The following is an 87,395-nucleotide window of genomic DNA, read 5'->3' as shown; positions in this document are numbered from 1 at the left end:
CGGATAAATTTGCATCAAAAGCGGTCAAAAGAGCACGTTATTTCTACAGTTCTCTGAATTTATCTGCGAAAAGAGCCACTTTTTCCCAATTGGTGTACTCCACCTCTTTGGTCGTATCAGTTTCGCCACCCGTCATCGACATAATGAACCTAATCATAGTTCTGTCGAACCAGCTGTAACGTGGGTAATAAAGTGCACCAGCAAAAACACCTATTAGCGTTGGTTTCCAAGGCGACTTAATTAGGAACTTGTGAATGTAGGCACTACCTTCAGGTGTATCCTTTCCTTGGTCCTCTTTACGAGCGGTTAGGTTTACGCAGAAAAATGCCACTTTATTTTGCTCCAATTGATTGAGGTTTCGCTCAATAAACTGGTATAGCTTTTTATTAAGATGGCCATAGCGAATAGAGGCGCCTATCAATACTCTGTCGTATTGGCTGAAGTCAATCGTCTCGACATTATGTAAATCCACCAGCTCACAATCGAAGTCTGGAAGTTGTTCATCTATATAGTGGAGAATTTTTTTAGTCTGCCCTTCGCGGGAAGAGTATAGAAATAATGCTTTTGCCACGATTTCCCCTTAGCTACGCCAAAACGTCGGCGTAAGTAGAATAAGTAAGGTAAAGATTTCCAAACGACCAAACAGCATAGAAACTATCAATACCCATTTTGCTTTGTCGTTAACATCACCAAAGTGCAGCGCTACTTCTCCCAAGCCAGGACCGAGGTTGTTCAGAGTCGCAGCCACCGCCGAGAACGCACTGAGCTCATCCATTCCTGTTGCAATCAACCCCAACATACAAACCACAAATACCAATGCGTATGCGGAGAAGAAACCCCAAACCGCATCGACAACACGTTGCGGTAGGGCACTGCCACCTACTTTGATGGTGTAAACCGCGCGTGGATGGACTAAACGTTTTAGTTCACGCGCACCTTGTAAGGTAAGAAGCAGGATACGGATCACTTTCATGCCGCCGCCTGTTGAACCAGCACAACCACCTATAAAGGAAGAGAACAATAACAGCACAGGTAAGAAGAGCGGCCAATCCGCAAAACCTGTTGTCGTAAAGCCCGCTGTTGTGGATATTGATACGGTTTGGAACAGAGCCTGATCGAAAGCATCGTATGTCGATGTGTAAGAGTGATGTTTCAGTAATAATAGAAAGCAAATGATAAATAGCAGCACTTGAATGAACAAGAAGGCACGAAACTCAGGATCTTTCCAGTAATACTTGGGATGTACGCCACCTGATGCAAATGCAGCAAAGTGCAGTGTGTAGTTACATGCAGATATAAGCAGAAAAACCACGGTAATAAGATTAATCGCGTAACTATCAAAGTATCCGATGCTGGCATCGTGGGTAGAGAAGCCACCAATGGCAATGGTTGAAAAGCTGTGACTGATGGCGTCAAATGGCGTCATACCAGCTAACCAAAAAGCCGAAGCACAGGCGATAGTCAGGCTCAGATAGATGTACCAAAGCGCCTTAGCAGTTTCTGCTATGCGCGGCGTCACTTTAGTGTCCTTGACTGGACCTGGGATCTCGGCGCGGTAAAGCTGCATACCACCGATGCCAAGTACTGGCAAAATCGCCACCGCTAATACGATGATTCCCATACCGCCGAACCACTGCAGTAACTGTCGATAGAATAGAATCGCTTTAGGTAACTCATCCAAACCAACAATAACGGTCGCCCCGGTCGTCGTGAGAGCAGAAAACGATTCAAAAAACGCATCTGTCACTGAGACGTTCGGATTGTCAGCAATGAGAAAGGGGATCGAGCCTGCACTGCCAAGTACTGTCCAGAATAAGACGACAATAAGAAAGCCATCTCGAGCTTTAAGCTCGTGCTTATACCTGCGGTTTGGGTACCAACAAACGGCCCCACAAAACAGCAGAACAAAAAATGTCGTGACAAAAGGCACACCAGCACCATCTCGATAGATCAGCGCAACGAGTGCTGGCGCAAGCATAGTGACACTAAAGAGTGCGAGCAGTAGCCCGACGATTCGAATAATTGAACGAAATTGCATGGATAAATTGACTAGCGAAGCTGTCCCTGTTGCTTCCTGTTTTTCATTATTGTCCGTCTAGCGGAGTGACAATTGCCTTTGCCCCGCTTTTATTGATGATTGCTTGGGTAAACGCGCTCACTTCTCGAAGCTCAATTTCCACCACTAATACGACCTGATCGCTGTATTCAGCCTCGACTTCTATCGCACCAAATTGCGGCATGATTGATTGTGCGATAGGCATAAACCCATAGTCTAACGTTAGTCTGAGCTTTGTGGTTATTTTTTTCTCAATAGTTTGAAGCAGCTTGAGCGCTTGTTGAACCCCACCCCCATACGCTTTAACCAAGCCGCCTGTACCTAACTTGATTCCACCAGAGTATCGCGTGACCACAGCCGTGATCTCCCCCACCCCAGATCCAGACAGCTGCGCCAGGATTGGTTTGCCTGCCGTCCCTGAAGGTTCTCCATCATCACTAAAGCCCCACTTCATCGAATCTTCTGGTCGACCAGCAACAAAGCCCCAACAGTTATGTCTAGCATCAGCGTGTTTAGCTTTGATTTGATCAACAAATGCTTTTGCAGCTTCGATACTTGGCGTGTGTGCCAAATAAGTAATGAAGACGCTCTTTTTAATTTCTTCTTCAAATTGAGCGGGCTCTGCTGGAATCAGATAAGGCTTGTCATTCATAGGATTATGGATTCATGTCTATTTGCCTGAAGTCTATCACGAGTGTGATTTACCCGTCGCATAAGATCTGCCACAGCGCACAATGTTAAACACTTGTTTAAAAAATGTATTGAAATTAAACAATCCACGATCCAAACTAACCTTACTGGTCAAACCAGAACAAAAATAAAACGACTTCCTCGATACCTATTTGCCGAGGTACACGGCGTCGTTGAAATAGGTATACAGACAATCCACGATTGTATGTCATGGAGATAGACAATGATTTACCAAGCCGAAACCCTACAGGTAAAGGAAATACAAGATGGTATTGCAGAGCTAAGCTTCTGCTCTCCAAAATCCGTCAACAAACTCGACCTAGCGACATTAGAATCGCTAGATAAAGCTATTGATGCGCTCATTGCCCATCAAGGCCTCAAGGGGTTGTTGCTCACTTCAGATAAAGACGCATTCATTGTAGGCGCAGACATTACCGAGTTTTTAGGTCTGTTTGCTAAAACGGATGCCGAGCTCGACCAATGGCTGCAATTTGCTAATAGCATCTTTAACAAATTAGAAGACTTACCCGTTCCGACCATCTCAGTGATCAAAGGCCACGCTCTTGGTGGCGGTTGTGAATGTGTGCTAGCAACAGACATGCGTATTGGTGACAAAACCACCAGCATCGGCCTACCAGAAACGAAACTGGGAATCATGCCGGGCTTTGGTGGTTGTGTACGCTTACCTCGCGTTATTGGCGCAGACAGCGCAATGGAAATCATCACCCAAGGTAAAGCATGCCGAGCTGATGAAGCATTGAAAATTGGCTTACTCGATGCTGTTGTAGAGACTGATGCTTTATACGAATCAGCACTACAAACTCTTAACTCTGCAATTAATGAGAAACTTGACTGGCAAGCACGCCGAGCACAGAAAACATCTCCGCTAACGCTGAGTAAGCTTGAATCAATGATGAGCTTCACCATGGCGAAGGGTCTGGTGGCACAAAAAGCAGGTCCTCACTACCCTGCCCCAATGACAGCCGTTATCACGATTGAAGAAGGTGCTCGCTTTGCACGTAATGAAGCGTTAGACATTGAACGTAAGCACTTCGTGAAATTGGCTAAAACGGAAGAAGCAAAATCACTCGTTGGCCTATTCCTTAATGATCAATACATCAAAGGCATTGCGAAAAAAGCAGCGAAGTCAGCAAGTAAAGACACGCAACGTGCAGCCGTATTAGGTGCAGGTATCATGGGTGGCGGCATTGCTTACCAATCAGCGCTAAAAGGTGTGCCAGTCTTGATGAAAGACATCGCACAAGCGTCGCTCGACCTAGGCATGACTGAAGCATCTAAGCTGCTGAATAAACGCTTATCTCGCAGTCGCATTGATGGCTTTAAGATGGCGGGTATTTTAGCGTCAATCACACCGAGCTTACATTACGCAGGTATTGAAAACTCTGATGTGATTGTTGAAGCTGTCGTTGAAAACCCGAAAGTAAAAGCAGCAGTTTTGAGTGAAGTTGAGTCCCATGTCGGTGACGACACCGTTATCACCTCAAACACCTCGACGATTCCTATCAACCTATTGGCAAAATCACTAAAACGCCCAGAAAACTTCTGTGGTATGCACTTCTTCAACCCAGTGCATCGTATGCCTCTTGTTGAGATCATCCGTGGTGAGCACACCTCTGATGAAACCATCAATCGTGTTGTGGCGTATGCTGCGAAAATGGGCAAATCACCAATTGTCGTTAATGACTGCCCAGGGTTCTTCGTTAACCGCGTATTGTTCCCATACTTTGGCGGCTTCAGCATGCTACTTCGTGATGGTGCTGACTTTACGAAAATCGACAAAGTCATGGAGCGTAAGTTTGGCTGGCCGATGGGACCGGCGTACTTGCTTGACGTAGTCGGCATTGATACCGCGCACCACGCACAAGCTGTGATGGCAGAGGGTTTCCCTGAGCGTATGGGTAAACAAGGTCGTGATGCGATTGATGCACTGTTCGAAGCAGACAAATATGGTCAGAAAAATGGTAATGGCTTCTACAGCTACACCATAGATAAAAAAGGTAAGCCGAAGAAAACCTTCTCCGAATCGATCTTACCAGTACTTGCTGACGTTTGTGCCGATAAGCAGGACTTTGACGATCAGACCATCATTCAACGTATGATGATTCCAATGATCAACGAAGTGGTGCTGTGCCTACAAGAAGGCATCATCGCGACTCCGCAGGAAGCAGATATGGCATTGGTTTATGGTCTTGGTTTCCCTCCATTCCGCGGTGGCGTATTCCGCTATCTAGACAGCGTGGGTATTGCTGAATACGTTGAAATGGCAAAACAACACGCCGAGCTAGGTGCGATGTACCAAGTACCGCAAATGCTGATTGATATGGCGGCGAAAGGTGAAAGCTTTTACGGTGCACAACAGCAAGGTTCTATCTAAGGAGGGATTCTAAAATGACTAATCAAACAAGAAATGTTGTCGTAGTCGATTGTCTACGTACTCCAATGGGTCGCTCTAAAGGTGGTGCTTTCCGTCATACACGAGCAGAAGATCTATCTGCGCGCCTAATGAAAGGCATTCTTGCGCGTAACCCACAAGTGAACCCAAGCGAGATTGAAGACATCTACTGGGGCTGTGTACAGCAAACACTAGAGCAAGGCTTTAACGTTGCACGTAATGCGGCGCTGCTTGCTGGTCTGCCGATTGAAATTGGCGCCGTGACGGTGAACCGCTTGTGTGGCTCATCAATGCAAGCGCTTCACGACGGTACACGTGCCATCATGACTGGCGATGCTGAAATCTGCCTAATTGGTGGTGTTGAGCACATGGGGCATGTGCCAATGAACCACGGTGTAGACTTTCACCCAAGTATGTCAAAGAACGTAGCAAAAGCTGCGGGTATGATGGGCTTAACGGCTGAAATGCTTGGTAAATTACATGGTATTAGCCGTGAGCAACAAGACGAGTTTGCCGCTCGCTCTCACGCTCGTGCGCACGCAGCAACCGTAGAGGGTCGTTTTAAAAACGAAATTCTACCAATTGAAGGCCACGCAGCAGACGGCACACTGTTCACTCTGGATTACGACGAAGTGATTCGCCCTGAAACATCCGTTGAAGGTCTATCTCAACTTCGCCCAGTGTTCGACCCTGCAAACGGTACAGTAACAGCCGGTACATCATCGGCTCTGTCTGATGGTGCATCAGCGATGTTGATCATGAGTGAAGAGAAAGCCAATGAGCTTGGCTTGAAGATTCGTGCACGTATTAAAGGCATGGCCATTGCGGGCTGCGATCCTTCTATTATGGGTTACGGTCCTGTACCTGCGACGAAAAAAGCGCTCAAGCGTGCCGGTCTTTCAATTGAAGACATGGGTGTGGTTGAGCTAAACGAAGCATTTGCCGCGCAGTCTCTGCCGTGTGCTAAAGACTTAGGCCTGCTTGATGTTATGGATGAGAAGGTCAACCTTAACGGTGGTGCGATAGCATTGGGTCATCCACTAGGCTGTTCTGGTTCACGTATCTCAACAACGTTGATCAACCTAATGGAAGCCAAAGACGCGAAATACGGTCTGGCCACCATGTGTATCGGTTTGGGTCAGGGCATTGCGACAGTATTTGAACGACCATAACAGTTCAAGACGTTGTTGTAGTGATCGAGCCAACAATCATAAGCAAATGAACTAGTACTAAAATTTTTAGTATTACACTTAAGGGCGACAATTGATGTCGCCCTTTGTTTTACATCAAACATGCATGAAGAGCATACATTAAATGCTCAAGTTTCATTTTATTCATAGACAAAGAAGACATACACTTAGACCAGTTGATATCTTGCTGCATGTGACCCAGAGTCATGCTACCGCACAATCGGAGAACCTTATGTTTAATGCTCTAGTTCTAAATCAAGAAGACAAACGTACTATCGCTAACATCGAGCAAATCGATGAAACACAACTGCCTGAAGGCGACGTTCTGGTTGACGTTGATTACTCATCGTTAAACTACAAAGACGGCCTTGCGATCACAGGTAAAGGTAAAATCATCCGTAACTTCCCGATGGTGCCAGGTATTGACCTAGCAGGTACGGTAGTAAGCTCAGAAGACGGCCGCTACCAAGCTGGTGACAAAGTTGTCCTTACTGGCTGGGGCGTGGGTGAAAACCACTGGGGTGGTATGTCTCAGCGTGCTCGTCTAAAAGCGGATTGGCTAGTACCACTACCAAAAGGTCTAGACAGCAAGAAAGCAATGATGGTTGGTACTGCTGGCTTCACTGGTATGCTGTGTGTTCAAGCACTGCTTGATGCAGGCATCAAACCTGAAAATGGCGAAATCCTAGTAACTGGCGCAAGTGGCGGTGTAGGCTCAGTCGCAGTAACGCTTCTAGCACAGCTTGGCTACAAAGTTGCTGCAGTGACAGGTCGTGTAGAGAAAAATGGCCCGCTACTTGAAAAACTAGGTGCTAGCCGCATCATCGACCGTACTGAATTTGAAGAACCAGCACGTCCGCTTGAAAAACAAGTATGGGCAGGTGCGGTTGATACTGTAGGCAGCAAAGTACTAGCAAAAGTATTGGCGCAAATGGATTACAACAGTGCAGTTGCAGCTTGTGGTCTTGCAGGTGGTTTTGATCTACCAACCACAGTGATGCCGTTCATCCTACGTAATGTTCGCCTACAAGGTGTGGACTCAGTAATGTGCCCAACAGAGAAACGTATCGCTGCATGGGAAAAGCTGGTAGAGCTACTACCAGACAGCTACTTCGAGCAAGCGTGTACTGAAGTTGCTCTTGCTGAAGCACCGAAATATGCAGAAGACATCACCAACGGTCAAGTAACGGGTCGTGTGGTTATCAAGCTATAAACACTGACTCAGTGTAAACAGACGAAGAGCCGGCATTGCTGGCTCTTTTTTGTTAGCAGTTCAGTCCCATATCTTCGATACGTTTAGCTATCAGACGACTACACTCTTCACGCACAATCGTTCTTAACCATTCTTGAGCGGGAGAATGCTCGCAACGCGCATGCCAAATCATCGAGTATTCAAACGGCGTGAATTGGAATGGTAACGGTTTCACCACCAAGTCATAACGCTCGGCAACCAGATACGCCAAATCCGCTGGCACTGTGATGATAATTGGCAAGGTATCCATGATCGCCAATGCGGCTTCTAAATGGTACGCCCGCAGGACCATTTTACGCTTAGGTTTCTCCATCAAAGCTTGTTCGATCAGTGCCTTAACACCATCACTGATGGCGATCATGGCATGTGGATGACTCAGATAATCATCCAAGCTCATTTCTTTATTCGCTAATGGATGCTGTTTTGAAAGCATACACAGCACCCCCACTCGCCCCAACACTTCACTGCGTAGAGGCTCCACCGGGCCTGTCGGGCGACAAATCGCTAAGTCTGCACCTTCATAAGTGAGCTGATCTGATAAACGGTCGTGTTGCAGTGGTAAGAAGTTGAAAGACACGTTTGGCGCTTCTTGGTAAATTCTCGGCAAAGCGAACGGTAAGATCGTTTGCATGGCATAGTCGGTGGTCACGATGTTGAAAGTCTGTACGCATTGCAATGGGTCAAACTCAACCGGAGATAACAACTGACGTAAAGACTCTAATGGTTCGCCCAATGAGCGATCGATCTCTAACGCTTTCTGAGTTGGGATCAAATGCTGTCCCTGACGAGTAAACAGCGGGTCTCCCAATAAGTCGCGTAGACGACCAAGCACACGACTCATTGCCGATTGACTCAAGTTCAGACGTGTTGCCGCCTTACTGACACTGTTTTCTTCTATCAGTACTCGCAACGCAACCAGTAAATTTAAATCTCGGCGATAGATGTCTTCCAGTTCCACAAATTAGCCACTTATTTTGTATGTGTTTGGGTAAATTGTACTCTTTAGGCAAAAAAAATCCCGCCTTTCAGCGGATAGTTTCCGTGGGACGTGTGGGTTTATAGATATGTGTTACATAACAATACGACATTGTGTACAAATTATAAAGCTTCCAACCCATTGCTGGTGGTGCTTCTTGGTGGAGATATTAAGGTAAATATCTTGCGTGCTTCGTTTAGTAGCGCAAATACAACGTGCTAGTTATAAAGCCTTTGTTTGAAATATCCTAGGCTGCTTCCTCTTTGTGCTTCTTCACTATGCGTTGAACTGACGACAAACTTATACCTATCTGTTCTGCAATCTTTCTTTGTGGTACACCATCGTTAAGCAATGCAATCACCTCAGCTTTCTGTCTTATCGCTGTTGAACGACCTTTGTAAACACCTTTTGCTTTAGCAATCTCAATACCTTCACGCTGTCTCTCTTTCTTGATATCGACCTCAAACTGGTACACAGCGCCGATAAGGTTTAGCAAAAGTTCATTTGTAGGGTTTGACTTATCACCTGTAAAAGTAAGGTTTTCTTTTGCAAAGGTAACTGTTACGCCTTTACTAGTGATTTGATGGAGTAACTCGTTTAAATCCTTCAAGGAGCGCGCTAGACGGCTTATATCATCGACTAACACCTCATCACCTACAGACAGATTAACTAACATGTTTGTAAGCTCTGGGCGCTTTGTAGAACGTCCAGACACTTTATCGATGATTTGCACATAACCTTCTGGTGTTTTCACTTCCTGACGTTCAGTGTGCTGCTCTGCGGTACTCACTCGGATGTAATGATACTTAGTCATTGTCACTCTCCCTTACTGAATTAATCTAGTTGCATAGTAGTGTAATTCTTTTGTATTCACAAGTCTAAACCCTAGATATTTTGCAGATTGAAGTGTATTTATGCTAGTAATTACGTTGCTTTTGTATTCATTTAATTTGCATTTTTTAGGGTATACATGTGAACACAAGGCTAGAGTCGCACTGGGTTTTTAGCGTTAAATCATTACTTAGAAAAATTATTGGAGAATGTGATATGGCAAGCGGGGGCTGTTAAGCAAATTGATGTATATTAAACCTTTGTCGATAGATTAAGGTTCTAGTATGTCTTACAAACCGTGGTACTTAATACCTTTAGTTCTTTGTTCATTCGGTAGCATTGCTAAGGAGCCACCTAAAAGTTATTCTTTTGAGATCAAACAAGTATTTGATTCAACGAAAAACAAAGAAGAATACCAATCGCTTATTCAACAAGTGAGAGAATCACAAGACGCATTTAAACAAGATGAATCTATAGGTGCAGCTCTCAGGCCAATTTGTACACGAGGACGTGACTTCATCAATGGTATGTCTAAGGTGATACTGAATGTAGAAGATGTAGAATTTAAACAAGAATACGAGATTAGCTACCTTCCGGGCACCGACTTTAATGCCGACCTACCTAGCTATATTGTCGATTGTAATTTCTTCACAAAAAAGTCTGAGAACTTACCGAAATCCGTCAAGGTGAACTATAGAGAAACAATGAAACTAGATAAGTTTTCCGGCTCTTATGAGTTCAAAGTTAGCCTTCGATAGCATTAGCAAAAACTAAAGTATTGATTCTCATATAACCAAAACAAGTTCTTCTTTTTCATGTGGTTGATGTCGCCATTACTTCGAAAAGTCAGTTTGGTGTTATCGGTAAAAATTACAACGTGGTTGATACCTTTTGACTTCAAACTGGCTTGAACAATGGTTTGTTTATCCGTGGAATGATTCCAACCATGATTGAGTTGAGCTAATGCTTTGGTTTTAGCTGTTTTGGCATGTTGCAGAGCGAGATTAAGAGATATTAAGCTGTCACGCTTGGTACTGTACTTGTTCAAGGCACAAGACTTCAGCTCAATCCACCAGCCTGTACTCATATCGTAGAAGTCACCAACAGCAAGAAAACTGTCTCCGTTGCTATCCTTGAATGTCAAATCAAAAGGCTTGCTGGTGGAGTTGTAGAGTAAGTTTGGGTGACGCTGGTGAAATAGATATTCTTGCTCAGAATCGTACAAGCCATTAGAAGGGGAACTCTCCCCATTCGTCATTTGAAAGAATGTTTTCATGTTCATCTTCTTCTGGAGATATGGAGGTGACATCAATCGCAATTGTGTTTTTGTGTTTCTTGATTGATGGATGAGCATCGAGTCGTGACTTCAACATCTGGGAGGTTTTGAAACTGTCACCAGTGTATTCACTTGGTAGAACCTGTTTAGGGTCTGCCTTAGCTAAATAGCTGAGATGATGAAACAAAGCTGCAAAATGCTCTGGCTGAGTATTCTTGATTGGATGTTTTAGCGGTCGGTTTTTCCAGTCACGCTCAAGTTCTTTTGGGGTATGTACTGTATTGCTAATATGCACTTTGCCGTGTTTCCAATGCTTCTTGATTAGCTCGGCTAAGACTGTTGTTGACTGAGTGATATCACGATTAAAAGCAAAGACAACATGGTAATGAAACCCCACAGCTTCTTTGCTGCTGTCGCCAATAGGACGGTGCTCTAATTTCCAAACGGTGTGCAAAGGAACTTTATTGTCCTTAACTTTCAAACTACGTCTTAATTCTTTAAGGAGCTTAGTGATGTTATCAGGCTGATGTTGGGCATTATCCGAATAGTTCAGCGTTAGGATTAGGAAGGTGTACCTGTATACTCGGTGGTTAAGGTACTCCCACCACTTAACTAACGAGGTCAGATGATCATAATCGTAGCTGTAACTTTTATTAACACGATACGCACTTCGAAAGAGATAACCCTTATCTTTAATTGGTATGTATTCTTTACTCATAATCGTTCATTCCATTCACTATTACACTTACCACACAACCCACCAATAGTCGAAACCCTTACAGAGCAAGGGCTGGGAGTCGGTATCTACATTTCACCCAAAAGAATATTGAATATCTATTCAAGGCTTATGCAAAAAGGCCCTAAGTAGGGTTACTATTCTCACTTGACTTTGTTCAACTACGGGAATGACAACAAACTAAAATTTACACATATGCAAATTAAAACTATAGAAATCATATTGTAGTCACATTTAAGTTGCAGGAGAGCAACTCTGGAAGGTTTCGGTTTTTATTGTGTAGGTATGGTCGGTTTTGATGTAAAAGCTTGCCTGAGCGCGTTATAGGCACTTTTAAGACTACTTTCTCATTGCATCTAGTAGCTTACGTTTGAACTCACGCTCTTTTTCTTCTGCTTCAGCAAGTGCTTGTGCTTTTTCTTCGTCCAGTAGGGTTTGAATCTGGTCTTCAATCCATCGCTGTTGTTTAGCTTCAATATCTGATTGGTAATCCACTCGCACCTTGTCTAATGATTCGGCTAACTTCTGCTTAGCTTTTGCTTGTGGTAACTCATAAACAATGCTGATGCCAGCACCAGCCAATCTGTATTTGTCGGATACTATCACGTATTTCTGTTTAAGCTTTTCCGGTACATCGTTGAGAAAATGATAGATAGAAGAATAAAACTCTTTTACGTATTTCCCTTCACGTTCATGTAGCATCTTGGCTGATGCTTCGAGTGTATCTAGTCGCTCTTGGTCAAACTCAATTGGGCAGCGCTCGTTTAATTCGTTGATAATTTCTTGATTCATATTAGTGACTCTCCTGTGTTGGTTGGTATTTGCTGGCGTAATATTGGATTGTGCGGATTGATAGGCTTGGGGCTACTTGTTCGCGGATGATTTGTTCTGCGGTCTTACCCTCAATAAGAGCTTGGATTACTGCCAATACTGGTTGCAAGCGTCGATTTTGAGTGCAGTAGACCATTGCTGCTTCTTGTGTGTAGTGCATAAGATTTCCTTATATTTCAGAAAAAAGAAAAACACACCGATCGCCATTTACTATGGGATAGTGCGTTCAAACCGTATCGCAACTCTAAAAGAGTGCGAATTGTTAAGATCGGCTAGTCAATTAACCAATCCATAGAGCCATATTAACATTAACCAATAAATTTTGCAAGCAATTCATATTGACCTGTCAGTTTATTTGTGCTAGGGGTGATATTGTATTTTGTTGATTATCCTCTGTGCTTCTACCAATTCAATAGATGTGTAGTTAGTAGTTACGGTCTTAGTACCATGACCAACTAATCTATATTTCAACTCCGTACTTAAATGACCAAGCTGAGATATGACGTTATGTCGCAGGCTATATAGGCTTTGTAACTCACCAGCGCTATTCTTCGATGGGATATCGAACATAGGACGCAACTTAACATTGAAGTAGTTTGTTAGATGCTGGCGAGTGAACTTAAACAATTCATTAGAACATGAATCCACATAGTCCCTGAACCCCGCTTTCAGTAACTTACGGTGAACTGGAACTTTTCGAATAGCGTTAGCTGTCTTGCCGGAAAGAATATTAAAATACACAACGTTAGTATCTTCATCTGTCACCACTTGAGACTTGGTTAATGAAGTAACCTCACTGGGGCGCATGCCATGATATACCATCATTAAAATTGCCATAGAATAACTATCACGGACGCCTAAAGCATGTGTTTCAATAGCTGCAACGATTGTCTTTGATAATGGTGCTCGTGTCGTTTTACGATATTCTGGTATTACTAAGTTAGCCATGTCTAACGGGTTTGTCGTGATATAACCTTTGCGCATTGCCGTAATAAAGATATCTTTTAGAAATGCGACTTTATCACCAAGCGCACTCGCCTTTAGCATATCTTCTTCATCTACATCAATATCGCCACTAGCAACTAATTCCCATCGAGATAACCGTTTTTCTTCTTTGCTATCTCCCTCAATGCCGTATTTTGTTATAGAGAATTTGTCTAATTTGGGTAATCCAACAAACGTATTCCACATCTGTTCTAGGTCTTCGAAAGTAATCCTGTCTATTTGTAACCCTTGGAAAGCCGGAACAAAGTCTTTAAAAGCTGCGACTTTGTTTTCGGCTGTTTTGGGTTTTAGCTTGCGTACTTGAATAATATATTGCTTCACATCTTCGAACATATCCTCAAATAACGGTGCTTTAGACTCAGGTTCTGGATTGGGTTCTGCCACCTGATGAACTGAGGGAGGAGTGGTAGATAGCAATGGGGCAAACTTAGTCTTGAGTTCCCCTAGCTCCATACGAGCACGTACAGAATGACCTTTACTGTATGCGTTAGCGAGATTCTTTGCGTGTGTAGTTACTTCACTGTCTAGATGACTTTCCCACTCACTTGCATGAGAAGTGTAATCTCTGAAATCCCAATAGAATTGATGGTCTTCATTGATACTCCATCCCTCGTCTTCATCCCATTGAGATAAATCTTGTACAAGAGGGCTATGATTCGCAGCCGACTCCATTCTTGCTGTTAGCCACTGATTATATGAAGGAGAATCACGTAGATGAGTTGATATATCAACATCAATCGGCGCATTACCGCTACTTTCTTCAACCATCAGGTTGTAATCTCTTGCAGCTTTTGTTTGATGAAACCAGATGTCGAAATAAGACTTCGCTGTTGCACTCATAGGCTCAGTGATTGCCTTGCCTAACCTAACAACTTCATTCACTTTGTTAGAAATAAGCATCTCAATAAACTGGTCAATATCTTCCTTTTCCACCGACACTCCTAATACTTTACTTCGTTCGATAAACGATAAGATATCAGATACATATTGCCGAGACGTAGATGGAGAGTCTGTTTTTAAGCTCTTTCTGTAAACAATGTCTCCAATCCTGTGATTGAAATGAAACATTTCACCGCGCTTGATCGTATGTTTAATTGCTGTCATGTGTGACGCCTATTGTGTTACACGTCACACATGTAGAACTAACAATCTGATTTCAGACAAAAAAAATCCCGCCTTTCAGCGGGGAAGCCCAAGAAAAATGGGGATAGTATCGGAATGAAGTGTCGGTAAAATAAAAATAGGTGAGCGTTATTAAAAGCATTCTGATCCAAGCAAGAAGCGCTAATTTTCTTGCTCAGATGCGCCAGACCATCTGCGCATCTCGATCCAAATCCCAATAATAGTGGCAACCATGCCTACTAGAGGCGTCAAAGAGGTGTCAGCTGGCGTCCTGAGTACCAATGCACAAAACGAGATAAAACACAGCACTGAGTAAATCGTAAGTCTGTCTAACGCTGTTAACATTGCCTCTCCCTTGCCAGTTGTTACCAAATTGTTAATTCAAGGTAAAACAAAAAATTCGGTTTGCCAAGTGGTTATTGAATATTTTTTCAACGAAAGTAAAATTCAACGCTCAGTTAGTTACGAGAATCACACTATGAGCTTTAATCCTGAACTGGCAAACAAGACATTAGAGGCGGAAGGACTGCGCTGCCCAGAGCCAGTGATGATGGTCAGGAAGACAATTCGCAACATGCAAGATGGTGAGATTTTGCTGGTCAAAGCAGACGATCCATCCACAACTCGAGACATTCCGAGTTTCTGCCGCTTTATGGACCATCAATTAGTTGCGGCACAAACGGAGCAAGTTCCGTATCAGTACCTGATCAAGAAAGGATTGGAATAATCTGGTCGAACTAAAAACGGCAGCCTATATTGGCTGCCGTTTGTTTATTCGTCGTATTCGAGTGTGCGAACTTCTGATTGGAGCTTGTTAAGTTGTTTCTTCATTGCCCGCATCTCTTCATGCATAGGAATGATGTGAGCGACACGAATCCACGCTTCTACTGTCAATCCAGTAAGAACGAACGATCCTGCTACAATCGGTAACCACATATCAGTTAGCACCATCGCTAGTAAACACAGCGCTAAACCAAAAGTGAATAAATAACTCTGACTCTTCGGGGACATCCCCATGTAACGTGTAAGCATAAACTTGCCCTCTCGCTATCATTCACACCATTAAACTACCATGACAAGTATGACACTTATATGTCATCCGTCACGCAACGGAACGATTTTGAGTCAGAGTTTGAACTCGCGCAGCACGCCACTAATGATTGATAACTCACATCATTTCACGTGCAAAAAATCAGAACAGTGCAGCCCCTATTGCCAGAGCAATAAACAAAAATGCGGTGATTTTACGGATCAGCCCTAAAGGCATCTTGTCGGCCGACAATTTACCAATCAGGACCACAGGTACATTCGCCAGCAGCATACCGATTGTGGTACCGATAATCACCAAACTTAACGCATCCGCGTATTGCGCCCCTAAGATGGAAGTGGCGATCTGAGTTTTATCGCCTATCTCCGCAACGAAGAACGCGATAAAGCTGGCAATAAATGGGCCTCGATTAGAAATCTGCTCGTCATCATCCAGTTTGTCCGGGATCAGAACCCAAGCCGCCATCGCGACAAAACTGACCACCAGCACCCACTTTAAAATCTCAGGTGATAGATAGTCTGCGACAACCACACCTAACCATGCAGCCAAAGCGTGGTTGGCAATAGTTGCCAAAAAGATTGCTGCAATAATTGGGATTGGTTTTCGGTAACGACTTGCAAGTAATAGAGATAGCAATTGGGTCTTATCGCCAATTTCTGCTAACGCTACAGTAGTAATTGAAATAGCTAAAACGCTCACGACATGCTCATTGGGGCAGGGATTATTATTTTTAACCGAAGACAAACCTCACGCCCCTACCCCGGTTCGTGATGATTTGTCTAAGGTCTTGCTAAACTTGAAAGGCTTCAAGTCTCGAACGCCATGGTGATTTTGCACCAATTATGTTGACGGACGAACCAGATGAAACAGAAACTTCATCAGGTAAGCTACTCCCCAAAGACAGGCGCAATTCTAGCCACCTTTGTTGCGCTTCTCAAGAGCCAAAGCAGGCAAAAACTCCCTTTTAGGAAAAATACAGCAGATAACGCGGTAAAAATTCATTAAAGGAGAAAATCGCCCACGAATTAATCAAGATTAGCTCTACTCCCATGCTCAATATCTGGTTATACTAGATTGTTAATTTATTCAACCGTAATTACTCTTTATCGCCGTTGTTAGAGTTGAAAAACTCGGCATAGATGACGAATTAACGAGTAACAAGAGAATCGCGCGAACCTGACTTATGCAAAAATACGATATCAAAACCTTCCAGGGAATGATCCTCGCGCTGCAGGATTATTGGGCTCAAAATGGTTGTACCATTGTTCAACCGCTAGATATGGAAGTGGGTGCGGGTACCTCTCACCCAATGACCTGTCTACGAGCGCTTGGCCCAGAGCCAATGTCGACAGCTTACGTACAACCTTCACGTCGTCCTACTGATGGCCGTTACGGTGAAAACCCTAACCGTCTTCAGCACTACTACCAATTCCAAGTAGCGCTAAAACCATCGCCTGACAATATTCAAGAGTTGTACCTTGGCTCCCTTGAAGTTCTTGGTATTGACCCTCTTGTACACGACATCCGTTTCGTAGAAGACAACTGGGAAAACCCAACACTAGGCGCATGGGGTCTGGGCTGGGAAGTTTGGCTAAACGGCATGGAAGTGACTCAGTTTACTTACTTCCAGCAAGTTGGTGGTCTTGAGTGTAAGCCAGTAACTGGTGAGATCACTTACGGTATCGAACGTCTAGCAATGTACATCCAAGAAGTAGACTCTGTTTACGACCTAGTTTGGAACATCGCACCAGACGGCAGCAAAGTGACTTACGGTGACATCTTCCACCAAAACGAAGTAGAGCAATCAACTTACAACTTCGAGCACGCAGACGTTGAATTCCTATTTGGCTTCTTCGAACAGTGTGAAAAAGAGTGTAAAGAGCTACTTGAGCTTGAAAAGCCACTGCCACTACCTGCTTACGAGCGCATCCTAAAAGCCGGTCACGCATTCAACCTACTAGACGCACGTAAAGCGATCTCAGTAACTGAACGCCAACGTTACATCCTACGCATCCGCAACCTGACTAAAGCAGTTGCAGAAGCATACTACGCATCGCGTGAAGCTCTTGGCTTCCCAATGTGTAAGAAAGAACAAGCGTAAGGGGTAGAGTAACATGGCAAAAGAATTTCTAATCGAGCTAGGTACAGAAGAGCTACCACCAACGCAACTTCGCACACTAGCTGAAGCATTCGCAGCAAACTTCGAAGCAGAACTAAAAGGCGCTGAGCTTGCTCACGAGGGCGTGAAATGGTTCGCGGCACCTCGTCGTCTTGCTCTAAAAGTAGCAGCACTAGCAGACAGCCAGTCTGACAAAGTTGTTGAAAAGCGTGGTCCTGCGGTTTCTGCAGCATTTGACGCAGAAGGCAACCCAACAAAAGCGGCTCAAGGCTGGGCACGCGGTTGTGGCATCACGGTTGACCAAGCAGAGCGCATGGTTACAGACAAAGGTGAATGGCTACTGTTCAAACAAGAAGTGAAAGGTCAGCCAACGTCTGAAATCGTCGTTGAACTTGCAGCGAAAGCACTAGCAAACCTACCTATCGCAAAACCAATGCGCTGGGGTAACAAAACAACTCAGTTCATCCGTCCAGTTAAGACGCTAACCATGCTAATGGGCAGCGACCTAATCGAAGGCGAGATCCTTGGTGTCGCTTCAGACCGCACTATCCGTGGTCACCGCTTCATGGGTGAGCAAGAGTTCACTATCGATTCTGCTGAGCAATACCCTGCGATTCTAGAAGAGCGCGGTAAAGTAATGGCAGATTACGAAGCGCGTAAAGCAATCATCCTAGCTGACGCACAAAAAGCGGCAGCAGCGGTTGGCGGTATCGCTGACCTAGAAGATGACCTAGTAGAAGAAGTAACGTCTCTGGTTGAATGGCCAGTGGTACTAACAGCGAAGTTTGAAGAAGAGTTCCTAAAAGTGCCTTCTGAAGCGTTGGTATACACCATGAAAGGTGACCAAAAATACTTCCCTGTTTACGACGAAAACAAGAAGCTACTACCTAACTTCATCTTCGTATCGAACATCGAATCAAAAGAGCCTCGTTACGTAATCGAAGGTAACGAGAAAGTAGTTCGCCCTCGTCTTGCTGACGCAGAGTTCTTCTTCAACACAGACCGTAAGCGTCCGCTTATCGACCGTCTACCTGAACTAGAGCAAGCGATCTTCCAAAAGCAACTGGCTACGATCAAAGACAAAACAGACCGCATCACAGAACTTGCTGGCTACATTGCTGAGCAAATCGGTGCTGACGTTGAGAAATCAAAGCGTGCTGGTCTACTAGCAAAATGTGACCTAATGACCTCAATGGTATTCGAATTCACGGATACTCAAGGTGTTATGGGTATGCACTATGCTCGCCACGACGGTGAAGCAGAAGAAGTTGCAGTCGCACTGAACGAGCAATACATGCCTCGTTTCGCAGGTGATGAACTACCATCTAACGGCGTTTCAACTGCAGTTGCAATGGCAGACAAGCTAGACACTATCGTAGGTATCTTCGGTATTGGTCAAGCGCCTAAAGGCAGCGACCCATTCGCACTTCGCCGCGCATCTCTAGGTGTACTACGTATCATCGTTGAATACGGCTACAACCTAGATCTTGTTGACCTAGTAGCGAAAGCGAAGTCACTGTTTGGCGACCGCCTAACCAACGACAATGTTGAGCAAGACGTTATCGAGTTCATGCTTGGTCGTTTCCGTGCTTGGTACCAAGACGAAGGCTTCAGCGTAGACATCATTCAAGCGGTTCTAGCTCGTCGTCCGACGAAACCAGCAGACTTCGACCAACGAGTTAAAGCGGTTTCTCACTTCCGTGAACTAGAAGCAGCAGAGTCTCTAGCAGCAGCGAACAAACGTGTAGGTAATATCCTAGCGAAATTCGACGGCGAACTAGCAGCAGACATCGACCTAGCACTTCTACAAAAAGACGCAGAGAAAGCACTAGCAGAAAGCGTTGAAGTAATGACTGAAGCGCTAGAGCCAGCATTTGCTACAGGTAACTACCAAGAAGCCCTAAGCAAGCTAGCTGACCTACGTGAACCAGTTGATGCGTTCTTTGATAACGTAATGGTAATGGCAGACGACGAAGCACTTAAGAAGAACCGTCTGACACTACTGAACAACCTGCGTAACCTGTTCCTACAGATCGCAGACATTTCTTTGCTTCAAAAGTAATTCATTACTCTTCGAAGTGATTAAGAAATAACTAAAAGGGAAGCTGATGCTTCCCTTTTTTGTTGCCTTCAAACCGATGAAGGTGACGCTTATTATTCATTTTGTGAACAAGACTAAAATTTGTAGGGTGAGACGCGTTTAACTTGTTGGTGTAGAGCTCGGATTGTAGAGGCACAGTTTTGCTATAACTGGACTGTTTATTCGGGGGAAGGACACAATGAAAAAAACAATTCTCGCACTCTCTATCGGTCTACTGAGCGCCTGCAGCCAGATACCAGAAAATGCCATCGTATTAAACGTTGGTGATGACACTGTTGTTTTTGAGGAAAACTCACAAGGCTTACTTGTCGCTGAGCAAAAACTCGAAAAAGGCAGCTACACCTTTACCATTGCCGACAGTAAGCAAAGCTGTGGCAGTAGCTTTGCCCTAGCAGAAGAAGATCGCATCAAATTCAATCGTCCATTAAAAATGGATAACTGCGCCACTGACGCACAAATGCCGCTGCGCATCTTCAAAGCCAATACCTATCAATTTACGCTCAATCCAACCACCAATGAGCTGACGGTAAAAATCAAACCAAAACAGAGTCAGGACATCACCTACTCTTGCCCTGTCGCAACTGACACGCCAAAAACCATCAACGTTGCCCAAACCTTTAATGATGGCACTGTCGTTCGTGATGCCTTAACCGGACAAGAAACCACTGTCGCCAATGGCAGCGTCACCATGCAACCGGGTCCTATGAGCCAAGGTCTATTGCTGCTAGAAGAAGTTGAACAGCAAGCCGACAAACCGTTCAGTTGGGACAATGCGACGGTGTACTTCGTCATGACCGACCGCTTCTACAATGGCAACCCAGACAACGACAACAGCTACGGTCGCAGCAAAGACGGAAAATATGAGATTGGTACCTTCCACGGTGGTGACTTAGCGGGTCTAACGAAAAAACTCGATTACATCGAATCACTTGGTGTCAATGCTATCTGGATAACTTCACCACTGGAACAAATCCACGGCTGGGTTGGCGGCGGCGATAAAGGCGACTTTAAGCACTACGGCTACCACGGCTACTACCACCAAGATTGGACCAAGCTTGATGCCAACATGGGCACCGAAGATGAACTCAGAACCTTCGTCGATACCGCCCACAAGAAAGGCATCCGCGTGATTTGGGATGTAGTCATGAACCACACTGGCTACGCAACATTAGCAGACATGCAGGAATTCGGCTTTGGTCAGCTTTACCTTGATGACCAAGAAGCCAAAGAAGTCCTCGGTGAAAAATGGACCGACTGGCAGCCAAAATCAGGACAAAGCTGGCACAGCTTCAACGATTACATCAAATACGGTGATAGCGAAGCGTGGGATAAATGGTGGGGCAAAGATTGGATCCGCACCGACATTGGTGACTACGATGCTCCGGGCTACAACGACATCACCATGTCTTTGAACTACCTACCGGATCTCAAAACCGAATCAACTCAAAAAACCGGACTACCAAACTTCTTCCGCAATAAAGACACCAATGCGCAAGATGAGCTGCAAACCCCGCGTGAGCATCTCATTACGTGGTTATCCGATTGGGTGCGCGACTATGGCATTGATGGCTTCCGTGTCGACACCGCTAAACACGTAGAAATGGAAGCGTGGTCAGAGTTGAAAACCAGCACCACTCAGGCGCTTGCTCAGTGGAAGCAAAACAACCCGGACAAAGCCTTGGATGACCTACCTTTCTGGATGACAGGTGAAGTGTGGGCACACAGCGTAGTGAAGAGCCCGTATTTCGATAACGGCTTCGATTCCATCATCAACTTCGAGTTCCAATCTGACGTAGCACCAAAAGCCCTGAAGTGTTTCGCTCAACTTGATAATGATTACCGCCGCTATGCAGAGCGCATCAATACCGATCCTGAGTTCAATGTGTTGAGCTATCTGTCTTCACACGATACACAGCTGTTTTGGTCGGCTCGCAGCCGCAGTTTTGATGACCAAGCTCGTGCCGCGAATGCACTGATGCTGGCTCCCGGTGCAGTACAGATCTATTACGGTGATGAGATAGCTCGTGATTTTGGCATTACTGGTTCAGACACCCACCAAGGCACACGCTCAGATATGCCATGGGATAAGATTCATGGCGAGCGAGAAGATCTACTGCAACATTGGCAAAAGTTGGGCGAATTCCGTAAACGCCACCCAGCGGTAGCTCAAGGTAAGCACATCACTCGCAACCAAGAAGGTTACTACGCGTTCGAACGCCAATACCAAGACGACAAGGTGCTGATTGTTTACACCGGTGAGTAAATCACACTCTCTCCACCAGCAAGGGAAGCATAAGCTTCCCTTTTTTATTGTTCTTTTTGCCCTTTTGTCTCGTTCCTCTGGTCTGATGACGCACTTTTTTCTTTCTCGGCTTAATTCACACTTTGCGTTAATTACACATTGAGGTAAGGTCAAGGATTACTCGATAAGCCGATAAAACATCGGCATAAACATACACAAAGCAATCACAATGAATTAGGTATAAGTCAGCATGCAGTTCTCAAAGTTTGGTGAAAAATTTAATCAGTATTCAGGTATTACGCAGTTAATGGACGATTTGAATGATGGTCTGCGCACACCAGGTGCCATCATGCTCGGTGGAGGTAATCCTGCCGCCATTCCTGCCATGCTCGATTACTTTCACCAAGCCAGTGAGGAAATGCTCGCCAGTGGGGAGCTCGTCGCCGCCCTCGCCAACTACGATGGCCCGCAGGGTAAAGACGCGTTCGTCAAAGCGCTAGCTCAGTTATTCCGTGAAACTTACGGCTGGGATATTTCCGAAAAAAACATCAGCCTAACTAACGGTAGCCAAAGTGGCTTTTTCTACTTGTTCAACTTGTTGGCAGGTAAACAGCCAGACGGTTCGCACAAGAAAGTGCTACTGCCTATCGCGCCTGAATACATCGGTTATGGTGATGCTGGCATTGATGAAGATATCTTTATCTCTTACCACCCAGAAATCGAGCTGTTAGATAACGGCCTGTTTAAATACCACGTCGATTTTGAGCAACTCGCCGTCGACGACTCTGTTGCGGCAATCTGCGCGTCTCGCCCAACTAACCCAACGGGTAATGTACTAACAGATGAAGAAGTACGTAAGCTGGACAAGCTAGCACGTGAGAACAACATCCCACTGATCATCGATAACGCCTACGGTCTACCTTTCCCGAACATCATCTTTGAAGATGTCGAACCGTTCTGGAATGAAAACACCATCCTATGCATGAGCCTATCTAAGCTTGGTTTACCGGGCGTGCGTTGTGGCATTGTGATTGCGAGTGAAGAAATCACGCAAGCATTAACCAATATGAACGGCATCATCAGCCTAGCGCCGGGCAGTGTTGGTCCAGCGCTGGCAAACCACATCATTGGCAAAGGCGATCTGCTTAAACTAAGCTCAGAGGTCATTAAGCCGTTCTACAAACAGAAGTCACAACGTGCAGTTGAACTACTCCAAGAAGCGATTACCGATGAGCGCTTCCGCATCCACAAGCCAGAAGGCGCTATCTTCTTGTGGTTATGGTTTGATGAACTGCCAATCACAACAATGGAACTGTACCAACGCTTGAAAGCGCGTGGCGTATTGATTGTCCCTGGTGAATATTTCTTTATTGGTCAGCAAGACGAGTGGGATCACGCGCACCAATGCCTGCGTATGAACTACGTTCAAGATGATGAGATGATGCAAAAAGGCATTGCGATTATCGCTGAAGAAGTGGAAAAGGCTTACCGCGAAGGTAAATAGACGGATTGAACTCAGCCGTTCTTCTCTTTGAAATTACGGCTTTGAAATAGCGGATTTGAAAACCCCCAAACTAAAAAGAGCGCCCATATGGCGCTCTTTCTCATTCTATAACCGGGTGGTTAACTGATTAGTTGTTCTCAATCAGGTTGTTGCCACCGATAGCAATCTTACGTGGTTGCATGGCTTCAGGGATTTCACGAACTAAATCGATATGAAGCAGACCGTTTTCCATTGATGCACCCACGACTTTTACGTAATCCGCTAGCTGGAATTTACGTTCAAAATCACGTTCTGCAATACCTTGGTAAACGTAGTTTTTGCCTTCTTCTGCTTTACGTTCGCCCTTCACAATCAACATGTTTTCGTTTTGAGTCAGATCGAGCTGTTCTTCAGCAAAGCCAGCAACGGCCATAGTAATACGGTAGTTGTGCTCGTCTTTTTGCTCAATGTTGTATGGAGGGTAACCGCCAGAAGTATTTTTCGCTGTATTCGCTTCCATCAGGTTTAGCAGACGATCAAAGCCAATTGCATTACGGTATAGTGGTGAGAAATCTACATTACGCATAAATCTATCCTCTTAATTAAGCAATAGTCTTAGTTCAGATGAGTTTCATCCTACTGGCGTGTTTATGCAAAAACCAACGCCGAACTAAGAGATTCTTATCATTCCACTGGCCTTGGTTTGGCTCGGAGACATGATATTGAATCTAAAGGTTTAAGTTGTGTGCTAAAACGCCATATCCTCTTCTGAGCGATCTCGTTTTAGCGATTTCAGAGGGCTGGTCTTCTAGTCTCTAGCAAGCCAGTCACCCTCTTCACAACTAGATATAAGGTCGTCAAAAATGACTTTCAAGGGAAAAAATAAAAAATTTTTAAAGCATCCACTATCCCCTTGAACAGCTTAGTTCCTCATCACTTCGCGATCAGTGATAAAAAGCCCGCCGTTCTGGAGGGCTCAATCTACACTTTACTTGCGGGAGGATTTACGCGCTTTTACAACGCCCTTTTCTGCCGCCTTTTCCTGCTTTAGTTTGCGCTTTTCTTTTAGACTCAACTGCGGTTGTTTCTTTTCTTTCTTACTCATGACTTCACCTCTATTTATTGGCACAACAGACAACCACACAGCATTTTCTGAGCTGGTGGCTGCGATTGATGAACAATTTCAGTAATCACAAAGCAGCGTCGCTGATTAAAAATTTCCACTTCGAGCGCATCATTTTTAGCTCGACCTAACAGTCGAGACCCCAAATAAGAATCGACCGCGAGCATACCTGTCATGGGTTGCCCCTTACGCGAGCTGACCAATGTCATGCGATATTGATAGGCGCGTTCAACATCCACTAAGCGAACCGTGTCCCCAACCGCAATACGAGCTCGGTTACGGCAATGGGCTTGTTGCTCGCAGATTTCAAATAGCGATAACAACCTTAGTGGTGATTGATAGGTTAAAAAGCGACTGGTTAACCACCAAGTTCGCAGCGCCAAGCAGTACGCTGAGAACCAGCGTTCAAACATGATTATTTCCTTCTTAATGCCTTGTCTTACAAATAAATTCAGTGCATTGAACCGGAAGTGCATCACTTCCGGCTTAGTTCAGGAAAGTCATCACCATTTTCTTAGTCTCCTTATTCATCAGCTCTTCAGCACTATAGCGAGCAGAAAAAAGAAAGCAAAAGCGCTCAAGCGAACAAAATGGCGAGAAAAAAAGAAAACAGATATAAAATGGCAGGCTTGATCGGGTTGTTGGCAGTTAGTACCAGAAAAACATCCGCTTTAGCAGAAAGTGGCGATTTTAGCTGGTGGTACAACAAAAAAAGCAGCGATTTCTCGCTGCTTTTTACTATCACGAACAGTGTCGTTATACGTCTAGGTTCGCTACTTTCAGTGCGTTCTCTTCGATGAAGTTACGACGAGGTTCTACTTGGTCACCCATTAGCGTAGTGAACAGTTGATCTGCGCCTACCGCATCTTCAATCGTTACCTGCATCATACGACGAGTTTCTGGGTCCATGGTGGTTTCCCAAAGTTGGTCTGGGTTCATCTCACCTAGACCTTTGTAGCGCTGACGGCTTAAGCCACGCATTGACTCTTTCACTAACCAGTCAAGCGCTTCTGCAAAGTTTGCCACTGGCATAGTACGCTCACCACGTTTGATGTACGCGCCTTCTTCCAGAAGTCCATCAAGTGCTTCTGATAGATCGGCCAACTTGCCGTACTCTTTCGAGTTTAGGAAGTCGATGCTAATTGCATGTTCGTGCGTCACGCCGTGAGTACGAACCACAATCTTAGGCAAGTTTAAGCCTAGCTCTTCGTGCTGCTCAACTTCGTAGCTGTACTGACTTGCACCCACTTCTTTCGCATTCAGCTGTTCAATAAGCTGCTTCGTCCAAGCTTCCACAACTGATGCGTCATGGCATTGCTCTGGCGTTAGGCGAGGAGTGTAAATCAACTCGTTTACCAAAGCACTTGGGTAGCGACGGCTCATACGTTCCGCCAGTTTAATACCCGCATTGTACTGTTGAACAAGCTTCTCTAGTGCTTCACCTGCCAGTGCAGGTGCTTCTGCGTTTACGTGTAGCGATGCATTGTCCAGAGCCAATGATACTTGGTATTGGTTCATCGCTTCTTCATCTTTGATGTACTGCTCTTGTTTGCCTTTTTTCACTTTGTATAGTGGTGGCTGAGCGATGTACACATAGCCACGCTCGATAAGCTCTGGCATTTGACGGTAGAAGAAGGTCAACAGTAGCGTACGGATGTGCGAACCATCGACATCGGCATCGGTCATGATGATGATGTTGTGGTAACGAAGCTTGTCCGGGTTGTACTCGTCACGACCGATACCACAACCTAGTGCGGTGATCAGTGTTGCTACTTCTTGAGAAGATAGCATCTTGTCGAAACGCGCTTTTTCTACGTTAAGAATCTTACCTTTTAGCGGTAGGATCGCTTGGTTCTTACGGTTACGGCCTTGTTTTGCGGAGCCGCCTGCCGAATCACCCTCCACTATGTACAGTTCAGAGAGTGCCGGATCTTTTTCCTGACAGTCTGCAAGTTTACCTGGAAGACCAGCTAGGTCTAGTGCACCTTTACGGCGCGTCATTTCACGAGCTTTACGCGCAGCTTCACGTGCACGTGCTGCATCGATGATTTTCGAACAAACCATCTTCGCTTCTGTCGGGTTCTCAATCAGGAACTCAGACAGTTTTTCACCCATTGCAGACTCAACAGCTGATTTCACTTCAGAAGAAACTAGTTTGTCTTTTGTTTGGCTTGAGAACTTAGGATCAGGCACTTTCACCGAAACAACCGCAGTTAGACCTTCACGCGCATCGTCGCCTGAAGTCGCTGTTTTCGCTTTCTTCGAGAAACCTTCTTTATCCATAAAGCTGTTCAATGTACGTGTTAGCGCAGCACGGAAACCAGCAAGGTGAGTACCACCATCACGCTGTGGGATATTGTTGGTAAAGCAGAAGATGTTCTCTTGGAAACCATCGTTCCATTGCATCGCCACTTCAACTGAAATGCCGTCTTCACGCTCAGAGTTAAAGTGGAAGATTTTTTCGATGATTGGCGTTTTGTTGGTGTTTAGGTGATCAACGAACGCTTGAATACCACCTTCATACATGAAGTGATCATGTTTGTCCGCTTCACGTTCATCAACCAATTTGATCGACACACCAGAGTTCAGGAATGACAGTTCACGCAGGCGTTTCGCCAGAATGTCATAGTGGAACTCTGTGTTAGAGAACGTCTCGGCACTTGGCCAGAAACGAATTTGTGTACCGGTTTTATCCGTATCACCCACAACGGCTAGTGGCGCTTGAGGCTCACCATGGCGGTAGGTTTGCGTATGGATATGGCCACCACGATGAATCGTTAGCTCAACTTTCTCTGATAGTGCGTTTACTACTGAAACACCTACCCCGTGAAGACCACCCGATACTTTGTATGAGTTATCGTCGAACTTACCACCCGCGTGAAGAACCGTCATGATTACTTCTGCTGCAGAGACATTTTCCTCTGAGTGGATTTCTGTTGGAATGCCACGACCATCATCGCTAACGGAAACCGAGTTATCCTCATGAATTGTCACAACGATGTCTTTACAGTGACCTGCCAACGCTTCATCAATTGAGTTATCCACCACCTCGAAAACCATGTGGTGAAGGCCGGTGCCGTCGTCCGTATCGCCGATGTACATTCCTGGACGCTTACGTACCGCATCCAGACCCTTCAGTACCTTAATACTCGATGAATCGTAATTTTCAGACATGAGTTTCTCTCTTCTAGTTTGACTCTATCCTGCCATGTTCCACATGAAACAATTTACCGTTATCGTCCAACATATCGGCGATTTGGCTTTCAGTGATAGAGCTTACAAATACTTGTGCGCCCGTCTCTTTTAAGCAGTCAGCAAGACGCTTGCGACGTTGGCTATCTAATTCCGACGCGAAGTCATCAATTAGGTAAATGCATTGTTTACCGGCCATCTCTGTCAGGTGTTGCCCTTGCGCTACACGCAATGCACACACCATGAGTTTTAATTGACCGCGTGACAGAACATCTTCAACGGGCGTTCCGTTCACTTTAATGCGCAAATCAGCTTTGTTTGGGCCACTAAAGGTGTATCCCAATGCCTGATCACGCTCAAAATTCTTTTCTAGTATCTCGTGGTATGGAGTGTCTTTATCCCAGCCACGATAATACTTCAATTGGATCTCAAATTCTGGCAAAAATGTCTGACAGATAGTTTCTGCGACGGTTTTCATCTGCTCGATGTAACTTGCTCGCCATTGGCTGATGTTTTCAGCCAACCCTGCCATTTCCTGATCCCAATAACTGAGCTCACGATAACTATTGGCGGTTTTCAACAACGCGTTGCGCTGCTTGTTCAGACGCTTGAACCTTCCCCATGCTTGATAAAAAGCGGGCTCGGTATGAAACACGCCCCAATCAATAAACGCACGACGATGTTTAGGGCCATCTGTCAGTAAATCAAACCCTTCTGGGTGTATCAACTGCAGAGGCAGAACTTGTGCCAGCTGCGCTAATTTTTGTCCAGATTGACCGCCTATTTTAACCTCTGTTGAGCCATCACGCTGCTTATTAATGCCGATAGGTAGCTCAAATTGATCCGAGTTCAAAAAACGACCATGAACAAACAGTTCGTCACACTCATTTTGTATCACTCGTCCGGTGAGAGAGCTCTTGAATGAGCGGCCATGCCCGAGCAGATAAACCGCTTCTAAGACACTGGTTTTACCGCTGCCGTTCGGCCCGATAAGAAAGTTAAAGCCTGCTGATAACTCAATATCACAGGCTTTAATGTTTCGAAACTGCTGAATGATGAGACGAGAAAGAGGCATTCAGTTGGCTTATAGACGAATTGGCATCACCACGTACATGGCACTGTCATCGTCGGCATTTTCAATCAATGCGCTAGCGTTAGCATCCGACATCGACACACGTACATTTTCACAACGCAACGTGTTCAGAACATCAAGCACATAGCTTACGTTAAAGCCGATTTCGATGGCGTCACCTTCAAAGGTTACATCAAGCATCTCTTCCGCTTCTTCTTGCTCTGGGTTATTCGCGGTTATGCGCATTTCAGTATCAGCCAGATTCACACGCACGCCACGGAATTTTTCGTTGGAAAGAATCGCAGCACGAGAGAAGGCTTGGCGCAACTCGTCACAACTTGCTATTAGGGTCTTATTGGTGCTCTGAGGCAATACACGGCGGTAGTCAGGGAAACGACCATCAACCAACTTAGAGGTAAAAGTAAAGTTATTCACCTCAGCACGAACATTGGAGCTACCGATCTGAAGTACTACAGGCTGCTCTGGCGCATCCATCAACTTTACTAATTCTTGCACACCTTTGCGTGGCACGATGATTTGCTTCTGCGCAAAGTCTGCACCTAGCTGAGTTTGCGATACCGCCATACGGTGGCCGTCCGTCGCCACGCTGCGTAACGTGGTGCCGTCAATTTCAAACAACATGCCGTTGAGGTAGTAACGAACGTCTTGATTCGCCATCGAGAACTGAGTTTTGTCGATCAGCGTACGTAGATCGGCTTGGCTCAGTGATACTTCCACTTCGCTTTGCCAGTCTTCAATATTAGGGAAATCGTTCGCAGGAAGCGTTGCCAACGAGAAACGGCTGCGACCAGAGCGAACTTGTACGCGATCACCTTCTAATACAAATGTGATGATCGCATCGTCCGGTAAACCACGGCAGATATCGAGAAACTTACGCGAAGGAACGGTAATGCTGCCCGCTTCAAAATCACCTTCTAGCGTCACTTTGCTTACTAACTCTACTTCAAGATCGGTTGCCGTCATCGACAATACGTTCTCTTCTACTTTAATAAGTAGGTTACCCAGGATTGGCAGAGTTGGTCGGCCACCTAAAGCGCCCGAAACCTGCTGTAGCGGTTTGATTAAATGACTACGTTCAATGGTAAATTTCATGCTTGGCTCTTTACGCTGTCAGCTCAATAAATGATTTGCTTAGAATACCGTTATTCTAACCGATTACGAAGACAGGGTGCGAATCAAGTTAGAGTAATCTTCTTTAATGTCGTGGCTCTCTTCACGCAGCTGCTCAATCTTGCGACAAGCATGAAGTACGGTCGTATGATCGCGGCCCCCAAACGCATCGCCAATTTCAGGCAAGCTATGGTTGGTTAGTTCTTTTGCTAACGCCATAGCCAGCTGACGAGGACGCGCTACAGAACGAGAACGACGCTTAGACAGCAAGTCCGCTACTTTAATCTTGTAGTATTCCGCCACGGTCTTTTGAATGTTATCGATAGTCACCAGCTTCTCTTGTAGAGCAAGCAGATCGCGCAGCGCTTCACGAACAAAATCAATCGTAATTGGACGACCAGTAAAGTTCGCGTTCGCGATAACACGGTTCAGTGCACCTTCGAGCTCACGAACGTTCGAACGCAGACGCTTGGCAATAAAGAATGCCACTTCATCAGCAAGGTGGATTTGGTGATCTTCAGCTTTTTTCATCAAGATCGCCACACGCGTTTCAAGCTCAGGCGGCTCGATCGCAACAGTAAGACCCCAACCAAAGCGAGATTTAAGACGATCTTCAACGCCATTAATTTCTTTAGGATAACGGTCAGACGTTAGAATGATCTGCTGATTACCTTCCAATAGTGCGTTGAAGGTATGGAAGAATTCTTCTTGTGAACGTTCTTTATTAGCAAAGAATTGGATGTCATCGATAAGGAGCGCATCCACGCTGCGGTAGTAGCGTTTGAATTCTTCAATCGCATTGTTTTGCAACGCTTTTACCATGTCTTGCACAAAACGTTCTGAGTGCATGTAGACCACTTTTGCGTTCGGGTTGTTATCCACAATCGCGTTACCCACCGCATGCAATAAGTGGGTTTTACCCAAACCCGTGCCGCCGTATAGGAATAGTGGGTTGTAAGCTGCACCTGGGTTATCCGATACCTGACGCGCCGCAGCCAAACCCAGTTGGTTCGACTTACCTTCAACAAAGTTGTCGAACTTGTGTTTTGGGTTCATGTTTGAGCGGTGATTGATAGCCGCAATCGCTTGAGCGTCGTCATCCCAGGTTTTGTGTACTGGCTTACGCGCCTGTAATTGCGCAGGTGCAGATGACTCGGCAGCCACATCTGCAGGCGTACGTGTCGGCGCTGGTTTTGGAGCAGAGACAGGTCGGCTCCCCACTTCAAAGCGTAAGTTAGGAATATCGCCACCGCAGTATTCCTGCAGTAAGCGAGTAATATTGTTCAGATACTTATCACGCACCCAGTCCAACACAAAGCGGTTTGGCGCGAATAGAGTGAGAGTATTGTCATTGAGCTCCGCTTGTAGCGGACGAACCCACATGCTGAATTCTGTAGCTGGTAGCTCTTCTTGAAGCTGCTGCAAACATTGCAGCCAAAGCGAAGATGACACGGTGCCCCCACTGAGTAATTGAATTATCGGAAAAGACTGGCAATTTTACCTGTTGATAACCAAGATCGCCAGCGATTGATCGACGATCCAGTGAATAAGATCCAAGTTATTCACAATTATTTCTGCAAACTTGATGAGATCAACACACCTTGCCCCAAATTTGCCCACACAACGATCCACAATTGGGCAAAATTCACAAGATCGAGCGATTGGTGATAAGTCTGTGTATTATTTTATTCCCAATGTTGATTTTGTCGATCATTTCGCTAGGTTCAGTTCGCATTTTCGTCACATTTAACATTCTTCTTCTATTATCTAATAACTCACAGGTCTAGGTTATTGCTCTTGGTTATTTATTTAATTGAGCTAACTAACAGTAGTATTTCCAACCATAAAATTATGGAGATGTATTATGAAAAACTGGATTAAGGTTGCCGTTGCAGCCATTGCACTGTCGGCAGCAACCGTACAAGCCGCTACTGAAGTCAAAGTTGGTATGTCAGGTCGCTACTTCCCGTTTACTTTTGTAAAGCAAGACAAGCTACAAGGCTTTGAAGTCGACATGTGGGATGAAATCGGTAAACGTAACGATTACAAAATCGAATACGTAACAGCCAACTTCTCTGGTTTATTTGGTCTTTTAGAAACTGGTCGTATCGATACGATCTCCAACCAAATCACCATGACTGATGAGCGTAAAGCTAAATACCTATTTGCTGACCCTTACGTTGTAGATGGCGCACAAATTACCGTGCGTAAAGGCAACGACAGCATCAAAGGTGTTGACGATCTTGCGGGCAAAACCGTTGCGGTGAACCTAGGCTCTAACTTTGAGCAACTGCTGCGTCAATACGACAAAGACGGCAAGATCAACATTAAAACGTACGACACAGGTATCGAACATGACGTGGCGCTCGGTCGTGCAGACGCGTTTGTAATGGATCGTCTTTCTGCGTTAGAGCTGATTAAGAAAACAGGCCTTCCTCTGGAATTGGCAGGCGAACCGTTTGAGACCATTCAAAACGCATGGCCTTTCGTTGACAACGAGAAAGGTCGTAAGCTGCAAGAAGAAGTAAACAAAGCACTGGCTGAGATGCGCGCAGATGGTACAGTAGAGAAAATTTCCGTGAAGTGGTTTGGCGCTGACATCACGAAATAAGAACTCTTTGTACTTTAGGCCGCAAAGTGGTATCACTCTCGGACTAAAATAAACTTACGTAAAGGTGGAACTTGTTTTCCACCTTTTCTTTTCTCTAGCCTTTAGGTAAGCCGTATGGGATTTGACTTTAATTACATGTTGGAACTGCTGCCGATATTGCTGAAATATCTTGGCACAACCATGGAAATGGCGACATGGGGATTGGTGTTTTCGCTGATTTTATCCGTCATTTTAGCCAATATTCGCGTATTTAAACTGCCAGTTCTGGATCAATTAAGCCAACTGTACATCAGCTTCTTCCGTGGCACCCCACTGTTGGTTCAGCTTTTCCTGCTTTATTACGGCTTACCGCAAATTTTTCCATTGATGGTCGGTATCGACGCCTTTTCAGCAGCGGTTATCGGTTTAACGCTGCACTTTGCCGCTTATATGGCGGAAAGTATTCGTGCCGCCATTATTGGCATTGATCGCAGCCAAATGGAAGCGAGCTTATCGGTCGGTATGACGACATCCCAAGCAATGCGCCGAGTGATTTTACCTCAAGCAACGCGTGTCGCACTGCCTTCATTGATGAACTATTTCATCGATATGATCAAGTCAACGTCTCTCGCTTTCACGCTTGGTGTGGCCGAAATCATGGCGAAAGCACAGATGGAAGCCTCATCAAGTTTCCGTTTCTTTGAAGCTTTCCTTGCGGTTGCTCTTATTTACTGGGGCGTGGTGGTAATTCTGACTCGCGTACAAATCTGGGCAGAAGCAAAACTGAATAAGGCGTACGTACGATGATTAAGTTAGAAAATATTCACAAACGTTTTGGTGAGACTGAAGTGCTGAAAGGCATCGACCTCGATATTAAGCAAGGTGAGATCATCGTGATTATCGGCTCAAGTGGTACGGGTAAATCAACCTTGCTGCGTACGGTGAACTTTCTAGAACAAGCAGATGAAGGTCGTATCACGATAGATGACATCTCCGTTGATACTCAAAAACACACTAAAGCCGAAGTATTAGCGCTGCGTCGTCGAACTGGCTTTGTGTTCCAAAACTATGCCCTGTTTGCCCATATGAATGCGCGCCAGAACATTGCCGAAGGTCTAGTGACCGTTCGAGGTTGGAAAAAAGCCGATGCTCTCAAACGAGCGCAACAAATTCTGGATGACATCGGCCTTGGGGATAAAGGCGATAGTTATCCAGCGGCATTATCTGGCGGCCAACAACAACGCGTGGGTATCGGCCGAGCGATGGCGCTGCAACCAGAACTGCTGTTGTTTGACGAACCAACTTCTGCGCTGGATCCTGAATGGGTCGGTGAAGTTCTCTCATTAATGAAGAAGTTAGCTAATCAGCATCAAACCATGCTGGTGGTGACGCACGAGATGCAATTCGCGAAAGAAGTCGCTGATAGAGTGATCTTCATGGCGGAAGGCAATATCGTTGAGCAAGGTTCTCCACAGGATATCTTCGATAATCCACAAGATCCTCGTTTGAAAAAATTCCTTAACCAAGTAGGAATAGAGTAACGATCAAGCATCAGGATCGATTGATCCTTGAGATTTTACTCACACTACGTATAATCGCCCGGCCGGAATTTCGTACTCATTGAGTCATTGACACATTATGTGAGTGTGATTACAATTCCGCCTCTTTGTTGAGAGGCGTCGGTTGTCCTTCTCTATATAAAGAGCTTCTTTATATAAGAAAGCAAATACCCACGCCGGGTTTAACAAGAACCTAAAACTACTGATCAGTAAAGGTAATTATCATGAAACGCACTTTTCAACCTACAGTTCTAAAGCGCAAGCGTACTCACGGCTTCCGTGCTCGCATGGCAACTAAGAACGGTCGTAAAGTTATCAACGCACGTCGTGCAAAAGGCCGTGCGCGCCTATCAAAATAATCGCTAGTTTATTTTGAACACGTACGCGTTTAATCGGGAGTTACGTTTGTTAACTCCCGAGCATTATCAAAACGTCTTCCAGCAAGCTCATCGAGCTGGCTCGCCTCATTTCACCATCATTGCTCGCAATAACAAACTTTCTCACCCACGATTAGGTTTAGCGGTTCCCAAAAAGCAAATCAAAACGGCTGTCGGTCGTAACCGATTTAAGCGTTTGGCTCGTGAAAGCTTTCGTAACAATCAACATCAGCTTCCAAACAAAGATTTTGTTGTGATTGCGAAGAAAAGCGCGCAAGATTTAAGCAATGAGGAAATTTTTAAGTTGTTTGATAAGCTATGGCAACGCCTGTCTCGCCCTTCACGTGGATAGCCATTGGGCTCGTTTATCTGTATCGCTGGTTTATCAGCCCTTTGATTGGTCCTCGTTGCCGGTTCACACCAACCTGTTCCACTTACGCGCTAGAAGCTTTGAGAGCTCACGGTTTTGTAAAAGGATGTTGGTTATCAGGCAAACGTCTATTAAAATGCCACCCTTTGAATGAAGGGGGGTATGACCCCGTTCCACCAGTCCAAAAACAAGACAGAGATAACTAACGATGGATTCTCAACGTAATATCCTGCTCATCGGTTTGGCCCTGGTTTCTTTTTTGCTGTTTCAACAATGGCAAGTTGCAAAGAATCCAGAACCTCAAGCAGTTGAACAGGCTCAATCAAGCAGCACTCTACCTGCACCATCTTTTGCTGATGAACTTGACCCAGTTCCTGGTCAACAGCAAGCTTCTGCAAAAACTATCACAGTAACGACTGATGTTTTAACTCTGTCGATCGACACCGTTGGTGGCGATGTGGTACATGCCAACCTTAACGAATACTCTGCTGAGTTAGATTCATCAGATTCCTTTGTTCTGCTTAAAGACGCTCAAGGTCACCAATTTATCGCTCAAAGCGGTCTAGTGGGCCCTCAAGGTATCGACTTGAGCAGCACAAATCGCCCTCACTACAACGTAAGTGCAGACAGCTTCACAATGGCTGACGGTCAAGATGAACTTCGCGTTCCGATGACATTCACTGCAAACGGTATCGAATACACCAAAACTTACATCTTTAAACGCGGCAGCTACGCGCTTAATGTTGAATACGATGTAGTGAACAACTCAGGCAACAACGCAACATTTGGTATGTACGCTCACCTACGTCAAAACCTAATGGACGATGGTGGTAGCATTACAATGCCTACTTACCGTGGTGGCGCATACTCAACAGAAGATACGCGTTACAAGAAGTACAGCTTTGATGATATGCAGGATCGCAACCTGTCTCTTAACCTAGCCGATGGCCAAGGTTGGGCAGCAATGATTCAGCACTACTTTGCCGCAGCTTGGATCCCACGTAACGAACCAGGTACTAACCTATACACTCGTGTAATTGGCAACCTAGGCGACATCGGCGTTCGTATGCCGAACAAAACTATCGCAACAGGCGATCAGGCTAAGTTTGAAGCAACACTTTGGGTTGGTCCAAAACTGCAAGATGAAATGGCAGAAGTGGCACCTAACCTAGACCTAGTAGTGGACTACGGCTGGTTATGGTTCATTGCGAAGCCTCTTCATATGTTGCTTTCATTCATCCAGAGCTTTGTTGGCAACTGGGGTGTGGCAATCATCTGTCTGACCTTCATCGTTCGTGGTGCAATGTACCCACTAACAAAAGCGCAATACACGTCTATGGCGAAAATGCGCATGCTACAGCCTAAGCTGCAAGCAATGCGTGAGCGTATCGGTGATGACCGTCAGCGCATGAGCCAAGAAATGATGGAACTGTACAAGAAAGAGAAAGTGAACCCACTAGGTGGCTGTTTACCTCTTATCCTACAGATGCCTATTTTCATCGCGCTTTACTGGGCACTAATGGAATCGGTAGAGCTACGTCACTCTCCATTCTTCGGTTGGATTCATGACCTTTCAGCACAGGACCCTTACTACATCCTGCCGCTATTGATGGGTGCGTCTATGTTCCTAATCCAGAAGATGAGCCCGACAACGGTAACGGATCCAATGCAGCAGAAGATCATGACCTTTATGCCGGTTATGTTTACCTTCTTCTTCTTGTTCTTCCCATCAGGTCTCGTTCTGTACTGGTTGGTGTCGAACATCGTAACGCTTATCCAGCAAACTCTGATCTACAAAGGATTAGAGAAAAAAGGCTTACACAGCAAGTAACCTTTTAGGAAATGATTGAGAAAGGCGGCCAAAAGGTCGCCTTTTTGTTTTTGGCTGATTACAATTCAGCTAATTAATTGTGATGGCTCCCTAGGTATCTTCCCTATAGCCCAGCTCAAAAGGCAAAATTATGACTACAGATACGATTGTCGCTCAAGCGACCGCGCCTGGTCGTGGCGGTGTCGGTATTATTCGAGTTTCTGGCCCTAAAGCCAACCAAGTGGCGTTAGAAGTCACTGGCAAAACACTAAAGCCTCGCTACGCAGAGTACCTGCCGTTTAAGTCAGAAGATGGCACTGTGCTTGATCAGGGCATCGCACTGTACTTCCCTAACCCACACTCATTTACAGGTGAAGACGTACTTGAGCTGCAAGGCCATGGCGGCCCTGTCGTGATGGATATGCTGATAAAACGCATTCTAGGTATAGATGGTATTCGAGCTGCTCGCCCTGGTGAGTTCTCTGAACGCGCATTTCTGAACGATAAACTCGACCTCGCTCAAGCCGAGGCGATCGCAGACCTCATTGATGCCAGTTCTGAAGAAGCAGCAAAATCGGCACTGCAATCCTTACAGGGCGCATTTTCAGGCCGCATTAATACCTTAGTTGAGTCGCTGATTCATTTGCGTATCTATGTTGAAGCAGCCATCGACTTCCCTGAAGAAGAGATCGACTTTTTGGCCGACGGTAAAGTGGCTGGTGACCTACAAGCCATCATCGACAACCTAGATGCGGTGCGCAAAGAAGCTAACCAAGGCGCTATTATGCGTGAAGGGATGAAAGTCGTGATTGCGGGTCGTCCAAATGCGGGCAAATCAAGCCTGCTGAACGCACTATCGGGTAAAGAGTCTGCAATCGTAACCGACATAGCAGGAACCACGCGTGATGTACTGCGTGAGCACATCCATATTGATGGCATGCCACTACACATCATTGATACAGCAGGTTTGCGTGATGCTTCCGATGAAGTAGAGAAAATCGGTATCGAACGTGCGTGGGATGAAATAGCCCAAGCAGACCGCGTGTTGTTCATGGTAGATGGCACAACAACCGATGCCACCGATCCGAAAGATATCTGGCCAGATTTTGTGGATCGCCTACCAGACAACATTGGCATAACGGTGATCCGTAATAAAGCGGATCAAACGGGTGAAGATATGGGGATCTGCCACGTCAATAACCCTACCCTTATCCGTTTGTCAGCGAAGACTGGTGCAGGAGTTGAAGCTCTGCGCGATCATCTCAAGGAGTGTATGGGCTTCTCTGGCAACAGTGAAGGTGGGTTTATGGCTCGTCGTCGTCATCTCGATGCATTAGAACGTGCCGCACAGCACCTTCAAATAGGCCAGGAGCAGCTTGAAGGCTATATGGCTGGTGAAATATTGGCTGAAGAGCTACGCATCACCCAACAACATCTCAATGAGATTACCGGTGAGTTCAGTTCTGACGACTTACTGGGACGAATCTTCTCTTCATTCTGTATCGGGAAGTAAATAATCGAACGCGCGGTGCTGAGCTTAACTCACACCGCGTTTCTTTTTGTACGGCAAGCCATCCATGAGCTTTAGCCGTCGCATTCAATAAGGAAGAAGTATGATCCACATTATTACAGGCAGCACGTTAGGTGGCGCAGAATACGTAGGGGATCACCTGAGTGATCTACTCAACGAGAATGGATTTGAAACAACGATCCACAACCAGCCTTCCCTCAGTGATATCGAAAATCAAGGTACGTGGTTGGTGATCACCTCTACACATGGAGCTGGTGAGTATCCTGATAATATCCAACCTTTTATCGCAGCATTACAAAATACACCGCCAAAAATGACTGATGTAAAATTTGCGGTGATTGCGATTGGTGACTCTAGCTACGATACGTTCTGTGCCGCAGGTCAACACGCTTATGATTTATTAGAGGATATTGGTGCAACCCCTCTCGCAGATTGCTTTAAAATCGATGTACTGAGCCATGATGTGCCAGAAGACGCCGCAGAGATGTGGTTAAAAGAGAATATCGAACGTTTTTAAACTCACGACTTTCCCTTCAACAGAGTCGAAATTCGGCTCTGTTTTCTCCCATGTGAATAACTCCCACCAAATTATTTTGTTTAACCGCTCAAAAACCAACCAAACAGACTGTGGATAACTACAATAAGATCCAGTGATTTTCCTTTAGTTATCCCAATAACAACTTTGATCAATTTTATCTCCTGTGTATAACCACCACTTTTGATCCCAGGTAATCCTCGATCTGATCCAATCATGATCACAAGATATAATCCAAAGAAGATCCATGATCTTGTTGATCATTTTTAGGTTATCCACAGAAACGGTCGATCCTAATAGTAGATCTAATAAAAGATCATATATATAGATCTTATATATATTTATCTTGAAGCTTAAAACGGATAAAACGAGAAAACGTTTTTCTCTCTGGCATAAAGCAGGTAAAATACGGCTCCTTTATCTGTCCATTAAATCCCTTTGAATACCTGAGGTCAGTTCATGCTTTATCACGAAAACTTTGACGTCATTGTTGTCGGTGGCGGACACGCAGGAACGGAAGCCGCGCTCGCATCTGCACGCACAGGACAAAAAACGCTTCTCCTTACCCATAACATCGATACATTAGGCCAGATGTCTTGTAATCCGGCGATCGGTGGTATTGGTAAAGGTCACTTAGTAAAAGAAGTAGATGCTATGGGCGGTTTGATGGCTGAAGCCATCGACCATGCAGGTATTCAGTTTCGTACACTAAATGCCTCCAAAGGTCCTGCAGTACGAGCAACTCGAGCTCAAGCCGATCGCGCTCTGTACAAAGCGTACGTTCGTAATGCATTAGAAAATGCGCCTAACTTAACGTTGTTCCAGCAGTCAGTTGATGATCTGATTGTTGAACAAGATCGCGCAGTTGGTGTGGTAACTCAAATGGGACTTCGCTTCCATGCGAAAGCCGTTGTGCTAACCGTGGGTACCTTCCTTGGTGGTAAGATCCACATAGGTATGGAAAGCTCGTCTGGTGGTCGTGCCGGGGATCCACCATCGATCGCATTAGCGGATCGACTGCGTGAACTGCCGTTCCGTGTGGATCGTTTAAAAACAGGTACTCCACCGCGCATTGATGCTCGTACTGTTGATTTTTCAGTGCTAGAAGCTCAGCACGGTGATAACCCAACGCCTGTATTCTCGTTCATGGGCAAACGTGAACAGCATCCGCGTCAGATTCCATGTTTCATCACCCACACCAATGAACAAACTCACGATGTGATCCGCAGTAACTTGGATCGCAGTCCAATGTACGCAGGTGTGATTGAAGGTATTGGTCCTCGTTACTGTCCGTCTATTGAAGACAAAGTGATGCGTTTCGCTGACAAAAACAGCCACCAAATCTTCATTGAGCCAGAAGGCCTAACCACGCACGAGTTATACCCTAATGGTATCTCGACCAGCTTGCCATTTGATGTGCAAGTACAAATCGTGCGCTCAATGAAAGGGTTTGAAAATGCACACATCGTTCGCCCAGGTTATGCGATTGAATATGATTTCTTCGATCCACGTGATTTGAAGCAAACGTACGAGACGAAGTTCATCCATGGTTTGTTCTTTGCTGGCCAGATTAATGGCACGACTGGCTACGAAGAAGCCGCAGCGCAAGGCTTGATGGCCGGTCTAAATGCAAGCTTGTTTAGCCAAGACAAAGAAGGCTGGAGCCCACGTCGTGACCAAGCTTACATGGGCGTGTTGATTGATGACTTATCGACCATGGGTACCAAAGAGCCGTACCGCATGTTCACTTCTCGTGCGGAATACCGCCTGCTACTTCGTGAAGATAACGCCGATTTACGTTTAACGGAAAAAGCGCGCGAGCTAGGCTTGATTGATGATGTTCGTTGGGCTCGCTTTAACGAGAAAATCAACAATATGGAAACGGAGCGTCAGCGTTTGAAAGCAACGTGGATGAATCCGAAGTCAGAGGGTGTTGATGAGCTGAACAAGCTGCTGAAAACCCCAATGGCCCGTGAAGCGAGTGGTGAGGATCTTCTGCGTCGTCCAGAGATCACTTATTCGCAACTGACGCAACTTGAAGCGTTTGCTCCTGCACTTGAAGATCAGCAAGCGGCTGAGCAAGTTGAAATTCAAGTGAAATACGATGGTTACATCAAGCGTCAGCAGGAAGAGATCGAAAAATCACTGCGTCACGAAAATACCAAGTTACCTGCTGATTTGGATTACCGCGATGTAAAAGGTTTATCAAACGAAGTCGTTGCTAAACTGAGCGAGGCCAAACCAGAGAGCATCGGTATTGCATCACGCATTTCTGGTATTACGCCTGCTGCAATTTCTATTCTACTTGTTCACTTGAAAAAGCATGGTTTGCTGAAGAAAGGTGAGGAAGAATAATGAGCGCATTGCGAACAAAGCTGGATTCACTGATCGCGAAAACCGATTTGGAAGTGTCAGAACAGCAACGAGAGCAGTTAGTTGGTTATGTCGAACTGCTCGACAAATGGAACAAAGCGTACAATTTAACATCGGTACGTGATCCGCTTGATATGTTAGTGAAACATATTCTTGATAGTATCGTTGTAAGCGCACACCTGCCCGGTGAGCGCTTCATTGATGTTGGTACTGGTCCGGGGTTACCGGGCATCCCTTTGGCAATAATGAACCCTGAGAAAACCTTCTTTTTGCTCGACAGTCTTGGCAAACGCATTCGTTTTATCAAGCAAGTCGTGCACACATTAGGGCTGAAAAACGTGACACCAATTCAAAGTCGCGTCGAAGAATTCCAACCTGAAGAAAAATTTGATGGCGTTTTGAGTCGAGCTTTTGCTTCAATGACAGACATGGTGGAATGGTGCCACCATTTGCCGAAACAAGAGCACGGGGTGTTTCTAGCGCTGAAAGGACAGCACCCTAAAGATGAAATGGATCAGCTTCCTGAATGGTGCAGTGTGACAGAGATCATATCTTTGGCTGTTCCTGAGTTGGAAGGTGATCGTCATCTAGTAATCTTATCGCGCAAGGAAAATTAGCGAGGTAATCGTGGGTAAAATTGTAGCAATCGCCAACCAGAAAGGTGGGGTCGGCAAAACAACAACGTGCATTAACTTAGCGGCTTCGATGGCGGCAACAAAGCGCAAGGTTTTGGTGATCGATCTCGACCCGCAAGGCAATGCTACGATGGCCAGTGGCGTGGATAAGTATATGGTCGATGCCACCGCATACGATCTTTTGGTCGAAGATACACCGTTCGATCAAGTCGTTTGTACCCAAACAACAGGGAAGTATGATTTGATCGCGGCGAACGGAGACGTAACCGCGGCAGAAATCAAATTGATGGAAGTTTTCGCTCGTGAAGTGCGTCTAAAAAATGCATTGTCGTCAGTTCGCGATAACTATGATTTCATCTTTATTGATTGTCCTCCTTCTCTAAACCTTCTTACAATCAATGCGATGGCGGCAGCTGACTCTGTGCTGGTGCCGATGCAATGTGAATACTTTGCGTTAGAAGGTTTAACTGCTCTTATGGATACAATCAGCAAGTTAGCGGCTGTTGTGAATGAAAACCTAAAAATCGAAGGTTTATTGCGTACCATGTACGACCCACGCAACCGCTTATCGAATGAAGTATCCGATCAACTTAAAAAACACTTTGGGAATAAAGTTTACCGTACTGTCATTCCGCGTAATGTTCGTTTGGCTGAAGCGCCAAGTCACGGTAAGCCAGCAATGTACTACGATAAGTACTCCGCAGGTGCCAAAGCGTATCTTGCTCTAGCGGGCGAAATGCTCCGCCGCGAAGAAATCCCAGTTTAACTCTAACCTAAGGAATTCAATCCCATGTCTAAGCGTGGTCTCGGAAAAGGACTGGATGCGTTATTGTCGACCAGTTCGTTTGCTCGTGAAAAACAGCATATTGCATCGCATAGCCAAGAATTATCGGCAGACGGTGAGTTAACCGATTTAGCGATTGGTCAATTGCAGCCGGGCGTATACCAACCGCGTAAAGATATGGCGCCTGAAGCGCTAGAAGAACTAGCGGCTTCGATTCAATCACAAGGCATTATTCAACCAATCGTGGTTCGCCAGGTCGAAAATGGTCAGTTTGAGATCATCGCAGGTGAGCGCCGCTGGCGTGCTGCAAGGCAGGCGGGTTTAAAACGCGTGCCGTGTTTGGTGAAAAAAGTTGAAGATCGTGCCGCCATCGCCATGGCGTTGATTGAAAACATTCAACGTGAAGACTTGAATGTGATTGAGGAAGCCCAAGCGCTTGAACGTCTACAAGATGAATTCACGCTGACACATCAGCAAGTGGCCGATGTGATTGGTAAATCAAGAACGACGGTCAGTAACCTATTACGTCTGAATCAGTTGGAAGTTGATGTAAAAGGTCTGGTTGCAGATAAAAAATTGGAAATGGGTCATGCTCGAGCTCTGTTAGCGTTAGAAGGCGAACAGCAAGTCGAAGTAGCTCAACAAGTGGCTAAGAAGCAAATGACTGTTCGCCAAACCGAACAGTTAGTAAAAAAGTGCTTAGCCCCACAAAATGAGCAAAAAGGGCAACAAGAGGATACCGAAGCCGAGCAAATGTCGCATAAATTGAGTCAGCTGCTTGATGCAAAAGTTTCTCTTACCCGTTCTGCAAACGGAAAAGCGAAATTGACGATAAGTCTTGATGAGCCTCACAAATTGGACCAACTAATTGCCAAGCTTGAGGCCTAGATGAGATAATTGATTTAGGTCAATTAATCTAATTAATCGAATTTTGTGCGAAAGTTGTCGTTTTGTAAACAAAACTGTAAGTTTTTGATGCAATCGAATTGCTTTACGTTGAACTGAACGTATAATTTTCGCCAATTTCCCAGCACAGAGAGTTAAGTGCGAAGTGGATATTACTAGAGGTACGAATACATGGTAGCTGCGTTAGCTAGACCAGGACGAGAGCTCGCAAGGCAATTGTTAATGATCCAGTCTGGCGCGGTTATTTTTGTGGCAGCAGGAATGGCGGTAGCCATAAATCCTGACTGGGGATTTTCAGCGCTGATTGGCGGAGGCATTTTTGTTGTTGCCAATGCAGTATTCGCGCTGTGTGCTTTCATGTTTAGTGGAGCTCGCGCTGCCAAGCGCATCGCTGCTTCCTTCTATACGGGTGAAGTACTGAAAATTCTCATCACGGTTGCACTGTTCTATGTTGCCTACATGTATATGCAGGTGGAACTTGTTCCCCTCAAACTAACCTATTTGCTGGTACTAGGTATTAATATCTGTGCACCAGTGCTATTCATTAACAACAAAAAATAGGATGAGTTATGGCTGCGCCAGGTGAAGCGCTAACATCGTCCGGTTACATTGCCCACCACCTTTCTAACCTATCGCTATACAAGTTGGGTTTAGTAGGGTCGGAGACAAGTTTCTGGAACGTACATATCGATAGCCTGTTTTTTTCTTGGTTTACTGGTTTAATTTTCCTCGGAATTTTTTACAAAGTAGCAAAGAGAACAACAGCGGGTGTACCGGGTAAGCTTCAGTGTGCTGTAGAAATGATCGTTGAATTTGTCGCCGATAACGTCAAAGACACGTTCCATGGACGCAACCCACTGATCGCGCCTTTAGCACTGACTATCTTTTGTTGGGTATTTTTGATGAACGTGATGGACTTAGTTCCTATCGACTTCTTACCATACCCAGCAGAGCATTGGCTAGGTATTCCTTACCTTAAGGTTGTACCGTCTGCTGATGTGAATATCACCATGGCTATGGCTCTAGGCGTTTTTGCATTGATGATTTACTACAGCATCAAAGTAAAAGGTCTAGGTGGATTCGCAAAAGAACTTGCACTACATCCATTCAATCACCCACTGATGATTCCGTTTAACCTACTAATTGAAGTGGTATCGCTATTAGCGAAACCTCTATCACTTGGTATGCGTCTATTCGGTAACATGTTCGCGGGTGAGGTTGTATTCATTCTTTGTGCGGCAATGCTACCATGGTACTTACAATGGATGGGTTCACTACCGTGGGCAATCTTCCATATCTTGGTTATTACGATTCAAGCCTTCGTATTCATGATGTTGACAATTGTTTACCTGTCAATGGCACACGAAGATCCTGATCATTAATTTTTTTAAAGCTTTTTATTTGGGCACTAAGCCAACAACTATAAATTGGAGATAGTAATGGAAACTTTACTGAGCTTTTCTGCAATCGCCGTAGGTATTATCGTCGGTCTTGCTTCTCTTGGTACAGCGATTGGTTTCGCACTGCTAGGTGGTAAATTCCTAGAAGGTGCTGCACGTCAACCAGAAATGGCTCCTATGCTACAAGTTAAGATGTTCATCATCGCGGGTCTACTTGATGCGGTTCCAATGATCGGTATCGTAATCGCGCTACTATTCACTTTCGCAAACCCATTCGTTGGTCAACTAGGTTAATCACCTTTAACTCGGGACGGGCGATTATCGCTTGTCACTGATTAACACTAAGTCCAAATAGAGGGGTAGCTGTTGTGAACATAAACGCAACTCTGCTAGGTCAAGCAATCTCGTTCGCACTATTTGTGTGGTTCTGCATGAAGTATGTATGGCCACCATTGATGCAAGCGATCGAAGAGCGTCAGAAGAAAATTGCTGATGGTCTTCAAGCAGCAGAACGTGCTGCGAAAGACTTGGATCTAGCACAAGCCAACGCTTCTGATCAATTGAAAGAAGCGAAGCGCACAGCAACTGAGATCATCGAACAAGCGAACAAACGTAAGTCTCAAATTCTTGATGAAGCTCGCGAGGAAGCTCAGGCAGAACGCCAGAAAATCCTAGCGCAAGCAGAAGCAGAACTTGAAGCTGAACGCAATCGTGCACGCGATGAGCTGCGCAAACAAGTTGCTACTCTGGCTGTAGCTGGTGCTGAGAAAATCCTTGAGCGTTCTATCGATAAAGATGCGCAAAAAGATATTCTCGACAACATTACTGCAAAACTTTAAGTCTGGGGGCGCATATGTCTGATTTGACTACTATCGCACGCCCCTATGCTAAAGCAGCCTTCGACTTTGCTTTAGAGAAAGACCAGTTGGACCAATGGGGCCAAATGTTATCTTTTGCTGCTGAAGTGGCCAAAAACGAACAAATGAACGAACTACTAACGGGTTCGGTTTCTGCTGACAAAATGGCAGAAATTTTTGTTGCAGTTTGCGGCGAACAAGTTGATGCGCACGGTCAAAACCTTTTGAAGGTAATGGCTGAGAATGGTCGTTTAGCGGCCCTTCCTGATGTTTGCACGGAGTTTTTTACTCTGAAAAAAGAACATGAGAAAGAAATTGATGTTGAAGTAATTTCAGCAACAGAGCTTTCTGATGAACAACTTGCAAACATTGGCAGCAAACTTGAAAAGCGTCTTGAACGCAAAGTGAAGCTGAATTGCAGTGTAGATGAGACCCTACTTGGTGGGGTTATTATTCGAGCCGGAGACCTAGTCATCGATGACTCAGCGCGTGGTCGTTTGAACCGCCTGAGCGATGCATTGCAGTCTTAATGGGGATTGGAGCATGCAACTTAATTCCACGGAAATTAGCGATCTGATCAAACAACGTATCGAATCTTTCGAAGTTGTTAGTGAAGCTCGCAACGAGGGTACTATCGTATCGGTAAGCGATGGTATCATCCGCATCCACGGCCTAGCGGACGTGATGCAAGGTGAAATGATTGAATTACCGGGTGGCCGTTATGCACTGGCACTTAACCTTGAGCGTGACTCGGTTGGTGCGGTTGTAATGGGCCCATATGCTGACCTTAAGGAAGGCATGAAAGTTACAGGTACTGGCCGCATTCTTGAAGTGCCAGTTGGTCCAGAACTACTAGGCCGCGTAGTAAATACGCTGGGTGAGCCTATCGATGGTAAAGGTCCAATCGAAGCGAAAATGACTTCGCCTGTAGAAGTGATCGCACCAGGTGTAATCGACCGTAAATCGGTAGACCAACCTGTGCAAACTGGTTATAAGTCAGTTGACTCAATGATCCCAATCGGTCGTGGTCAGCGTGAGCTTATCATCGGTGACCGTCAGATTGGTAAAACAGCACTGGCGATCGACGCGATCATCAACCAGAAAGACTCTGGTATTTTCTCTATCTACGTAGCAATCGGTCAGAAAGCATCGACTATCGCTAACGTTGTTCGCAAACTAGAAGAGCACGGCGCACTACAAAATACTATCGTTGTAGTTGCATCAGCTTCTGAATCTGCAGCGCTTCAATACCTAGCGCCTTACGCAGGTTGTGCGATGGGTGAATACTTCCGCGATCGCGGTGAAGACGCACTGATTGTTTACGATGATCTATCTAAGCAAGCGGTAGCTTACCGTCAGATCTCTCTACTACTTAAACGTCCACCAGGCCGTGAGGCATTCCCAGGTGACGTATTCTACTTACACTCGCGTCTACTAGAGCGTGCAGCTCGTGTAAACGAAGAGTACGTAGAGCGTTTCACTAACGGTGAAGTGAAAGGTAAGACTGGTTCTTTGACTGCTCTTCCTATCATCGAAACTCAAGCAGGTGACGTTTCAGCATTCGTACCGACTAACGTAATCTCGATTACCGATGGTCAGATCTTCCTACAAACTGAGCTATTCAACGCTGGTGTTCGTCCTGCTGTTGACCCTGGTATCTCAGTATCTCGTGTAGGTGGTTCAGCTCAGACGAAAATCATCAAGAAACTATCAGGTGGTATCCGTACAGCACTAGCTGCATACCGTGAACTAGCGGCATTTGCTCAGTTCTCTTCTGACCTTGATGACGCAACGAAGAAACAGCTAGACCATGGTCAAAAAGTTACAGAACTAATGAAGCAGAAGCAGTACGCTCCAATGTCTGTATTTGACCAAGCCCTAACTATCTTCGCGGCAGAGCGCGGTTACCTTGATGATGTAGAACTTAACAAAGTTCTAGATTTCGAGGCGGCTCTACTATCGTACGCTCGCGGTCAATACGCTGAACTAGCAGCTGAGATCGACAAGTCTGGCGCTTACAACGATGAAATCGAAGCTCAGTTGAAGAAACTGACTGACGACTTCAAAGCAACCCAAACTTGGTAATTAGGTCGGTGGCAGTTTCTGCCACCAACTAACGGAGAGTAACGATGGCCGGCGCAAAAGAGATACGTAATAAAATCGGTAGTGTTAAAAGCACTCAGAAAATTACGAAAGCGATGGAAATGGTAGCAGCTTCAAAAATGCGTCGTTCTCAAGATGCAATGGAAGCTTCTCGTCCATACGCTGAAACAATGCGTAAAGTGATCGGTCATGTGGCTAACGCAAACCTAGAGTACCGTCATCCGTACCTAGAAGAGCGTGAAGCTAAACGTGTTGGTTACATCATCGTTTCGACAGACCGTGGTCTGTGTGGTGGTTTGAACATTAACGTGTTCAAAAAAGCCGTTACAGACATGCAAGCATGGAGAGAGAAAGGTGCTGAGATTGAGCTAGCCGTTGTTGGCTCAAAAGCAACAGCTTTCTTTAAACATGGTGGCGCAAAAGTTGCGGCACAGGTTTCTGGTCTTGGAGATAATCCAAGCCTACAAGACCTAATCGGCTCTGTTGGCGTAATGCTGAAGAAATACGATGAAGGTGAACTGGACCGTCTATATGTAGTATTCAACAAGTTTGTTAATACTATGGTTCAGCAACCAACGATCGATCAATTGCTACCTTTGCCTAAATCGGACAGCGAAGAGATGCAGCGTGAGCATTCATGGGACTACATCTATGAGCCTGAACCAAAACCTCTACTGGATACGCTATTAGTGCGTTACGTAGAGTCTCAGGTATACCAAGGTGTGGTTGAGAACCTTGCTTGTGAGCAAGCGGCTCGAATGATTGCGATGAAGGCTGCAACGGATAACGCAACCAGTTTGATTGACGATTTGGAACTTGTGTACAACAAAGCCCGTCAGGCTGCGATTACACAAGAACTATCAGAAATCGTTGGTGGTGCAGCTGCGGTTTAAGCTTAGGTAAAACGAAATAGTTTAGAGGATTAACGATGGCTACAGGTAAGATCGTACAGATCATCGGTGCGGTAGTCGACGTAGAGTTCCCACAGAGCAATGTACCTAGTGTATATGACGCTCTAAACGTAACGGACTCAAAAGAGCGTCTAGTTCTTGAAGTTCAACAACAGCTAGGCGGTGGCGTAGTTCGTTGTATCGTAATGGGTAGCTCTGATGGTTTACGTCGTGGAGTAGAAGTGGTTAACACTGGCGCTCCAATTTCAGTACCAGTAGGTACTAAAACTCTAGGTCGTATCATGAACGTCCTAGGTGACGCGATTGACGAGCGTGGTGAAGTGGGTGCGGAAGAGGTTTACTCTATCCACCGTAGTGCACCAAGCTACGAAGAGCAATCAAACGAAATTGCACTTCTAGAAACGGGCGTTAAAGTAATCGACCTAATTTGTCCATTCGCTAAGGGTGGTAAAATCGGTCTATTCGGTGGTGCTGGTGTAGGTAAGACCGTTAACATGATGGAACTTATCAACAACATCGCACTACAGCACTCAGGTCTATCAGTATTTGCTGGTGTTGGTGAGCGTACTCGTGAAGGTAACGATTTCTACTACGAGATGCAGGAAGCGGGCGTTGTAAACGTTGAGAAGCCTGAAGAATCAAAAGTAGCGATGGTTTACGGTCAGATGAACGAGCCACCAGGTAACCGTCTACGTGTTGCACTGACTGGTCTAACAATGGCAGAGCGTTTCCGTGACGAAGGTCGTGACGTACTACTGTTCATTGATAACATCTACCGTTACACACTTGCAGGTACAGAGGTATCAGCACTACTAGGTCGTATGCCTTCTGCGGTAGGTTACCAGCCAACTCTTGCAGAAGAGATGGGTGTACTTCAGGAGCGTATCACGTCAACGAAATCAGGTTCTATCACGTCTGTTCAGGCGGTATACGTACCAGCGGATGACTTGACTGACCCGTCTCCAGCAACAACGTTCGCGCACTTGGATGCAACGGTTGTACTTAACCGTAACATCGCTGCAATGGGTCTATACCCTGCGATCGACCCGCTAGATTCAACATCTCGTATGCTTGATCCACTAGTCGTTGGTCAAGATCACTACGAAGTTGCTCGTGGTGTTCAGCAGACTCTTCAGCGCTACAAAGAGCTGAAAGATATCATTGCTATCCTAGGTATGGACGAGCTATCTGAAGAAGATAAGCAAGTTGTATCTCGTGCACGTAAGATTGAGCGTTTCCTAACTCAGCCTTACCACGTAGCAGAAGTATTTACAGGTGACCCTGGTATTTACGTACCTCTAAAAGAGACTCTACGTGGCTTTAAAGGTCTACTAGCTGGTGAATACGACGACATTCCTGAGCAGGCATTTATGTACTGCGGTAGCATCGACGATGCTATTGAGAATGCGAAGAAGCTATAAGGCTAACTAGGAGGCGATATGGCAGCAATAACCTTTCACCTAGACGTAGTAAGCGCTGAGAAGAAAATCTTCTCTGGTCGTGTTGAAACGTTTCAGGTGACCGGTAGCGAAGGTGAACTTGGTATTTTCCATGGTCACACACCGCTGCTGACCGCTATCAAGCCTGGTATGGTGCGTATTGTGAAACAGCACGGCCACGAAGAAATTATTTATGTTTCTGGTGGTATGGTAGAGATTCAGCCTGGTACAGCGACTGTACTAGCTGATACAGCTATCCGTGGTGAAGAGCTAGACGCAGCGAAGGCAGAAGAAGCCAAACGCCGCGCTGAGGAGCAAATCCAGAATCAGCATGGTGACATGGACTTCGCACAAGCGGCCAGTGAACTGGCTAAAGCCATTGCTCAGCTACGAGTTATCGAGCTGACAAAAAAGCGTCGCTAAGCTCAATTAGCAACGTTGCATGAAAAAAGGCGGCCAATTGGTCGCCTTTTTGATTAATTTTAGTTGGAAATTTACCTTACTCCATTAACTATTTTAAAAGAGCTGTTTAAAATAACGGCCAATTAACATAAAACGTCAATAGGTTATCAATGAAATTCAGTGCTGTGATTCTTGCAGCGGGTAAAGGTACCCGTATGCATTCGAACATGCCTAAGGTGCTACACACTTTGGCAGGTAAGCCAATGGCAAAACATGTGATTGATACATGTACAGGTCTAGGTGCACAAAATATCCACTTGGTCTTTGGCCACGGTGGTGATCAAATGCAAACCACTCTTGCAGAAGAGCCTGTAAATTGGGTGCTTCAAGCGGAGCAGTTAGGGACAGGTCATGCGGTTGATCAAGCGTCTCCGAAGTTTGAAGACGATGAAAAAGTACTGGTGCTTTACGGTGATGTTCCACTGATTTCAGCTGAAACGATTGAAAACCTATTAGATGCACAGCCAACAGGCGGTATTGCACTACTAACAGTGATTCTAGATAACCCGACAGGCTACGGTCGTATTATCCGTAAGAATGGTCCTGTTGTGGCGATCGTTGAGCAAAAAGATGCAACAGAAGAACAAAAACAAATTAAAGAGATCAACACTGGCGTGATGGTTGCGACTGGTGGGGATCTTAAGCGTTGGTTGTCTGGCTTAAACAACAACAACGCACAAGGCGAATACTACCTAACTGACGTTATTGCAGCTGCACACGATGAAGGTCGTGCCGTTGAGGCAGTACACCCAGTCAATGCCATTGAGGTGGAAGGGGTCAACGACCGCGCACAGCTTGCTCGTCTAGAGCGTGCTTTCCAGTCAATGCAAGCTCAGAAACTACTAGAGCAAGGTGTCATGCTACGCGATCCAGCACGCTTTGATTTGCGTGGTGAGTTACAGTGCGGTATGGACTGTGAAATCGACGTGAATGTTATCATCGAAGGTAAAGTTTCACTGGGTGATAACGTGGTTATCGGTGCGGGTTGTGTACTGAAAGATTGTGAAATCGACGACAACACCATCGTTCGCCCTTACAGTGTGATTGAAGGTGCAACGGTTGGTGAAGAATGTACGGTTGGTCCATTTACTCGCCTTCGTCCTGGTGCTGAAATGCGTAACGATTCCCATGTGGGTAACTTCGTTGAAGTGAAAAATGCGCGCATCGGAGAAGGTTCAAAAGCGAACCACCTAACTTACTTAGGTGATGCAGAGATCGGTCAACGTACTAACATCGGTGCAGGTACTATCACTTGTAACTACGATGGTGCGAACAAGTTTAAAACCATCATCGGTAATGATGTTTTTGTTGGTTCTGATAGCCAGCTGGTGGCGCCTGTCACTATCGCTGATGGCGCAACCATCGGTGCAGGCACGACACTAACAAAAGATGTTGAAGAAGGTGAGTTAGTAATTACTCGCGTCAAAGAGCGCAAAATTACTGGCTGGCAGCGTCCTGTAAAACAAAAATAAGCATTACCTACACTCTGTCTCTATATTGTCAAAGCCGCTCAACAAGAGCGGCTTTGTTGTTTCTAGCTAAGGCTTCATCGCTAGTAGCTAGGAATGGCAATACGTTTTTCGAGCCAACGAACGGCTTGAGATACAAATAGGATGAGCAACAAGTACTCCAAAACGAGGAAGGTATAAATTTCTAGGGGTAAGTACTCATTCACCACCAGCTCATTAGCACGGCGAGTGAGATCGCTTAAACCAATCACACTGACTAAAGAACTCATCTTGAGGATGTAGACGAATTGATTGCCCAGTGGTGGGAGAATTTGCCGAAACGCTTGGGGAAGAATTACCAAGCGCATCTTTTGCCAATAGCTTAAGCCCAAAGATTCAGCCGCTTCATGCTGGCCACGGCTGATAGCTTGTATTCCACCGCGAAATACTTCCGCCATAAACGCGCTCTCAGCGATAGTCAGTGCAATAACACCCGCCCAAAAGTGATTGAGTGAGACATCCAATAGCGTAGGCATGCCGTAATACACCCAAAGTAGTAAGACTAAAACTGGCACTGAACGGACTACCTCGACATAAATACGGTTTATCCACTTCAGAGAGGCAGAGTCCGACAGAGCGGGTAACGCAACGATCAGGCCCAAGCTCATCGCAAATAACATACTGAGGAGTGATACCTGAATGGTGTCATTAAACCCAGCGATTAAAAACTTTAGATTAGTGAGCCCTTGATCCGTCGAAGGGTCAAGTACATACCAGCCCCATTGATAATCTGAACAACCAGTGAGTAATAGCAGTGAAAACAGCCATAGAGTTCGAAACGTCACATTTACTCCCTGAATTAACTAAAAAACTTCCTTTGTTGCTGCTATGTTATCAGTAGAGCTCTAATAAAGGTTAATTATTAAACCGTATAAGGTCATTATTTTTAAGGGAATAAAAATGAGAAAGATTTTACTAGTGCTAGGAATGTGTTTGCTTGCTGCGACTCAAGTCGCTCACGCTGAAAGCCGTCTTCAATCCATTTTAGACAATGGCGTACTCCGAGTTGGAACGACGGGAGATTGGAATCCGATGACGATGAAAGACCCTGCGACAAACAGTTATCGTGGCTTCGATATCGATGTAACAACAGAACTTGCTAAAGATCTCGGTGTAAAAGTGGAGTATGTTCCCACGGATTGGAAGACGCTAGTTAATGGCATTACCGCCAACAAATACGACATTACTGGCAGCGCATCTCTGAACATGTCGCGCGCGAAAGTAGCTGGATACAGCCAGCCGTATTTCTACCTTGCCTTTGTACCTGTGGTGCAAAAGAAAGATCTCGCCAAATTCTCTGATTGGGCGGATTTTAATAAACCAGAAGTAAAAGTCGCGGCGACGTTAGGTACGGTATAAGAAAAAATGGTGAAAGAGTTCTTCCCGTCTGCTCAACATATTGTTATTGAAGCGCCAGCGCGCGACTTCCAAGAACTACTAGCTCGCAGGGCCGATGTATCGGTGACGTCCAATGTGGAAGCAGCGACGTTGGTGGATAAGTTTAAACAGTTGGCGATAGTGCCAGTGACCGCACCGCGTAAACCAACCCCAATTGCTATGTTGTTGCCGCAAGACGATCAAGTATGGATTAATTATATCAATCACTGGGTAGAGTTGAAAAAGACTCAAGGCTTTTTTAAGCAGACTGCCAAGAAGTGGGGGTTGAAAAGCTTATAAACAGAAAGAGCCGCATTGCGCGGCTCTTTTTATTATCTGAACGATTAAAGTTCGTCTTCACTCACGACTCGGGCGTTGTCAGGAGTCGTAAAGTGCTTGGATAATTCGCGATTCGACAGAATGTATCCCATCCACAGCCCACCCATACAGATGATGATTGCGATGCCAGTAACCATCTGAGCTTGGCTTGCCATTGCGGCTACCAATGCACTTGAGAAGCTACTTACACAGATTTGCAGGCTGTTTTGCAGACCTGCTGCTGTTGCAGGACTCTGTTGTGCGCTGGCCAGTGCACGGTTTACCACGATTGGGTACAGCGCGCCGTTAGCAACGGCAATCAAACAGAATGGCGCAAGAATAGGCCAAATCGATGACAGCTCCCACTGTGAAGCAATGAAAATCATTAATGCCGCGACACTAAATAGGCCAATCAGTTGGCGCAGAACCTTTTCATCACCAAATTTTCGAACGCCTACTTTACCTAAGTAGCCACCAGCCATAAACGCGATAGTTTGTGGGATAAAGCTCAAACCAATATCTTTTGCTTCGTAGCCCAGTTGCGCCATGATTTCTGGCATCCCAGTTAGGTAAGCAAAGAATGCAGCTGAAGCCGTCGCAAACATAAACACGTTGCCAAGGTATTTTTTAGAACTCAGAAGCGCTTTGATGTCGGCAGACATACTGGTTTGTTTGATTTCTGCTTTCTCGTCTTTTTGTGCCATGGTCGCAAAGACCAAAAAGACACCAACCAGTGTTAGCGTAATAAAGATACTGTGCCAGCCGAAGTTATCTGCCAACACAACCCCTAATTGAGGTGCTAGTGCTGGTGATAGCGCGACGAGTGGCATGATTGTCGCAAAAATTTGTTGGCTACTGCTTGAGTAGCGCTTAATGACCATAGCCTGCCAGATCACGGCTGGTGCACACACACCGATAGCTTGGATAAAGCGCAGTGTGAGTAGTTGCCATACTTGATCACAGAAAGCCAAACCGAATGACGCGATAGTAAATAGCACCAACCCGGCTGCGAGTGTATTACGATGGCCAAATTTATCGGATGCCAATCCCCACATTAGTTGACCAATCGCCATACCAACGAGGAATACCGTTAAAGAGAGCGCAATTTGCTCAGGGCCTGTTGCAAAGTCGATTTCCATCGCTTTGAATGCTGGCAGATACATATCGGTAGCAACGAAGCCAAGCATCGATAATGCTGCCAGATAAATGAGCTGTAGTTTTGAGATTTTCATGATTCAACCAGTCAAATTATTTAATCATTTTTTAATCAACATCAGTTGGCGCCAACCCTGATTTATTTACCTTATTATTCTATTTTTCGATTTTGAGAAAATAAAACGCTAAAATTGTTGGTTATCAATCAAATTTTTTGAAAGGTTAAATCATGTTCTCTAAAGCGTCTTTGGAAATGCTGGATACGGTTGCCCGTTTAGGCAGTTTCACCGCTGCGGCTGAGGTATTGCATAAAGTCCCCTCAGCCATTAGCTATGGAGTAAGGCAGGTCGAGCAAGATTTAGATGTGGTGCTGTTTCGACGTTTACCAAGGAAAGTCGAGCTAACTCCAGCGGGTGAACTTTTTATGGCCGAGGCGCGCTCTTTGCTGCGTCAAATGGAAGAGGTGAAAGCACAAACGCGGCGAGCGGCTCAAGGATGGAAAAGCACGTTAAAGCTGACCTTAGATAACGTGGTGAAGTTAGAAAAACTCAAACCTTTGGTGGAAGATTTCTATCGCGAGTTTGAATTTGCTGAATTGCAGATCAATATGGAGGTCTTCAATGGTTCTTGGGAAGCCATAGCACAAGGTCGAGCCGACATTGTCGTTGGCGCGACGTCTGCGGTTCCCGTTGGTGGGGATTTTGAAGTCAAAGATATGGGCGTATTAGATTGGGCATTTGTGATGTCTCCTGCTCATCCTTGTGTTCGCCAACAAGTGCTGACTGAAGAGTTTGTGAGTCAATTTCCGGCGATCTGTCTTGATGATACTTCGAACGTGCTGCCAAAACGCCATACTGGCCATTATCTGCAACAGCGCCGATTATTATTGCCCAATTGGTATAGTGCGATTGAATGTTTAAAAAATGGGGTGGGCGTGGGTTACATGCCACGTCATATTGCAACACCCTTAATCAATGATGGTGTGCTGGTGGAGAAGGTCATGCCGGATGATAAACCGCTCAGTCACTGCTGCTTAGTATGGCGCAAAGATGATAATCATAAATTGATCCAGTGGATGGTGGACTATCTTGGGTCGCCTAATCAGCTACATAAAGATTGGTTACAGTCATAAAAAACACCTCGCTAATGCGAGGTGTTGTCTTTGATATATTTGAAATGTGGCGTTTTATGACAAGAAAAACTTATACGAAGGGTTGTCTGTTTCGTCTTTGCATTGATAGCCAAGTTCGCGCAAATGCGCAGAAAACTGAGCTAAGTCGCTTTCATCTAACTCGAAACCACATAAAACACGTCCGTAGTCAGCGCCGTGGTTACGGTAGTTGAACAAACTGATATTCCAGTGTGTGCCGAGTGTGCTTAAGAACTTAAGTAGCGCCCCAGGATACTCTGGGAATTCAAAGCTGTAGAGGCGCTCTTTAAGCGGCTTAGACGGCTTACCACCAATCATGTAGCGCACGTGCAGCTTCGCCATTTCATCATCAGACAAATCAACCACTGGGTAGCCACCATCACGTAAGTCGTGAATGATATGTTCTAGCTCTTCCTGACCGCCTTGCAAACGCACACCGACAAAGATATTTGCCAATGCGTCATCGTTGTAGCGGTAGTTAAACTCCGTTACGGCGCGGCCGCCAATGAGGTTACAGAACTCAAAGAAGGCACCTTGACGCTCAGGAATGGTGACGGCAAGCAAACCTTCACGTTTCTCACCAAGCTCGCAACGCTCAGAAACATAACGTAGACCGTGGAAGTTGGTGTTTGCGCCAGACAATACCGTACCTAAGTTTTTGTCTTTCAGCTTGTTCTGTTCAGCAAACTTCTTCAGCCCCGCCAGAGCAAGTGCGCCCGAAGGTTCAGCAATGGCGCGAGTGTCTTCAAAGATGTCTTTTACTGCTGCGCAGATTTCATCGCTAGAGACTGCAATATGGCCATCAATGTACTTTTGGCATAGACGAAACGTCTCTTCACCAATGCGTTTTACTGCAACGCCATCGGCAAACATGCTGACCTGGTCTAATACTACTGGTTCACCTGCATCCAATGCCGCTTTGAGGCATGAAGAATCCTCTGGCTCGACCGCAATCACTTTGATTTCTGGCATGAGCTGCTTCACGAGTACTGCAACACCCGCAGCCAAACCGCCACCACCGACAGGAACGAAGATGTAGTCAAGGTGACCATTTTGTTGCAGCATTTCCATGCCGATGGTGCCTTGACCAGCAATCACCAGTGGATGATCGAACGGTGGGACAAAGGTGTACCCGTTTAACTCGGATAGACGCTCTGCCTCGGCTTTGGCCTCATCAAAGTTACTGCCGTGCAGCACTACATTGCCACCGAAGCCACGTACCGCATCGACTTTGATGTCTGGTGTGGTTTTAGGCATCACGATGGTGGTTTTGATGCCTAGCTTAGTACCAGAGAGCGCCATGCCTTGAGCGTGGTTACCTGCCGATGCTGCAATGACACCAGCGGCTTTTTGTGCTTCAGATAAACTCGCCACCATGTTGTATGCACCGCGCAATTTGAACGAGTGTACGGGTTGGCGATCTTCACGCTTGATCTGCACGTTATTCCCGATACGTGCAGATAAACGAGGCATTTCTTGCAGTGGCGTCACTGTTGCTACTTCATAAACAGGTGCGCGAAGGATTTGGCGCAGATAATCTGCGCCAGTTTGGTTCACTTGTTTTTCGGGTTGAGCTTCCATCATTGCTAGCCCTCTAGCTTCGACTTGTCTCGTACTGCACCCTTGTCAGCACTGGTTGCCATACTCGCGTACGCTTTGAGTGCAAATGAAACTTCACGTTGGCGGTCAACTGGTTTCCAGCCTAGTTCGTCTTGTTTTGCACGGCGCTCAGCAAGTTCTTGTTCAGACACTTGGAGTGAAATTGAACGGTTTGGAATATCAATTGCGATCATATCGCCTTGTTTTACCAGACCAATTGCACCGCCGTTTGCTGCTTCAGGAGAGGCGTGACCGATTGACAGACCTGATGTGCCGCCAGAGAAACGGCCGTCAGTCAGAAGTGCACACTCTTTGCCAAGGCCCATCGATTTTAGATAAGTGGTTGGGTAAAGCATTTCTTGCATGCCCGGACCACCTTTAGGGCCTTCGTAACGGATAACAACCACGTCGCCTGCTTTTACTTTGCCACCCAAGATGCCTTCTACGGCGTCTTCTTGGCTTTCAAATACCACGGCTGGACCAGTGAATTTATGAATGCTCTCATCCACACCAGCAGTCTTAACGATACAACCATCTAATGCGATGTTGCCTGATAGAACGGCTAGACCACCTTCTTGGCTAAAGGCATGATCGATAGTACGAATACAACCTTCCGCACGGTCGTCATCAAGGCGATCCCAGCGGCAATCTTGTGAGAACGCTTGAGTAGTACGAATACCCGCGGGACCTGCGCGGTAGAACTTAAGTACTTCTTCGTCTTCAGTTTGGATGATGTCGTATTTCGCCAGCTGCTCTTTCATCGAAAGGCCAAGCACGGTGCGCGCATCATTGTGTAGAAGACCTGCACGATCTAACTCACCAAGAATTGCCATGACGCCACCAGCGCGGTGTACGTCTTCCATGTGATATTTCTGGGTAGATGGTGCCACTTTACATAGGTGTGGTACTTGGCGTGATAGGCGATCGATATCTTCCATATCGAAATCCACTTCACCTTCTTGCGCTGCAGCCAACAGGTGCAAAATGGTGTTGGTTGAGCCACCCATTGCAATATCCAGTGCCATCGCATTTTCGAACGCATCAAACGTAGCGATGTTGCGTGGCAGTGCTGATTCGTCATCTTGCTCGTAGTAACGACGAGTCAGTTCAACGATGCGACGACCTGCATTAAGGAACAGTTGTTCACGGTCAGCGTGCGTTGCCAGCATAGAACCGTTACCTGGTTGAGAAAGACCCAGTGCTTCCGTTAGACAGTTCATTGAGTTTGCAGTGAACATGCCTGAACACGATCCACACGTTGGACATGCGCTGCGTTCGATCTGCTCGCTTTGCTCATCAGACACTTTTGGATCCGCGCCTTGGATCATCGCATCTACAAGGTCTAGTTTGATGATCTGATCAGAAAGCTTGGTTTTACCCGCTTCCATTGGACCACCAGAAACAAAGATAACAGGGATGTTAAGACGCATAGATGCCATCAACATTCCTGGAGTGATTTTGTCACAGTTAGAGATACATACCATGGCATCGGCACAGTGCGCGTTGACCATGTATTCTACTGAGTCTGCGATCAGTTCGCGTGAAGGCAGAGAGTACAGCATGCCGCCGTGACCCATTGCGATACCATCATCAACCGCGATGGTGTTGAATTCTTTCGCAATACCGCCAGCTTTTTCGATTTCGCGTGCTACAAGCTGGCCCATGTCTTTCAGGTGTACGTGACCCGGAACAAATTGAGTAAACGAGTTTACAACGGCGATGATTGGTTTACCGAAGTCTTCTTCTTTCACACCCGTTGCACGCCACAGTGCTCGTGCACCCGCCATGTTACGACCATGTGTGGTGGTAGCTGATCTATATTTTGGCATTTCCTAATCCTTCTTACTTCTGTTCTGGGTACACATAGTCTAACCAGCCCCACTTATCTTCCGTGGTGCCGTCAAATAGGCCAAAGTAGGCTGCTTGTAGTTCTTTAGTGATAGGGCCGCGCTTACCAGTGCCCACTTCAATCTTGTCGATGGTTGCCACTGGTACAATCTCAGCCGCAGTACCTGTCATGAAGACTTCATCGGCAAGGTAAAGGGCTTCACGAGCAATGTTCGCTTCACGTACTTCGTAGCCTTTATCGCGTGCAATTGTCATGATCGAGTCACGAGTGATGCCCGGTAGAATCGCGCTAGTTGCTGGTGGTGTGGTGATTACGCCATCTTTGATAACGAAGATGTTTTCACCAGCCCCTTCCGATAGGTAACCATCTACGCTTAGCGCAATACCTTCGTCGTAACCGTGACGACGCGCTTCACCACCAACCAGTAGTGAAGATAGGTAGTTACCGCCTGCTTTAGCCGCAGTTGGGATGGTGTTTGGCGCAGCGCGATTCCAGCTTGAAATCATCGCATCGACACCTTTTTCTAGCGCTTCTTCGCCTAAGTAAGAGCCCCAAGGGAATGCGGCAATGATTAGATCCATCTCAGTGCCAACTGGTGGACACACGCCCAAACCGACATTACCCACAAAACCCAATGGGCGAATGTAAGCGCTATCGAGTTTGTTTTGGCGAAGTGTTTCTCGGGTCGCTTCCATGATTTCTTCTACAGAGAAAGGGATCGGAAAGCGGTAAATCTTGGCAGAATCTTTTAGACGTTGTGCATGCTCACGGTGACGGAAGACAATTGGGCCTTTTGGTGTGTTGTAACAGCGCACGCCTTCAAACACGGATGTACCATAGTGCATTGCGTGAGTCAGAACGTGAACGTTCGCCTCTGCCCATGGAACCATCTCACCATTAAACCAAATGAAATCTGCAGTTTTCGTTGCCATTTGTTGCCTTCCTTATGCACTTACGTGTTGTTGTAAGTTGTGATTTGGCAGTTCATCGTTGCGGATTTTTAGCACCTCAACCTTACGAACGTCCCACAACTTCTCTATTTGATTGATCAAAAACGAGATTGGTCGATCGCTATCGACGATGATCTCGACGCTGGCTACTTTGCTTTCGTGGTTTTGCGTAGCAGCGACTTGTTTGATCACGAAACCTCGGTGACGAATCACACGTAGAACGCGCTCCAACAGTACCGGTTTGTCATCGGCTTTGATGTCGAGTAAATATCTGTCCATGCGATTGTCTCCTATGTATTTTCCAACATATCACTGTTTGATGCGCCAGGTGGCACCAATGGCCACACGTTTTCTTCTTCATCAATCAAAACGTGAAGCATGTAAGAAGTTTCACTCGCTAGCATCTCTTTGAGAGCAGGTTCGACTTCTTCTTTCTTGGTGATGGTTTTGCCCGGGATATCGAATGCTTTTGCTAACATCACGAAATCTGGGTTGTCATCAAGAATGGTTTCACTGTGGCGACCGTCAAAGAACAATGACTGCCATTGGCGAACCATGCCAAGACGTTGGTTATTAAGAAGGACAATCTTCACTGGAATCTGACGACGCTTCAGCGTGCCCAATTCCTGAACGTTCATCATAAATGAACCGTCACCTGTAATAAGGATAGACTGATCATCAGGACGTGCGACTGCAGCACCCATCGCCGCTGGCAAGCCAAAGCCCATGGTGCCAAGGCCAGCAGAAGTGATAAAATTTTGTGGTTCGCGTGGCTGGATATGTTGCGCTGCCCACATCTGGTGCTGACCGACGTCGGTCGAGACAATTGAGCTATCTGGCATCATGTCAGACAGCTGTTTAAGCAATAGCGGTGCGTAGATTAACTCGCCTGGGTGGTCGTAACGCCACTTAAAGCCGCTGCGCAGACTTTCACTGTGATGAACCCACGGTGAAATATCTTGAGTTAGCTCTAGCTGAGGAAGAATGGTGTTGATGTCGCCACGTAATGGTGCGTTGGCGTGGCGCAGTTTATGAATCTCCGCAGCATCAATGTCGATGTGAATCACTTTCGCATTTGGTGCAAACGTGTCGAGCTTACCCGTCACACGGTCATCAAAGCGCGCGCCAACCACGATCAATAGATCGGCTTCTTGAACCACTAGGTTAGCGGCTTTGGTGCCGTGCATACCCAACATACCAAGATAGTGAGGATCATGGCGTTCAATGGTACCGAGGCCTTTTAATGTGCTAACTGCAGGCATTGGGTTTAAGCGAAGAAATTCGCGTACTGCATCGGTTGCTTTCGCAAGTTGCACGCCACCACCAACATACAACACTGGGCGAGTAGATGCTGCCAGCACATCTTGCGCACGTTTGATATCTTCAGCGCTGACATCTTCGATTGCTGGTGCTATGTATGGAGGAAGAAGGTCTGTAGGTGCTTGAGCGAGTTGAACGTCTTTGGCGATATCGACAATGACTGGACCCGGACGACCGGTTTTTGCGACCTCAAAGGCTTCGGCAAGTGTCGGAGCTAGATCTTCAATTTCGGTCACGAGATAGCTGTGCTTAGTACAGGCTAGGGACATTCCGATCACATCCATTTCTTGGAATGCATCGGTACCGATATGAGAGCTAGCAACCTGGCCTGTGATGGCAACTAGAGGTACGGAGTCAAGGAAAGCGTCGGCAAGGCCGGTAACAAGGTTAGTGGCTCCAGGGCCAGAAGTTGCCATGCACACAGCAACGTCTTGAGTGGAACGAGCCATCCCAATAGCTGCCATAGCGGCCCCTTGCTCGTGACGGCATAGGATGTGTTCCACCCCACCGTCATACAAAGCATCATAGATTGGCATGATGGCCCCGCCGGGGTAGCCAAAAACGGTTTCGATGCCTTGCTGTCTTAAAGCGGCTACGACAAGTTGTGCACCAGTCATCGTAAACCTCCTTTGCTACGTTGTGGCTCGTAGCGATTGCCATATTTATTGCACTTCATGTGCACTCCCATTCTTCCCGTTAAACTGTCCGAGGGTTAGACAGATGACAACTTGTAGTTGTAAAAAAACCCCCGGACTTTTCAGTGCGGGGGTTTTTTGTAATTTGTGGTTACCTTTCGCCCACAATACCCCGCGCGGTGCCAATAATGACCACGATAATCAGGGCTAGCAGTGCGTTGATATGAGCGAAAAGGTTCATCTGTCTGTCGTTCTTTTTTCGTTAAAAAATGTTGTGTAATGTTCTACGAAATTGTTTGCGTCATTAGTGGTATCACACAATTCCGCTGCATGACAAGCAAAAAGTCATTCTTTTTTCACATTAACTCTCAATTGGGACGCGGTATATAACATAACCAACTAGATAAAACATTTGTTTACAGAGTGTTCAAAAAAATTGAGGAACGTATGGGGCTGGCAATCATTCATAGTCGAGCAAGCGTCGGGGTGCAAGCGCCATCGGTTAGTGTAGAAGTTCATATCAGCAACGGCATGCCAGGGTTTACCTTAGTAGGCTTGCCAGAGACAACGGTAAAAGAGTCCAAAGATCGCGTACGCAGTGCGATCATTAATTCTAACTTTCAATTTCCTGCTAAGCGGATCACCGTGAACTTGGCTCCGGCAGATCTACCCAAGGAGGGAGGGCGTTTTGATCTTCCTATTGCATTGGGAATTTTGGCCGCTTCGGAGCAAATCGCGACAGATAAGCTCAAAAACTACGAATTTGTTGGTGAGTTAGCGTTATCTGGTGGTCTGAGACCTGTAAAAGGTGTGCTGCCTGCTGCGCTGGAAGCCAGTAAGATTCAACGTCATTTGGTCGTCCCACATGTGAATGGCGATCAGGCGGCGCTGGTGGGGAAGGAACAACATAAATCGGCCCAATCATTACTGGAAGTATGTGCCGAGCTTTGTGGTCAACATCGACTGAATCTTTTTCAAACGCCTAAGCGAAAAACGATCGAAAAACATGGTCGAGACTTACAAGATATTATTGGCCAACAACAAGGTAAGCGAGCACTGGAGATTGCTGCCGCTGGAAACCACAACTTACTTTTCCTTGGCCCGCCAGGTACTGGAAAAACGATGTTGGCTTCGCGTTTGTGTGACTTATTACCGGAAATGAGTGACGAAGAAGCAATGGAAACCGCTTCGGTGGCATCGTTGACTCAGAGTGAAATTAATGAGCATAACTGGAAGTCGCGTCCGTTTCGTTCTCCGCATCATTCAAGTTCAATGGCGGCATTAGTCGGCGGTGGTTCGGTACCCAGACCAGGGGAGATCTCTTTAGCCCACAACGGGTTATTGTTTCTCGATGAAATGCCCGAATTTGATCGTAAAGTTCTGGACTCGTTACGCGAACCGCTCGAATCTGGCGAGATCATTATCTCTCGAGCGCAAGGTAAAACACGCTTTCCGGCTCGTTTCCAATTAGTTGGAGCATTGAACCCAAGCCCGACAGGATATTACGAAGGCAATCAAGCGCGCACCAATCCACAAGCTATTTTGCGCTACCTTGGTCGATTATCTGGACCACTGTTAGATCGCTTTGATATGTCTTTAGAAATCCCAGCTTTGCCCAAAGGGACATTAGCAGAAGGAGGTGATCGCGGTGAGCCGACTGCTATCGTAAAAGCGCGTGTGAGCCATGCGCGTAACAATATGCTAAACCGCAGTGGTAAGGTCAATGCACTGCTAGGTAGTCGAGAAATTGAGGCGTTTTGTCCCTTGCATAAGAGTGATGCTGAGTTTCTTGAAACCGCTTTGCACCGTTTAGGACTCTCGATTCGTGCGTATCATCGTATTATCAAAGTGGCGCGAACAATCGCCGATCTGGATGGGGCGGAGCAAATTGAACGAACGCACTTGGCCGAGGCACTTGGGTATCGAGCGATGGACCGTTTACTGAAACAGCTTACGGCGCAAGCGGTATAGACAGCAAAGTGTCATCGCAACAAGTGTTGTAAGCACCTTGTTGCGATGAAGGACGTTAGAAGGTGTAGTTGAGACCAAGCGACAATAGGTACTCTTTCTCCTCATAAAACGTGATATTCGAGTCAGTTTGGCTATAGCCGGCTAAAGAAATGAACGACCAGTCTTGCCAGTCAAATACGTTTTGATATTCGTAGGCCGCAAATAGGCTGATGGTGTCGTCATTTCGTGTTTTAGCAAAAGTTTGGCTAGCGGCTTGATAGTCTTTCCATGCATAACCCGCTGTGAGGGCCAATCGATGGCGGTTGATAAATTTAAACCAGCTAATGTCAAATCCGTACGAATCAAATGACTCCGCTTTACCGTCGGCATCTTGATTGATGTAGGTGAAAGCGGGTTGCAACATAGACGTTTGGTTGAGTGGAATGCGATAGTCGCCTTTGACATAGTAAAGGTTAGCATCGCGAGCAAGTGAGCGGTCTGTCACTTCCTCCTGCTCGATGTCTTTATCAGCATAAGCAAGATCAAGGTTGAAGTTCTTATCAATTAACCCTTTGATCTGAAAGCGATACGCATTGCCGTCAACATCCGTCTCTTTACGTGCGGTTCCTACTTGATAAGGGTTGCGCCAAGTTTCGCCTTTGAGTACCGTCGGCAGATAGGAAACATCGAGCACGGTGCCAGATTGTAGCTCGTGTTGATAGCCCAACTGAAAAGCGAGTGTACCTACCGCGACATCTGAGCGTGTGGTACCGGCGTAAACTTGGTGGTTGAGTCGGCTACCAAAGGTGTATGTCACACTCCCTAGCGGTGCAGCGATAACAGAACTGTCACTATCGGCACGCTTATCGAGAGAATCGATGGTGTTACTATTTTCTGTATTGAAATTGGATTCTGATGATATGAATCCGGCATTCAGCGAAATTTCACCGCCAAAACCTGCGGTTTCAGCGAGTTGAGCCTGAGCAGAACTGACGACAAAGGCCAAAGGCAAGATAAGTCGCCTTGGTTTCATTCGTTATCTCCTTGTTGTCGAATGAGTGGTGCACATATTGGTTACGGTAACAAATCTGACCATTCCCACGCATGTTCCAATGTGGCAAAGGCGCAGTATAATTACACGCTGTTTTATTCTTCACACATTATCACTGTTGTTTGACTATCATGTTGGCATATTTGTTATTTTTTTTTAACGCTTCTTTTGTGATTCTCAATTCTGCGGTTTGTTCACTCGCAATTTGTGTTATCGCTGTATTTAAAATATTGCTTCCTGGCGTAAAGCTAAAAGCGATAGCGACCGCTTGTGCCAATAAGGTGATGTGGTTATGGGCTACCGTTAATGCGTGCATTCTGGCGGTATCTAACCGTGTTGAGTGGGATGTTCAGGGCGGTGAAGCGCTTAAAAAAGACGGGTGGTATCTGCTGATCAGTAACCATCTCAGTTGGACAGATATTGTTGTGCTTTGCTGCGTGTTTAAAGACCGTATTCCCATGCCGAAGTTTTTCCTCAAGCAACAACTGCTGTATGTGCCTTTCATCGGGATGGCGTGTTGGGCGCTCGATATGCCATTTATGCGTCGCTATTCGCGAGAGTATCTGATCCGCAACCCTCATAAGCGAGGTCAAGATTTAGAGACGACACGTCGCTCGTGCGCTAAATTCAAACACACTCCAACCACAGTGGTTAACTATGTCGAAGGAACCCGATTTACCGAAGAAAAGCAGCGTAAGAGTAAAGCAAACTATCAATATTTGCTGCAACCAAAGTCGGGCGGGATTGCGTACACGTTAGCGGCGATGGGGGAACAGTTCGAGAGCATTATCGACGTGACGTTGGCGTACCCAGAAAATACGCATAAACCGTTCAAGGATTTATTGATGGGCCGCATGAGCAAGGTGGTTGTGCGTGTAAATGTGTTACCCGTTGATGAAAGAGTGCTTGGTGATTACTTCAACGATAAGCCCTATAAGCGACAATTTCAGCAATGGTTGGGGGATGTGTGGCAAGAAAAAGATCGGTTGCTACAAGAGATTTACAAATAAACAAAAGGGGAGCGACGTGCTCCCCTTTTGATTGATATCGATGTGCTTATTTTAGTGTCAGCAAGTAGTTCACCAGAGAGAAGTACTCATCCATCGTTTTGATGCTTTGTGCTTGAACTAGGTATTTGTTGTTAACGATAACCGCAGGAACGCCGGTTAGACCGCTGTTTTCAAATTGCTTGTCCATACGGCGAACCATTGAATCAACCGCGAAGCCTTTGAATGCAGAATCGAATTTTTTCGCGTCTACACCTTCATCAAGGAAGATTTGACGAAGTTCTTCATCATTACGTGGTGCTTTCTTTAGATTGTGGATGCGGTTAAACATCACTGGCACCATTTTGTCTTCCACTTTTAGTGCAACCATCGTTGCGTAGGCTTTGCTCATTGATGGGCCCATGTTGCCACCCATGAAAGAAACGTGGTTTTTTAATAGCTTAGTACCTTCTGGCAACTGCTTTTTCAGTTGCTGGATAACTGGTTCAAAGCTATTACAGTGCGGGCAGTAGAAAGAGAAAAACTCCGTCACAAGAGGTTTTTTTGATGCCTCAAGATCCAATACTTTGTAATGTTCACCTTCTTTGAATTGCGCTGCATGTGCCGACAGGCTTAACATCAGCATAGAAAACAGTGCGAACAGTTTTTTCATCGAAATATCTCCATTTTTGAATTTTTGGCCTGACTTACCATTGAGGCATTAAAGACAGCGGTGCTTCTTCTAAAGCGGCGATCTGCTCTTTAAATGCAAGGACCTGACCTTCCCAGTATTTTGGCTCATTAAACCATGGAAAAGCGAGAGGAAATGCAGGGTCATGCCAACGTTTTGCTAGCCATGCCATATAGTGCACCATTCGTAGACCGCGAAGTGGCTCGATTAGTTTCAATTCTGCAGGATTAAAGTCGCAAAACTCTTGGTAAGCCTCTAAAACAATATCCAACTGCATCAGTTTGTCTTGGCGTTCACCGTTCAGTAGCATCCATAAGTCTTGTACTGCAGGGCCGTTACGAGCGTCATCCAAATCAACAAACATAGGGCCATCTCGCCACAAAATATTGCCTGGGTGGCAATCGCCATGCAAACGAATCATATTGAAGCCTTCTTGCCAGTGGCTTTCAATTGATTTGATCAGCATATCCAAGTCATTGAAGAAGCTGTTCTCCAAGTGCATTGGAATCATATTGGCGTTTTGCAGAATCTCTCTTGGTTGATACAGGTATTCTTGTAAGCCGATCGTAGGGCGATGTTGGAAGGCTTGGCGGTTGCCAACTTTATGGATGCGGCCAAGGAAACGCCCTACACCTTCGAGCTGATCTAAATTGTCAACCTCGTATTGGCGACCACCCACGCTATCAAACAGCGCAAAAGCATAGCCTTGATAGTGATGCAGGGTTTCACCGTTGATGCGCACAGGTGGTGCGATGGGGATCTCATTGCCAATCAGCTCTAAAGTAAAGTCGTGCTCCTCTTGGATCTGTTCATTGCTCCAACGTTCAGGACGGTAAAACTTGACGACATAACGACGACGCTCTTCGTCAGTAAATTGATAAACACGGTTTTCGTAGCTATTGAGGGGAAGAAAGCCTGATTCTGCGCGAACGCCGATGCTTTCTAACGCGTACCACATAAAATCTGGGGTAAGGGCGTCAAAGTTAAACATACTTTGGGACATATAAACAAAAAGGCTCATTACTGAGCCTTTTTCCGTTAGTCACTGAAGTAGCGCTATAGTTTTTTAATAAAACGGCTTTCTACTTCAATAGTGAATTCGTTGCTCTTATCGGTGAGTATAAACTGAATTGTCGTAATCGCAGAGTTTAGCTTGTCAGGATCGGCACCAAGACTCATTGGCAGGTTCAATACCTCACCTGGCTGGACCTGAATTGTCTGCTTACCATACCAGCTTACATCGGATAGCCCTTCAACATCCAACGAGTACTCTTGCACTTGCTGAGTTTTGTTGATCACCTTGAGGGTGTAGGTGTTTTCTACTTCTCCCGAGCTATTAACGCGGAACAGTTGGTTACGGTCGCGAATAACACTCATGCCTGCTGGGTCTACCGCTGCAATTTGGGCAAAGAAAAGACCGACCATGACGAGTAGTACGGCACCATAGCCTAGCAGCTTCGGACGCATGACTTTGGTACTCTTACCCGATAAGCGATGCTCGGTGGTGTAACTAATTAGGCCTTTCTCGTAGCCCATGCGATCCATGGTGTTGTCACACGCATCAATACAGGCGCCACAGTTGATACATTCATACTGCAAGCCGTCACGAATATCGATACCTGTTGGGCACACCTGCACACACAAATCACAATCAATACAATCACCCAAACCAAGTTGCTTTGGATCGGCTTTACGCGGACGTGGGCCACGTTTTTCCCCACGTTTTGCATCGTAGCCAACGATGAAGGTGTCTTTATCAAACATGGCAGACTGGAAGCGCGCGTAAGGACACATGTGAATACACATGATGGAACGCATCCAACCAGCATTACCATAAGTACAAATGGCAAAGAACATTACCCAAAATACGGGCCAGAAGTTGGCGTTAAAGGTGAAAAAGTCGATAACCAATTGCTTCATTGGTACGAAGTAGCCAACAAAAGTAAAACCAGTGGCGAGTGCAATGGCAAACCAAGCTATATGTTTGACGGCTTTACGCATCGCTAAATTCGCCGTCAGCTTATTGGAGTCTTGTTTACGGCGTTTATTGGCACTACCTTCGAGCTTCTCTTCAAACCAGATATACATGAAGGTCCAGACGGTTTGTGGGCAGAGATAGCCACACCAAACCCGACCTAAGAAGGTGGTAATAAAGAACAACCCAAACGCCGCGATCACAAACAGCAAGGCGAGTAGGGTAAGATCTTGTGGGTACAGTGTGGTACCGAAAAAGTTGAACTGCTGGTTGCCAATATCAAGCAAGATCGCTTGACGTTCACCGTAAGGAATCCACGGTATCAAAGCGAAGAGAAGTAGTAAGAACCAACCACCGTAACGACGCAGTTTCTGGTAAGTTCCTTTACTTTCGCGTACATAGATGCGATTACTTGGGTTAAACCGATCCCCGTTTCCTTTGTGGGTTTTGGGATTATAGGTTTTAGGAGTCACATCTTTGATATCGATCTTGTCCTGACTCATGCACTCATCCTTCTTAGGCTTTTATAATGTACGGCGTCATTTCTATTGATGTCGCTCGATGACATTGCTGCTCGTTCCGTCATAAAGATGACCGAACATAATTATTTTAGTAAATACTGATGAACGGCGATTATACAATCAATAACAATTCCGTTTCTTTAACGCAGTCAATGTTTAACAACAAAAATCAGTACAGTTAACCTGATAATTGGCTGAACAGTTATAACCAATTGTGGGACTAAAAACTTTGGTTATAAAAAAGCGACTCACAGAGAGAGTCGCTTAAAGAATACTGGCTGTTGAGCTAGTTATTTGATGATGCCACGAGCGCGTAGGATCGCCGTTTTAAAATCGTCCTCTTGGTCTTTTTTGAGTCCAGGGATCATTTCATCTTTGCTGCTATTACGCATTTTAAGGTGGTAGATCAGTACATCGTCGGTCAGATCTTCTAGCTTTCCTTTATAGCCTGCTTCTTTTGCCAGCTTAACGATGAACTGCAAGAGGTTCAGCTCTTGATCTTTATGCCATTCAGGCTCTAGTAGCTCAAGCAGCTCTTCAATGCGATGACACTTCATTTCTTTCTCCACAGAATTTATAGGTGTAATTAGCAGTAAAGGTACCAAATTGCTTTGCTAAGACCAAATAGGAAAAACGATCTCTTTCACCGTGGTTTGTTCTAAGTCTTTGAAGTTTTATGAGTAGCGCGCAAAGAAAAAAGCGCAGCTGGCGCCGCGCTTTTGATTAAGCTGCTTTGATAACTTTGGCCGGAACACTCGACATCATTGCTGTCTTCTCAACCAATGTCATTGCTGGCGCAACTTGCTTTGCCTTTGGTGCAGTAGTAAAGCCACTGCGGCGGCGCATTGCACTAGTATTAGTGTGTGCGAACCTGACTGTTGTTGGGCGCATTAATTTACCTAACTGTCAGGCATATCCATTGCCGATGTAATGGCCTGAATCATTATGAGCTAGGCTCCAACAAGATTGAAGAATCACTCTTCTGGCTCTCGCCAATCCAGTTAATGAGTCAGGAATACCGATATGCATGCATATCAAGTGTAAGATTAGCATCCTTGTAATAATTGGTCGATAGTTGAGCAATTGAATTGTTTAGATTTTGTCATTTTGTCGCGATGTTCGAGGCAATTTTTGTTTGATCCCACGATCAGCAGTAGTAGTATGAGATCTCGATGAAGGAGGTGCCTATGTCATTTTTGAAGAAGACACTTGCCAGTTTTGGGATTGGGAGCGCGAAGGTCGACTCAATCTTAAACCAAGACGTGCTATACCCAGGTCAAAGTGTGGATGTGTCGATCCATGTATATGGTGGTGCGACTGAACAAGCGATCGACAACATTGATTTAAAACTCTGTTGCCGCTACATCGCAGAAGCCCCTGATGACCGTGGTGCGCGAGAAGGACACAGCATGCGCCGAGTACCTCAAACTCATGTGCTTGCTAAGTGGAGTCTCCCTTACGCATTTACCATCCATTCCGGCGAAGAGCGTACCTTCGATGTTAAGCTCGATGTGCCTTGGAACACGCCTATCACCATTGGTGATGCCAAAGTATGGTTAGAAACCGGCTTAGACGTTGCCGCTGCTTTGGATCCGACTGATAAAGACATCCTCACCGTTCGACCTGATCCACTGATGGATGCGGTACTATCTGCATTTGAAGCGCAAGGTTTACGAATTCGCCAGGTGGAATGCGAGGAAGTGAAAGGATTCGATCTACCATTTGTGCAAGAGTTTGAACTGGTGCCAACCGACGGACCTTACCACGGCGTGTGGCGCGAATTAGAATTTGTTGCCCACCGCAGTGAGCAAGAGCTCAAGTTGTGGTTTGAAGTTGACCGCACACGCAAGGGGCAAGGTGGCATGCTCGCGAGCTTACTGGGTAGTGGCAAACTCAAGCGAGAGCTGACCATTCCTGCCACGACTAAGCCAGATCAAGTTGGCGAACTGGTACTCAATTATCTCGATCAAACTACTGCCGTTCATGAGTCTTAATTTAAGCTTACACGTGTAAGCCTAATGTGCCATACTAGAGCAAATTTCAAACTCTAGTATAGGCGCATTGATGTCCGAGCTGCAGAAACCTCAATACAGTCAACGTGAAGAACTGGCCAATACCATCACCCACGGTATAGGGATGATTTTTGGTATTGTTGGCTTGATACTGCTGTTAGTTAAAGCCATAGACCATCAAGCTGACACTTTAACGCTTACCAGTATGGCGATTTATGGTGCGAGTATTATCGTGCTATTTTTGGCCTCGACGCTCTATCATGCGATCCCTCATCCCAAAGCGAAACGTTGGCTAAAAACCTTCGACCACTGTGCTATTTATCTTTTGATAGCAGGCAGCTATACCCCTTTCTTGTTAGTCAGCTTAAGAACACCTCTAGCATTTGGGTTGATGATCGTTATTTGGAGCATTGCGTTGATCGGCATCATCATGAAAGTTGCGTTCGTCTATCGATTTAAAAAGCTTTCTTTGATGACGTATTTGGTGATGGGATGGTTATCGCTGATTGTGATTTATCAATTAGCTATTAACTTGGATGTCGGCGGACTTACACTGCTTGCTGCTGGTGGAATTGTGTATTCACTAGGGGTAATTTTCTACGTCGCGAAGCGCATTCCCTTTAACCATGCGATCTGGCACGGCTTTGTTTTGGCTGGCTGCGTGTGCCATTTCTTTGCGATTTATTACTTTGTTGAGCCTATCTAGCCGATAGGCTCAACAAAGAATATTAAACACGTATTAGCGAGTTTTTACCTCTAGCACTTTGGCAGAAAACTGGTATTGCTGTGATTGCGGTACAGCCAATTTAATGCTCTTACCTTGTTCCGCTTGCTGTGGTCGCAGGTAGGTATCCGCCATGCGCTTGATGGATTGCCAAACCGTCACGTTTTCTTTTGCCAGTTGCTGACCAGACATATCAAACACTTGCACCTCAACTTCCACTTGAATGACAGATTGAGAGCTTTGGTTAGTGATTGATGTAGGTAAAATAAGCTCACCGCTTTGATAGCTTGCTGAACCAATCAATACATCCACACCTGAATCTGATAGCTGCATGGTTGGCTTTTTGGCGTTTACCACCACGGTCGTGCCAACGGTTTTCGTTACCACAGGAATTGTCGCAATCGCAGGAGCTGCGATTGTTTCAACTACGCTTGCTGTTGTTTGTGTCTCCGTCGCTTGCTGCGCCGGTTTTTTCATGACGTACTCCCAGGTAAAGTCATCGTTCAACTTCACTTCTCGACCATCGGCTAAAGTGATGACCTCGGCGGCGTATGTGGATGAGGCGGCAAGTAGGGTCGCCAGAGTAATCCATGTTTTCATTGTTATACCTTTTAATTAGAGTCTGCTTAGCGGCGCCAAAACGCAGGGAAGAACAGTACAAGAATAGTCAGAATTTCCAAGCGGCCCATTAACATGCCAAAGCTCAGGAGCCACTTGGCGGTATCTGGCAGAGGCGCGAAGTTACCCGTCGGTCCAATCACGCTTCCCATACCTGGGCCGACGTTGGCTACCGCAGTGATGGCACCAGAGATGCTAGTGATGGGGTCTAAACCCAGTGCACTCAAGCAACCCGCGATAAAGATGATGGTGATAAAGAACATCAAGCCAAACGCGACCACCGAGCGAACAATGTCATCATTCACTGGGCGTTGGTTGTAGCGCTGTACAAACACACCTGAAGGGTGAATCAATTTCATCATCTGTTTGTTCAGCAGTGTCATTGCGATTTGGAAACGGAAGATTTTGATCCCACCAGACGTTGACCCCGAACATGCGCCCGCCATCATTAAGAAGGCAAAAAGAGTTGTGGGTAATGCGCCCCACGCGGTGAAGTCCTCTAAGCCAAAGCCGGTTGTGGTGACGACAGAGACGATATTAAACATCGACACTCGTAGCGCATCCAAAATGGTGTATCCATCTCGAATCACTAACCAGGCTGAAATCACTAAGCTTGAGAACACGAACAGGTACGCGAATCCTCGAACTTGAGCGTCGTTAACTAACACATCAATACGGCGTTTACGTAACGCGGCGATGAAGAGCAAAAATGGCAAGCCACCTAAGAACATAAAGGTAGTGGCCACCCAGTGTGCGCCATTAGAGAAGTGGTTCATCGACCCGTCGGATGTAGAGTATCCGCCCGTTGATAGCGTGGTAAAGGCGTGATTGATCGCTTCAAACAGGTTCATGCCGGTGACCAAGTAGCCCACAATGCATAAGCCAGTAAGCATCAAATAAACCGCTACGATGTTTTTGGCGACCGTTTTTGCTCTCGGGCTACTTTTATCCGACCAATCGGATGATTCGGTTTGGAATAGCTTCATACCACCGACATTCAGCATAGGTAGCACTGCTACCGCCATCACGATAAAACCAATGCCACCAAGCCACTGTAAAATAGAGCGCCACAACAATATGCTCGGCGCCATGTTGTCTAGGCCACTGAGCACCGTTGAGCCCGTCGTGGTGATACCCGACATCGTTTCGAAGTAGGCGTCGGTGAAGCTGATGTGGTTGATAAACACAAATGGCAAGGCGGCAAACGCACTCGCGATGGTCCAAACCAAACTGGTGATGAGGAACATATCGCGTACGCTGAGTTTGAACTTGGCGGTTCGACCGATCGTCAGGCAGATGAAGGCGGCAAGGTGCGTGATCACAACGGCTTGGGCGAAATCGAGGAATCCCCCCGTACCGGTAAAGAAAGCGACCAAAGTCGGCACGTACATAAACAGGGCCAGTTTGGATAAAACCAGCCCGATAACAAACAGTACGGGACGTAAGTTGACCATAGGAAAATCCTAGAGGAAGAATGGACTCGGCTGGAATAGCGCTTCGACGTCTGATACGTATTTTTTGTTGACCAGGAACATCACCACATGGTCATCCTGTTCGATGACCGTACGGTCGTGGGCAATAAGAACTTCTTCGCCACGAACGATAGCACCAATGGTGGTCCCAGGTGGAAGTTTTATATCTCCAATCGCACGTCCAACCACTTTAGATGTACTTTCATCACCGTGAGCGACGGCTTCAATCGCTTCCGCAGCGCCGCGGCGAAGTGAGGATACGTTTACGATATCAGCGCGACGAACGTGCGTTAGCAAGGCTGAAATAGTGGCTTGCTGAGGTGAGATTGCTACATCAATTACGCCGCCTTGTACCAGGTCTACATAAGCGCCACGTTGGATCAGCACCATCACTTTTTTAGCGCCCATGCGTTTTGCCAACATTGCAGACATGATGTTGGTTTCATCTTCGTTGGTCAGCGCGATGAAGACGTCGACTTGGTCGATGTTCTCTTCCGAGAGAAGCTCTTGGTCTGCCGCATCACCGCAGAACACGATGGTGTTTTCTAGTTGCTCAGAGAGCTTTTCTGCACGCTGGTAGTTACGCTCAATCAGCTTCACGCTGTAAGTTTGCTCTAGGCGTTTAGCCAAGCTTGCGCCGATGTTACCCCCGCCAACAATCATAATGCGGCGGTACGGTTTTTCTAGACGCTGAAGCTCACTCATCACTGAGCGAATATGATTACTTGCTGCAACGAAGAACACTTCATCGTCGGCTTCAATAATCGTGGTGCCTTGTGGGCGAATCGGGCGACCCTGGCGGAAAATAGCCGCCACACGGGTATCGATGTGCGGCATGTGCTCACGCAAAGCAGACAGCGCATTACCCACCAGCGGGCCACCATAGTAGGCTTTCACCGCCACTAGGCTGACTTTCTGTTCAGCAAAGCTCACCACTTGCAGCGCGCCTGGGTATTGGATCAGACGTTCGATGTAGCTCGTAACGAGTTCTTCTGGTGCGATAAGGTGATCAACAGGAATAGCGCCAGATTTAAACAGGGCTTCTTTTTCTGCCAAGTATTCTGGAGAGCGAATACGCGCAACGCGGTTTGGGGTATTGAATAGAGTGAACGCGACCTGACAGGCGGCCATGTTGGTTTCATCAGTGTTGGTTACTGCGACGAGCATATCGGCGTCTTGCGCGCCAGCTTCGTGTAGCACGTCTGGATGGCTCGCATGGCCATTGACCACACGTAGGTCGTATTTGTCCTGCAATTCACGCAGTCGGTCGGCATTATTGTCGACGATGGTGATGTCGTTGTTTTCACCCACTAGGTTTTCTGCCAGTGTGCCGCCAACCTGACCTGCACCAAGAATAATGATCTTCATACTCTTTTCTCGTATCTGAAAAAGGCGATTGAAATCACTTCAATCGCCCTATTTAGCATGCTGTTACGCGTGTGTTTTAGTTAGTACTGCGTAGTAGAAACCATCCATATCTTCTTCGCCTGGTAGAATTTGACGACCAGGCTGGTCGGGATCAGAATCCAGCAGTTGCGCATCCGCGGTACGTGCTAAAAACGCTTTTACTTGCTCCACGTTTTCTTGCGGTGTGATTGAACAAGTCGCGTAAACCATGGTGCCGCCGGGCTTCAGTTGCGTCCACATGGCATCAAAAATTTCACTTTGCAGCTCTGCTAATGCGGCGATGTCGTCTGCACGACGTAGCCATTTGATGTCTGGGTGACGACGAATCACGCCAGTCGCAGAACATGGGGCATCCAGCAAAATGCGATCAAATTGCTCGCCTTGCCACCATTCTTGTGGATTACGCGCATCACCGCAAACCACTTTTGCCTGAAGGTTGAGACGCTTCAGGTTTTCATGCACACGTTTCAAGCGTGTGTCGTCGCAGTCAATCGCGACCACTTCACTGCCCGATGTGCGCTCTAGAATGTGCGCCGTCTTGCCACCTGGCGCTGCACAGCAATCTAAAATCAGTTCGCCGTCTTGTGGTTTTAGATAGTTGATCGAGAGCTGCGCCGCCGCATCTTGGACCGAAACCCAACCTTTTTCAAAACCAGGTAGCTTCATCACGTCACATGGTGCGGCCAATTTTATGGCGTCCATTGCTTCTGTGTGTGGCGTGCTATCAATGTTTTCATTTTTGAGCAGCGCAAGGTATTCATCACGAGTGTGGTGTTGATGGTTCACACGCAGCCACATTGGTGCTTTTTGGTTGTTCGCTTCAACAATGCTTTCCCATTGCTGTGGGTAGGCCTCTTGCAGCAGTTTTAGTAACCAGCTTGGGTGACTGTACTTGCCAGCGTTGTTGCTGACGGCCATTTGGTCGAGTTCTTCTTGGTTGCGCTGGTAGTTACGCAATACAGCGTTAATCAAACCACGCAGACGAGGACCTTTCAGCTCTTTAGTGCCTTCAACCGTTTCACCAACTGCTGCGTGCGCAGGAATACGCATGAAGCTCAGTTGGTAAATACCAACCAGAATTAGGTGATGGAATACACGTTGTTTGCCTTTGAGGGGCTTATCCATCAACTGGTTTGCGATCATTTCTAGGCGAGGGAGGTAACGTAGCGCACCGTAACAGATCTCTTGTAACAGAGCGTGGTCACGAGGTCGTACCGTTTGTTGAGCCGCTGGAAGAGCGCTTGAAAGTGAGTGGCCCTTGTCGACGACAAGATACAGGACGTTAGCAGCCGCAGCGCGAACATTCATGATGAGTACCTTAAAGTAAAGGAGGGCATCTCTGCCCTCTAAAAGTTCGTATAATCGGGGATAATAACCCCTAATATGGCTTAAACCAGCAGAGTGCCCACTTCAAACCAAGCCGCACGCGAATTCAGAATATCCTGAACTGACATGGCTTTTTTGCCAGGAACTTGCAGTTGCTCTAGCACCAGTACGCCGTTGCCTGTCGCAACATAAATACCGGTTTTATCTGCTTGCACGATGGTGCCGGCTGGCTTGTCACTGGTTTGCTCTGCGACACGGCTTTGCCATACTTTGATGCTGTTTTCTGCCGCCTCAAAGTGGCTCATTGGCCATGGGTTAAATGCACGAACGCAGCGCTCAATGTGCGCCGCATCGTCGTTCCAGTTGATGCGTGCTTCTTCTTTGCTGAGCTTTTTCGCATAGTTCGCGAGCTCATCGTCTTGCTTCACTGGCACTGCTTTACCCGCAGCAATGTCTACTAGGCAGTCAATCAGGGCTTCTGGACCAAGCTCAGCCAATTTTTCGTACATTGAAGCGCTGGTATCTGTCGCTTCGATTGGCAGAGTTGCAATCTTCAGCATATCACCAGTGTCGAGACCGATATCCATCTGCATGATGGTCACGCCAGTTTCTGCATCGCCCGCCCAAATAGAGCGTTGGATTGGAGCCGCACCACGCCAACGAGGTAGGATAGAACCATGTACGTTGATACAACCCAGTTTAGGGGTATCAAGAACCGCTTGTGGCAGCAGCATCCCGTACGCCACGACAACCATGAGGTCGGCGTTCAGATCGGCAAGTTCTTGTTTCGCTTCGTCGGACTTAAAGCTTTCAGGTTGGTAAACCGGGATATTGTGTTCTAGCGCCAGTTGTTTTACCGGTGGCGCAGCCAATTTTTTGCCACGACCCGCTGGACGATCTGGGTTTGTGTAAACCGCGATGACTTCATGCTCCGAAGACAACAACGCCGCCAAGTGACGGGCGGCGAAATCCGGAGTACCTGCAAAGACAATTCGTAAAGACTGACTCAAGGTAGACTTCCTTCTAATTGGTATGGTTCGAGATTAAGCGTTTTGCTGCTTCTCGTTAAAGCGTTTGATTTTCGCTAGCTTGTCCTGAATGCGTTTGCGTTTCAGTGGCGATAGGTAATCCACGAACAGCTTACCTTGTAAGTGATCAAGCTCGTGTTGAACACAAATCGCTAGCAGGTCGTCGGCTTCAAAGGTGAACTCTTTGCCATCACGATCCAGTGCCTTAACGGTAACTTCTGCAGCGCGAGGCACAAGTGCGCGTGCACCTGGTACCGACAGACAGCCTTCTTCGATGCCATCTTCGCCACGCTTTTCCAGAATCTCAGGGTTGATTAGCACCATCGGCTCATCGCGAGTTTCTGAAATATCAATCACTACGATACGTTTGTGGATATCAACCTGCGTTGCAGCAAGGCCAATACCTTCTTCGTCGTACATGGTTTCAATCATGTCATCGACGATTTTTTGAATCTCAGGGGTCACCGCTTCAACAGGCTTTGCGACTGTGCGCAGGCGATCATCCGGGAATGTTAATACTTGTAATACAGACATATTCACTCGAAATATTGAACTGTGCCGAAACAGCACAAACCTTGTTGGCTCAATTCTAGACATTTTATAGCCTAAATGACAGCATCCTTGCACCAATTTCCATTCTGGTTCCTGCTTAATAGACCAAGGACGAGGGTCATGAATCGAATTTTCCGCAACGTTGCCAGTGTTACGTTGCCGTTACTTTTCTCTTTCAACGCTGTAGCAAATGTGGATGCGAACCCACTGACTGTTAAAGATGATGCGCCACAAACGTATGTAGTCGTGAAGGGCGATACGCTATGGGATATTGCGGCCATGTACTTAGATAGCCCGTGGTTGTGGCCTCGTTTATGGCAAGTAAACCCGGAAATCGATAACCCTCATTTAATTTATCCCGGAGACAAGCTGTCTTTGGTGTGGATTAACGGTCAGCCCGTGTTGAGCCTAAAACCGGTTAAGAAGCTGAGCCCGAAAGCTCGCATCACAGAAAAGAAAGCCGTACCAACCGTTGCGGAAGGTTTGGTGATGCCTTACCTTCAATCGGATCGGTTGCTAGATAAAGATTCGTTGAACAGAGCAGCAAAAGTGATGGGTAGCAGCAAAGGCAGTAAGTATCTGACTGCAGAAGATGTGCTGTATATCAATGGCAATCAGACCGCGACAGGTTGGGCTATTTACCGACCAGTAGCTACCTTTTCGCGTGACGATGTGTCCGAAGAGATTACCGCGCTGCGTTTGATTGCCAAAGGCGAGCTCGTTGAAGCTTCGAGTGATTATTCAGGTTTGAAGCTTACATCGCAAATGCAAGAAATCCTACGTAACGATATCGCGTTGCCAAATCAATCGGTTGAGAATACTGACTTTACGACTACGTTCTATCCGCTGCCGTCGCCACAAGGCAGTTCTGCAAAGTTGCTAGGTAATATCGAAGGCATTCGCTTTAGTTCAACTAACCAAGTCGTGGTGATTGATAAAGGCACGTCAGACAATCTGAAGCAAGGCAGTGTGTTTGATTTAAAAGAAGACGCGCACCCAGTTTACAAAGACGGCGATGAGTTCAAGAAAGAGTTTGGCGTGCTTGATAAGAAAATTACTTTGCCTCAAAGCAAAGTTGGTGAGTTGCTGGTCATTCGTCCTTATGAGTACTTTAGCTTGGCACTGATCACTAACAGTACTAAACCCATTAACCAAGATATTTCGGTGGTGTCACCGTTGGCGGACGAATTAACCATCGATGAATCGACGAAATAACGATGATCTCGCTGCCTGGTTAAAACTGAGTTGTTTACCAGGCATTGGCGGCGTCAAAATGAATAAGCTACTGGCAAGAGACACGCCACGTAACATCGTAAACTTCTCTCCTGAACAGCTACAACAACTTGGGTTAACAACTAAGCAAATTCAAGCTTGGGCTTCAACAGATAAAGAAGTCGATGCTTGTTTAAGCTGGCTTGAGGCTTCTACAAATCATCATATCCTGACACTGACTGACCCGCGTTATCCACCTCAACTCAAACAAATCGTTGCACCGCCACCTCTACTTTTTGTTCAAGGAAACCCTACTTGTCTCTCTCAGCCACAAATCGCGATGGTTGGCAGTCGAAATGCGAGTATTGATGGATTACAGCATGCACGTCAGTTTGCTGCAGAGTTTGTTCAGCACGATTTTATTGTCACCAGTGGTCTCGCTTTAGGCATTGATGGTCATGCGCATGATGGTGCGTTGCAAGCCGGTGGTAAGACGATTGCGGTGCTAGGATCTGGTTTAGCAAATATTTATCCAGCACGTCATCGTAGTTTAGCGCAACGTGTTATTGAACACGGGGCTTTGGTGTCTGAGTTTCGGCCTAATGCCAAGCCGCGCCCAGAAAACTTCCCGCGTCGTAATCGTATTATTAGTGGATTATCGCTTGGTGTACTGGTCGTCGAGGCGGCGAAAAAGAGCGGCTCGTTAATTACAGCTCGTTACGCGCTTGAGCAAGGTCGAGAAGTATTTGCGCTGCCAGCGTCAATCAATGCCCCCAATGCCTGCGGTGGAAACCAGTTGATACGTCATGGCGCTTGCCTCGTAGAAAAGACGAAAGATGTCTTAGATGAAATACAGTCCTTGCTTGATTGGTCTATTAATCAGAGTACCGATTTATTTTCTACGTTAAATGATGAAGAAGAATTGCCATTTCCTCAGCTGTTAGCTAACGTAGGAAGTGAAGCTACACCGGTTGATATTCTTGCAAACAGGACCAATATACCTGTCCAAGAAGTCATGATGCAGCTCTTAGAGTTAGAACTCTCTGGGCATGTCGTTGCGGTTTCAGGTGGCTATATTCGAAAGGGGAGGGGCTAGCTATGATGATGGATATACTGATGTATCTATTCGAAACCTACATCCATAGCGATGCAGAGTTACAGGTCGAACAAGACGAGTTGGAAGAAGAGTTGCTTCGTGCAGGCTTCCAACAAAAAGATATCTACAAAGCCCTTGTCTGGTTAGAAGAGCTTGCCGCATTGCAGCAAAGTGACACCTCTTCTGCAATCTCGACTTGCATGGCTTCGTCATCAACTCGTATCTACACAGCGAAAGAGATGCAGCGTTTAGATTTGGAATGCCGAGGATTTCTATTGTTTCTCGAGCAAATCAATGTGTTAACCACAGAAACTCGCGAAATGGTGATTGACCGAGTGATGGGATTAGAAACGAGTGAGTTTGAGCTTGAAGACCTCAAATGGATCATTCTGATGGTGCTGTTTAATGTGCCTGGCAACGAAAACGCTTACACGCTAATGGAAGAGCTGTTGTACACCAAAGAACAAGGGATTCTTCACTAACCATCTGGGCAAGTTCGAGTTTAGCTAGAATAAACGCGAGCTTGTCTTTTTGTGTGTTTTTCACGAAACGGTAAGTATGAGTAGTAAAATTGACAACACCCTTTTCTCTGCCCATGAACACGCTTTGGAACACGAGCCGTGTCCAAAATGTGGTGGTGAGCTAGCTCTCAAGCACGGAAAACATGGCCCATTTCTCGGCTGTAACCATTACCCAAGCTGTGATTATATTAAACCGCTACACAGCAATGATGGGCACATCGTGAAAGAGTTGGGTGTGCCTTGTCCTGAGTGTGGCAATGAGTTGGTTCTCCGCCAAGGGCGCTACGGTATGTTCGTTGGTTGTAGCCATTACCCGGCTTGTCATCATATTGAGTCGATTAATCAACCAGAGCCAGAGGCGCAGTCACAAGAGCAACACGCTTGCCCTGAATGTGGCAAAGGACATTTGGTTGAGCGTAAAACCCGATTTGGCAAAACATTCTACGCGTGTGACAACTACCCTAAATGCAAATTTGCTGTGAACCTTGCTCCGGTCAAGGGGCGATGCGAAGAATGTGGTTTTACTTTGTTGGTGGAGAAGAAACTCGCCAGTGGTGTGAAATTGCAATGTGCCAACCGTAAGTGCCAGCACACCCAACAAGGGTAAATACATCAAAGGAATTAAAAAGGGTCGCATCGTGCGACCCTTTTTTTATTTTTTTGCTGCCAAACGTTAGTGTTGAGGCTGTTTAGCGAACGCTTGCACGGCTGGGAAAGCTATTGGGTCTAAGATGTCTGCCAGAGCGCACAACCTACGGTGCAATTCTCCTGGGTAGTCGCCACACACGTTGATGTGTCCCATCTTGCGACCTGCACGTTTCTCTTTGCCATACCAATGAAGGTGGCAACCATCCATTGATAACAATGCATCTGGTAGTGTGTCTTCACCAAGAATATTGATCATTGAGGTTTCACGAACCAATTTCGTACTACCTAATGGTAAGCCGCACACGGCGCGCAGATGGTTTTCAAACTGACACGTTTCTGCACCTTGCTGTGTCCAGTGACCAGAGTTGTGCACGCGTGGAGCAATCTCATTCACTAAAAGTGCCCCATCGACATCAAAGAACTCAAGCGCTAATACGCCAACGTAATCTAGGCTATCTGCGACAGCCGTGAACATTTGCTTTGCTTGTTCCTGTAACCCTGGCGCATCAATCGCAGTAGAAAGACTCAATACACCGTTGGTGTGAACATTCTCTGCCAGAGGGTACACTTCCACATTTCCATCTTTGCTTCGAGCACCAACTAGTGATACTTCGCGGTTAAAAGGAACAAACTCTTCAGCAACAATCGCTTGAGTTGGTGTTGCCGCGATGCACTCTGCCATCTCAGTCCAAATGTCGTCGACTTGAGAAGCTTCTTTTAAGCGCCATTGGCCTTTACCATCGTAGCCACCCAATGCACTTTTCAGAACCATTGGCATACCAACGTGTTCAATTGCGCGGTCAAAGTCTTCACGAGTTTCAATGACGTAGTATTTCGCGTTGCGCACGCCAGCATCATCAAGCAGTGCTTTTTCAATACGGCGATCACCACCTGCTTTGATGGCTTGCGTACTTGGTAGGAACTTGCCGCTCGCTTCGCAAACCTTGAGCACGTCATGTGGAATATGCTCGAACTCGGCAGTAATCACATCAACTTGCGTAATCGCATTTTCCAAGCCATGGCCAAGTACCTGTTGAGTTAAAGGGTGAACGACATCACCGCTGCTGACATCGTAAGCTGAAATTTGAATATTCAGTGGCGCACCAGCCAGAGACATCATACGAGCCAACTGACCCGCACCAAGAACCAGTACATGCATCTGATTAATCCTCTGCAGGGTTTGGATTTGCGAGAACTGTTTCCGTTTGCTCATTACGGAATGCTTCTACCTTCGCCATGATGTTTTCATCATGAGTGCCTAGGATTTGCGCTGCTAGGATACCGGCGTTTGCTGCGCCCGCTTCGCCAATCGCCAATGTACCAACCGCAACTCCCTTTGGCATCTGTACAATAGAGAGCAGTGAATCCATACCTTTCAGTGCACGAGACTGAACGGGAACCCCAAGCACTGGCAAACTAGTAAACGCCGCCGCCATACCTGGTAGGTGCGCTGCACCACCTGCGCCTGCGATGATAACTTTGATGCCGCGCTCTTTTGCGCCACTAGCGTAGTCAGCCAGTAATTGAGGAGTTCGGTGTGCTGACACTACTTTTGTTTCGTAAGGCACGCCAAATTGGTCTAGCATGTCTGCTGCTAGTTTCATGGTTGGCCAATCGGATTTAGAACCCATGATGATACCGACTTTCATCTCAAACTCCTTTAAGCTGCAAAAATTAGGTGAGCTATAAATTTGTGCGCATTATACGGGGATTTTTATCTCAAGCAAACGTTTGCGTCTTGTTGTTGGCGCTATTGATACATTTTATAAAAAAATTGCTTTAGTGTCTGAGAATGAATATTTGTACACTTAGTGAAAACAACACAGTCAAACAAATAGGAAGTAATCGGTGGATAACTTTGAACAAGTGCTCAACGCACTCAAGCAAGGCGAAGTGATTGCCTATCCAACAGAAGGGGTTTTTGGTGTCGGATGTGATCCAGATAACCCAGAAGCAATTCAAAAGCTATTAGAGCTCAAGCAGCGTCCGGTAGAAAAAGGGCTGATTCTCATCGCGGCAAGTTACGATCAGCTCTTGCCTTATATTGATGAATCTCAGTTGACTGAAGAACAATTACAGACTGTTCATGCCACTTGGCCAGGCCCATACACTTGGATCATGCCAGCGAGCGATAAAGTATCCAACTGGGTTTCAGGGCAGTTTGATTCAATTGCGGTTCGTGTGACTGATCATCCTTTGGTGCAAAAAATGTGTAATGCATTCGGAAAGCCGTTAACCTCTACCAGCGCGAATCTTTCCGGCTTACCACCGTGTATGACCACGGAAGAAGTCGAAGAGCAGTTGGGTGATAAGCTGGTCGCCATTCTTCGTGGCGAGACCAGCGGTCGTGATAAACCCAGCGAGATTCGTGACGCCAAAACTTCACAAATATTAAGACAGGGTTAACCCTGCTAGCCAGCCATCATTAGGTTTCACGTAATAGGTAATAACGTATGTCAGCGATCGATAAGCACGCCGTAAAGCAGTTCTTGATGTCACTTCAGGACTCCATTTGTCAGCAGTTAGAACAAGAAGATGGAAAGGCCGTCTTTGTCGAAGATGCATGGCAACGTGAAAAAGGAGAGCGTCTGGGTGGCGGTGGTCGCTCACGTGTTTTGCGTGATGGCCTTGTTTTCGAGCAGGGAGGCGTGAACTTCTCGCATGTGGAAGGGAAAGAAATGCCAGCATCTGCGACAGCGCATCGCCCAGAGCTAGCGGGTCGTCGTTTTGAAGCGATGGGTGTTTCTTTGGTTATTCACCCTAAAAACCCTTATGTACCGACTTCACACGCCAATGTCCGCTTCTTTATTGCAGAAAAAGATGGCGAAGACCCAATTTGGTGGTTTGGTGGTGGTTTTGACCTAACACCGTTCTACCCATTTGAAGAAGATTGCCAATCATGGCACGACACTGCAAAACAGCTTTGTGCACCATTTGGTGACGATGTTTACCAAGAGTATAAGGCATGGTGTGACAAATATTTCTTCCTACCACATCGTAATGAAACTCGCGGTGTTGGCGGTTTGTTCTTTGATGATCTAAACCAGTGGGAATTTGATAAGTGTTTTGCTTACATCAAAGCCGTCGGTGAAGGCTATTGCCAGGCTTATTTGCCGATCGTTTCTCGTCGTAAAGAGATCGAGTATGGTGAGCGTGAGCGTGAATTCCAACTATATCGTCGCGGCCGTTACGTAGAGTTCAACTTAGTGTATGACCGTGGCACCTTATTTGGTTTACAAAGTGGTGGGCGTACTGAGTCGATTCTGATGTCAATGCCGCCGCTCGCTCGCTGGGAGTACTGCTACGAGCCAGAAGCGGGATCGCCAGAAGCTGAACTTTACGAGCGATACCTAACGCCCCGAGAGTGGTAAGCACGGAATCTCCTTTTCTATATAGATAGATAGTGATAGGGTCATCTGTAATCAGGTGGCCCTGTTTTCTCTATATCTAAGTAAGGAACAAAGGTAAGGAAATGACCCAGCAAATCGATCGCTATGCCGTGTTTGGTAATCCTATCGGACACAGTAAGTCGCCATTCATTCACACCTTGTTTGCTCGTCAAACTAATCAATCTTTGGTGTATACCGCAGAAAGTGCACCTGTTGATGGTTTTATTGACGCGGCGAAGGTGTTTTTTGCTGAAGGTGGCAAGGGGTGCAACATCACTATGCCATTTAAAGAAGATGCTTATCAATTTGCTAGTCGATTGACAGAACGGGCTCAGTTAGCAGGCGCGGTAAATACCCTCAAGAAGTTAGACGATGGTGAAATCATCGGTGACAACACTGATGGTGCAGGTTTAGTGCAAGATCTGCTTCAGCATCAGGTTGTATTGGAAGGTGCGCGAATCCTAATTATTGGTGCTGGTGGTGCGGCTCGTGGTGTTATTAAGCCACTACTCGATCAAAAGCCGACCTCTTTAACCATTACCAACCGTACCTTTAGTAAAGCACAAGAGCTCGCAGAGCTGTTTGTCTCTCACGGTCCTATCCTCGCCAAAGAGATGGCAAGTATTGATGAAGAGTATGATGTCATCATTAACTCCACATCCGCTTCTCTTAGTGGTGAACTGCCGACTATTTCATCCTCCATCTTTGCCGCTAACAGTACAAGCTATGACATGATTTATGGCAAAGGGGTGACGAGCTTTAACTTATGGGCAAAAGAGAATGGTGCCGCTCATGCGTATGACGGTCTTGGAATGTTAGTTGGGCAGGCTGCGGAAAGCTTTATGCTCTGGCGTGGCTTACGTCCTGGTGCCAAACAAATTCTCAGAGAACTAAGAAAGAATCTTGAAGGTCAATAAGCGATGAATCAATCCATCTTATTCCCAGATATTCAATCATGGGATGAAGTATCACAATCGGTAAACTTTTCGGCGCAACAATCAGGCGCACTAATAGAGTGCTTTGTGACGAAACAAAAGTTAGAAAAGCTCAGTGGTTCACTGATTGAAACTGAGCAAGCGGCAATTAAAGTGTTTACTGATTACAGATTCGACCTAGAAGAAATGGCTGAAGAGCTAATAGAAGATGAAGCCTTCAACGAAGAAGGCCATATCATCATCGGTTAACAGGGTTTTAGTTCAAGTCTTTTACTTCATTTAAGTAGTCGTTTTTGTTCTGCACATAGTTGTTGGCAGACTTTTGCAAGAAAGCTCGTTCTTTTTCTGATAGAGGGCGAGCTTGTTTTACTGGGCTTCCAACATATAAGTAGCCACTTTCTAATACTTTCCCAGGTGGCACTAAACTGCCTGCTCCGATCATCACCTCTGACTCAATTACAACAGCATCTAAAACAATAGCTCCCATACCAACCAAAACACGATCGTGGATCTCACAACCGTGCAGCATCACTTTGTGGCCAATCGTAACGTCATTACCAATAATCAATGGGTAGCCGTTTGGGTTTTCGGCGTTCTTATGGGTGACATGCAAAACACTGCCATCTTGAATATTCGTTCGATCACCAATGTGAATGTGGTTTACATCGCCTCGCGCTGCTACCAATGGCCAAATGCTAGAATCATCGCCAATTCGGATATCACCGACTAAAACAGAGGTTGGGTCAACGTAAACACGCTCACCAAGTTCAGGCTTTATACCTTTGTAGCTTCTCATTGAGCTCATCTTTTTTCCTTATTCAGGGCGATTACAGGGTGTATGGAGGTAGAATAGTAGTGAAAACTCGCCTTTTAGAATAAAAAACACCCA

At 46.2% G+C, this 87,395-nt stretch carries 86 protein-coding genes and 1 pseudogene; 46 read left to right on the top strand and 41 right to left on the bottom strand.

The features are described 5' to 3' along the window. Nucleotides 1-43: 43 nt before the first annotated feature. From hemG to R7Q39_RS23270, 3 genes are read right to left on the bottom strand one after another with little or no spacing between them, the layout of a single operon-like run. Nucleotides 44-571, bottom strand: coding sequence for a menaquinone-dependent protoporphyrinogen IX dehydrogenase (gene hemG, locus R7Q39_RS23280; RefSeq protein WP_054577148.1), 528 nt, complete (start codon nucleotides 569-571; stop codon nucleotides 44-46). 9 nt (nucleotides 572-580) lie between these two features. Further along, nucleotides 581-2,038, bottom strand: a complete 1,458-nt coding sequence (locus R7Q39_RS23275; RefSeq protein WP_005378893.1) for a TrkH family potassium uptake protein — start codon at nucleotides 2,036-2,038, stop codon at nucleotides 581-583. A 46-nt stretch (nucleotides 2,039-2,084) separates the two neighbouring features. Beyond that, nucleotides 2,085-2,708 (bottom strand): YigZ family protein, encoded by a 624-nt coding sequence (locus R7Q39_RS23270; protein WP_005378891.1) that lies wholly within the window; start codon nucleotides 2,706-2,708, stop codon nucleotides 2,085-2,087. A gap of 261 nt (nucleotides 2,709-2,969) precedes the next feature. On the opposite strand from R7Q39_RS23270, the gene fadB reads away from it, so the two are divergent. The 3 genes from fadB to R7Q39_RS23255 all read left to right on the top strand — a co-directional run bounded on the left by fadB (nucleotide 2,970) and on the right by R7Q39_RS23255 (nucleotide 7,562). Beyond that, on the top strand, nucleotides 2,970-5,141 hold the full coding sequence (gene fadB / locus R7Q39_RS23265; RefSeq protein WP_258483914.1) for a fatty acid oxidation complex subunit alpha FadB: 2,172 nt from the start codon (nucleotides 2,970-2,972) through the stop codon (nucleotides 5,139-5,141). A 14-nt stretch (nucleotides 5,142-5,155) separates the two neighbouring features. Beyond that, on the top strand, nucleotides 5,156-6,331 hold the full coding sequence (gene fadA / locus R7Q39_RS23260) for an acetyl-CoA C-acyltransferase FadA (RefSeq protein WP_213901761.1): 1,176 nt from the start codon (nucleotides 5,156-5,158) through the stop codon (nucleotides 6,329-6,331). 250 nt (nucleotides 6,332-6,581) lie between these two features. Then, nucleotides 6,582-7,562, top strand: a complete 981-nt coding sequence (locus R7Q39_RS23255) for an MDR family oxidoreductase (protein ID WP_158159519.1) — start codon at nucleotides 6,582-6,584, stop codon at nucleotides 7,560-7,562. Between the two features lie 52 nt (nucleotides 7,563-7,614). On the opposite strand, the gene R7Q39_RS23250 is transcribed toward R7Q39_RS23255, so the two are convergent. Next, entirely contained in the window at nucleotides 7,615-8,559 is a 945-nt protein-coding gene (locus R7Q39_RS23250) for a LysR family transcriptional regulator (RefSeq protein WP_017821924.1), read from the bottom strand. 265 nt (nucleotides 8,560-8,824) lie between these two features. Beyond that, on the bottom strand, nucleotides 8,825-9,391 hold the full coding sequence (locus tag R7Q39_RS23245) for a recombinase family protein (protein WP_318076920.1): 567 nt from the start codon (nucleotides 9,389-9,391) through the stop codon (nucleotides 8,825-8,827). Between the two features lie 301 nt (nucleotides 9,392-9,692). Between R7Q39_RS23245 and R7Q39_RS23240 the strand changes: the two genes are divergently transcribed. Continuing rightward, nucleotides 9,693-10,166 (top strand): hypothetical protein, encoded by a 474-nt coding sequence (locus R7Q39_RS23240; protein WP_318076919.1) that lies wholly within the window; start codon nucleotides 9,693-9,695, stop codon nucleotides 10,164-10,166. A gap of 2 nt (nucleotides 10,167-10,168) precedes the next feature. Here the strand turns inward: R7Q39_RS23240 and R7Q39_RS23235 are convergent, their stop codons facing one another. The 6 genes from R7Q39_RS23235 to R7Q39_RS23210 all read right to left on the bottom strand — a co-directional run bounded on the left by R7Q39_RS23235 (nucleotide 10,169) and on the right by R7Q39_RS23210 (nucleotide 14,723). Next, nucleotides 10,169-10,684 (bottom strand): hypothetical protein, encoded by a 516-nt coding sequence (locus R7Q39_RS23235; RefSeq protein ID WP_318076918.1) that lies wholly within the window; start codon nucleotides 10,682-10,684, stop codon nucleotides 10,169-10,171. Then, nucleotides 10,638-11,402 carry an inovirus-type Gp2 protein gene (locus R7Q39_RS23230; RefSeq protein ID WP_318076917.1) on the bottom strand — a complete coding sequence of 255 codons (765 nt, stop codon included), beginning with the start codon at nucleotides 11,400-11,402 and terminating at the stop codon, nucleotides 10,638-10,640. Before R7Q39_RS23230 ends, R7Q39_RS23235 begins: the two co-directional genes overlap by 47 nt. A 357-nt stretch (nucleotides 11,403-11,759) precedes the next feature. Next, a complete protein-coding gene (locus R7Q39_RS23225) occupies nucleotides 11,760-12,212 on the bottom strand; it encodes a hypothetical protein (RefSeq protein WP_318076916.1) in 453 nt (150 codons plus the stop codon). 1 nt (nucleotide 12,213) lies between these two features. After that, on the bottom strand, nucleotides 12,214-12,411 hold the full coding sequence (locus R7Q39_RS23220; protein WP_318076915.1) for a hypothetical protein: 198 nt from the start codon (nucleotides 12,409-12,411) through the stop codon (nucleotides 12,214-12,216). A 200-nt stretch (nucleotides 12,412-12,611) separates the two neighbouring features. Then, entirely contained in the window at nucleotides 12,612-14,360 is a 1,749-nt protein-coding gene (locus tag R7Q39_RS23215) for a hypothetical protein (RefSeq protein WP_318076914.1), read from the bottom strand. Between the two features lie 180 nt (nucleotides 14,361-14,540). Continuing rightward, nucleotides 14,541-14,723 carry a hypothetical protein gene (locus R7Q39_RS23210; protein ID WP_005378880.1) on the bottom strand — a complete coding sequence of 61 codons (183 nt, stop codon included), beginning with the start codon at nucleotides 14,721-14,723 and terminating at the stop codon, nucleotides 14,541-14,543. 133 nt (nucleotides 14,724-14,856) lie between these two features. On the opposite strand from R7Q39_RS23210, the gene tusA reads away from it, so the two are divergent. Then, nucleotides 14,857-15,105: a sulfurtransferase TusA gene (gene tusA, locus R7Q39_RS23205; RefSeq protein ID WP_005378879.1), complete on the top strand. Its 249-nt coding sequence runs from the start codon at nucleotides 14,857-14,859 to the stop codon at nucleotides 15,103-15,105. Nucleotides 15,106-15,149: 44 nt separating this feature from the next. On the opposite strand, the gene R7Q39_RS23200 is transcribed toward tusA, so the two are convergent. Together R7Q39_RS23200 and R7Q39_RS23195 are read right to left on the bottom strand one after the other, a co-directional pair. Continuing rightward, nucleotides 15,150-15,410 (bottom strand): hypothetical protein, encoded by a 261-nt coding sequence (locus tag R7Q39_RS23200; RefSeq protein ID WP_005378878.1) that lies wholly within the window; start codon nucleotides 15,408-15,410, stop codon nucleotides 15,150-15,152. 160 nt (nucleotides 15,411-15,570) lie between these two features. After that, complete coding sequence (locus R7Q39_RS23195) at nucleotides 15,571-16,125, bottom strand: TMEM165/GDT1 family protein (RefSeq protein WP_005378877.1); 555 nt, start codon at nucleotides 16,123-16,125, stop codon at nucleotides 15,571-15,573. Nucleotides 16,126-16,609: 484 nt separating this feature from the next. Between R7Q39_RS23195 and glyQ the strand changes: the two genes are divergently transcribed. The 4 genes from glyQ to R7Q39_RS23175 all read left to right on the top strand — a co-directional run bounded on the left by glyQ (nucleotide 16,610) and on the right by R7Q39_RS23175 (nucleotide 23,392). Beyond that, nucleotides 16,610-17,527, top strand: a complete 918-nt coding sequence (gene glyQ / locus R7Q39_RS23190; RefSeq protein ID WP_005383818.1) for a glycine--tRNA ligase subunit alpha — start codon at nucleotides 16,610-16,612, stop codon at nucleotides 17,525-17,527. 13 nt (nucleotides 17,528-17,540) lie between these two features. Next, on the top strand, nucleotides 17,541-19,607 hold the full coding sequence (gene glyS / locus R7Q39_RS23185) for a glycine--tRNA ligase subunit beta (protein WP_318076913.1): 2,067 nt from the start codon (nucleotides 17,541-17,543) through the stop codon (nucleotides 19,605-19,607). Nucleotides 19,608-19,824: 217 nt separating this feature from the next. Next, nucleotides 19,825-21,909, top strand: coding sequence for an alpha-amylase (locus tag R7Q39_RS23180; RefSeq protein ID WP_318076912.1), 2,085 nt, complete (start codon nucleotides 19,825-19,827; stop codon nucleotides 21,907-21,909). A 229-nt stretch (nucleotides 21,910-22,138) separates the two neighbouring features. Further along, nucleotides 22,139-23,392, top strand: a complete 1,254-nt coding sequence (locus tag R7Q39_RS23175; RefSeq protein ID WP_213986832.1) for a valine--pyruvate transaminase — start codon at nucleotides 22,139-22,141, stop codon at nucleotides 23,390-23,392. Nucleotides 23,393-23,519: 127 nt separating this feature from the next. On the opposite strand, the gene R7Q39_RS23170 is transcribed toward R7Q39_RS23175, so the two are convergent. The 6 genes from R7Q39_RS23170 to dnaA form a co-directional block, all read right to left on the bottom strand. Further along, entirely contained in the window at nucleotides 23,520-23,957 is a 438-nt protein-coding gene (locus R7Q39_RS23170; RefSeq protein WP_005378857.1) for an Hsp20 family protein, read from the bottom strand. 533 nt (nucleotides 23,958-24,490) lie between these two features. Then, on the bottom strand, nucleotides 24,491-24,907 hold the full coding sequence (locus tag R7Q39_RS23165) for a GreA/GreB family elongation factor (RefSeq protein ID WP_017635594.1): 417 nt from the start codon (nucleotides 24,905-24,907) through the stop codon (nucleotides 24,491-24,493). A 343-nt stretch (nucleotides 24,908-25,250) separates the two neighbouring features. Next, on the bottom strand, nucleotides 25,251-27,668 hold the full coding sequence (gene gyrB / locus R7Q39_RS23160; protein WP_005378841.1) for a DNA topoisomerase (ATP-hydrolyzing) subunit B: 2,418 nt from the start codon (nucleotides 27,666-27,668) through the stop codon (nucleotides 25,251-25,253). A 13-nt stretch (nucleotides 27,669-27,681) separates the two neighbouring features. After that, nucleotides 27,682-28,761 (bottom strand): DNA replication/repair protein RecF, encoded by a 1,080-nt coding sequence (gene recF / locus R7Q39_RS23155; RefSeq protein WP_005378839.1) that lies wholly within the window; start codon nucleotides 28,759-28,761, stop codon nucleotides 27,682-27,684. A 9-nt stretch (nucleotides 28,762-28,770) separates the two neighbouring features. Then, nucleotides 28,771-29,871, bottom strand: a complete 1,101-nt coding sequence (gene dnaN / locus R7Q39_RS23150) for a DNA polymerase III subunit beta (protein WP_318076911.1) — start codon at nucleotides 29,869-29,871, stop codon at nucleotides 28,771-28,773. A gap of 63 nt (nucleotides 29,872-29,934) precedes the next feature. Then, the gene (dnaA, locus tag R7Q39_RS23145; protein WP_005378835.1) at nucleotides 29,935-31,341 is read right to left on the bottom strand and encodes a chromosomal replication initiator protein DnaA; all 1,407 of its coding nucleotides are present in this window, start codon (nucleotides 31,339-31,341) and stop codon (nucleotides 29,935-29,937) included. Between the two features lie 412 nt (nucleotides 31,342-31,753). Here dnaA and R7Q39_RS23140 point away from each other — a divergent pair, with 412 nt between their 5' ends. The 23 genes from R7Q39_RS23140 (at nucleotide 31,754) to glmU (ending at nucleotide 52,003) form a co-directional block, all read left to right on the top strand. Continuing rightward, nucleotides 31,754-32,500, top strand: coding sequence for an amino acid ABC transporter substrate-binding protein (locus R7Q39_RS23140; RefSeq protein WP_005378831.1), 747 nt, complete (start codon nucleotides 31,754-31,756; stop codon nucleotides 32,498-32,500). A gap of 114 nt (nucleotides 32,501-32,614) precedes the next feature. Further along, nucleotides 32,615-33,286 carry an amino acid ABC transporter permease gene (locus R7Q39_RS23135; protein ID WP_005378829.1) on the top strand — a complete coding sequence of 224 codons (672 nt, stop codon included), beginning with the start codon at nucleotides 32,615-32,617 and terminating at the stop codon, nucleotides 33,284-33,286. Then, complete coding sequence (locus R7Q39_RS23130; RefSeq protein ID WP_005378827.1) at nucleotides 33,283-34,020, top strand: amino acid ABC transporter ATP-binding protein; 738 nt, start codon at nucleotides 33,283-33,285, stop codon at nucleotides 34,018-34,020. Before R7Q39_RS23135 ends, R7Q39_RS23130 begins: the two co-directional genes overlap by 4 nt. Before the next feature lie 242 nt (nucleotides 34,021-34,262). Then, nucleotides 34,263-34,397, top strand: coding sequence for a 50S ribosomal protein L34 (gene rpmH / locus R7Q39_RS23125; protein WP_005378825.1), 135 nt, complete (start codon nucleotides 34,263-34,265; stop codon nucleotides 34,395-34,397). Nucleotides 34,398-34,443: 46 nt separating this feature from the next. Beyond that, complete coding sequence (gene rnpA, locus R7Q39_RS23120) at nucleotides 34,444-34,767, top strand: ribonuclease P protein component (RefSeq protein ID WP_005394102.1); 324 nt, start codon at nucleotides 34,444-34,446, stop codon at nucleotides 34,765-34,767. After that, nucleotides 34,734-34,991 carry a membrane protein insertion efficiency factor YidD gene (gene yidD, locus R7Q39_RS23115; RefSeq protein WP_005378822.1) on the top strand — a complete coding sequence of 86 codons (258 nt, stop codon included), beginning with the start codon at nucleotides 34,734-34,736 and terminating at the stop codon, nucleotides 34,989-34,991. The genes rnpA and yidD overlap by 34 nt, the downstream gene beginning before the upstream one ends. A 2-nt stretch (nucleotides 34,992-34,993) precedes the next feature. Next, nucleotides 34,994-36,616 (top strand): membrane protein insertase YidC, encoded by a 1,623-nt coding sequence (gene yidC, locus R7Q39_RS23110; protein ID WP_005383834.1) that lies wholly within the window; start codon nucleotides 34,994-34,996, stop codon nucleotides 36,614-36,616. 130 nt (nucleotides 36,617-36,746) lie between these two features. Further along, a complete protein-coding gene (gene mnmE, locus R7Q39_RS23105) occupies nucleotides 36,747-38,108 on the top strand; it encodes a tRNA uridine-5-carboxymethylaminomethyl(34) synthesis GTPase MnmE (RefSeq protein WP_005383836.1) in 1,362 nt (453 codons plus the stop codon). A gap of 100 nt (nucleotides 38,109-38,208) precedes the next feature. Beyond that, nucleotides 38,209-38,643 carry an FMN-binding protein MioC gene (mioC, locus tag R7Q39_RS23100; RefSeq protein ID WP_005378900.1) on the top strand — a complete coding sequence of 145 codons (435 nt, stop codon included), beginning with the start codon at nucleotides 38,209-38,211 and terminating at the stop codon, nucleotides 38,641-38,643. A 477-nt stretch (nucleotides 38,644-39,120) separates the two neighbouring features. Then, the gene (gene mnmG / locus R7Q39_RS23095; RefSeq protein WP_005378901.1) at nucleotides 39,121-41,016 is read left to right on the top strand and encodes a tRNA uridine-5-carboxymethylaminomethyl(34) synthesis enzyme MnmG; all 1,896 of its coding nucleotides are present in this window, start codon (nucleotides 39,121-39,123) and stop codon (nucleotides 41,014-41,016) included. Beyond that, nucleotides 41,016-41,651: a 16S rRNA (guanine(527)-N(7))-methyltransferase RsmG gene (gene rsmG, locus R7Q39_RS23090; RefSeq protein WP_005378902.1), complete on the top strand. Its 636-nt coding sequence runs from the start codon at nucleotides 41,016-41,018 to the stop codon at nucleotides 41,649-41,651. Before mnmG ends, rsmG begins: the two co-directional genes overlap by 1 nt. Nucleotides 41,652-41,661: 10 nt before the next feature. Beyond that, nucleotides 41,662-42,435, top strand: coding sequence for a ParA family protein (locus R7Q39_RS23085; RefSeq protein WP_005383838.1), 774 nt, complete (start codon nucleotides 41,662-41,664; stop codon nucleotides 42,433-42,435). 24 nt (nucleotides 42,436-42,459) lie between these two features. Continuing rightward, entirely contained in the window at nucleotides 42,460-43,341 is an 882-nt protein-coding gene (locus tag R7Q39_RS23080; RefSeq protein WP_005383840.1) for a ParB/RepB/Spo0J family partition protein, read from the top strand. Nucleotides 43,342-43,530: 189 nt separating this feature from the next. Next, the gene (locus R7Q39_RS23075) at nucleotides 43,531-43,920 is read left to right on the top strand and encodes a F0F1 ATP synthase subunit I (protein ID WP_005378921.1); all 390 of its coding nucleotides are present in this window, start codon (nucleotides 43,531-43,533) and stop codon (nucleotides 43,918-43,920) included. Nucleotides 43,921-43,928: 8 nt separating this feature from the next. Further along, nucleotides 43,929-44,741 carry a F0F1 ATP synthase subunit A gene (gene atpB, locus R7Q39_RS23070; RefSeq protein WP_005378922.1) on the top strand — a complete coding sequence of 271 codons (813 nt, stop codon included), beginning with the start codon at nucleotides 43,929-43,931 and terminating at the stop codon, nucleotides 44,739-44,741. A 57-nt stretch (nucleotides 44,742-44,798) separates the two neighbouring features. Next, nucleotides 44,799-45,053, top strand: coding sequence for a F0F1 ATP synthase subunit C (gene atpE / locus R7Q39_RS23065; protein ID WP_002540812.1), 255 nt, complete (start codon nucleotides 44,799-44,801; stop codon nucleotides 45,051-45,053). A 74-nt stretch (nucleotides 45,054-45,127) separates the two neighbouring features. After that, nucleotides 45,128-45,598 (top strand): F0F1 ATP synthase subunit B, encoded by a 471-nt coding sequence (atpF, locus tag R7Q39_RS23060; RefSeq protein WP_005378929.1) that lies wholly within the window; start codon nucleotides 45,128-45,130, stop codon nucleotides 45,596-45,598. A gap of 14 nt (nucleotides 45,599-45,612) precedes the next feature. Further along, nucleotides 45,613-46,146, top strand: coding sequence for a F0F1 ATP synthase subunit delta (atpH, locus tag R7Q39_RS23055; protein ID WP_017635596.1), 534 nt, complete (start codon nucleotides 45,613-45,615; stop codon nucleotides 46,144-46,146). Nucleotides 46,147-46,159: 13 nt separating this feature from the next. Further along, nucleotides 46,160-47,701 (top strand): F0F1 ATP synthase subunit alpha, encoded by a 1,542-nt coding sequence (gene atpA / locus R7Q39_RS23050; RefSeq protein WP_005378931.1) that lies wholly within the window; start codon nucleotides 46,160-46,162, stop codon nucleotides 47,699-47,701. A 44-nt stretch (nucleotides 47,702-47,745) separates the two neighbouring features. Beyond that, nucleotides 47,746-48,612, top strand: a complete 867-nt coding sequence (gene atpG / locus R7Q39_RS23045) for a F0F1 ATP synthase subunit gamma (RefSeq protein ID WP_005378932.1) — start codon at nucleotides 47,746-47,748, stop codon at nucleotides 48,610-48,612. 35 nt (nucleotides 48,613-48,647) lie between these two features. Then, nucleotides 48,648-50,051: a F0F1 ATP synthase subunit beta gene (gene atpD, locus R7Q39_RS23040; RefSeq protein WP_005383849.1), complete on the top strand. Its 1,404-nt coding sequence runs from the start codon at nucleotides 48,648-48,650 to the stop codon at nucleotides 50,049-50,051. An 18-nt stretch (nucleotides 50,052-50,069) separates the two neighbouring features. Next, nucleotides 50,070-50,492: a F0F1 ATP synthase subunit epsilon gene (locus tag R7Q39_RS23035; RefSeq protein ID WP_005378937.1), complete on the top strand. Its 423-nt coding sequence runs from the start codon at nucleotides 50,070-50,072 to the stop codon at nucleotides 50,490-50,492. Between the two features lie 149 nt (nucleotides 50,493-50,641). Next, on the top strand, nucleotides 50,642-52,003 hold the full coding sequence (gene glmU, locus R7Q39_RS23030; protein ID WP_053304044.1) for a bifunctional UDP-N-acetylglucosamine diphosphorylase/glucosamine-1-phosphate N-acetyltransferase GlmU: 1,362 nt from the start codon (nucleotides 50,642-50,644) through the stop codon (nucleotides 52,001-52,003). Between the two features lie 80 nt (nucleotides 52,004-52,083). Here glmU and R7Q39_RS23025 read toward each other — a convergent pair whose 3' ends face one another. Then, nucleotides 52,084-52,824, bottom strand: a complete 741-nt coding sequence (locus R7Q39_RS23025; protein ID WP_213969042.1) for an amino acid ABC transporter permease — start codon at nucleotides 52,822-52,824, stop codon at nucleotides 52,084-52,086. 115 nt (nucleotides 52,825-52,939) lie between these two features. On the opposite strand from R7Q39_RS23025, the pseudogene R7Q39_RS23020 reads away from it, so the two are divergent. After that, nucleotides 52,940-53,716: pseudogene (locus R7Q39_RS23020) on the top strand (transporter substrate-binding domain-containing protein). Between the two features lie 44 nt (nucleotides 53,717-53,760). Here R7Q39_RS23020 and punC read toward each other — a convergent pair. After that, a complete protein-coding gene (punC, locus tag R7Q39_RS23015; protein ID WP_005378946.1) occupies nucleotides 53,761-54,966 on the bottom strand; it encodes a purine nucleoside transporter PunC in 1,206 nt (401 codons plus the stop codon). A 152-nt stretch (nucleotides 54,967-55,118) separates the two neighbouring features. Between punC and punR the strand changes: the two genes are divergently transcribed. Continuing rightward, entirely contained in the window at nucleotides 55,119-56,021 is a 903-nt protein-coding gene (punR, locus tag R7Q39_RS23010; protein ID WP_239932351.1) for a DNA-binding transcriptional activator PunR, read from the top strand. A gap of 54 nt (nucleotides 56,022-56,075) precedes the next feature. Here the strand turns inward: punR and ilvA are convergent, their stop codons facing one another. Genes ilvA through ilvG form a run of 5 tightly spaced genes read right to left on the bottom strand, consistent with a single transcriptional unit; the run spans nucleotide 56,076 to nucleotide 62,374 of the window. Then, on the bottom strand, nucleotides 56,076-57,623 hold the full coding sequence (gene ilvA, locus R7Q39_RS23005; protein WP_215810514.1) for a threonine ammonia-lyase, biosynthetic: 1,548 nt from the start codon (nucleotides 57,621-57,623) through the stop codon (nucleotides 56,076-56,078). A 2-nt stretch (nucleotides 57,624-57,625) separates the two neighbouring features. After that, on the bottom strand, nucleotides 57,626-59,467 hold the full coding sequence (gene ilvD, locus R7Q39_RS23000) for a dihydroxy-acid dehydratase (protein WP_017635601.1): 1,842 nt from the start codon (nucleotides 59,465-59,467) through the stop codon (nucleotides 57,626-57,628). A 13-nt stretch (nucleotides 59,468-59,480) separates the two neighbouring features. Next, nucleotides 59,481-60,419: a branched-chain-amino-acid transaminase gene (gene ilvE / locus R7Q39_RS22995; protein WP_005378953.1), complete on the bottom strand. Its 939-nt coding sequence runs from the start codon at nucleotides 60,417-60,419 to the stop codon at nucleotides 59,481-59,483. Between the two features lie 12 nt (nucleotides 60,420-60,431). Further along, the gene (ilvM, locus tag R7Q39_RS22990; RefSeq protein WP_005378958.1) at nucleotides 60,432-60,716 is read right to left on the bottom strand and encodes an acetolactate synthase 2 small subunit; all 285 of its coding nucleotides are present in this window, start codon (nucleotides 60,714-60,716) and stop codon (nucleotides 60,432-60,434) included. Between the two features lie 11 nt (nucleotides 60,717-60,727). Beyond that, complete coding sequence (gene ilvG / locus R7Q39_RS22985) at nucleotides 60,728-62,374, bottom strand: acetolactate synthase 2 catalytic subunit (RefSeq protein ID WP_005378960.1); 1,647 nt, start codon at nucleotides 62,372-62,374, stop codon at nucleotides 60,728-60,730. Between the two features lie 465 nt (nucleotides 62,375-62,839). Here ilvG and R7Q39_RS22980 point away from each other — a divergent pair, with 465 nt between their 5' ends. After that, entirely contained in the window at nucleotides 62,840-64,363 is a 1,524-nt protein-coding gene (locus R7Q39_RS22980; protein WP_005383862.1) for a YifB family Mg chelatase-like AAA ATPase, read from the top strand. Between the two features lie 55 nt (nucleotides 64,364-64,418). Here R7Q39_RS22980 and R7Q39_RS22975 read toward each other — a convergent pair whose 3' ends face one another. Further along, the gene (locus R7Q39_RS22975) at nucleotides 64,419-65,375 is read right to left on the bottom strand and encodes a DUF2860 domain-containing protein (protein ID WP_318076910.1); all 957 of its coding nucleotides are present in this window, start codon (nucleotides 65,373-65,375) and stop codon (nucleotides 64,419-64,421) included. A 149-nt stretch (nucleotides 65,376-65,524) separates the two neighbouring features. Here R7Q39_RS22975 and R7Q39_RS22970 point away from each other — a divergent pair, with 149 nt between their 5' ends. After that, entirely contained in the window at nucleotides 65,525-66,403 is an 879-nt protein-coding gene (locus tag R7Q39_RS22970) for an acyltransferase (protein WP_005379035.1), read from the top strand. A gap of 46 nt (nucleotides 66,404-66,449) precedes the next feature. Here the strand turns inward: R7Q39_RS22970 and R7Q39_RS22965 are convergent, their stop codons facing one another. From R7Q39_RS22965 to R7Q39_RS22945, 5 genes are all read right to left on the bottom strand, one after another. Further along, nucleotides 66,450-67,052 (bottom strand): thiol:disulfide interchange protein DsbA/DsbL, encoded by a 603-nt coding sequence (locus tag R7Q39_RS22965; protein ID WP_005379036.1) that lies wholly within the window; start codon nucleotides 67,050-67,052, stop codon nucleotides 66,450-66,452. A 34-nt stretch (nucleotides 67,053-67,086) separates the two neighbouring features. After that, the gene (locus R7Q39_RS22960) at nucleotides 67,087-68,073 is read right to left on the bottom strand and encodes a serine/threonine protein kinase (protein WP_065275093.1); all 987 of its coding nucleotides are present in this window, start codon (nucleotides 68,071-68,073) and stop codon (nucleotides 67,087-67,089) included. A 53-nt stretch (nucleotides 68,074-68,126) separates the two neighbouring features. Beyond that, on the bottom strand, nucleotides 68,127-69,548 hold the full coding sequence (gene ccoG / locus R7Q39_RS22955; protein ID WP_005379038.1) for a cytochrome c oxidase accessory protein CcoG: 1,422 nt from the start codon (nucleotides 69,546-69,548) through the stop codon (nucleotides 68,127-68,129). 308 nt (nucleotides 69,549-69,856) lie between these two features. After that, the gene (locus R7Q39_RS22950; protein ID WP_005379040.1) at nucleotides 69,857-70,123 is read right to left on the bottom strand and encodes a YihD family protein; all 267 of its coding nucleotides are present in this window, start codon (nucleotides 70,121-70,123) and stop codon (nucleotides 69,857-69,859) included. 166 nt (nucleotides 70,124-70,289) lie between these two features. Next, complete coding sequence (locus tag R7Q39_RS22945; RefSeq protein ID WP_005379043.1) at nucleotides 70,290-70,457, bottom strand: hypothetical protein; 168 nt, start codon at nucleotides 70,455-70,457, stop codon at nucleotides 70,290-70,292. Nucleotides 70,458-70,753: 296 nt separating this feature from the next. On the opposite strand from R7Q39_RS22945, the gene R7Q39_RS22940 reads away from it, so the two are divergent. Both R7Q39_RS22940 and trhA read left to right on the top strand, forming a co-directional pair. Further along, complete coding sequence (locus tag R7Q39_RS22940; RefSeq protein ID WP_031781056.1) at nucleotides 70,754-71,560, top strand: sporulation protein; 807 nt, start codon at nucleotides 70,754-70,756, stop codon at nucleotides 71,558-71,560. 70 nt (nucleotides 71,561-71,630) lie between these two features. Further along, nucleotides 71,631-72,284, top strand: a complete 654-nt coding sequence (gene trhA, locus R7Q39_RS22935) for a PAQR family membrane homeostasis protein TrhA (RefSeq protein ID WP_005379047.1) — start codon at nucleotides 71,631-71,633, stop codon at nucleotides 72,282-72,284. A 33-nt stretch (nucleotides 72,285-72,317) separates the two neighbouring features. Here trhA and R7Q39_RS22930 read toward each other — a convergent pair whose 3' ends face one another. From R7Q39_RS22930 to def, 6 genes are all read right to left on the bottom strand, one after another. After that, a complete protein-coding gene (locus tag R7Q39_RS22930; RefSeq protein WP_005379050.1) occupies nucleotides 72,318-72,902 on the bottom strand; it encodes a DUF3157 family protein in 585 nt (194 codons plus the stop codon). Nucleotides 72,903-72,928: 26 nt separating this feature from the next. Further along, nucleotides 72,929-74,374 (bottom strand): TrkH family potassium uptake protein, encoded by a 1,446-nt coding sequence (locus R7Q39_RS22925; RefSeq protein ID WP_006742925.1) that lies wholly within the window; start codon nucleotides 74,372-74,374, stop codon nucleotides 72,929-72,931. A gap of 9 nt (nucleotides 74,375-74,383) precedes the next feature. Further along, nucleotides 74,384-75,760, bottom strand: coding sequence for a Trk system potassium transporter TrkA (gene trkA / locus R7Q39_RS22920; RefSeq protein WP_005379062.1), 1,377 nt, complete (start codon nucleotides 75,758-75,760; stop codon nucleotides 74,384-74,386). A gap of 63 nt (nucleotides 75,761-75,823) precedes the next feature. Then, a complete protein-coding gene (gene rsmB, locus R7Q39_RS22915) occupies nucleotides 75,824-77,107 on the bottom strand; it encodes a 16S rRNA (cytosine(967)-C(5))-methyltransferase RsmB (protein WP_213872078.1) in 1,284 nt (427 codons plus the stop codon). An 80-nt stretch (nucleotides 77,108-77,187) separates the two neighbouring features. After that, the gene (gene fmt / locus R7Q39_RS22910; protein ID WP_005379066.1) at nucleotides 77,188-78,135 is read right to left on the bottom strand and encodes a methionyl-tRNA formyltransferase; all 948 of its coding nucleotides are present in this window, start codon (nucleotides 78,133-78,135) and stop codon (nucleotides 77,188-77,190) included. Nucleotides 78,136-78,168: 33 nt separating this feature from the next. After that, entirely contained in the window at nucleotides 78,169-78,687 is a 519-nt protein-coding gene (gene def, locus R7Q39_RS22905) for a peptide deformylase (RefSeq protein ID WP_005379068.1), read from the bottom strand. Nucleotides 78,688-78,825: 138 nt separating this feature from the next. Here def and R7Q39_RS22900 point away from each other — a divergent pair, with 138 nt between their 5' ends. The 4 genes from R7Q39_RS22900 (at nucleotide 78,826) to R7Q39_RS22885 (ending at nucleotide 82,141) form a co-directional block, all read left to right on the top strand. Continuing rightward, nucleotides 78,826-79,920 (top strand): LysM peptidoglycan-binding domain-containing protein, encoded by a 1,095-nt coding sequence (locus R7Q39_RS22900; RefSeq protein WP_318076909.1) that lies wholly within the window; start codon nucleotides 78,826-78,828, stop codon nucleotides 79,918-79,920. Then, nucleotides 79,904-81,013 (top strand): DNA-processing protein DprA, encoded by a 1,110-nt coding sequence (gene dprA, locus R7Q39_RS22895; protein WP_017821579.1) that lies wholly within the window; start codon nucleotides 79,904-79,906, stop codon nucleotides 81,011-81,013. Before R7Q39_RS22900 ends, dprA begins: the two co-directional genes overlap by 17 nt. Nucleotides 81,014-81,015: 2 nt before the next feature. Then, on the top strand, nucleotides 81,016-81,495 hold the full coding sequence (locus R7Q39_RS22890) for a DUF494 family protein (RefSeq protein WP_005379074.1): 480 nt from the start codon (nucleotides 81,016-81,018) through the stop codon (nucleotides 81,493-81,495). A 76-nt stretch (nucleotides 81,496-81,571) separates the two neighbouring features. After that, nucleotides 81,572-82,141: a type I DNA topoisomerase gene (locus R7Q39_RS22885; RefSeq protein WP_285400276.1), complete on the top strand. Its 570-nt coding sequence runs from the start codon at nucleotides 81,572-81,574 to the stop codon at nucleotides 82,139-82,141. Between the two features lie 66 nt (nucleotides 82,142-82,207). On the opposite strand, the gene R7Q39_RS22880 is transcribed toward R7Q39_RS22885, so the two are convergent. Together R7Q39_RS22880 and purE are read right to left on the bottom strand one after the other, a co-directional pair. Further along, complete coding sequence (locus R7Q39_RS22880) at nucleotides 82,208-83,341, bottom strand: 5-(carboxyamino)imidazole ribonucleotide synthase (protein WP_053308099.1); 1,134 nt, start codon at nucleotides 83,339-83,341, stop codon at nucleotides 82,208-82,210. 4 nt (nucleotides 83,342-83,345) lie between these two features. Further along, nucleotides 83,346-83,831, bottom strand: a complete 486-nt coding sequence (gene purE / locus R7Q39_RS22875; RefSeq protein ID WP_033906572.1) for a 5-(carboxyamino)imidazole ribonucleotide mutase — start codon at nucleotides 83,829-83,831, stop codon at nucleotides 83,346-83,348. Nucleotides 83,832-84,030: 199 nt separating this feature from the next. On the opposite strand from purE, the gene R7Q39_RS22870 reads away from it, so the two are divergent. The 4 genes from R7Q39_RS22870 to R7Q39_RS22855 all read left to right on the top strand — a co-directional run bounded on the left by R7Q39_RS22870 (nucleotide 84,031) and on the right by R7Q39_RS22855 (nucleotide 86,755). Then, entirely contained in the window at nucleotides 84,031-84,588 is a 558-nt protein-coding gene (locus tag R7Q39_RS22870) for an L-threonylcarbamoyladenylate synthase (protein WP_005379084.1), read from the top strand. Between the two features lie 47 nt (nucleotides 84,589-84,635). Continuing rightward, nucleotides 84,636-85,553 (top strand): oxygen-dependent coproporphyrinogen oxidase, encoded by a 918-nt coding sequence (hemF, locus tag R7Q39_RS22865; protein WP_258655231.1) that lies wholly within the window; start codon nucleotides 84,636-84,638, stop codon nucleotides 85,551-85,553. A gap of 101 nt (nucleotides 85,554-85,654) precedes the next feature. Continuing rightward, the gene (gene aroE, locus R7Q39_RS22860) at nucleotides 85,655-86,488 is read left to right on the top strand and encodes a shikimate dehydrogenase (RefSeq protein WP_017821584.1); all 834 of its coding nucleotides are present in this window, start codon (nucleotides 85,655-85,657) and stop codon (nucleotides 86,486-86,488) included. 3 nt (nucleotides 86,489-86,491) lie between these two features. Then, on the top strand, nucleotides 86,492-86,755 hold the full coding sequence (locus tag R7Q39_RS22855) for a DUF1488 domain-containing protein (protein ID WP_005379090.1): 264 nt from the start codon (nucleotides 86,492-86,494) through the stop codon (nucleotides 86,753-86,755). A gap of 7 nt (nucleotides 86,756-86,762) precedes the next feature. Here R7Q39_RS22855 and R7Q39_RS22850 read toward each other — a convergent pair whose 3' ends face one another. Then, the gene (locus tag R7Q39_RS22850) at nucleotides 86,763-87,311 is read right to left on the bottom strand and encodes a gamma carbonic anhydrase family protein (RefSeq protein WP_005379096.1); all 549 of its coding nucleotides are present in this window, start codon (nucleotides 87,309-87,311) and stop codon (nucleotides 86,763-86,765) included. Between the last annotated feature and the right edge of the window lie 84 nt (nucleotides 87,312-87,395).

Origin of the sequence: Vibrio sp. 947 (assembly GCF_033339115.1) — a bacterium.
Lineage (GTDB): Bacteria > Pseudomonadota > Gammaproteobacteria > Enterobacterales > Vibrionaceae > Vibrio > Vibrio alginolyticus.
The sequence above is the reverse complement of the archived record's forward strand: the minus strand, read 5'-3'. Positions and strand labels throughout refer to the sequence as shown.

Bases quoted from the DNA above. Each gene is read 5' to 3' on its own strand.
- R7Q39_RS23275 (WP_005378893.1), bottom strand. From the start codon at position 2,038: ATGCAATTTCGTTCAATTATTCGAATCGTCGGGCTACTGCTCGCACTC.
- R7Q39_RS23270 (WP_005378891.1), bottom strand. From the start codon at position 2,708: ATGAATGACAAGCCTTATCTGATTCCAGCAGAGCCCGCTCAATTTGAA.
- fadB (WP_258483914.1), top strand. From the start codon at position 2,970: ATGATTTACCAAGCCGAAACCCTACAGGTAAAGGAAATACAAGATGGT.
- fadA (WP_213901761.1), top strand. From the start codon at position 5,156: ATGACTAATCAAACAAGAAATGTTGTCGTAGTCGATTGTCTACGTACT.
- R7Q39_RS23255 (WP_158159519.1), top strand. From the start codon at position 6,582: ATGTTTAATGCTCTAGTTCTAAATCAAGAAGACAAACGTACTATCGCT.
- R7Q39_RS23245 (WP_318076920.1), bottom strand. From the start codon at position 9,391: ATGACTAAGTATCATTACATCCGAGTGAGTACCGCAGAGCAGCACACT.
- R7Q39_RS23240 (WP_318076919.1), top strand. From the start codon at position 9,693: ATGTCTTACAAACCGTGGTACTTAATACCTTTAGTTCTTTGTTCATTC.
- R7Q39_RS23235 (WP_318076918.1), bottom strand. From the start codon at position 10,684: ATGAAAACATTCTTTCAAATGACGAATGGGGAGAGTTCCCCTTCTAAT.
- R7Q39_RS23230 (WP_318076917.1), bottom strand. From the start codon at position 11,402: ATGAGTAAAGAATACATACCAATTAAAGATAAGGGTTATCTCTTTCGA.
- R7Q39_RS23225 (WP_318076916.1), bottom strand. From the start codon at position 12,212: ATGAATCAAGAAATTATCAACGAATTAAACGAGCGCTGCCCAATTGAG.
- R7Q39_RS23220 (WP_318076915.1), bottom strand. From the start codon at position 12,411: ATGCACTACACACAAGAAGCAGCAATGGTCTACTGCACTCAAAATCGA.
- R7Q39_RS23215 (WP_318076914.1), bottom strand. From the start codon at position 14,360: ATGACAGCAATTAAACATACGATCAAGCGCGGTGAAATGTTTCATTTC.
- R7Q39_RS23210 (WP_005378880.1), bottom strand. From the start codon at position 14,723: ATGTTAACAGCGTTAGACAGACTTACGATTTACTCAGTGCTGTGTTTT.
- tusA (WP_005378879.1), top strand. From the start codon at position 14,857: ATGAGCTTTAATCCTGAACTGGCAAACAAGACATTAGAGGCGGAAGGA.
- R7Q39_RS23200 (WP_005378878.1), bottom strand. From the start codon at position 15,410: ATGCTTACACGTTACATGGGGATGTCCCCGAAGAGTCAGAGTTATTTA.
- glyQ (WP_005383818.1), top strand. From the start codon at position 16,610: ATGCAAAAATACGATATCAAAACCTTCCAGGGAATGATCCTCGCGCTG.
- glyS (WP_318076913.1), top strand. From the start codon at position 17,541: ATGGCAAAAGAATTTCTAATCGAGCTAGGTACAGAAGAGCTACCACCA.
- R7Q39_RS23180 (WP_318076912.1), top strand. From the start codon at position 19,825: ATGAAAAAAACAATTCTCGCACTCTCTATCGGTCTACTGAGCGCCTGC.
- R7Q39_RS23175 (WP_213986832.1), top strand. From the start codon at position 22,139: ATGCAGTTCTCAAAGTTTGGTGAAAAATTTAATCAGTATTCAGGTATT.
- R7Q39_RS23170 (WP_005378857.1), bottom strand. From the start codon at position 23,957: ATGCGTAATGTAGATTTCTCACCACTATACCGTAATGCAATTGGCTTT.
- R7Q39_RS23165 (WP_017635594.1), bottom strand. From the start codon at position 24,907: ATGTTTGAACGCTGGTTCTCAGCGTACTGCTTGGCGCTGCGAACTTGG.
- gyrB (WP_005378841.1), bottom strand. From the start codon at position 27,668: ATGTCTGAAAATTACGATTCATCGAGTATTAAGGTACTGAAGGGTCTG.
- recF (WP_005378839.1), bottom strand. From the start codon at position 28,761: ATGCCTCTTTCTCGTCTCATCATTCAGCAGTTTCGAAACATTAAAGCC.
- dnaN (WP_318076911.1), bottom strand. From the start codon at position 29,871: ATGAAATTTACCATTGAACGTAGTCATTTAATCAAACCGCTACAGCAG.
- R7Q39_RS23140 (WP_005378831.1), top strand. From the start codon at position 31,754: ATGAAAAACTGGATTAAGGTTGCCGTTGCAGCCATTGCACTGTCGGCA.
- R7Q39_RS23135 (WP_005378829.1), top strand. From the start codon at position 32,615: ATGGGATTTGACTTTAATTACATGTTGGAACTGCTGCCGATATTGCTG.
- R7Q39_RS23130 (WP_005378827.1), top strand. From the start codon at position 33,283: ATGATTAAGTTAGAAAATATTCACAAACGTTTTGGTGAGACTGAAGTG.
- rpmH (WP_005378825.1), top strand. From the start codon at position 34,263: ATGAAACGCACTTTTCAACCTACAGTTCTAAAGCGCAAGCGTACTCAC.
- yidD (WP_005378822.1), top strand. From the start codon at position 34,734: ATGGCAACGCCTGTCTCGCCCTTCACGTGGATAGCCATTGGGCTCGTT.
- yidC (WP_005383834.1), top strand. From the start codon at position 34,994: ATGGATTCTCAACGTAATATCCTGCTCATCGGTTTGGCCCTGGTTTCT.
- mnmE (WP_005383836.1), top strand. From the start codon at position 36,747: ATGACTACAGATACGATTGTCGCTCAAGCGACCGCGCCTGGTCGTGGC.
- mioC (WP_005378900.1), top strand. From the start codon at position 38,209: ATGATCCACATTATTACAGGCAGCACGTTAGGTGGCGCAGAATACGTA.
- mnmG (WP_005378901.1), top strand. From the start codon at position 39,121: ATGCTTTATCACGAAAACTTTGACGTCATTGTTGTCGGTGGCGGACAC.
- rsmG (WP_005378902.1), top strand. From the start codon at position 41,016: ATGAGCGCATTGCGAACAAAGCTGGATTCACTGATCGCGAAAACCGAT.
- R7Q39_RS23080 (WP_005383840.1), top strand. From the start codon at position 42,460: ATGTCTAAGCGTGGTCTCGGAAAAGGACTGGATGCGTTATTGTCGACC.
- R7Q39_RS23075 (WP_005378921.1), top strand. From the start codon at position 43,531: ATGGTAGCTGCGTTAGCTAGACCAGGACGAGAGCTCGCAAGGCAATTG.
- atpB (WP_005378922.1), top strand. From the start codon at position 43,929: ATGGCTGCGCCAGGTGAAGCGCTAACATCGTCCGGTTACATTGCCCAC.
- atpE (WP_002540812.1), top strand. From the start codon at position 44,799: ATGGAAACTTTACTGAGCTTTTCTGCAATCGCCGTAGGTATTATCGTC.
- atpH (WP_017635596.1), top strand. From the start codon at position 45,613: ATGTCTGATTTGACTACTATCGCACGCCCCTATGCTAAAGCAGCCTTC.
- atpA (WP_005378931.1), top strand. From the start codon at position 46,160: ATGCAACTTAATTCCACGGAAATTAGCGATCTGATCAAACAACGTATC.
- atpG (WP_005378932.1), top strand. From the start codon at position 47,746: ATGGCCGGCGCAAAAGAGATACGTAATAAAATCGGTAGTGTTAAAAGC.
- atpD (WP_005383849.1), top strand. From the start codon at position 48,648: ATGGCTACAGGTAAGATCGTACAGATCATCGGTGCGGTAGTCGACGTA.
- R7Q39_RS23035 (WP_005378937.1), top strand. From the start codon at position 50,070: ATGGCAGCAATAACCTTTCACCTAGACGTAGTAAGCGCTGAGAAGAAA.
- glmU (WP_053304044.1), top strand. From the start codon at position 50,642: ATGAAATTCAGTGCTGTGATTCTTGCAGCGGGTAAAGGTACCCGTATG.
- punC (WP_005378946.1), bottom strand. From the start codon at position 54,966: ATGAAAATCTCAAAACTACAGCTCATTTATCTGGCAGCATTATCGATG.
- punR (WP_239932351.1), top strand. From the start codon at position 55,119: ATGTTCTCTAAAGCGTCTTTGGAAATGCTGGATACGGTTGCCCGTTTA.
- ilvA (WP_215810514.1), bottom strand. From the start codon at position 57,623: ATGATGGAAGCTCAACCCGAAAAACAAGTGAACCAAACTGGCGCAGAT.
- ilvD (WP_017635601.1), bottom strand. From the start codon at position 59,467: ATGCCAAAATATAGATCAGCTACCACCACACATGGTCGTAACATGGCG.
- ilvE (WP_005378953.1), bottom strand. From the start codon at position 60,419: ATGGCAACGAAAACTGCAGATTTCATTTGGTTTAATGGTGAGATGGTT.
- ilvM (WP_005378958.1), bottom strand. From the start codon at position 60,716: ATGGACAGATATTTACTCGACATCAAAGCCGATGACAAACCGGTACTG.
- ilvG (WP_005378960.1), bottom strand. From the start codon at position 62,374: ATGACTGGTGCACAACTTGTCGTAGCCGCTTTAAGACAGCAAGGCATC.
- R7Q39_RS22980 (WP_005383862.1), top strand. From the start codon at position 62,840: ATGGGGCTGGCAATCATTCATAGTCGAGCAAGCGTCGGGGTGCAAGCG.
- R7Q39_RS22975 (WP_318076910.1), bottom strand. From the start codon at position 65,375: ATGAAACCAAGGCGACTTATCTTGCCTTTGGCCTTTGTCGTCAGTTCT.
- R7Q39_RS22970 (WP_005379035.1), top strand. From the start codon at position 65,525: ATGTTGGCATATTTGTTATTTTTTTTTAACGCTTCTTTTGTGATTCTC.
- R7Q39_RS22965 (WP_005379036.1), bottom strand. From the start codon at position 67,052: ATGAAAAAACTGTTCGCACTGTTTTCTATGCTGATGTTAAGCCTGTCG.
- R7Q39_RS22960 (WP_065275093.1), bottom strand. From the start codon at position 68,073: ATGTCCCAAAGTATGTTTAACTTTGACGCCCTTACCCCAGATTTTATG.
- ccoG (WP_005379038.1), bottom strand. From the start codon at position 69,548: ATGAGTCAGGACAAGATCGATATCAAAGATGTGACTCCTAAAACCTAT.
- R7Q39_RS22950 (WP_005379040.1), bottom strand. From the start codon at position 70,123: ATGAAGTGTCATCGCATTGAAGAGCTGCTTGAGCTACTAGAGCCTGAA.
- R7Q39_RS22945 (WP_005379043.1), bottom strand. From the start codon at position 70,457: ATGCGCCCAACAACAGTCAGGTTCGCACACACTAATACTAGTGCAATG.
- R7Q39_RS22940 (WP_031781056.1), top strand. From the start codon at position 70,754: ATGTCATTTTTGAAGAAGACACTTGCCAGTTTTGGGATTGGGAGCGCG.
- trhA (WP_005379047.1), top strand. From the start codon at position 71,631: ATGTCCGAGCTGCAGAAACCTCAATACAGTCAACGTGAAGAACTGGCC.
- R7Q39_RS22930 (WP_005379050.1), bottom strand. From the start codon at position 72,902: ATGAAAACATGGATTACTCTGGCGACCCTACTTGCCGCCTCATCCACA.
- R7Q39_RS22925 (WP_006742925.1), bottom strand. From the start codon at position 74,374: ATGGTCAACTTACGTCCCGTACTGTTTGTTATCGGGCTGGTTTTATCC.
- trkA (WP_005379062.1), bottom strand. From the start codon at position 75,760: ATGAAGATCATTATTCTTGGTGCAGGTCAGGTTGGCGGCACACTGGCA.
- rsmB (WP_213872078.1), bottom strand. From the start codon at position 77,107: ATGAATGTTCGCGCTGCGGCTGCTAACGTCCTGTATCTTGTCGTCGAC.
- def (WP_005379068.1), bottom strand. From the start codon at position 78,687: ATGTCTGTATTACAAGTATTAACATTCCCGGATGATCGCCTGCGCACA.
- R7Q39_RS22900 (WP_318076909.1), top strand. From the start codon at position 78,826: ATGAATCGAATTTTCCGCAACGTTGCCAGTGTTACGTTGCCGTTACTT.
- dprA (WP_017821579.1), top strand. From the start codon at position 79,904: ATGAATCGACGAAATAACGATGATCTCGCTGCCTGGTTAAAACTGAGT.
- R7Q39_RS22890 (WP_005379074.1), top strand. From the start codon at position 81,016: ATGATGATGGATATACTGATGTATCTATTCGAAACCTACATCCATAGC.
- R7Q39_RS22885 (WP_285400276.1), top strand. From the start codon at position 81,572: ATGAGTAGTAAAATTGACAACACCCTTTTCTCTGCCCATGAACACGCT.
- R7Q39_RS22880 (WP_053308099.1), bottom strand. From the start codon at position 83,341: ATGCATGTACTGGTTCTTGGTGCGGGTCAGTTGGCTCGTATGATGTCT.
- purE (WP_033906572.1), bottom strand. From the start codon at position 83,831: ATGAAAGTCGGTATCATCATGGGTTCTAAATCCGATTGGCCAACCATG.
- hemF (WP_258655231.1), top strand. From the start codon at position 84,636: ATGTCAGCGATCGATAAGCACGCCGTAAAGCAGTTCTTGATGTCACTT.
- aroE (WP_017821584.1), top strand. From the start codon at position 85,655: ATGACCCAGCAAATCGATCGCTATGCCGTGTTTGGTAATCCTATCGGA.
- R7Q39_RS22855 (WP_005379090.1), top strand. From the start codon at position 86,492: ATGAATCAATCCATCTTATTCCCAGATATTCAATCATGGGATGAAGTA.
- R7Q39_RS22850 (WP_005379096.1), bottom strand. From the start codon at position 87,311: ATGAGCTCAATGAGAAGCTACAAAGGTATAAAGCCTGAACTTGGTGAG.